Below are 115,343 nucleotides of genomic sequence, written 5' to 3' on the forward strand. Positions count from 1 at the left end.
TCCGTCCCCCCAGCGGGATCCGGCCGAACTTCTCCCGCACTCGTTCAGCGCGGTGACGAAGTTCCGCCAACTGGGTGCGTTCGACGGCGGCGATATCGGTGACGGTCAGACCGACCCGACTGACGACTTCGGTGTTGATCACCCGTACGCCGCCTTCGCCGATCGCGCCGAAGGCCAGTTCGGGCTGGTACGGGACACCGAGCTTGCGGACCACGATCACGTCGAGAGGGGCGTGCAATGCCTTCGCGACCTCGAATGCGACCGGCACTCCCCCTCGGGGTAACCCCAGCACCACGACGTCTCGTCCTCGAAACTCGCGCAGGCGTCTGGCCAGGCGTCGTCCCGCATCAGCGCGATCGGCGAATCCCATCAGAACCTCCTCGGGCCGGAACATTCTCAGGCCTGTCCCGAACCTACTTCCGTCCGACCCAGGCATTCCAGGGCCATTGGTCGCCAATCGCGGTCCTCAGCCGGCGCCGACCGGAGATGCCGCAACGTCACGTCGAGCGTGCCGGAGACGCTCCGATCAGTTCCAGCCACTCGGCGGCCCCCTGAGTGTCGGAGCCGCTCCGAAACCCGACGTATCCGTCTGGTCTAACGATCACGATGCCGGTACCCGACCAGCTGCGAATTCGGTGGACCTGTAGCCGTCCGTCAGGCGCCGGCGGCATTCCCCACTGCGTGTCCCGATGTAGGAGCACCTGTACTGCCGGCGTCGCGATCAGGTCGTGCAGACGTTGCCGGCCGCCGTCGACGGTCACTTCCTCGTCCGGGATCCGCTCACCGGCCGAGGCGGCGACGCCGGAATCGCCGGACCCCTCGACCGACAGTGGACCGCGCCGATAGTGCCGGCGAAGCTGGGCGAGCACTCGCACCGCGTGCGCGACCAGCCGACGCCGCCGCAGCAGCACCGGGACCAGCGGTGCCCCTGCGGAGGAGAAGGCGCCGCGTAGAAGCGACGGCACCCGACCGCGGCCGGCCTCGGCCCAGAACAGCATGTGGGTCAGCAGCAGCACCTGGTGGGCGGCGGGCCGACGGTCCTCCGCATACGACCGCAACAGGGTGGCGTCGCCACCGGGCCGGAGGTGTGCCGCGAACGCGAGTTTCCACCCCAGGTCGGCAGAGTCCTGGATACCTGTGTTCATGCCCTGGCCGCCCGCCGGGGAGAAGGCATGAGCGGCGTCGCCTGCGAGAAAGACCGGCCCGCATCGATACCGGGACGCGACGCGGTGCTGGACCGGTACCCGCTCCGACCAGGCGATCCGGGTGATGCGGGCATGCACGTCAGCCCTGTCGAGGATCTTCTGCAGGTGGTGTCGGTCGGTCGGGGCCTCCGCGCAGTTCGGGGGTTGGGCGGTGAGCACCCGCCAGCGAGCGGTTTCGCCCAGCGGCAGCAGGAACAGCAGCCCCTCACGGTGGACCGCGACGTGTGCGACGCCGGTCTGGACCTCACCGTCGAGTTCGACGTCGGCGAGGAGAATCTCGTGCGGGTACACCGACCCGTCCCAGGAGATGCCGGCCGTCGCGCGCACCGTGCTGGTGCTCCCGTCACAGCCGACGAGGAACCGGGCCGCGACTTGTCGGCGGATGCCGTGATGCGTCACATCGCAGACGACTCCGTCGACTGCCCGGAAGGACTCGTACTGCGTCTCCCACTCCACCTCGACGCCACGGCCGCGGAGTGCTCGTCGCAGAACGGCTTCCACGTCGGCTTGCCGCACGAGCAGGAAATTCGGGAATGCGGTGTCCGGCAGCCGCATTTCACCCATGTCGACGGGCACACAGCGCCGACGCAGGTGGAGGTGCACCTGCGGGTTGGAGTCTCCGAGCGCGAGGAGTTCCTCGGTCACACCGTGCGGCCGCAGCACTTCGAGGGTCCGGGACTGGACGAGGAAAGCCCGCGAGAATCGGGGTGCGTCGGGTCTGCGGTCGAGGATGCGCACGTGTGCGCCGTGATCATGAGCGATCAGCGCCGCGGCGAGTCCGGTCGGGCCTGCGCCGACGACGAGCACGTCGAGAGGCTGCCCGTCCGGCGCGGTCATCTCGGTTTCGTCTCCGTCCGGACGAGCCGCCACCACGCCGTGTCAGGCTGTGCGGTGTCCTCTCCTGACTCGGCGCGTTCGAGAACGTCGTCGCGAAGACGACCGGGCAAGATGCAGTATCGGATCGAGGACCGATGGCTCACCAGCGCGAGAGGCCACCACAACACCCGGACGTACTCCTCGGCGGAGCGTGCGCCGTCCCACTGGTAGAAACCGCGGTACCGGTCCTCTTCGTCCGCGGTGAGCCACAGCTTCGACACGAATCCGGGGAACCCCGCGAACAATGCTGTGTTGAGCAGGCTTTCGGCTCTGAACAGCGGGTGACCCCAGCCGTGGACACCGCGCAGTCGGAAGGAGACGACGAGGACCGCCGGATGGGGTGGAGACTCACCGCACATGACGGTCTCGCGGTAGACGACTCCGGTGGTGCCGTCAGCGAAGGTCATTCTCCGGCCCCTGTGCCGTTTCGGTTGGTGAAGACGGCGGCGGCCGAGGAGGTTCGCAGTACGCGCGGCACACCGGAACAATCTCGGCGCCGCAACCCGCAACGGCACCGGTCGTGGTTCGGAGTCACGGATGGAGTGCTCTGCACCAGGATTGGAGACTGTCGTCGTCTCGTCCTCACGCGCGCCGGCCTCGCCGCCTCGCCCCTGATCCTGGTTCACCGCGGGGTTCCGTTCGACTTCGTATGCCATACGTCTACCATCGACGCTGCCTGCGGGGCGGCGCGAGGGCCGAAGGTCCCCGGCGGCCACCTCTCCGTCAGAAGACTCCGAGATGTCGTTCGTCCGGGCTGCGCCCGGCGCGGGCGTCGCCAGGGTAGGACTCCTCACGGAGGGTATCCAGGACGACGGAGCCGTCCACAGTTTCCCTTTCCTCCAGCAGCGCGGTGAGGCGATCCAGGGCGGTGCGATGGCGGACGAGAAGATCGGTCGCCCGGGCTTCCGCCGCCCTGAGCAGCGCCGCCACCTCTTTGTCCACGACGCGCTGGGTCTGCTCGGAGTAGGGCCTGGTCAGCGCGGTGGCCGGGGGGTCGGCATGCAGGTACTCGGAGCTCTCCGACGCATATCCGACCGGGCCCAAGGCTTTCGACAGGCCGAACTCACGCACCATCCGTGTAGCCACGGCGGTCGCGCCGATCAGGTCGTTCGCGGCGCCGGTGGAGCCCTCACCGAACACGACGAGTTCCGCGGCCCGCCCCGCCACCCGCACGGCGAGCAGATCAGCGAGGTAGCTCTCGCTGTAGAGATGCCGTTCGACCTCGGGGAGCTGTTCGGTGGCGCCCAGCGCCATTCCGGCGGGCAGGATCGTCACCTTCGCCACCGGATCCGCATGCGGGCACAGCGCGGCGAGAAGTGCATGACCGGATTCGTGGACTGCCACCGAATGGCGTTCCTCCGGTAGCAGCGCGTTCGTGGTGTCGCGCCGCCCGAGCAGGACCCGGTCGCGTGCGGTGGCCAGATCCTGCGCGGAGATGACGGTCCGGTCTCCACGTACGGCGTTGATCGCGGCCTCGTTCACGACGTTCGCCAGGTCGGCGCCGGAGAATCCGGGGGTGCCCCGGGCGACGATGGTGAGATCGACGTCCGGACCGAGATGCTTGCCACGGACGTGAACTGCGAGGATTGCTGCCCGTTCCGTCTGATTGGGGAGTGGAATCGTCACCCGGCGGTCGAACCGGCCGGGCCGCAGGAGCGCCGGATCCAGCGATTCCGGCCGGTTGGTGGCGGCGAGAACCACGATTCCCACGCTCTGGTCGAAACCGTCCATTTCTGCAAGTAATTGGTTGAGGGTCTGTTCGCGTTCCTCGTTCCCGCCGAAACCGGCCCTGCCGCGCCGGCTGCCGATGGCGTCGATTTCATCGATGAAGACGATTGAGGGCGGACTCTTGCGGGCCTGCGCGAATAAGTCGCGGACGCGGGAGGCGCCGACACCGACGAACATCTCGACGAATTCGGACCCGGTGACCGAGAGGAACCGGACGCTCGCCTCCCCGGCGACCGCGCGCGCCATCAACGTCTTACCCGTTCCGGGCGGTCCGATCATGAGGACTCCCCTGGGCCCCTGAGCTCCGGCCGCGGCATACTTCGCGGGATCGCGGAGGAAGTCGACGACCTCGCTGACTTCCTGCTTGACCCCTTCGTAGCCGGCGACATCGGCGAAACGGGTGGTTGGGCGTTTCGCCTCGATCACTCGCGCCTTGGAGCGGCCGAATGCGCCGGCACCACCGACTCCTCCGCTGAACGCGTGCTGCGCCCGCCGGGTGACCCAGAAGAACAGTGCGCCGAGAAGCACGAGCGGAAGCAGGCTACCCAGCAGGGCCCCCCACCCGTTGCCGGTCGCCTTCTTTGCGGTGATCTGGATGTTCTTGGCCTGCAGGCGCTGGTCGAGACCGGTCACATTCAGGGCCGTCGGGAGTTGGGTCACGAAGGATGTGTCGTCGGTGAGCGTTCCGTCGACACCGCCGTCGCCGTCGATGGTCACCGTCTTGACCGATCCGGAGTCGACCCTGCCCAGGAAATCGCTGTATGACAGTGTCTGGCCGCCCGAGCCTGCCAGCGAGGCCACCAGGACCACCGCAAGCAGCATCCCGAAGAAGGCGAGCATCGGCCACCACGAACCCGCCGACGGGGCCGGCGGCGGGCCGGGGTCGGGTGGTGGGCCCGATCGTGCCGAACGGGACAGATTCCGGGGCGAGAATCGCAGTCGAGTGATCACGTCCGCTCCCGTTGCTCGTCCGAGCGTGGTCGCCCACGACCCAGAGCTGATCGGGTGCACGCCGCGACCCCTTGTTCGTTTTCTCGGTGCCCTCTCAGCGTCGCCGGACCGCGGCCCGGAAGACAGGGCCGAATGTCATTTCGCGGCCGAGGAAGTCTCCGGTCGGATCGCGTGGCGGGTGCCACAAGTCGATGCCTAGTGGCCCCTCGGTAAAGGACCAAGTCCTCTCGGCCGGCCCGCGTACACCGGGTTCGATGGAACATAGACACGGGAAGACACCCCACGACCCACCCCGACCAGGAGATACGTGAGGCGCCCGGCTCGGCTGAGGGAGATGGGATCGATGCTGCTGTTGCACCTTCTCGGCGGCTTGACCGACGAGGAAGTCGACCTCGTTGTCGCAGAGGAACTCGAACGCCTCGGATTCCCTGCCTGACAGACCATGGACGACTGGGACCGGTTGCTAGAACGCCGAGGGATAGGTCTCCGGTGTTTCGCCTTCAACCCAGAGACTTGTGCGTTCGAGGGGCTCGACCGCCCTGGTCGTGTCGATATGGATTACCGCATCGAACTGATCCGAGATCCGGGTGTGGAAGTAGTGACTCTGCCGCTCGGTCTCGGGTCGGTAGATCACCCCTATCGCCCGCTGCAGTCTCGCCGCCCGCAGTGTCCTCGCGGCAGCGTTCCCCTCGTCTGTGCGCACGAGGAAGGACGGCTCTCCGAGTTCGTGGAAGAGTTCCTCGACGCTACCGGGCAACGCCGGGCGCACTTCCTTGCGTTCGGCCGGTCCACCCCACTGACTCGCCGCGGTGACCGAACCCTCGAACGTGGTGAACCCGATCAGCCGACAGGCGGCGGGATACGCTTCCCGCACCAGTTGCCCCACGGTCACTTCGCCGTGGGTTCCGGCCTCGGTTGCGCGCGCATCGCCGGCGTGCGAGTTGTGTGCCCACACCACTATCCGAGATGCTTTACCCGAGTGTCGGTCGAGGTGCGAGACGAGGGCTGCCAGTGTCTGAACCATATGACGATCCCGTAGGTTCCACGAGGACACGCGGCCACTGAACATCGTTCGGTAGTAGCCCTCGGCATCGCACACACTCACCGCGTTGCGTTCGGCGTAGAACTGCTCGTCCTCTGCGGCCATTCCGTCGCGCCGAACATACTCCAGGGAATGGCGTTGCAGCTCGACGAGTTGTTCGACAACCTGCTGCTCGCACGACTCCCCTGCGCCGAACGCCGCTGCGTAGCCATATGATTGGCCATCGTCGCCACTGAGGTGATCGAAGCAGGAGTAGCGGTCACGCGCACGCCGAGCGGCCGCGGGGTCCACCCGATCGAGGTATTCCACGACCTCACGCATCGATCTGTGCAGACTGTACAGATCGAGACCGTAGAACCCCGTGAGGGTTCGTCCTTGCGCCCTCGAGCGGTCGTTGTGTTCCTTCAACCATCCGACGAAGTCCAGTACCGGGGCATTCCGCCACATCCAGGACGGGAACCGCTCGAACCCACGGAGAGCTTCTTCGGCGGTCGTGTCGTGACCACCTCCGCGCACGTAGCGGTTGACGCGGTAGGCGTCCGGCCAGTCGGCCTCCGCAGCAATCGCCGAGAATCCCTTGTCCTCGACGAGCCGTTTGGTGATTTCCGCGCGCGCCGCATAGAACTCGTGAGTGCCGTGCGAGCTTTCGCCGATCACCACGATCCGGGCGTCACCCACCATATCGAGAAGCACGTTGAGCGAGGGGACACCGTCCGGGGCATCGAGCGCCGCGATACGTACAGCTGTTGCTGCCGAACCGAATTCGAGCGCCTTCGCATCACGAGCTGTCCCAGCGGAAGTGGGCGTGCGCAGGAGCGTCAGGACCTCGCTGTCGGTGACCTGTGCGAAGTTCCAGAACGACTCGCCGACTGCGTGGAAGGGAAACGGCATCGTTGCGCACACCACGTCGTCGACCATGGCGCCGAGGTCACGGCAGGTGGACTCCGGTGCGGCGGGCACCGCCACCACGATCTGGGCAGGTTCCTGTCGGCGCAGTGAGTCGACGGCAGCGAACATACTCGCGCCGGTGGCGAGGCCGTCGTCGACGAGGATGACGATCTTGTCGGCGACGTCGGGAGGAGGTCGGTTCTCTCGGTAGACGGCTTCCCGTCGCAGCAGTTCCCGGCCCTCGCGATCGAGCTCCCGGCGGATCTGTTCCGGCGAGATTCGCAGGTCTCGTATCAAGTCGTCGTTGACCACCACGGTTCCGCCGCTGGCCAGTGCGCCCATCGCGAACTCCGCGTGGCCCGGCACACCGAGTTTACGCACGACGAAGGCGTCGAGAGGGGCACCCAACGAGGCTGCCACCTCCCACGCCACGGGGATGCCTCCCCGCGCCAGACCGAGCACGGTGACCTTGGGGTTGCCGCGAAAGCCCTCGAGGAGTCCTGCCAGGACCCGTCCGGCCTCCCGTCGGTCTTGAAAGACTTGCTCCGGCCGCTCCGCCGGCGTCGCTGTGGTCGCGCTCATGTCACCCTGCTTCCCAGTGTCCGGACGCGTGTGTATCCCGTGCCCCAGTTCGATCCTTGCGGTGTCGATCCGGGAGGGAACAGGGCCGAAGTGCCTCTCTCCGCGAACGACCACCACCCTTGACGAAATGCCCCAACTAGTGACCGTCGGCCCTACTGCCATGCCGCCCAGCCGCCTTCGATGTAGACGTACCCGTTCGTCGACGTGGGAGCCGTCATGTCTATCGTGATCATTCTCGCCGTAGTCGTTTCACCCGGGCTTCTCCTTGCCCTCTTCATGCGTGTCGTGACTCAGTACGAGCGAGGTGTTCATTTCCGACTCGGCTGCGGATCGTGAGGATGCCGATCCAGTCTCAGATTGCCCAGACCACGCTTTCGCCCCGACCCGGAGAAACGGAAAATGGAAAATGGAATGAGTGACGCCGCCCATCATCCTCGTCACATCGTTGTCGGGATCGACGGTTCGCGCGGTGCGCTGAACGCCGCCGCGTGGGCGACGGAAGTTGCTGCCCTTCATCGTGTTCCGTTGCGGCTGCTCTTCGTGCACGATCCCTCCGAAGGTGGGCGACGGGGCGAGGCACACCACGGGGAGCACGAGCGGCAGCGAGCCCAGGACGCGCACATGCACCTCACCGAGGCCGCGGAAGTCGCCCGCCACGTCGCCGCCTCCGGACCCACGCGGCCCGGGACCACCGAAATCAGAATGGAGATGCGGGCGGGAACGTCCTTCACAGCACTCCTCGAGGCCGCGGACGCGGCCGAACTGCTGGTGCTCGGCGCCAGGAGCGACTCGTCCTCCGCACCCGCGTCGCTCGTGACGACCGCGGCGCTGATCTCACGCTCCACCTGTCCAGTTGCGGTGGTCAAGCCTGGGTTTCGCCGCACCGGTGGATCGATTGTGACAGGAGTACGGTCGGACGGCGAACCGGACGTCCTGCACTATGCATTTCGGCACGCACAACTGAGCGGGACCGTGCTGCGCGCTGTGCACTCCGTCGCGACCGGACCGAATTCGTCGATACCGGACCCCACCGCAGGTTCGGACGAGGCGCGAGATCGTCTCGACGCATGGTTGGCGCCGGAGAGGGGCCGCTTCCCCGAGGTCGTCGTGGACCCGATCACCACGGAGGCGCCGGCGGATGAAGTGTTGGTCCGCTACTCGTCGTCGGCCGAGTTGCTGATCGTCGGACGTGGTGTCCCCGCTGCACCGCGCGGAATACTCGGCCGCACGGCCACGGGCGTCCTCATGCACGCGGCGTGCCCGGTCATCTTTGCCGGTCCGCACCGCCGCCCTCGGTACGCAGGGAAGTGACCGTGGCACCCCACGAAAGGCAGGCCGGGAGGACCGTGATGAGTCCCCTCCTGAGGATCGGCCGCGCACTGGGGGCCTTCGGTGTCGTCGTCGTTGCAGGCACGCTCGGGTATGTCGTCCTGGGCTTCGGCATTCTGGATGCGCTGTACCAAACCGTGACGACGATCAGCACGGTCGGGTTTCGTGAGGTCCACCCACTCGGTGCGGTGGGCCAGATCTTCACGATCCTGCTCATACTTGCGGGTGCCGGTACGGCTCTGTACACCTTCGGGGTAATCCTCGAAGCACTCATCGAGGGACATCTACGTCAGCACATGGAGCGTCGGCGAATGGACAGACACATCAGCCGGATGACCGGGCACGCGATCATCTGTGGTTTCGGCCGGGTCGGACGGGCCGGAGCGCAGTATCTGGCCACGCTCGGGATGCCGGTCGTCGTCGTCGATCGAGATCCGGAGCGCCTCGCCGACCTCGACGTCCCGACAGTAGTCGGGGATGTCACTGACGACGAGGTTCTCGAAGCGGCGGGAATCGGCCGTGCCCACGCTCTGATCACGGCGCTCGACACCGACGCGGACAATGTCTACGTCACCCTCTCGAGCCGCGCGTTGCGGCCGGACCTGATCATCATCGCCCGAGCCCGCAACGACGGTTCGACATCCAAGCTGATTCGGGCGGGAGCAAACCGAGTCGTCAACCCTCAGCTCATCGGGGGGCGCCGGATGGGTGCCTTCGCGCTCCAGCCACACGTCGCCGAGTTCCTGGACGTCGTGATGCACGACGAGACACTGGACTACCGGATCGAGGAGGTCGAGGTCTCGGCTGGTTCGCCGCTGGCCGGGCGGACGCTGGCGGAAGCGGACCTCGCGGCGGCCACCGGCTCGCTGTTGATGGCGTTGCGGTCACCGACGGGGCAGTTCGTTGCCAATCCCCCGCTGGAGCGACGTCTGGACCCGGGCACCATTGTCATTGCACTCGGAACGGCGCCGCAGCTCGATGCGCTCCGCCGCGAGGTCAGGCAGAGCGAGGGAGTCGGCTCACCCTGAACGGTTTCCGGCCCTTCATCGTGCCTCCTCCGGGGTGCGGCGAGCCCACCGGAAATACGCAATGGGTCCGATGAAGTTCACCGCGATCACGGCAGCCCAAATAGTTCGGCTCCCCCTGATCTCGCGGGGATCACGCTTCGCCAGATCCGCCCACGCCGCCACGGCCAGCCCTAATTGCACCGCCGCCGCCACGACCAGCGCGGCGCGCTGCGGCGTTGTCAGACTCTCCCACGTCACACGCCTCTTCACTGGACTCATCGATGCTCCTCCGATCTCACCTCCACCGGCCCGGCACCGCGAGAGCAATGCCTCCGCGGCGCCGACCACTGGGTCTAGGTCCGTCTTTCGGTGTCCCGGGTCGATTCGGCGGCGATGGTGCCTGCCCACGCGCACACGTCCGACCAGTCCCGGGCGTCGCCGTAGTGCCCACCCATGAGCGTGAAGACGACTCGCCCGAATCCTGGCCAATCACCCGGGGCGATCGCCCCGGCGAAGAATCGGTGGTCGCGCACGTCGGCCGCATCCCGCAGCAACTGCACCGCTCGAGGCTCCGGTGTCATGCGACGAAGAAGACGCGCCAGCCGCTTGGACAGAGTCGTGCTGGTGACGCCCACCGACGACACCGAGAACGCCCATACTCGCTTCCCCTCGAATTGCGACCGCAGGCGCTCGACCGCGTCGGAAGCGTCGGCGAGCCACTGCCCGTCATGGATCGCGCTTCCGAGAACGATCACGTCGTAGGAGTGCACATGTGACACATCCGCGGCCGCCCGCACATCGACTTCCTGCCCGAAACCTTCGATACACGACCCGAGTCTCTCGGCTATCCCGCGGGTCGAGCCCTTCGCTGTCGCGTACGCTACCAGTACTTTCATGGGCGCGGCCTTTCCGGAGAGGTGTCGGCACCGGAATCGGCTCCGCCCGAGTGAGGCGTGGGCTCATCTGGCTCGAACGGTCCCTGATCGAGGCGGAACGGTGGGTACTCGTCCCGCATCAGGGTCGCGTAGGCCGCGACGCGAAACGCCCAGCGGTTGATGCCCATCACGAAGTCGAACAGACCGTGTGGGTACCGTCCGGTGAAGAGAAGCGCAATTGCCGAGAAGGTCACCACGAGACCGAGCAGAGAACCGAAGAGCCACGTCTGCCCGTAGTGCGCACCGTCGGTGGCGAACGCTCCGGCACGCCAGCTCCCGAACCACCCTCCCGCGAGTAGCGACAGGATCAGGTAGTGCGGGATCGCCAACAGCCACCACTTCACGAGCACCAGTCCGCGGGACAGCCGCACGGGATAGTCGACGTCGAAGTCCGCCGGATAGTCGGTACGTTTCAGGGTGAAGGGTGGGTAGCGGTCCGTCGCCAGGGCCGAGTAGGTATAGAACTGCACGCGCCACCACCACCGGAGAACGCCGACGCCGAAGTCGAAGAGGGCCCGCGGATACCGCGCCGTGAACAGGATCACGAATCCGGACACCAGGGTGGTGACGACGAACGCGACCCCGAGGAAGAAGAGCACGAAGTAGTGCGGGATCGCCAGTAACCACTTCACCAGCCACAGCCATCGCGACAGTGGCTCGTCGAGTTCACCCACGAGACGAGTGGGATAGACGGTCCATGGAACCTGGGGGTGGGTGACGTCGCCGGCGAACGTGTCGCCGGCTGCGTCCCGTCCGACGGGATGCGGTTGCGGCGGACCGTGCCGACCCAGACCGATCGCTCCTGCCACGATCAACGGGATTCCGATGATCAGAAAGACGACTGCGCCGATCAGGACACTCAGAGCGAGCGGTCCGAGGAAGGCGAGGCGTGCCCCGGCCTGAATGTCGGCGGACACCCCGGGGGTGGCGTCGGCATTCATCACGACAGCCGTCCAGGCACCCTGCTGCAGCTCCCAGCGCACTTCTTGTGTGCCGGGACCCGCTGAAGAGGTCGACCAGAACGACTGCGCCCCTGGTGCTTCCGCGGGCCGGGTTCCAGGAATCTGCCGATAGGTCGGTCGGAACGGATCGAAGTGCACGTCTGTCACCTCGGTGCGAGCAACGTCGGTGAAGTACTTGTCGACCTCGTCACGAGGGCCGATCCCGATGAAGATCTCCTGGCTGGGATCGGTCGCGGTGGCTCGCAGCAATACCCGGCCGAGGTCCTCGGTGCTGAACCCTTCCGGCAAGTCGGCGCCCTCGAAGAGATCGACCTTCTCCGATACCAGGGCACTTTCACTCGTCTCGAAGTGCTCACGCGGCGAGGTGAAGTGCCCACCGTCGCGTTGCATGAAGTAGGCCCACCCCAGAAACACCGCGGCAGTGAGCAGCGCGAACCCGGTCAGGGCGCTCAGACAGCCCAAGACGAGAACAGCCACTCTGCCGGTTCGCACAGGAAATTCCTCCCGGTCCGTGTCCCCGAAGTCTCAGTGTGGGTCCTGGCTCCATCGGCGCGTCAGGGTCATTGGTCACCACCTCGCCCGATGGTCGCGCGTGTTTGCGGCAACGAAAGAACGCGGACGAAAGGCCCTAGTACACCGGCCGGTGGATCAGCGACAGTTGAGCAGGACAGGAGCTGACATGCACCACGTCATAGAAGTGCACAGTCTTCACAAACACTTCGGTCACGTTCACGCACTGGACGGGTTGGATCTCACCGTCGACAAAGGCGAGATCCACGGTTTCCTCGGGCCGAACGGTTCCGGAAAATCCACCACCATCCGTGTACTGCTCGGGATCCTGCGTGCCACGTCGGGTCAGGCCCGGATGCTCGGTCGCGATCCGTGGTCCGATGCAGTCACGCTTCACCGTGAAGTGGCCTACGTGCCCGGCGACGTCACACTGTGGCCGTCCTTGTCCGGTGGCGAAACGATCGACCTGCTGGCACGATTGCGCGGCGGACTCGACGAACAACGCCGCGGAGAACTCATCGATCGGTTCGATCTGGATCCGCGCAAGAAGGCGCGGAGCTACTCCAAAGGTAACCGGCAGAAGGTAGCCCTGGTGTCGGCCCTCTCGTCACACGCCAGAGTTCTGCTCCTCGACGAACCCACCTCCGGTCTGGACCCATTGATGGAGCAAGTCTTCCGCGAGTGCGCCCGCGAAGCGGTCGACCGCGGCGCCACCATCCTGTTGTCGAGCCACATCCTCTCCGAGGTCGAGGCGCTCTGCCATCGGGTGACGATCATCCGTGAAGGCAAGACAGTCGACAGCGGCGCCGTCGACTCGATGCGTCACCTCAGCCGCACTTCGATCACCGCCGAACTGCTCGGCGACCCGGGCGACCTGCACCACATCCCCGGCGTCGCGGATATCGTGATCAGCGGCAGCTCGCTGCAGTGTCAGGTCGACAGCGCAGGCCTCGGCCGGCTGATCCGGGTGCTCGGGGACACCGGTGTCCGAAGCCTGGTCAGCACGCCGCCCACGTTGGAGGAGTTGTTCCTGCGGCACTATCGGGTGGGTGGCGCCCCGGACGAGCCGACAGCCGGCAGGGTGAAGGAGCGGACATGACCACCGCGTCCGTGACCGGCCCCCGCGACGCTGCCGGGGTGCGCGCGGAGCTCACTGCGGACTTCGCCGGCACACTGCACCTTCTTCGACTCTGCCTGCGCCGCGACAGGGTCGTGCTTCCGTTGTGGACCGTGATCATCGGCGTACTGATGCCGATCACCTATGCCGGCAGCATCAAATCGGTCTACCCGACGGCGGCCGATCTGGCGAAGTTTGCGGCGGCGACCGCCGCCAGTCCCGCCCAGATCGCCATACGGACCCATATTCAACCCCAGTCCCGGGGCGGTGGCGATCTGGAAGGCCGGGGCGCTGTACACCGTGATCGCCGTCGCGGTGATCCTGACCGTGATCCGGCACACCCGGGCCGAGGAGGAATCCGGTCGCGCCGAGCTGATCGATTCGACCGCGGTCGGCCGATACTCCGGACTGACCGCCGCGATCGTCGTGGCCGCGGGTGCGTCGATCGTGACGGGCACCGCATTCGCCGTCGTGTTGCGCATGTTCGACCTGCCGCCGGCCGGCTCGATCGGCTACGGAGCCGCCCTGGCCGCAAGCGGTCTCGTGTTCACCGGCGTAGCCGCCGTCGCCGCGCAGTTGACCACCTCCGCCCGCACGGCCCGCGGCGTCGCGCTGGGCGCACTCGGAGTGTTCTTTGCGCTCCGCGCCGTCGGTGATGCCGGTTCCGGGACATTGTCGTGGTGGTCGCCGCAGGGCTGGTCGTTGCAGCTGCGCCCGTTCGCCGAGGAGCGGTGGTGGGTTCTCCTGCTGCATGTGGCAGCGACCGCGGCGTCGACCGCCGGCGCCTACGTGCTGCTTCGCCGCCGCGACGTCGGTGGCGGACTCATCGCGGAACGCCCCGGCGGCGAGACCGCCGGGCCGGCTCTCGCGGGGCCCATCGGTCTGGCGTGGCGGATGCACCGCGGGACACTGCTCGCGTGGACCGTCGCCCTGCTCCTGTACGGACTGTTGTTCGGCAGTGCCGCCCACGGACTCGGCAACCAACTCGGCGACAGCCGGACGATCAACGACTTCCTTGCCCGCCTCGGCGGAAATGCAACCGTGGAGGACGTCTTCGTCGCCTTCGCGCTCACCATGCTGGGCATCGCCGCGTCGGCATACGCGATTTCCGCCGCCCTCCGGCTCCATTACGAGGAAACCGCGCAACGCAGCGAGCCGGTGATCGCGGGCGCGGTCGGCCGCGTCCGGTGGGCACTGAGCCACCTGCTGTTCGCGGTGCTCGGCCCAGCCGTCGCCATCGTCGTCGCCGGGGTCGCCGTCGGAGTGACGTACGGCGCGTCCGTCGGGGACACCGCGGACAAGCTCCCCGCGACGGTCGCCGGCGCACTGGTTCAACTTCCCGCGATCTGGATAGCGGCCGGAGTAGCCGTGGCACTGTTCGGACTGCTGCCCCGCCTCGCGCCCGCCGCATGGGCCGTCTATGTAGCGTTCATCCTGATCTTCACGGTCGGCTCCCTCGCCGGCCTCCCGGCCTGGGTCCTCGACCTGGAACCATTCGGTCACCTTCCGACACTTCCTGGTGGGGCGTTCGACCCGGCACCGATCGTGTGGGAATCGGTCATCGCGGCCGCACTCGTCACAGTCGGATTGATCGGCTTCCGCCGACGCGACCTGAGGTGACCGCTCTGGCTAGCGACTCTCGGCGGCGAACGCGGGACGTCAGTTCAGCGCAGCCCGCACCACCAGTGTGAACGTCGGCCGCGGATCCGTGGTGTCCCACCGGGCGATGCGATGCAGGATCACCCCCTCTGCGCAGGCCATGACCGCGGTGGCGGCGGTCTGCGGATCCCGTGCTCCCAGCCGGTGGAATGCCGAGACCGCCGAAGCCTCCATGGCTGTGCGTCCGCGCGCCAGCACTTCCCGGAGAGCAGGGTCGTGGCTGGCCTCCAGGAACAGGACCAGCCGGGCGGCGGTGACGGTTCGGTTGGCGACGGTCGTGTAGTCGATCAGACGGCAGAGCGCGTCGACGAGGTCGTCTGCGGATGACGGTGCCAGCACGCCGACTTCGGACATCTCGCGTTCCACGATCGCGTCGACGGTGCCGGTGAGCAGCGCCGCCCGGGTACGGAAGTAGTTGGACGTGGTTCCCTTCGGGAGGTCGGCGCGTTCGTCGACCCGGGCGTGGGTGAGCGATCGCAGACCCTCGGTTCCGACCAGGTCGATCGCTGCGTCGAGCGCTCTCGTTCTCGTTGGCGTCACACCGTTACTATAAACATAGTGACTTGGCACTATGATCGTAGTAATGTGAGGTCATGAGACACGCGGCCCGCGAAAACGACAGACTTTCCGGCCCGAACGGCGAGCCGGACAACACCTTTCCTGCATTGGACGGTGTCCGGCACCGCTACCTCCGACTCCCCGGCCTGCGCATGCACGTGGCCGAGGCCGGTCACGGCGAACCGGTGGTGCTGCTCCACGGCTTCCCCCAGCACTGGTGGGAGTGGCGCGGAATACTCCCGGGGCTGACCGCGCACTACCGGGTGATCTGCCCGGATCTTCGCGGCGCCGGCTGGACCGACGCCCCGCCCACCGGATACGACTGCGAGAAGTTGCTCGCCGACGTCGTGGCGCTGCTGGACGCACTCGAACTCGACCGGGTCTGCCTGATCGCGCACGACTGGGGCGCACTGCTCGGATACGAGCTGTGCCTGAGCGCGCCCCACCGTGTCCGGAAGTACGTGAGCCTCGGCGCCCCTCACCCGTTCGTGCGGTTCGACCCACGGCTGCTGCTGACGATCGCCCGGCACGGCTGGTTCCAACCCGTGATCGCCGCACCGTTCCTCGGTCCACGCCTGCTCGGCCGGGGACATCAACGGCTGACCTACCACGTGCTGCGGGGTTTCACCACGAACCGGAACGCCTGGTCGGAGCGGGACATCGAACTGTTCGCCGAACGGCTGCGCGAACCGGCCCGCGCCGACGCGGCGTCCGCTCTCTACCGCTGCTTCATCATGCGCGAGGCCGCGCGGATCATGACCGGCACGTACAGGCACTGCCGGCTCAGCACCCCCACCCGGGCGCTCATCGGCGCCGAAGACCCCATCGTACGCCCGGAGTTCCTCGGCGGATTCGAGGAGCGCACCGACGACTTCGGTGTCGAATTCGTCGACGGCGCCGCACATTTCCTCGTCGACGAGACGCCGGATGTCGTGCTCGAACGGGCGCTCGAATTCTTCGCGCAGCCGGGTCCGTGTCACGAGGCGGCGACAGGCACCTGACGGACGGAATCGATGCTCCCCGGACGTTCGACCTCGCCGAGCGCGAATCCCACGCCGCGCACGGTGTGGACGACGTACGGCGATCCGACGGCCACCAGCTTCCGCCGCAGCGAGCAGACATAGGCATTGAGGACGTTCGTCTTCGATTCGACCGTCACACCCCACACCATGAGCATGAGGTCGCGGCGGGTGACGACTCGGCCGACATTCTGGGCGAGCACGGTGAAGAGGACGAATTCCGTCCTGGTCAGGGTGGTGCGCAGCCCGTCGTGGTCGGGTTCGTGCGGCTCCTCGCACAGGCAGACGTCCTGCGCGCCGGCAGGTGCCTGTGCGGACACGTCGGGCTTCACCCGGCGGAGGATCGCGCGGAGCCGTGCGACGAGTTCGTCCGCCCCGACCGGCATCTCCATCACGTCATCGGCGCCGGCCTCGAGGAGGTCACTGCGGCGGTCGCCGGAACGGAAGGTGCCGATCACCACGATGGCGAGCGCGAATCGCATCGCTTTCAACGCCCGCACCGTGGTGTCGGCGTCGAGATGCGGCGATCGCGCGTCGACGATGACCACGTCGGGAGGTTCGATCCGCGATCGCACCGGTTCCGCGTACGTCCTCGTGACGAAGAATCCCCCATCCCGAAGGCGGTCGACGAGAGATGTCTCGACGTCGGCGTCGATCAGCAGAACACGCGGACGCGCGATGGCCGGGCTCGACACAGAGTTCATGCGGGTTCCTCCTGCTTTTCGAGCCTTGCGTTGGGGTGCCAGCTAGATCAACCGGGGGCTGAGATCAAGTTCCCACGCCGCAGTTGATGACGATATCGAGCGAAACTCCCCTATCGTTACCGAAGAGGCCGCAGCATCACCCGATCGGGAGGTCGTTGTATGTCCCAACTCCAGCACCTCGCACTGCACGGGGAGGCAGTCGCATACCGGATGAGCGGTGAGGGCGAGGCACTGCTGCTCGTCCACGGGATGGCGGGAAGTTCTGCGACGTGGCGTGCGATTCTTCCGCAGTTGGCGCAGCGGTACCGGGTCCTGGTGCCGGACCTGCCCGGCCACGGTGATTCCGCGAAGCCTCGCGGCGACTACTCGCTGGGCGCGTTCGCCGCCTGGCTGCGCGACCTCCTGCACGAATTGGACATCGAACGGGTGACCGTGATCGGTCAATCCCTCGGCGGCGGGGTGGCGATGCAGTTCAGCTACCAGCATCCCGAGCTGTGTGACCGACTGGTCCTCATCGGCAGCGGCGGACTGGGACCGGACGTGAACTGGACCCTGCGGTTGCTGGCGGCGCCGGGGTCCGAGTTTCTCCTGCCGTTGGTGGCGCCCCCGGTGGTTCGTGACGCCGGCAACAAGGTCCGTGGCTGGCTTTCGGCGGTCGGGATCCACTCGGTACGCGGCGACGAGATGTGGAACGCCTACTCGTCACTGTCCGATTCGGCCACCCGGCAGGCGTTTCTGCGGACGCTCCGAGCAGTCGTCGACCATCGGGGGCAGGCGGTGAGCGCGCTGAGCCGCCTGTACCTGAACGAGGGTCTCCCGACGCAACTGATCTGGGGCGATTCGGACGGCATCATCCCGGTCGCGCACGGATATGCGGCGCACGAGGCGATTCCCGGGAGCCGGCTCGCCGTCCTCGACGGGGTCGGGCACTATCCCCACCTCGAGGATCCCGCCGCGGTGGTCGAGATCATCGACGACTTCGTCTCCACGACGCCGGCGCGGACCTGAGCGATCGGTCGGCGACCGCGCTCGCGCGGCGTCCGGTGACCAGAATGTAGACGCTGACCAGCAGCACCCACGCCGGGAATGCCAATGTCGTCCACAGGCTGAAGTCGACGATCACCAGCAGAGCCAGAGCCAGCAAATACGTGGTCACGACGAGCCATCGCGGCATCAGGCCGGTCCGCAGCCAGATCGTCCCCAGCGAGATCATGAACACCGCGGCCATACGCAGCGCGTAGACGTGGTTGATCTGCAGCATGATCTCGCGGCCGAAGTAGACGATCTCGTTCGCGGAGCTGCCCGAGTGGCGGGCAATGGCGAGTACGCCGCCCGCCACCCCCATCGAGACGAAACCCATCGCGAGAAACAGCAATCCGCTGCCGAGGAACACCGTCGCGAAGAATCGGTCCTCGAGGTCACCGAGCCGGTCGCGGATGACGCCGATGAACCAGAGGAACGCGATCCCCGCGAACGGAGCAAGCAGCAGGGCCGCCTTGATCCGCGTCTCGCCGCTCCCCACCCAGGGTGTTTCGTCGAACGGGTCCGCCGGCAGCGCGGTCCGCAGCAGAACGAGGCTGGTTGCGAACAGCACGGCGAAGACGATCCCCGCGACGGCCGCCGAGCGTGGCGTTCTCAGCCGGTGGAACTCCTTCTCGCGCTGTGTTTCGGCCATGAGTCGATCATGGCTCGAGTGGGGACCGGGAACCACCGATTCGCGTCAACCGGCGAACACGCACTCCGGTCGGTTTCCCGCTGGGCGGAACGCCGCATGGCGTGCCGCATCCCCGAGAACTGTGATGTCAATTACACATTCACGAGACTTCGACCACCGAATGTGACCACCCACCCCTACCGCCCGGCTCGGGCCGCCGCTGTGCCGCGGCACCGCCCCGAGTCCCGGGCAGGTATTCGAAAGGACCCGATGATGGTCACCCATGCGACCACCGAGCGATGGACGCCCCGCCTGATCTTCTCGCTCGCCTCGATCGTGTTGCTTCTGGAGATGCTCGCGGTCAGCTACATGATGATCTCGATCGCATTGCCGCAGATCGTCACCCACTACCGGACGACCCAGGGCGCGTGGTTGCTCACGTCGTTCCTGCTGGTGGGAGCGATCACCTGCCCGCTGATCGGCAAGCTCGCCGACACGCACGGCAAGCGCAAGCTCCTGCTGACGGCCGTGGGCCTGTCGGCGCTCGGGTCGCTGATCTCGGCGATAGCACCGACGTACGCAGTGCTGATCGCCGGCCGCGCACTCACCGGTCTGCTCGTGCCCTGCCTGTTCCTGAGCTACTCGCTCATCCGTGACGTCTTCCCCGCCCGGACTGTGGCGTTGGCGGTCAGCATCGCCACGAGCGGCATGGGACTCATCGCGATCCCCGCGCCGTTCTTCACCGGCTGGTTGATCGACAATTTCGGCTTCCGGAGTATCTTCTGGTTCTTCGTCGCCGGCCTGGTGAGCCTCAGCGTCCTGATCCGGGCGACGACCGGGGAGTCGCCCGTGCGCCTGCGCTCCCGCATCGACCTGATCGGTGCGGCGCTCCTCGGCGCCGGACTCGCCGGCATCCTCGTCGGGGTGAGCTTCGGGCCCTCGTGGGGCTGGACGTCGGGGTCGACGATCGGATTCATCGCCGGCGGTGTGGCCCTGCTGGTGGCGTGGATCGTGTCCGCACGCCTGCTCGCGGACCCACTGATCGACATCCGGTTCTTCGGTAAGCGGCCGGTGTTCCTGACGGCACTCGGCGCGGGCTTCTGCTACGGCACGTCCTCGGTGTTCACGATCATGCTCCCGATGATGTGCATGACCCCGGCGATCCTGGGTCTCGGTTACGGATTCGGCATCAGCGCAGAGGGATTCGCGATCTTCCAGGCACCGTTGGGTGGCGCCGTGGTAATCGGCGGACTCGTCGTCGGAACCCTGGTTCCCCGGAACGTCCGCCCCCGGGTCCTGATGGTCGTGGGCATGCTCGTGATGGCCGCCGCCTGCCTGCTCACGGCGATGATCCACGACGACAAGGCACTCCTGATCGGATTCGCCGCACTCCTCGGCGTGGGAATGGGCATGGGGTACGCCTCCATCCCGAACCTGCTCATCGCCGCGGTGCCGCCGCAATTGCAGGCGACGACGGCGAGCATGGTGGCGGTGTTCCAGAGCATCCTGCCCGCCATCCTTCCGGTGATCGCCTTCTCGGTGTTGAACTCGCACATCGCGACCGTCATGCAGGGGGCGGTCTTCTACACGGACACCGGCATCACGATCGCGTTCGTGATCGGCGCGATCTCCGCACTACTGGGCGCGATCGTGGCCTTCGCGTTGCCCCGCCGGATTTCGCAGCTGAGCGCACCCGGTTCGGGGTCAGAGGCCGCCGACACGGACGGGGCCGTCGTCCTCGCCCACTGAGCCGCCGGTCACGCACCGTCGTCGCCGCGGCTCCGCGAGGGGCGCGGCGACGATCAGCAGGCGCCCCTGCTTCGTCGAAACCGCTCCCGGCCGTCGACCGAGTGGGAGGCTGGGAGAGGCACAGTTCTCTGGTTCGACCCGGACGGTAGGAGACCACCATGCGACTGACGAGACTCGGCGACCTTCCCGCACGCATCGCGACCGGGGGCTTCATCCTCCACACGGGGATTCAGAAACGGTCGGCGGACACACAGACCGCCGAGACCATCCACGCGATGGCGGCGGGAGCGTTCCCGTTCCTGAATGCGATTCCGCCGGAACGATTCGTCAGGTTCCTGTCGATCGCCGAGATAGGCACGGGCGCAGCGCTACTCACCCCGTTCGTGCCCACCGCGGTGGCCGGGGCGGCGCTCACCGGGTTCTCCGGCGGCCTCGTGGCGATGTACGCGAGAACACCCGCGCTGCGCAACCCCGGCAGCATCTGGCCCAACGACAACGGCATCGCCGTCGCCAAGGACGTGTGGATGCTCGGCATCGGGCTGGGTTTCGTGCTCGACGGGTTGTCGCGTTCCCGCTGCCGCTGACTATCTGGCGTCGATCGGACCGAGTTCGGAGACTCCGTCGGCTACCGCTCGGGCACGACGCAGAAGTCGCTCTCGGAGAAACCCGAGGGACGCACACCGAGCGCCTGATTGAGACGTCCGCGGTGGTTCTCCCAGGCGATGGCCGCGGCGAGTTCGGTCAGTTGCGCCTCGGAGAACTCTGCGAGCAGTGCGCGTCGCAGGTCCTCGCCGATGTGGGCGGGCGTGCGGGTGATGGCCTCGGCGAACTCCAGCACCAGCTTCTCGGTGTCGTCGAATTCGCTGCTCTCACGAAATGTCGGGAGGGCGCGCAACTGGGCGTCACTCACTCCGAGAGCGCGGCTGAATGCCGATCCGATGTCGAGGCAGTACTCGCAGTTGGTCAGCGCGGCCGCTTTGATCTCGCCGAGCGCCTTGAGGCGGGGGTCGACCCTGGCGCTGGTCGCGAGCGCGAACTCGTGGAACCCGACAGCGGCGAGTTGCTGCGGACGGCGCCGCAACCAGCGCAACAGGTCTGACCGGTTGCGGCGGGCGGTGGGAAAGACGCGACGAAACGAGTCCATCTGACCGAGGACGCTCATGCTGTCGGTCTACACCCATCGCCGGGACGGGACAACCCCTGTGGCGACCATTCGGCAATCGTGGTGTGTGGGCGTCGGGAGTGTTCTACGTTCGGAGCGGAGGCCCAACGCGCCGCACCCGAGGAGCCCAGCATGAAGGCTGTCATCTGCACCGAGACTCGCCTGGAGGTGGGTGACATCCCGGCTCCGATCCCGGCCCGGGGTCAGGTGCTGATCGATGTGTCCCGGTGCGGGATCTGCGGCTCGGACCTGCACGCCCGCGTGCACGCCGACGAGATGGCGGAACTGGCGGCCGAGACCGGCTACCGCGACTTCATGCGCTCCCACCAGCGAGTCGTACTCGGGCACGAGTTCAGCGGCACCATTGCGCACTACGGGCCCGGCTGCCGGAAACGGTGGCCGGTGGGTACCGCGGTGGTTGCGTTGCCCGTCGTCCGCACCGGTTCGGACATCCACCTGACCGGGCTGTCGGCCTCGGCTCCGGGCGGCTACGCGGAGCAGGTGGTGGTGCAGGAGTCGATGACCCTGCCGGTGCCCAACGGGCTGTCGGCGGAGAAGGCCGCGCTGACCGAGCCGATGGCGGTGGCGTGGCACGCGGTGCGGAAGGGTGACGTCGGCAGGCGCCGGACCGCGATCGTCATCGGATGCGGCCCGATTGGTCTCGCCGTGATCAGCATGCTGAAGGCGTCCGGCGTCCGCGCCGTGGTGGCCGCCGACTTCTCCACCCGTCGGCGGGAACTCGCCCGGCAATGCGGTGCCGACGTCGTGGTCGATCCTGCCGCGGCGTCGCCCTGGACGTCGTATCCGCGGCGCAGGGAGACGACCTCCATCACGGAGGTGCTCGCCCTCGGGCTGGACACCATGGAGAAGCTGCGTCGCATCCCGAAGCTGCCGTGGTGGCATGCCTTCACCCTCGCCGACGCGGTGGGCGCGACACCGTCCGGGCCGGTCGTCTTCGAGTGCGTCGGCATGCCCGGAGTCATCGACGGCATACTGGCCGGGGCGCCGCTGCGGTCACGTGTCGTCGTGGTCGGGGTCTGCATGGAGACCGACACCTTCCGGCCCGCACTGGCGATCAACAAGGAGATCGACCTTCGCTTCGCCATCGCCTACGATCCCCGCGAATTCCGCGACACACTCCAGATGCTCGCCGACGGAAAGGTCGATCCGACGCCGCTGATCACCGGCACGGTCGGGTTGGCCGGTGTCGAATCCGCGTTCACCGCGCTCGGCAGCCCCGAGATGCACGCGAAGATCCTGATCGACCCCGAGAACGTCTCCGCCACGCTGTGATTCGCCGACTTCCATGAACTCGAAACATCACCGCCTTCAGTGGGCCGTCCCGGCGCTTCTCCTCGCGCTGATCTACGCCGCGTCGCTCACCGTGTACGGGTTGAGCAGCCGCACCGGCGACGACGACGGACCGTTCGAGATCGGTAGCGACGAGGTCGTGGTCCTCGTGACGGCGAAGTCGCTGCAGCCGACGACCGACCGGGTGCAGGCCGAGGTGACGATCACCGTCGGTGAGAATTTCCTCCACGCCAACGGCGACACACTGAACCGGGACATCACGCTGCTTCTCATCCCGAGCACCAGCCACGAGGAGATCGTCTTCCGGGCGGGCGCCTCGGCCACGACCTTCGATACCGAGTTCATCGCCACCGGCAACGCGGCGTACTGGCCGTTCGACCGGTTCGAGGTGAATCCGATGGTGGTGGAGGCGTATCAGGGGCTCGGCGCCGACCGTGAACTGGTGCCCACGGCCCTGCTGCTGGAGGGCCGGGTCGACGGGTGGAAGGCACGCGCCGAGGCGGTGGCGGTCGACACGGACCTCTCCCGGAACGGCACCGGCGCCGCGCTGATGTTCGCGCGCACGGGCGGGAACCTGATCTACGCCGGAATCCTGCTGCTGATGATGACGATCCTGGCGAGCCTCGCCGCCTTCGTCGCGCTGCAGACGTTCCGCCGCAAGCGCGCCGTCAACACCGACATGCTGGGCTGGATGGCCGCGATGCTGTTCGCCGTCGTGCCGTTGCGCGGAATCCTGCCGGGAAGCCCGCCGATCGGATCATGGGTCGACATCGCCCTCACGGTGTGGGTGGTCTCCACACTCGTCGCATCGCTGGCCCTGTTCGTGTTCTGCTGGTGGCGGGACAGCGAAGCACCCGCCAGCCCTGATCGCCGCTAGTCGATGCTCTGCAATTTCTTGCGGCGGCGGTAGTCTGCGGCCTTGATCCGGTTGCCGCACTCCGCCATTCCGCACCAGCGGCGCGAGAAGCCGCGGGAGAGATCGACGAACAGCCGGGTGCAGTCCGGGTTCGAGCACTCCTTCACCTTCGCCATCGCCGGGGAGCCGATCAGATCGATGGCATCCCGGGCGAGGAGGCTCAATGCGTTGCCTGGTGTGCCGGTGCTGGTCGTATCGCCCTCGCGGGTGAGGGTGAGGGTGGGCAACGGACCCGCGGCGGCGGTGTTGAGGAGGCCGACCTCGGCTTCCGTCGCTCGGTGGGTGCTGCCGGTCAGCGCCGCACCGACGGCGCTGTAGATCGCCTCCCGGAGGTGCCGTGCGTCGCGGACGCTGTCGGCGGACGGCGGTTCCATCTCGTCGCACAGGTTCGCCCCGGCCACCCACCGGCGCAGATCGTCCGGATTCTCGAGCAGCTCGGTGCGCAGGGTCCGGCGCCACAGGATGGTGCCGGCGAAATCCAGGCAATGCCGTCCACTCACATACACGAACTCGTTCACGTCACCATCTTGACAGGTGACGCGAACGAGTTCAAACTTCTTCCATGATTCCCGTCACCCCCTGGGGTGGTGACGCTATCGAGGGTGATTCGTCTCGGTGCCAGCGACGGGACTCATTCACACAGCGTTCTCACCAAAGGAGCCCGGATTCCATGTACGACGATGCGCGCGTCCCAGCACCGACACGAGGGCCCACCGCGCCTCCCCTGACCACCGCCACGATCGCCGGCCGGATGGAACGACTGCCGTGGTGTCGTGTGCAACGAAACCTCTTCCTGGTGATTGCCACCGCCTGGTTCTTCGACTCGATCGACCTGGGCGCCATGACTTTCCTGCTGTCACCGATCAGCCACCACTTCTCGCTCACCGCAGCACAGACAGGGGTACTCGGCAGCGCAAGCTTCGCCGGAATGTTCTTCGGAGCCGTCGGGGCCGGTGCCATCGCCGACCGATTCGGACGCCAGCGGGTCTTCAAGTACAGCATCATCGCCTGGGGCCTGGCGAGCATCGGACTCGCCCTGTCGTGGAACTTCGAATCCCTGCTCAGCTTTCGATTCCTGCTCGGTGTCGGCATGGGAGCGGAGTTCCCGGTGGCCGCGGCAATCCTCGCCGAATTCATGCCCTCGTCGAAGCGCGGGCGCTACGCCGCCCTGCTCGAGGGTGCCTGGCCGATCGGCTTCATCACGGCCGGCGCGGTGTCCTACCTCCTGGTCGCCTCCACGTTCGGTTGGCGCGGATTCTTTCTCATGCAGGCCGCCCTGGCCGTGGTCGCGCTGATCATTCGGCGCAACCTGCCGGAGTCACCCCGGTGGCAGGTCTCCCGGGGGCACACGGCCGCAGCGGAACGCACCCTGGCCTCCATCGAAAGCGCGGTACGCGACGCGACCGGCCGGCCACTACCCGAGCCCGAACCCGTGCGCGGCGCGCACGGCGAGGACACCGGACGGGGAGGCTTCCGGGCACTCTTCCTTCCCGCACACAAAGCGCGCACCCTGACGGTATGGGCAGTGTGGTTTTGCCTGATGACCGGCTACTACGGGCTGACGACCTGGATCGGCAAGCTCCTGACCGACAACGGCCTCGACGTCGCCAAGAGCATCGGGTTCGTCCTCGCCATGGCCCTGTGGGGAATCCCCGGGTTCCTGTCGGCCGCGTACCTGATCGAGCGGCTCGGACGGCGCTACTGCCTGGCCGGGTACACCATCGGATCCGGCATCGCCGCCTTCTTCTACGGCCAGAGTTCGGGCACGTTCGAGCTGATCCTCGCCGGATCGTTCCTGCAGTTCTTCTTCTTCGGCATGTTCTCCTCGATCTTCGCCTACACCCCGGAACTGTTCCCCACCCGCAGCCGCGGCGCGGGAGTCGGCTCCGCCACCGCCCTGGGACGGCTGGGTTCGGTCTTCGGCCCCATCGCGGTCCCCTTCCTGCTCGGCTTCGGCGGCACCGGACTGGTCTTCTCCACGAGCGCGGTCCTGTTCGCGATCGGCGCGCTGATCGTGCTCACCCGCCTGCCCGAGACGAAAGACGCTGTCCTCGAACAGATCTACTGACTTTCAGCACACTCCCACCACGACGAAAGCGAATCCCGTGAACACCGACGAATACCTGTACTTCCTCGACCGCGCATTCGACGGCATGCTCACCGTCCTCGGCGAACTCGGCGACGACCGCGCCAATCAGGCACCACCCTTCGACGGCGCGAACTCCCCCTGGGCCATCACCTACCACTGCACCCAGGTGGCCGACTACTGGATCGGGCACCTGATCGGCGGCCGCGAGAGCAACCGTGACCGAGAGGCCGAATTCACCGCCCGGGGAACCATCGCCGACCTCACCCGCACGATCGCCGCCCTTCGGGCGAACCTGCAGAAGGACCTCGACGGCTTCGACCCCGCTGCGCCGCTGGCGAATACCCCACCCGCCGACTACGAGGGGCCGAGCCGCCAACTGACCCCGAACGGGGTCCTCCTCCACGTGCTCGAGGAACTCGCCCAACATCACGGACAGGTCGAGGTTTCCCGCGACGCCTTGTCGACCGCCCCAGTGGAAGCAGCGTTGTGACCACCTCGACGACACCCCACCCCCTGTTCCCGGGATTCGACGACCTCGACCTCGGTGCGCTGTCCCGGCGCACCGGGGTGAAATGGGCGCGCGCCGTCGAAGCCGGGGCCCTCCCGTCGTGGGTCGCCGACATGGACTTTCCTGTTGCCCCGGAGATCCGCGATGCGCTGAAGGACGTCATCGACCGCGGCGACCTCGGCTACCCGAACTGGTTGGGCGGCACTCCCTTGCGTGCCGAGTTCGCCCGTCGGATGTCCGACCGCTACGGCTGGCAGGTCGACCCCGCCGACGTGCGGGAGCAGACCGATCTGATCCAGGCGCTGCAGCTGATCCTCCACCTCGGCACCCGCCCTGGGGATGCGGTGGTGATCCAGACCCCGAACTACCCGCCGTTCCTGGCGACGATCGAAACGATGGGCCGGCGCACCGTCGAGTTCCCCTTCGTCGACACCGAGAACGGGTGGGCGCTCGACTTCGACGAATTCGAACAGACCCTGGCGCAGAATCGACCCAAGGTCCTCGTCCTCGTCAATCCGCACAATCCGACCGGTCGCGTGCACACGCGCGGCGAACTCGAACGCATCGCCGAACTCGCCGAACGATACGGCCTGCTGGTGATCAGCGACGAGATCCACGCCGAACTGATCTACCAACCGCACCGGCACATCCCGTTCGCGTCGATCAGCAAGGACGCCGCATCCCGCACCGTGACGGTCACCTCGGCCGGGAAGGCTTTCAACCTCGCCGGTCTGCGCTGCGCGGTGCTGCACTACGGCCCCACGGACCTGCTGGCGGTCCGGGACAACGAACCCCCCGACCTCTACGGCGCGGTCTCGGTTCTCGGGGTAGTCGGATCCCTCGCCGCATGGCAGCACGGGCAGGCGTGGCAGGACACCCTCATCCGCGTCCTCGACCGCAATCGCGCACGGGTCCACGACGTCCTGACCCGGGTGCTGCCCGAGGCCCGGCACCACCTGCCCGAGGCCACGTATCTGAGCTGGGTGAACGTCTCGGCCCTGCCGGTGGACGATCCGATCGACCGCATCCGCCGCGCCGGGCACGTGCTCGTCGACGGCGGTGCGGCCTTCGGGAAGGCCGGTGACCGGTTCATCCGGATCAACTTCGCCACCTCGGAGGCCCTGCTCGACCGGGTCCTGTCCGGCATCACCGTCGCGCTCACCGGCGAGCACCCGGACCCCGCCGCGCCGTCCACCGAACTCGACCCCTGCACCCTGACGTAAAGGACCGATGCACGTGACCACCGCCATCGCCACCACCCACGCGCCGTCCGCGGCGCATCTCTACAACCAGGGAATCCAGGTCGGCGACCTGGTGTTCTGCAGTGGGCAACTGCCCCTGATCGCCGAATCGGGCGTGCTCGTCGGAAAGGACGATCCCCGGGCCCAGACGCGTCAGGTCTTCGCCAATGTGGCCGCAGTGCTCGCGGCGGCAGGCAGCTCCCTCGAGCACGTCGTCAAAGCGACGATCTTCCTCACGTCGATGGAGGATGTCGCCGCCGTCAATGCCGTCTACGCCGAAACCTTCGCCGGCATCAAACCCGCCCGATCCTGCATCGCCGTGCGCGCACTCCCGCATCGGGATGCGCGCGTGGAGATCGAGGTGGTTGCCACGAGAGCGCCGGGTTCGGCATAGTCGAGGACATGGTGCGCCGGACCGGAAGAGTGCTGCCGCCCTGGTATCTCGCCCACGTCAACAGGGTGATCGTGGGTCTGCATCGCTTGGGCGTTCCGATGCCGATGCCCGCGCTCACCGTCCCCGGCCGGAAGACGGGCGTGCTGCGGTCGACGCCCGTCTCACCGTACGAGGTGGACGGCCGGCGCTACGTCGTCGCGGGATACGCCGAATCGGACTGGGCGAAGAACGCCCGGGCCGCCGGGCGTGGTGAGCTGACCCGGGGGCGGCGACGCGAGCGTGTCCGACTGGTCGCGCTGCCGGTGTCGGAGCGGGGCCGGATCCTCCGCGAGTTCCCGACCCGGGTGCCGCACGGGGTCACCATGTTCCTCGAGGCCGGGACGGTCGCGAACTCCTCCCCGGAGGCGTTCGCGGCCGCCGCGGACCGGTGCGAGGTCTTCCGTATCGAGCCGCTCGACTGACGCGGTCACCGAACCTCGAGCGTGCCCACCATGTTCGGGTGATAGGTGCAGTGGAACGCGAACGTGCCCGGCTGAACGGGGACGGTGAACGTCGCGGTCGCACCCGGTTCGACCTCCACGTCGAACAGGTCGCCGGTGTCCGCCGTCACGGTGTGTTCGGCGGTGTCGTCGTTGCGGATGGTGACCTCTTCTCCCGGCGCGAACGTGCCGGGCAGGGTGTACGTGAAATCGGAGATCACGATCTCCCGCTGAGCCCCCGCAGGCATCGACATCGGCATCGACATGGACATCGACGGCATGCCGGACATGGGATGGTCCCCGCCGTACGCCGTTTCCGCCGAACCGGACGAGTCGTCACCGTCGCTTCCGCACGCGGCCAGCGCGAAGACGGCCAGCAGGATCGGCAGGACAAGTGTCAGAACGCGTTTCATGGTGGTCGCCTCCGGATGACGGTGAGAACGGATGCCCGACGCCCCGCTCCTCGCGGAAGTAGTACCCGTTTTCACGGCAGACACCCCTCGGTGTGCCCGTGACTCGTCAGTCGCCGTTCAGCGCCTCCTGCGACTCGAGGTTCGCCACCGGGGTGCGGAGCGAGGCGACGGCGTCCGCGTAGAGGGAGGACTTGATCTCACCGAGTGTGCGTCCGCGGGTCGCGACGAGCCCCTGCGCATGTTCGACGGCCCTGGTGAGCACGTGCTGCTCGGGGGCGACCTCGTCGACGAACCCGAGTTCGCTCGCGGCGACGCCACCGTACCGACGGCCGGTCACCAGGGCGGTGTGCACGGCCCGCGCGGGCAGCCGGGCCGCGAGCAGCGCGATGCTGCCCGGTGCGTAACTCGCCCCGATGGTGATGCCCGGCAAGCAGAAGTAGCCGCGGTCCTCACGCATCACCCGGTGATCGTGGGCCGCCGCGAGGATGGCGCCGCCGCCGAAGGTGTGCCCGGTCAGCGCGGCCACGGTCGGCAGGGGGAAGGTGAGGATCCGCGCGAACAGGGCCTGCACACGGTCGATGTAGGAGTTCAGCTTGTCGGTGTTGGCGACGACCCAGGCGGTGTCGAGACCGGTGGAGTAGAACTTTCCGAGCCCTGTCGTCACCAGTGCGGCGGGACCGTCGTGTTGCTCTACCTGATCGAGGAGGCCCTCGACCTCGTCGATCCAATCCGGGTGGAAGGCGTTCTCGCTGTCCGGTTCCCCCTCCTCACCGAAGTACAGGACGAACACATCTCCCGAGCGCTCCACGTAAGGCATGCGGCGAGGCTACCCGGAGACGGGCGCGTCGCGCCCCTCGAGCACGCACACCTCGGTGGGTGAAGTTTCAACTGTCGCGGGGCCGGGTATGTCGATCGTCAAACAGCTGAGGCGGTGGACGATGAAGAGCGGAACAGGCATTGCCGACACCCGCACCGTTCGGGACTACATCCACACGGTGGCCAGGAGCGTTCACGCCGACTCCATCGACTGGTGGGACAGCGACAGCATCGAAGTCGTCCTCGTTCTGCCGCTCCGGTTGCACTATCTGCCGGGACGCAACGCGGTGCTGGCGTGGAACCGGACCTTCGGCTGGTCGCTCGGCGTCGAAGGATTGGGCCGCCGCAGCGTCATCGTGATCGCCGGCCTCGGTATCGGGCGGATGCCGTCACCCGCCGTGTGCGCGGAACACGCGGTGGAGTTGATCGACGACTACTGCCGCTCGACACCCGCATCGCCGGTTGCGCCGACAACCGGTCCCGGCACGTCGACCGCCGCGGATCGGTGTCCTCGCATCGGGCGGGACGCTACCGGCAGCGGACGGCGGGACAGAGTCGTCCGCCGGCCGTGACCACGGCCGGCGGGGGCCACGACGACAGCGTGGCCCAACCGCATTCCCCCGCGCAGGAGCAGCCGATCATCGCCGCGGAGGAGGGCGCGGCGCGCATCAGCACCGCGGCGCATCCGCTCGGGAAGCCCGGACCGCGGTTCGATCGCCGGTCCCCGTTCTTCATCGGGATGGCCGGAGCCGCCGGTGTCGCCGTCACGTACGCCCTGATCGAGGTCGTTCTCGCGGCCCGCGGGGTGCTGGTCCTGATCGCCGTCGCCGCATTCCTCGCGATCGGCCTCGAACCCGCCGTGTCCTGGTTGGTGCGGCACGGATTTCCCCGATGGGCCGCGGTTGCAACGGTTTTCGTCCTCTCTTTCGCCGTGCTGGCCGGGTTTTTGGCCGCGGCGATCCCGCCGATGGTGACGCAGGGCGGCGCCCTCGTGCACAACGCCCCGGACTACCTGGGGCACCTCGAGCAGAACTACCCGGTGCTGGGGGAACTCAGCACCCGCTTCCACCTGCAGGACGAACTGCGCCGGGCACTCGATGCGGGCAACGTACCGATCGTCGTCGGCGGGATCGTGGGTGCGGGCAAGTTCGTGTTCAGCGCCATCAGCGGCACCGTGATCGTGGTCGTGCTCACCGCCTATTTCCTGGCCGACTTCGCGCACATCCGGTCGTCGATCTACCGCCTGGCCCCGAACTCGCGGCGTCCACGCACGATTCTGATCGGCGACGAAATCTTCGCGAAGGTCGGCGGATACGTGCTCGGGAACCTCCTGATCTCGTTGATCACCGCCGTTCTCACGTTCGTGTGGCTGGTCGCCTTCGACGTCCCCTACCCGTTGCTGCTGGCCGTCCTTGTCGCCGTGCTGGATCTGATTCCGGTGGTCGGATCCACCCTCGCCGGTGTCGTGGTGGCGCTGGTCGCCCTCACCGTGTCCCTGCCGGTGTCACTGGCCACCATCGTCTTCTTCATCGCCCTCCGCCTGTTCGAGGACTACCTTCTCGTACCCCGCATCATCGGCCGAACCGTCAAGGTGCCCCCGATGGTCACCGTCGTCGCCGTCCTCATCGGCGGCGCACTGCTGGGGATCGTCGGGGCGCTGCTCGCGATACCCGTCGCCGCCGCTGTGCTGCTTCTCGCCCGCGAGACGGTGTTTCCGCAGCTCGACCGCGGCTGAGCAGGCGGGGCACGAAAACGGCCTTGCGGAAGAAGTTTCCATGTTCTGCTTACCCTGGAGACGTGGGATGCGCCGGGGCATGCTCGGGCCGTGTCCCGAGCATGGAGAAAGAGGCGCTGAATGTCGGTGATGAGTCCCACCGAGGCGATGTTCGTGCTGTTCGAGACGCCGTCGCATCCCATGCACGTGGGTGCGCTCGAACTGTTCGAACCGCCGCGCGAGTCGGGGCCCGATCATGCCCGGGCCATGTTCGAGGCGTTGATCTCGCACGAGGGCGCGTCGGACACGTTCCGCCGGCGCGCCGTACGCCCGCTCCGGGGCGCCAGTTATCCCTGGTGGTCGTTCGACGACCGCATCGATCTCGGCTACCACGTCCGGCACACGGCGGTCCCGGGCCGGGGCCGCATGGAGGATCTGCTGTCGCTGGTGTCCCAGATGCACGGCATGCCGCTCGACCCGCAGCACCCGATGTGGGAGATGCACGTCATCGAGGGGCTCGCCGACGGACGGACGGCCGTGTTCTCGAAGATTCACCTGTCGCTGATGGACGGACCGGCCGGGCTGCGACTTCTCCATCACGCCCTGTCGACCGACCCCGACGCCCGCGACTGCCCCGCACCGTGGACGCCCGGGGTCGCCGGCACGCCGCGGCGGGAATCCGTGCTGCCGGTGGCCATGGTCCGGGCCGGCGTGCGGGCCGCCACCAGCATCGTCGGGGTGTTGCCTGCGCTCGCGAAGGTCGCGTACGACGGCGTCCGCGAGCAACATCTGACCCTTCCTCTGCAGTCACCGCCCACGATGCTCAACGTTCCGGTCGGCCGGGCCCGGAAACTGGCGGCACGGTCGTGGCCGATCCGGCGCCTGGTGTCGGTGGCCACCGCGGCCCGCACCACGATCAACGCGGTGGTGCTCGCGATGTGTTCGGGGGCGCTGCGCCAGTATCTCCTCGAGCAGTACGCGCTGCCGGACGCGCCGCTGACGGCGATGCTGCCCGTGCCCCTCGACCTCGGCGGCACGATGATCGGTCCGCGCGGCCGCGATCACGGCGTCGGCGCGATGGTCGTCGGCCTCGCCACCGACGAAGCGGATCCGGCGGCGCGCCTGGCTCGGATCAGCGAATCGGTCGAGCACACCAACCGTGTGTTCGGCGCGCTGAGCCACACCCAGTTCCAGCTGATGAGCGCGCTGGCGATCAGCCCGATCCTGCTCGAGCCGGTCCGCCGGTTCGTCGACGACACTCCCCCGCCGTTCAACGTGATGATCTCGTACATGCCGGGCCCGTCGAGGCCGCGGTACTGGAACGGCGCCCGCCTCGACGCGGTCTATCCGGCGCCGACGGTCCTCGGGGGTCAGGCGCTCAGCATCACCCTCACCAGCCGGTCCGGTCAGCTCGACGTCGGCGTCGTAGGCGATCGGCACGCCGTCCCCCATCTTCAGCGGATCATCACACACCTGGAGACGTCGCTCAGCGACCTCGAGCACGCGGTCGCCGCGTCCGGCACCTGACCCTAACCGGGCGGCTGCCGCAGGGACGTGCGGTTCTCCTCCCAGCACCGGGTGACGTGATCGCCGACGAGGTCGTCGAAGGCCAGACAGGCCGCGGCCCCCAGCAGGATGTCGTCGGCTACTGCGGGCCGTGCCGCGACCAGCCCGCCGGCGAGGTCGCGGCAGACGATCTGTTCGTGCACGGAGTCGGCCTCCACGTGCTCGTCGAAGAACAGGGTGGCCGCCTTCCCGAATCCGAGGCGGCGCAGTCCGGCGGCGTACTTCTTGCTCGGCAGTGCGGACGTGGTCTCCACCGCGCACAGGTGCCCCACCAGGGCCCCGAGACGGCCGCGGTGCAGGCCGAACAGGGACAGCGCGTTGAGGGACGCCAGCGTCACTGCGGGCACCGCGTCGATGTAGTGCGCGTAGTCGCCGGACAGCCCGAGCTCGCGCATCGTGGTGGCGAACAGCGCCGAGTGCATCCTCTCGGGCCTGCCGCCGCCGTATTCGTCGGACTGCACCTCCACCAGCGCCGCCTTCGGTGCACCCGCGAGCCGCGGAATGCCGAGCGTGTGCACGTCGGCCTCACGCAACTGGTTCAGCGAACGGTGGATCAGCAGCTCCCGGAACTGGGTGAGATCCGCGTCGTGGGCCATGTGACCGGACAGCCCCGGCGCCGTGCTGGGGGCGGTCATCGCCCACAGCGCTGTCACCACGTCGTCGGCGCCGGTCGGCGCGTCGGCGACGTCACGGATCGCGGCGTCGAACGGGACCTCGAGCGCCGATCGGGCGGCGATCAGGTCGCTGTTCCACTCCCACTCGTCACCGACACCGGTGATCCCCTGCAGGTGCAGTTCGTAGAGCGCGGTCAGGCAGATCTGCGCGTCCTCGTCGACGAGGAACGCCCGGGGACTGTCGCGCGCCGACGAGGCGAGGGAGCGTGCCGCCGCCACGAACGGTTCGGCATCGGCGCCGTCGGCGCGCAGAATGGAGAACAGGAGATCGCTGACGGGACCGCGCGGCTTCGGGAAGGGCATCGACGTTCCCGATTGCGCCACCGTCTCCGACATCGACCGAGAGTGCAAAGTAGTCATATGAACTCCATTCCCATTCCCGGGGCCGACGAATCTGCCGGGGCCGACGAGTCCGACGTCACGATCACCGTCTGCCCTGATGGTCCACTCCTGGTGCGGGGTGCTGCGCGGATCCTCGACACCGACGGTAACCCGCTCGGCGGCGATCGGGCCACCGTGGCGCTGTGCCGGTGTGGGCGGACGAGCATCGCTCCCTTCTGCGACAGTTCGCACAAGAAGCGGCGTCGCCCGTAGGACTGTTCCGCATCAGTTCTGCTTCCGACTCTGCGCACGGCGGCGCGCGATCACGAACGTCACGACGCCGACAAGGATCACGATGGCGATGATTTCCATCCGTACCGGTTACCCACTCCGCGGAGAAGCTACGCCGGGCTCCCACTGTGCCGCCGGACGCGCCGTCGAGAAGTGCAGTGGGACAACCGAAAATACGAACGGCGCGACATCGGCGGTGATGGTGGGGTGAGAACCGCGTCCCCGTTATTGACACCATGGGGTAACGTCAGAGTCCTGCACGGTTGAGCCCCCAGCCGCAATGGACGGGCACGGTTCACGCGCCTTATTTCGTGCCTGTCTCCTACGTCGCTCGATCGTGAGGAAACGACATGAAATCTGTTCTCAGTGCGCTGCCGACACGCTACGACCCTGCCGACAATTCGACGCTGTTCAGCTGGGCCGTCGAGCCCGAGCACGGGCGGCTCTCCGTCGTCAGTGCGCCCGGTGCCGACGGAATCCTCGTCGTCCGGATATCCGGTGACATCGACGTCACCACCCTCCACACCTTCGGGAACCACCTCGACGAGGCGATCAACGAACGACTTCCGTTCGTGCTCGACCTGACGGATGTGCAGTTTTTCTGCGCGTCTGCCCTACCGATACTCGACATCATGGCCGGTCGCGCCCGCAGGCTCGCCGTGCCGTGGGCGGTGACCGGCAACACCGCTCTCCGCAGGCCGTTGACGGCAATGCACATGGCAGCACAGATCCCCTTCTGCGCCGACCTCGAGGACGCCTTCCGGCTGGTCACCGAGGCAATTCACCAGGGTGGGCGCTCGGCGTGAAAGACACTGCTCCGCACGGCACGTCCGACTTCGTGGTGGTCGCCAACCGACTGCCCGTGGACATGGAGACACTCGACGACGGGACGACACGCTGGAAGCGGAGCCCGGGAGGCCTCGTCACAGCCCTGGAACCGATCCTTCACGACCGGGAACGCGGTTCCTGGGTGGGCTGGCCCGGTGTGCCCGACACGAAGGTCGAACCGATCGTCTCCGGCGGGATCGACCTGTACCCGGTGGAGCTGAGCTCGGCCGAGGTCTCGCTGTACTACGAAGGATTCTCGAACGCGACGCTGTGGCCGCTGTACCACGACGTGCTGGTGGCGCCGGTCTTCGACCGGGACTGGTGGCACTCGTACCTGGACGTGAATCGCCACTTCGCCGAGGAGACCGCGCGCACCGCCGCCGAGGGCGCAACGGTGTGGGTGCAGGACTACCAGCTGCAGCTGGTGCCCCGTCTGCTGCGGGAGCTGCGCCCCGACCTGACCATCGGGTTCTTCCTCCACATCCCCTTCCCGCCCGTCGAACTGTTCATGCAGTTGCCGTGGCGCAAGGAGATCGTGGAGGGGCTGCTCGGCGCCGATCTCATCGGCTTCCACCTGCCCGGCGGCGCCAACAATTTCCTGTTCCTGGCGCGCAGGCTGCTGGGACTCGACACCACCACCGCAGGCGTCGGCGTGCGCAGCGCACTCGGCCGGGTGACACTCGACGACCGGGTCGTGCAGGTCGGAGCGTTCCCCATTTCCGTCGACTCGCGGCAACTGGTCGAACAGGCCACCGATCCCGCCATCGTCGAACGGGCCGCCGAGATTCGCCGCGAGCTCGGGAACCCCCGCAAGATCCTCCTCGGAGTCGACCGACTCGACTACACGAAGGGCATCGACCTGCGGCTCTCGGCGCTCGGTGAACTGCTCGACGAGGGCCGACTCGATCCGTCCGACACCGTGATGGTGCAACTCGCCACCCCGAGCCGTGAACGCGTCGAGCACTACATGAAGATGCGCAGTTCCATCGAGGAGCAGGTCAGCCACATCAACGGTGATCACGGTCAGATCGGCCGGCCGGTCGTGCACTACCTCTATCAGCCGGTCGATCGCAGCGAGCTGATCGCGCTGTTCCTGGCCGCCGACGTCATGCTGGTCACCCCGATGCGTGACGGGATGAACCTCGTCGCGAAGGAGTACGTCGCCTGCCGAGCGGATCTGGGTGGGGCGCTGGTGCTCAGCGAGTTCGCCGGTGCCGCCGCCGAACTCCGGGGCGCCTACCTGGTGAACCCGCACGACCTCGACGGAGTGAAGAACACGATCATGGCCGCCCTCGACCCGGAGCGGGAGCAGGGACGGCGCCGCATGTCGCGGCTGCACCGCCAGGTGCTCGACCATGACGTGCACCGCTGGGCGCAGTCGTTCCTCGGCGCGCTGTCTCCGGTCGCCGGCGCCTGATCAGTCGCACTACCCCCGTCGTATCTCGGCAGAGGCCGAAGGAGTACCCATGATTCGCGTTGCCTCCGTCCCGGAGTCACACGTCTACGTTCGTCATCTGGCCGACCCGGACGGAGGCGGCGACGTCGTGCGTCTTCCCGATCCGGTCCCGGCGGACGGTCGCAAGGTCCCCGGCGGATGGTGGCCACCGCTCATGCTGGATCCGGGATGGATCAGCCGCCACCATCGCGACTTCGACGTGTTCCATATTCATTTCGGGTTCGACGCCATCGATCCGGCCGAGATGAAAGACATCGTCCACGAACTGTCCGTCCGCGGAAAGCCGCTGGTGTACACGGTGCACGACCTCCGCAATCCGCACCACCCGGACCCCGAGCCGCACCTCGAGATCCTGGACGTACTGGTGCCTGCCGCCACCGAACTGGTCACCCTCACCGACGGCGCGGCCGCGGTTGTCGACGCGAACTGGGCCCGCATCGCGACCGTTCTCGGCCACCCGCACGTCGTGGAGCGGCCTCTGATCGAGCGTCCCCGCCCGGACTCGGACGCCTTCGTGGTCGGCGTCCACGTCAAGAGCCTTCGCGCGAACATGGATCCGTTCCCGGTACTGGACACCCTGGCCCGGACTGTCTCCGGGCTACCTGGAGCGCGTCTGCAGATCGACGTCCATGACGAGATCTTCGAACCGGGGAATTACTGGTACGCGCCGGACGCGGCGACGCGACTACTGCAGTACCGAGACGCCGACTGCGTCGAGGTGCGTGTCCACCCGTATTTCTCCGACGACCAGTTGTGGGACTATCTGTCGTCGCTGTCGATCTCGGTGCTGCCGTACCGCTTCGGCACCCACTCCGGATGGCTCGAGGCGTGCCACGACCTCGGCACCGCGGTGGCTGCGCCGACGTGCGGCTTCTACTCGGAGCAACAGGACTGCGCCACTTACGGATTCGACGAGGAATCCTTCGACGCGACCTCGCTCGATCGAGCCATCCGCAGCCTGTACGGGTCCGAGACGGCCCGGGCGACGTGGGACGCGCGCGCAACACAGCGGCGCCTCCTCGCGCGTGCACACCACGACCTGTACGAAAGAGCGCTGTCGTGGCGTGCACTGCCGTGAACGGCGATGCGCTCCGCATCGCCCTGATCGCCTCGAGTCGGCACCCCATCCGGCAACCGTTCCCCGGCGGCCTCGAATCGCACGTCTGGCATCTGGCGCGAAGCCTGTGCGCCGACGGGCATCGGGTCAGTCTCTTCGCCGGACCAGGATCCGATCCGGGCCTCGGTTGCGCGCACCTGACGGTGGAGACCTTGGCGACGAGTGTCGCCGCCCAGCAGGACGTGTCCATGCCACCGATGGACTTCCTGCGGGAGCACCATGCGTACCTGCGGTTGATGCTCGATCTCGCCGGGCCGCTGGCGGGGTCGTTCGACGTGGTGCACAACCACAGCCTGCATTACCTTCCCGTAGCCATGGCCCCCGCGGTTCCGATACCGGTGCTGTCGACCTTGCACACACCGCCCACTCCGTGGCTCGAATCGGCCCTCGCCGTCCGGGCCGGCACCGACGCACACTTCGTGGCCGTGAGCAGGCACACCGCGGCAGCGTGGAGTCACACCGTCGACCGCATCGACGTCGTGCCGAACGGTGTCGACGTCGACGGCTGGCCCGAAGGGGCCGGCGGCACGGACCTCATCTGGTTCGGCCGACTGGTACCCGAGAAGGGTGCGCACGTCGCGGTCGCGGCGGCGCGCCGCGCGGGCTTCGCGATCCATCTCGCCGGACCCATCAGCGATCCTGCCTATTTCGAGAGCACGATCGCACCCCTGCTGGGTGCCGACGTGACCTATCTGGGGCACCTCACCCAGCACGAGTTGGCGACAGCGATCGGTCGTGCGGCGGCGGCCGTGATCACTCCACTGTGGGACGAACCCTACGGGCTGGTGGTGGCCGAGGCGCTCGCCTGCGGCACACCCGTCGCCGCGTTCGCGCGCGGCGGTATCCCCGAGGTGGTGTCCGCCGACTGTGGTCGCCTCGTCCCGCCCGACGACGTCGACGCTCTCGCCGACGCGATACCGCAGGTCGTCGCGCTGCCACGTGGGGCGGTGCGAGCGCACGCCCGGGCGCACTGCTCCGAACGCCGCATGGTGGATGCCTACGTGAGTATCTACCGTCGGCTCGCGGCGAACCGTGTCCGCGCCGACGGCGAGCGGCGGGAGGCGTCGTGATCGGCTACTACATCCATCACCACGGGTCGGGGCATCGGATGCGCGCGTCGAGCATCTGTGCGGCTCTGGACACGCCCGTCACCGCGCTGTCCTCGGCGCCGATCGCTCCCGGCGCCCCGTTCGCCGACAGCGTCTCACTGGCGCGCGACGACCGTGGTTCCTCCCCCGAGAACCCCACCGCCGACGATGCTCTGCACTGGGCACCCGTGCACGACGTCGGGCTGCGGACTCGCATGTCCCGCATAGCGTCGTGGGTCGACGAGACCCACCCCAGCCTGCTCGTCGTCGACGTATCGGTGGAGGTGGCGGCGTTCGTTCGGTTGCTGGGCGTGCCCGTGGTGGTGATCGCGATGCCCGGCGAACGCACAGATCCCGCCCATCACCTCGGCTACCGGCTGGCCGACCACATCGTCGCCGCATGGCCGCAGGCAATGTACGACCCGGAGTGGTTGCGGGAATTCGCGCACAAAACCACCTTCGTCGGAGGAATCAGCCGGTTCGACGGCCGCGCACCCGCCGGCGGCCCCGACTCGGCCCGCCCGCGGATACTCGTTCTCAGCGGTGCCGGGGGCACAGCGGCGACGCTCGTCGACGTCCGTCGATGTGCACACCGTCACCGCGGATACCGATGGCAGGCGCTCGGGGTTCCCGGGGCACCGTGGGTGAACGACCCGTGGCCGGAGCTGTGCGGTGCCGATGTCGTCGTCTCCGATGCCGGCCAGAACTCCGTCGCCGAGATCGCCGCCGCGCGCCGCCCTGCGATCGTCATCGCCCAGCCGCGGCCGTTCGGGGAACAGGAGGCCACAGCGGACGCACTCGCCCGCGGAGGACTCGCCGTGACGGTACCGCAGTGGCCGGAGCTGAACCGGTGGCCGGCCCTCCTCGACCGGGCACTCGCCCTCGGCGGCGAACGCTGGGTGCGCTGGCAGACCGCGGGCGCCGCCACCCGTGCAGCGGCAGTCATCGACAGTCTTGCGAAACGGGCGGAATCGGTGACATGAGGGTCGCGGTCGTGACGATCGCCGCGCACCGCGACCGTCACCTGCGGATGCAGCTGCGTTCCCTCGGACGGAGCCGGCGCGCCTGCGACGACCACGTCGTCGTCGCGATGGGTGACCCGCGGACGATGGACGCCGTCTCCGAACATGGACATGCGCGGGGAATCTGGTTGGACCATCGCGAGGGACCACTGCCACTGGCGGCCGCACGCAACGTCGGCGCGGCGGCCGCGCTCGCCGGCGGCGCCGATCTGCTGGTCTTCCTGGACGTCGACTGCATGGCCTCCGAGGAGCTTCTGGACCGCTACGTGTCCGCGGCCGAGCAGCCGGGCAATCGGTCGGCCCTGCTGTGTGGCCCCGTGACGTACCTTCCGCCGCCCGGTCCCGGAGGATACGACCTCGACGGGCTCGACCAGCTGCGATCCCCGCACCCCGCGCGCCCCGCGCCGCCGGACGGGTCCGTGACGGCGGGAACCGATTTCGATCTGTTCTGGTCGCTGTCCTTCGCGGTCGGCCGCGCGACCTGGCAGCATGTCGGCGGGTTCTGCACCGACTACTCCGGCTACGGCGGGGAGGACACCGACTTCGCGCAGACCGCCCGCGCCGCGGGCGTCGGTCTGAGATGGGTGGGCGGAGCCGACGCGTTCCACCAGCATCATCCGGTGTCCGATCCGCCCGTCGAGCATCTGCGTGACATCCTCGCCAACGCCCGCACCTTCCACCGCCGCTGGGGGCGGTGGCCGATGCGGGGCTGGCTGAACGCGTTCGAAGCCGGCGGTCTGATCGAGTACGACCGCGACCTCCATACGTGGGTGAGGACATGACCTCACTCGGGATTCGTCGTCACCGATTCGACGATGCGGCGCGCCACCTCCGCCAACTTGATGTGTTCCTGCTGCGACTGCGCGACGAGGATCTCGAACGCCTGGTCCGCGGAAACGCCCCGCAGCGCCATCACGATGCCCTTGGCCTGCTCGATGACCGCGCGGGACTTCATGGCCCTCGTGAGGCCCGAGACTTCGTTCCGGGCCAGCTCCACGCTGCGGGCGCTTCTCAGCAAACCCTCGATCGCCGTCGTGTAGACGAGCAGCACCACGGCGTCGAGTTCACTGAACCCGTGATCCCCCTGCCCGTAGATGTTGAGGGTGCCGGCGAGGGCCTCGTCGACGGCGAGCGGCGCCGACAGGAAGCTGCGCATACCGGCCTGGTCGAGATTGTCCGCGACCGACGGCCACCGCGCCGCGGCCTCCCCGAGCCGGGCCTTGACGACCTTCCGTGTTCCTGCGACACCGAAGTAGTCGCCGTCGATGGCCTGGAAGTTCTCGATGTCGATCTCACGGATCGCCTCGTCCGTGTACGCGACGGTCACTACCCGCCCGTCGCGTAGCAGCGATATCCCGGCCATGTCGGCGTCGGCGATCGCGTCCACCACCTGTTCGCAAACCCGCTGAAGCAGCAGGCTCATCTCCACCTGCGAACCGGAATTGCGATTGAACTCGTCCAACGCGGTTGCCAAGGAGCCCAATTGGGCAGCGATCGTCGCGCTGTCGAGATCGGGGGACATCGACTCAGGGTGCTCACCCACAGTCTCGGCCATTCTCGGATACACCTCAAATTCCGGGTGTAACCGACAGGACACCCACTGAACGAACGCAGCAGTTGTCTCTACCGTCGAGAAGACTTTACTCGACCCCGGGACCGTCCTCGTCCACCGATCCCGTCCCGGACGGCGAGCCGGGAGATTCCCCGGTCAGTAAGCTCAGCGCTGCAGCGGACGGCCGGAGGATGCTTCCGGCGCTCCTCGACGAACCCCGGGGTCAGACCGCTGTGGGAGGACACCGCATCCTCGAAGTTGCCGAGCCGTTCCTCGGCCGTCCAGGCCACGGCGTCCAGGGCGTCGTCCAGTTGCACCCCCACCTGCGCCGACCGTTCGGCCCAACGATCGGGCCCGTCCACCGGTTCCCGATTCACGTAGCTCCCGGGCGACGTCGCACAACAGTGCGGTCGCCATCGAACCCAACCCGGTCAGCGCGCTCCGACCGCCGCAGATGCAGCGGAGGCAGGAGCAGCGCGTTCACGGCCACGCCGGTTCCGGCGCCCACCGCGACCGCCAGGATGCGGTCGCCGAGCATCGCCGGCTGATCGGAATCGCTGTACGCCCACGAGCGCAGGCGCCGGAGCGCGGTGATGTGCAGCAGCCTTCTCTCCCTTGGTGCGACGACGACTGCCGGGTGCCCGACTCGCGGCACATCAACCGGCGGGGTTCGAACGCGGTATGTCCGGGTATGCCGGGCACTATGAACACCCACGTGACCGCGACCCACCTGCAGACACTTCTCGATTCGCCACTGCCGGATCCCGCCCTGATCCTGCAGAGCGGCGCCCCCACCATCGTCGATTCGGGTGAGCTGGGCGACGAGCATCAGTCCCTGGTCATCGTGACCCGGGACGAGTTGCGCGAGCAGCTCCCGAAAGACCGCGACTGCTCGCAGAGCGATCTGGAGTTCCACGCCGCGTCGCTCGAATCGACTGTCGCGGGTTTGGGTGGGTGACGCGTGGTCAGCCGCCGCCCAACTGTTCCCGCAGCCCGGACAGGGTGCGCGCCAGGATCCTCGAGACCTGCATCTGCGAGACGCCCACGCGCTGGGCGATTTCCGTCTGGGTCATCGATCCGAAGAACCGCAACATCAGCACGCGGCGTTCGAGCGGCGGAAGTTTCTCCAACGCCGGCCGCACGGCGGCGTGACTTTCCACGTTCGCGAGCTCCGGGTCCTCCTCACCGAGAGTCTCGGCGAGGGGAAGGTCGTCGGGATCATCACCCATGGCCGCATCCATCGACAAGGTTTGGTAGGCATTCTTCGCGAGCAGGCCCTCGGACACTTCCCGGACGTCGAGTTCGAGTTCGGCGGCGATCTCACTGGCCGAGGGCGACCGTCCCAGTTCCTGCGACAGCTCGTCGACGGCCTTGGTGATCAACGCGTGGAGTTCCTGCATGCGCCGGGGCACTCGCATCGACCAGCCGGTGTCACGGAAGTACCGGCGAACCTCCCCCATGATCGTGGGCACCGCGTAGGACACGAAGTCGAAGCCGCGGTCCGGATCGAAGCGGTCGACGGCCTTGACCAGCCCGAGCCGGGCGACCTGCAGCAGATCCTCGTGCGCCTCGCCGCGCCCACCGAATCGGCGGGCGATGTGATCGGCGAGGGGAAGGCAACGTGTGATGACTTCGTCGCGCAGGACGGACGCGTCCCCGGACGACGCGTCCAAGGCTCGCAGGCGCGCAACCGCGGGCGCCACGTCCTTGTAGTCGTCTCTGCCGGGACGGTGCCCTTCGCCGCGTTCCGAAACCGGAGACACTAGATGGTGCCCCGGTATTTGACCAGTTCCACCGCCACGGTCCGTTCGACGGACCCGTTGCCGACGGGTCCCGCCGATACCGAAACCGCATTCATCAACGTCTCGAGCACGTGCCAGCCGAAGCTCTCCCGGTTGGGCACTCCGCCTCGGGTGAGGGGTGCACTGATCGTCACGTGCAACGCCGTCTCCGTGACGGCGAACGTACATGTCAGTTCGGCGCTTCCCGGCGCAGCCGCGATCAGTTCCGAACACACTTCGTCCACGGCAAGTTTGATATCGGCCACGTCGTCGAGCGTGAAGTCTCCCAGCACGGCGAGAGTTTCCGCGACGGCGCGCACCACAGGCAACTGTTCGAACTCCGCCGCCACACGAAGTTCCACGGGCACACCGGATCTCGTTTTCATTCGTCTAACCTCGTCGACCTCGGCCATCTGCACTCCACGTCTGTGTCGTCGGTTTCTGCGACTCTCGGCAGCGTACCCAGCTGCCGCGACCCTCAACCCGTCGGCGAACGAAAGTGCGAGCTGGGCCGAAAACCGTCCCGACTTGCCGGTTCGACGGACTCGATTCGGAGGGCTCAGGAGACCCGGACGTCGCGCGCCTGGTTGCCGGTCTCGGTGCGGCAGACGGTGAAGCTGACGCGCTGCCCTTCCTCGAGAATGCGGTGACCGTCTCCGGCGATTTCGGAGACGTGCACGAAGATGTCGTCGGATCCGTCGGCCGGAGCGAGGAAACCGAAGCCCTGTTCGGCGTTGAACCAGCGCACCGTGCCCGTGCGCAGTGCCTCCGACTGCCCGGCAGGCAGTGTGTGCCCGGCGCTCATCGTTCCGCCCTTCGATCGGCCAGGCCGTGGAGCGCAGCTCCGCCCCACAGACTCGCAACGAGCAGAACCACAAGCAGAGCCACGTTGAGCATTGCTCCTCCTCGGCGTATGCACGGTCGACCCCTGGTCGAATCAGACCGAAAATAATGCCTCTCTTGCGGGTTCGGGGCGATTCGGGCGGAGCCTATGCACAATCGAGATCTGCCGGGCCCAGCGCATCCTCTCCGAACACCGCATAAGATCTGATTTGCCCGACATAGATTTTGTAGTACGGTCGAGTGGTCGGAACTTCAGCAGTCGAATCAGAAACGCTAGTCGACGCGAACGCGGGTTGCGGCGAGGCAGGTGCTGGTGATTCGAGACTGCTCACCACGGGTACGCGGTGAGTTCAACCGGCGCCCCGCCTCCCGAGCAACCGACGGGGGCACCGAAGCCTCGAAGTTCCGCAGGCAGGTATGTAGCGAAAGAGAGGACCGAGAATGTCGAAGTTCACCGTGCCAGGTCTTTCCGACGATCAAGGCGCGCGAGTCGCCGACATACTTCAGAAGCGGCTCAGCGCTTACAACGATCTGCATCTGACGCTCAAGCACATTCACTGGAATGTGGTGGGTCCGAATTTCATCGGCGTGCACGAGATGATCGACCCGCAGGTCGAACTGGTGCGCGGCTACGCGGACGCCGTCGCCGAACGCATCGCCGCGCTGGGGAAGTCGCCCGACGGAACCCCGGCCGCCATCGCCCGCGACCGCACCTGGGACGACTACTCGGTGAAGCGCGATACGGCACAGGCGCACCTCGGAGCCCTCGACCTGGTCTACAGCGGTGTCGTCGAAGACAACCGCAAGGCGATCTCCGAGACGGGCGATCTCGACCCGATCACCGAAGATCTTCTCATCGGGCAGACCGGCGAACTCGAGAAGTTCCAGTGGTTCGTCCGCGCCCACCTCGAGAACTCCGGGGGCAGCCTGTCCAACAACGGCGCGCACTCCGAGAAGCAGGCAGCCGCGCAAGCGCGGTGAGCACTGCGGAATCTCCCGTCCACAACCGAAAGGTGACGAACATGGCTGAGAACAACAGCGGTCCGGCCGAGGCCGTCAAGGGCGTCGTCGAAGACGTCAAGGGCAAAGCGAAGGAAGCCGCGGGTGCGGTGTCCGGTCAGGACGATCTCACCCGCGAGGGCAAGGCGCAGCAGGACAAGGCGGCCGCCCAACGCGAGGCCGCCGCAAAGGAAGCCGAAGCGGAGAAGGCCCGAGGCAAGGCCGAAGCGCAGGAAGCACGCCAGCGCGCCGAACAGTGAGACGGTGCGGGCCGGATCACGACCGGCCCGCACCGAGCGTCTCTTCACCGAGTGGAATCGGCAGTCGCCGGTCACCGCTCTCCCCCGAAAGGACTGATACGTGCTAGGACTGGGAATTCTGGGCTGGATCATCATCGGCGGCCTCGCCGGATGGATCGGCAGCAAGATCATGAAGACCGACGCTCAGATGGGAATCATCCTCAACATCGTCGTCGGAATCATCGGCGGCCTCCTCGGCGGCTTCATCCTCAGCCTCTTCGGCACCGACGTCGAAGGCGGCGGTCTCTGGTTCAGTTTCTTCACCTGCCTGCTCGGCGCGGTGATACTCCTGTTCCTGGTCAAGCTCGTGACCGGACGAAGCACGGCCGGGCGACGCTAGTCGGCCCGTACTCCGGAACCGGGTCTGCCCATCGTGCGATGGGCAGACCCGGTTCTGTGGCTCTCTCCCCGTATTCCCCGCGAAATAGTGCCCTCACCGCCGGTGATGGGGTACTCCAGAGGGATGGACAGTCGAGGACTGGATCGCGACGATGCGAACTGGAACTTCCGCGCCCGGCACGAGACCGAGACCCAACGGCTCGACCGGAACTGGAGTGGCCTTCTGCAGGAACTGCGTGTCGTGCAGACCGGCGTGCAACTGCTCACCGGCTTCCTGTTGACGTTGCCGTTCCAGCAGCGTTTCGAGGACCTCTCGGACAGCGAGGTCGCCATCTATCTGGCGACCGTCGCACTGTCGGTGACGTCCACCATGCTCCTGGTGGCCCCTGCCGGCCTGCACCGCATGCTCTTCCGCCGGCACGCGCTCCCGGATCTTGTCTTTGCCTCGCATCGCCTCGCGATCTGCGGCATCGCCACCCTCGCGCTGGCGCTGATCGGTGTGGTGGCGTTGATCTTCAGCTTCGTGATCTCGCCCCTCGTCGGAGCCCTCGCCGCCGCGGTGGCCTTCGCCATGTTCTGCGGACTGTGGGGATTCGCTGCGATCCTGCAGTCGCGGCATCGCTCGACCGACGGCGACTCCGCAGACCGGTGAGCACGGCGGAAGACCATCCTGTTTCGCCCGGAACGCTCCAGGGTAGGCGGAGCGGAGACGAGGAAGGAGCACGGACATGACCGATATCCATCGCGCCGATTCCGCGCGGGTCAAACCGCCCGGCGCTGCACACGATTTCGACGAGCTGTCGACGGTCCAACTCGTCGAACGACTTACCGATCAGGTAACGGGACTCGTACGTACCGAGATGACCCACGCCCTCACCGAAGTGAAAGACAAGGGAACGCGCTTCGGGATCGGAGCAGGTGTCTCCGGAGTTGGCGTGCTGCTGCTGCTGTACGGATTCGGGGCCCTCGTCGCCACCGCCATTCTGGGACTGGCGACGACACTCGATCCGTGGCTGGCCGCGTTAATCGTGGCCGCCGTGCTGATCATCGTGGGCAGTGTGGTGGCGGCGGTCGGAGCCCGCCGCGCCAAGAACGCGCTGCCGCCCGTGCCCGAGCAGATGGCCGACAGCGTTCGCGCCGACGTCGACACCGTGAAGGGAGGTCTTCGATGACCGACCCACAGCCGCAACCGGAACCTTCCGTCGCCGAACAGCGAGCCGCACTCGCATCCACTGTGGATGCGCTACACCGCAAGGTGGACGTGCCCGCACGCGCGAAAGCCGGCGCGCGTCACGAACTCGACAGGATCCGGCAGCAACCCCGGGGTGCCGTGGCGGCCGGACTCGTCAGCGCATTCGTCGTTGCCTACCTCGCCGTACGACAACGCCGTCGGCACAGCTACTGAAGGAGAGCGTGATCATGACCAAAGACACTCACGGCGAGACGGACGAGCCCAAGGGTGGCCGTCCCGGTCCCGCCGATCACGGCAAGGACGGCGGCATGGCGACGAGAGAGAACGCACCCGAGTTGGCGGACGACTCCGCCGACGCCGAGACCGACTGATGAAACTCAGATCACCGCTCGAGCACAGGAGGACTGCAGTGACATATCAGCCGGACAACGGACCCAGCCGTGAGTTGAACTCCGAGCACCACCCGCAGGACGATGCCCACACCATGCGCAATCACGCCGGTGAGGCGATCACCGACAGCCGGAACTGGCCGGGATACGTCCTCATCGCCGCAGGAATCGCCGTGCTCGGATTGACGCTGGTCGCGGCCGGGTACGGATTCGAGGGCTGGGCGCTGATCGGTGGGATCGCCTGCGTCCTCTGCCTCGTGCTCGGCACGGGGCTCGTGCTCCTCGAACGGCGTCGCGTCAAGGCCCTCGAAGGCAAGGACCTGACCGATCAGGAAGGGCATTGACAGATCCGAAGGTGGACCTTCACCGCTACCTCCAAGCTGGACGGGCTGTCCGAATACGTTCGGCCGATCCGTCCAATTCCCACCGTGGGTGACCGATGACGCCGAAGACATGGACATGTGGGCGACCCCCGACGAGTCACGCGAATACATCGTCGGGCAGTACCGCACAGCATGGGCGCACGCGGACGGCACTATCCGGACTCTCCCGCTCGACGAGACGGTCGGACTTCGGCCCGACAACACCAACGTGCCCGCAGGAGACCGGACGTGGTGGCAAAGCTACCGGACCCGCCTCCAACGTGCTGCACGCGAAGCCGAGTAGCACTGACGAGCGGTCACCCGGCCGCCGGCGGAACCGTTGTCGTGGTGACGACCGGCGTGGTGGTCGTCGGTGACTCCGATGCCGTGGTCGCAGTGGGTTCCGCCGCGGTAGTGGATGTGTCCGCTGTTTCCGCGACGGCCTGAGGCGCCGAGGTCGCAGGTTCTGCGGCTACCTCGACGACGGTCGGGGGTTCCGGTGACGTAGTCGTCGCGACCGTCGTCGTCGGTGTCGGCGAACTGCTGGTCGTCGTGGTCGTGCCGACCGGGTTGCTCGCCAACTGAGCCTTTTTCGCGCTGTCGGTGGTGGGGGCGACCTGTGACGCTTCCGTTTCCTTCGTGGACGCAGCGGCGAGCTTCGCGGTCGACGGTTCCGCAGCGGCCGCTCGCGCTTCGCCCTTTTCCGCTTCCTGCGCCAGGTGCGTCAACCAGGCCGCAGCGTACTGGGCGGACGTCAGCGGTTTCCCGCCGGCGGCGTTCGCATCACGCCAGTAGTCGAAGTGATGGCCCGTCCCCTCCCCCAGCGTCTGCTGATACGGGTCGCTCATCGCCACCTGGATCGTGTTCTGGTTGTCCGCGATGAACCCGATGATCTCGTTCCGCACTTTCGCGGGCAGGTAGACCAGGTCGACCGCTTGATTCGACGAGATCGGACCAGCTGACGTGTCCGTTTGCGCCGCAGCGGCATCGAGCTTGTACGCCGGATCCGACACCTTGACCAGGACGTCGAGGAACGTCTCATCGGATTGCATCCAATTGTCTTGCGACTGAATGTCCACGAACGCGGCGAGGGCGACCTGCCCGAGCACCACCGCAAGATCCTGTCCTGTCGCGGGGGTCAGCCCATCCTTCTGCAGAGAGTCGACGTTCAACTGCCGTCCCACGTTGATCGCGAGTTGCAGTAGCGCAATGTTCTCGGGTGCGGAGCAGGTCAGGTCGCCTTCCGAGCAGAACGATGCCACCTTCCCATCCAGGGCACCGAAGCTGCCCGACGTGCCCGGCAATGCTCCCCGCCCGGACGTGCCCGCCTGCCCCGACTGGTACGCAAGGTGGAAGCCGTCGGGATTGCGGAATTCGTTCTCCGAGCCGGGAAATGGCCCTCCCCCGAGGTTGCGGCCGGCATCCGCCAGGATGACGACACCGACAACGGCCGCGGGATCGAGTATGTCGTACGAGCCGTCCTGGCCGTCCTGGTTGCCGACCTCCATCGCAACCCGCCGTGCCACATCGGCGCCCTCGCTGTAGCCGACGATCGAGAACTTCGTGTCCGGACACGACGCGTGGATCGACCGCATCACGGTTTCGGTGTTGTCGACGCCGGCGTTCACGGCGTCCTCGTACGAATTCATGTTGGCCGGATACTCGATGTAGACCGCGGCGTAGGACCCTCCGCCGACGGATTGCTGCGGCGCATTCACCACCTCGTCGATCCAGGGGCTGCTGTAGTCGCTGGAGTACGAGGCGGGAAGGCGTGTGCCGTCGGGCGCCACGAGCATCCGGTTCCCCTCGCGTGGGGTGTCACCGCGGCCGGCAACGGCGATACTGACCATGTCGTAACACGCATCCGAGGCCGCCGCCGTCAAGGCTGTCGCCGTCGTGGCCGGTGAACCCGGGTTCGACCACGGTGTCGCGAGCAGCGCCGCCAGCCCCAACGCGCCGGGCGCGATCAGACTGCCTGCGATCCTTCGTCGATGCGCGACCTTGCGTGCTGAAACGCGACGTTCCATGGTCTACCCCATCCGTTCGTAGCCCGTGTCGAACACCCGAGTAGGTGTCAACGCGTTAACAGACAAGTCGCACATTGCATCAGCGGCGTTACACCTCCGCCTCGGAAGGTGTCGTTCAGGAGGCTCGGAGGTGTGCGATCAGCACGGCTTCGACCTCCGACTGTCGTGCCGCGGCCGGGAGCGGCGGCGCGGTTGATCGGTAGTGGTGCCCGGTCGGGGTGCCGAGGTCGATGAGGTGGGTGCCGCCGGGGTTGTGGACTGCGCGGGCGGACCATCCGTCGCCTTCCTTCGCGTAATTGCAGGCCTCGCACAGCCCGGACCCGTTGTCCGCCGACGTGGCACCGGATTCTCGGCGGGAGCGGATGTGATCGTGATGCCGGATCGGCGCATCACACCACGGCGTACGACATGTGCGATCCCGCAGGTCGATCAGCTGTCGCAGGCTCTTCGGGAACGTGCGCGACTGTGATTCCATCGCCGTCAACGCCCCCGACCGCGGGCAGGAGTACACCCGCCGAATCGACGTCTCGGTGTCACGATCGACGGCGTCGGCCACCAGCTGCGGGCGATCCCCGCCGGCACCGGCCCGAACCCGCGCAACCGCGCGGCCTCGTGCCCGCCGGCCAGCAACGTCTCGTCCGAGAGCACCAGATTCACCGCCACCGGGACACCCGATGCTACGGATGTTCCGGTGCCGCGCTCGAACAACAAGTCCACCATCAGCTGATTGCGAGTCCGGCCACCACTGTCGCCGGTGGCGATCAGACTATCCGCATCCCGACTCAGCGTGGCCTGCAAACACACCGCCTGCTCCACCGGCCTCAACACACTCAAATAGGCCATCGAATCCGGCGCCGGGCGCGTCGTCACCCGACGCTCGGACACCGCCTTGCGGTGCCGGGCCACGACCGCTGCGGCGTCGAGTTCCACCGCCAACGCTTTCGCCCGTGCGATCAGACCAGCGATCGCCGACCCCGTCGAGAATGGCCGGGTCCGAGCACAACCGGCGGTCCACAATTGCCCGATCGGCCGCCGACAGGCACGCCGTTTCCCGCACCAACAACGTCGCCCGCCATTCGTTCAACCGCCCGGTCCGCAGCAGGGCCAGGGTGTGCGGCATCTCGTGCACCAGAGCCCGCGCGAAACCCAGATGCCGACCGCCACGGTTCGGAGACTCCCGGCGCGCCAACGCAATCTGCGAGGCGATACCGCGGTCCCACTCCGCCCGCGGCAACCCCCGAGCCCTGCGGTCCACACGGATACTCGTCGCGACGCCGTCGGCGATCACCGCCTGCACCGCACACCCGACCGACTTCAACGCCTCGATCGCATCGAGCCACTCGATCCCCAACCCCGCATCCCCGTCAGCGGAAACCACCCGCAGCCGCGCCGCGAACGCCCGCAACTCGTCCAGATCCGGTGCCATCAATTCCCCCACAGCCAACCTCCCCCAAGGTCGTTCGAAACTTTGTTCGAGTCTAGCGAGGCGCCGCACGCGCGGCAATACTCGGACGGAAGACTCACCGCGCGCGACGCCGGCCACCCTCGGCCCATCAGGGTTCGATACCGTTCTGGCAGAATTGACCAGACGTCGCGAGAACTGCGGCGCCGGTTCACGCCGCGTTGGTGCACTTCGGGAGGCGAACGATGCCGAATGATCCTTCGGAGATGACGCATACCGGAGACGATGGACCCAGCGCCGTCTTCGCGAAGCTGGCCGAGATGGTGTACAACGGCGACGAGTTCGCTCAGGTATACCAGGCCATCTGCGATGCCGCCGCCACCCTGGTACCCGGGTGTGACCACGCCAGCCTGATGCTGAAGGAGAACGATCGCCACGTCACCGTGGCCGCGAGCGACGACATCGCAGCCCAGGTCGACGCCCTCGAGCGAGCCGAGCAGGAAGGGCCCTGCCTCGATGCGATCGAGAACGATGCACCGCAGGTCGAAGCAGAGCTGGCCCGTTCGACCCAGTGGCCACGCCTTGCCCGTCGGGCAACTGCCGAAACCCCGGTCCGGGGCGCTGCCGGGTTCCGGCTGATGATCCGCGGCCGCAAGGTCGGCGCACTCAATTTGTTCTCGGACAACCCAGGAGAATTCACCGACGAGTCGATTGATCAGGCGATTCTGATTACGGCGTTCGCGGCGGTGACGCTGACAGCGCTCCATGAACACCAGGAAGCGCAGACCCTGCGTGAGGGCCTGGCCAGCAACCGCGAGATCGGAAAAGCGATCGGATTGTTGATGGCCTTCCACGACATCTCCGAGGGTAGAGCCTTCGACTTGCTTCGCAAGACGTCGCAGGACATGAACATCAAGCTCACGGGTGTCGCACGGGAAGTCATCGCGCATCACAATTCGAAGTTCGACTGACACGTCCTCGGCTCACGAGCGGGACCCCACCCGCCTCCGTTAGAGCGCGTTGGCAATCGGTTGATGCCGATCTGGTGGAGACGTAGTGTTGATCGCGCGTGGTTGAGAACACAGCCGCAGATTGTCCGGAGGCCGCAGCAGTGCGCGGTGGACAAATATTGTGCGCACTCCCACTGCGGTCTTGAGGCCGCTGCGCTCCATTCGGCGCGCGGACACCAACTGAGTGCACGCGATCGGAGGGTCATGAAACCATCACGCACGTCGTTCCGGGTCACTCCCCTGACCGCAAAGCCGACCGGCCACGTCACACGGGATGCGCTCAACCGTGACCGTGGATTGCGGATGGCCGTCGAGTTCGCGCCGGACGCCGACGCCACGGTGGGACGCATCTCTGGCGACATCGATGTGCTCGCCGCTCCTGCCTTCGCGCTCGCTCTCGCGCACCTGACCGACGGGGGCTTCCGTTCACGCGTCATCGTCGACATGACTGCAGTCGACTTCGTCGGAACCTCGGGATTGTCGATCCTGTCCGAGTTTGCGGAATCTGCTAGGCGGCAGCACATTGCATGGGTGCTGGCGGGGAATCGAGCGGTGCTCCGACCTGTCGAGGCCATCGGCCTCGACGCGATGATCCCCACGTGCCGCACGGTTCGCGACGCCTTCGAGAGGGTGGAGAAAATCGCACACAGCTGATCGGAGTCGACATGTCCGGGAAGCAGCCCACTCGTGGGCGTCAGGAGGCAAGCGTCGCGGAGACTGCGCGTGCACTTCTCGACAACGCCGGCCCGACGTACGCGTTCGGGGTCACGGTAGTACTCGCCGAAAAATGGGCGGATATTCCTGGGTAGGCTCCTGAGCTGGGAACTTTGAGATTCTGGCTGGAGGTGCTGATTGGCCACGCGGGTGTTCGCGGACGAGGAGCTGGAGGCGCTGCGGAGGTTCCCCGAGATCGGCCGGGAGGAGTTGTTCCGGTTCTTCACGTTGACCCCGGCGGACGTGGCGTTCGTAGATCCTGGGCGGGGCCGAGGGCCAGCCGACCGGTTGGGGCTTGCGGTGGCGCTGTGTTCGTTGCCGTGGTTGGGGTTCGTGCCGGACAAGGTGGTGTCGGCGCCGCGAGCGGCGGTGGTGCGGCTGGCGGAACAACTTCGGGTCGATCCAGACGAAATCCGGACATACGGGCGTCGCGCGAAGACGCGGACGGAGCACCTTCGGCTGGTGGCACGGTATCTGGGGTGGCGGCCGCCGACGTCGCTCGAGCTCAAGGAGTTGGACGAGTTCTTGCTGGCGCGGGCGTTGGAACACGACTCGCCATTGCTGCTGTTCCGCCTGGCGTGCGAGTACCTGATTTCGGCGCGGGTGATCCGGCCGGGGCCGGTGACGGTGGTGGAGCGGGTCGCGCACGCGCGCGAGGAAGCGCGACGGGAGACGTTCGACCGGTTGGCGCATGAGTTCACCGAGCAGCGGTGCGCCACGTTGGACGGACTGCTGGTGACCGACCCCGAGGTCGCGGCGACCCGGTTGCAGTGGTTGACGACCGGCCCGGTGGAGGCGTCGCCCGCGGCAGTGAAGGCCGAGGTCGCGAAGCTGGAGTTCCTGCGCGGAATGGACGCGCACACACTGGATCTGTCAATGCTGCCGACGGAGCGGCGCCGGTTCCTGGCCACGGTCGGCCGCAGGTCGACCGCGCAGGCGTTGGCCCGGCGTGAGCCGCAGCGTCGGTACCCGATCCTGCTGACGTTGGTGGCACAGTCGGCGACCGACGTGCTGGACGAGGTCGTGCAGTTGTTCGACCAGGCGGTCTCGGCGCGGGAAAGCAAGGCCGCGCACAAGATGCGCGACGCGCTGGCCGAGCGAGGCCGCTCCGGCGAGGACCGCCAAGCCCTGTTGGACGCGGTCCTGGCCATACTCGCCGACCCCGCCATCGAGGACGAGCGGGTCGGTGGGCTGATCCGCGGGGAGAAGATCGGGTGGGAACGGCTGCGCGCCGCACACGCCACCGCCCCGCCCCGGCTGCCCCGCGATCACGGCCACCTCGCCGCCCTGGACGGCTCCTACGGGTATTTGCGGCAGTTCACCCCGCAGGTGTTGGACGCGGTGCGGTTCGCCGGCGGCACCGCGGCGACGGAACTGATTGCGGCGGTGGACATCCTGCGGGAACTGAACGGCACCGGCGCCCGCAAGGTCCCCGACACTGCGCCGTCGGGGTTCGTGCCGGCCCGGTGGCGCGGCTACCTCGACACCGCGGCCAAGTCCGGGGACGCCGTCGCCTACCGGCACTACTGGGAACTGTGCACGCTGCTGGCGCTGCGTGACGGGCTGCGCAGCGGCGACGTGTTCGTGCCCGGCTCACGCCGCTACTCCGACCCGGCCGCCTACCTGCTCACCCCGCAGAAGTGGACCGATCAGCGGGCTGAGTTCTGCCGGTTGGTCGGCAAACCCGCAGACGCCGCCGCGGCCCTGCGGGAAGCCGAGGACGAGCTGGACGCGGCACTGAGCGAGCTGGAACAGACACTGGGCGACGGCGACGGACCGGTTCGGCTGGACGACGAGGGTGACCTGGTGATCTCCCCGCTGACCGCGGAGGACGTGCCGGCGGAAGCGACGGCGCTCAAGGCCGAACTGACCGAGATGTTGCCGTTCGCGCCGATCGTGTCGCTGCTGATCGAGCTGGACAAGCGCACCGGCTACCTGGACTGCTTCACCCACGCCGGCGGCAAGCAGGCCCGCTCCGCGGAGTTGAAGCGGAACCTGATCGCGGTGCTGCTCGCCCACTCGACCAACCTGGGGCTGACCAGGATGGCCGACGCCTGCGGCATCTCCTACGACGTGCTGTCCTGGACCGCCGAGTGGTACGTGCGGGAGGAGACGTTGCGCGCGGCGAACCTGGCGATCATCGGCTACCACCAGACGTTGCCGCTCACCCCGATCTTCGGCACCGGAACCCTGTCCTCCTCCGATGGCCAGCGGTTCCCCACCCGGGGCAAGTCGGTCACCGCCAGAGCGCTGAGCCGGTATTTCGCGCACGAGGGCCTGAGCACCTACACGCATGTGACCGATCAGCACACCACCTACGGCACGAAGATCATCGTGGCAACCAAGCGCGAGGCCCACTACGTGCTCGACGAAATCCTGGGCAACGCCACCGACATCCCGATCACCGAGCACGCCACCGACACGCACGGGGTGACGCTGGTCAACTTCGGGCTGTTCGACCTGCTGGGGTTGCAGCTCTCGCCGCGTATCCGGGACCTGGGCAAGATCACCCTCTACCGGACGGGCCCGAAATCCCAGGTAGAGTCGGATTTCCCGCTCGTCGGGCCGCTGCTGACCCGCCGCGCGAACACCGACTTGGTCGCCGGGCACTGGGACGATTTGCTCCGGTTGGCCGGGTCACTGAAATTCGGGCACGCGAGCGCATCGCTGCTGGTCGGGAAGCTCTCCGCGTCGAGCCGGCAGAACACCCTGGCCGCGGCACTGAAAGAGTATGGGGCGCTGCGCCGCACGATCTACGCCGCCCGGTATCTGTCCGATCCGGCGTATCGCCGCAGGATCTCGCGTCAGCTCAACAAGGGTGAGTCGTTGCACGCCTTGAAGCGGGATCTGCTCTACGCGCACGAGGGCGCCGTCCGCGCCCGCCACCTCGAACAGCAGACCGAGCAGGCCTGGTGCCTGACGCTGGTCACCAACACCGTGGTGGCCTGGACGACCGAATACTACGGGCTTGCGGTGGCCTCGATGCGCACCGCGGGACGGCGTGTCGATGACGAGGTCCTGGTCCATATCTCGCCGGCGCACAGCGCGAACATCAACTTCTTCGGCTCCATCGACGTAGACATCGAGAGCGAACTCGCCCAACTCGGACCCACCGGCTACCGGCCGCTGCGGGTCCGCGACACACTCTTCTGACAACACCAGCCGCGATCCGTAGTCGGTGTTCGTCCACATCACCAACCTGCTGGGCGCCGTGAACCGGGTCCGGACGGGGCAGGTCCGCAAAACGTATGAGTGCCCAGCGGACGGACGAGGGTCAGACCCCTCCGGCTTGTCCTTGCCCCGTTAACTTACAAAGAGGGGGCGCTAATCTTCCGTTTGCTCGCACAGGGTGCCGATGACGCCCGCGACCGTGTCGTCATCGCTATTTACCCACACAGCCTGTTCGTCCCGAATAGTCGGCTTTAACAAACGTATAGCGCTTAGGCTGGGACTTGATCTAGGCCAGAATATATGGTTGTATCCCGACAACCAGTCTTGTGTTGTTTCTGCGATTTTTACTGTCGCAGTCAGGCGGTCAGTCTCAGGATCAATTCCGAATCCATGACTTCCGCGATGCTCTGTCGTCAGGTTGATCGTCCACTGGCCGTACACCTTGGTCTCATCGATCACAGTCCACGCCATTTGACCCAGCTTTTCTAACTCATCCTGGTAGCAGCGTGTATCGCGTCCTACCGCGTGGCAGGCTTGGACGAACTGGGCGGGAGCGGTCGTGGCACTCTCGTCGTTGTAGAGATGCAGAATCCATGTGGGGGTCTCCAGTGGATACGGTGGCGGCCGCCGTCCTTCTTTTGAAGCCATACCTGAGTCTCCCAGAGCCGAGTCGTACGGCATAGCCGTTTTCGCCTCGATGGCGGATCATTCATGCATGAGAACCAAGGGGATCGTACGTAGCTGGAATCACGACGAGGGCTGGGGTGTCATCGACTCCGTGGAGACGCCTGGTGGCTGCTGGATCCACTACGGCAAAGTCGCGGTCGAACGATTTCGAGGACTCGTGCCTGGTCAACAGCTTGAGCTTGAGTTCGAGAACCTCGGGCAGGATGGTTTTGACTACCGCGCTGTCCGAGCGTGGCCGGTCGGCGAGGAGCCGTATGACCGGTATGCAAGCAGTCGAGGGAACTCAAGGGCGTTTGAGACGTCCCTGACCATCGTCTTTGACGACGAAGATGAAAGTCCAGGTGATCGGACGTGAAATTTGGTCAGGAAAACGCCCTATTCCAGTTCAGAGATGCGCCATGTGAATAGGGACGTTTTCCTGGATGAGATCAGTCGAAGGCTCTAGTCAGTCCAAATTTCATATTGGAATCTGAACCCGACGTTTGCTTCACCGTTTTTTCCACCAGCGTTGACCGGGAAGTTGCAGTTGCCCGCAAGGAGATAGTTCGAACCCGGCGTATGTTCAGGGATCGTAGAGTGCCATCCGTAGTCCATCGGTACATCCACGTGGTTGTCATGGTAACCAGACGCACGCCCGTCTTGAAGCCCCCATGCTTTGCAGGTCATCTTGTTGGAGGTCGCGATTGCTCGTAGTTGCGGGGCAACGACGAAACTCCAGTACATCTTGTACGTCGTCGAGACGTCGTAATCGACTCCTGCGTCGAATGCTCCGTATCTATCAACACCCGCGAAGTCTTGAGAATGAGGCGTGAATATGTGCTCAGTTGGCTGTTGAGGACCCGCGATGGGAACAATGACGTTGAAACCAAAGATGGTTTCACGCTGGAAATCCTGAGCGACACCGCCATCCATCACATATTGGTCGTTTATTGGGTAACCGAAACGTCCTTGCTCGTATCCGGATCTCTCCCACTGGTCTTGAATAAGTCCGGTTATCGGATGAGCTCCGTTCGCTGGCGACCAATAGATGACGCCGCGTTCGAAGCGATTCATACGGCCTTGCCCGTCCGGAAGGCCCATCTCGTCTGTGGTGGGATACCCGAGCAAGCTGTCGTTCCGCTCAGCGCCGACGGTGTTCCACTTGTCCCTGATGGCACCACCGATCACGTGCGCACCCGGAGCGAAGTTCCAGTAGATATCCGCTCCTTGAAAGTGTTGACGGCGGCCGACTCCATCCGGATTCACGATTTCGTCGGAGGTTGGGTACTTGATGAACCCACCTTCGTAACCGTAGTTCCCCCACTTCGCTAGGAAATGGTTCACCACCGGGTGCGCACCGCTGGCGGCGGACCAGTAGATTGGCCCGTTCTGAAAGTGGCTGCGCCTGCCGTAGCCATCGGGGTTGGTGAGCTCGTTAGTGGTGGGCAGCAGAAGCTGAACTGTGCGCCGAGGGAGTTGTACTTGTCGCGGATCGCGCCGCAGACCTGGAATTCAGACGGCCAATACACCTGGCATCCCGGTGCGACCGCGGTGCGCGACCGAGATTGGGACTGCAGCTGAGCCTCCTTCATCTCGGCCTTGTCTGCCTGTTCTTTGGTCCAGCCCTCGGGCAGCTCTTCCCGGTCCGACCGCATCTTGCCCGGGACCAAGGTCGAGTTGGGGTTCTCGGTTGGTTTGCCGGTATACGGAATCTTCTTCCCGTCCGTCGGCGGTACAGAGGTGAGAGGGAGCCGCACTCGGTGCGGCACTGCGTTCGAGTTCCGACGAGGATGGCGGCGTGGTTGCGCTCATCGAGGACCCCGGCGCCGCTGGTTCCGGCGCCGGCGCGGTGGTGCTCGTGCTCGGTGTGGGCGTGGTGGTGGGCGAAGTCGTTGGTTGAGCCATCGCTGCCCCTCCGCCTGACGCGATCATCCCCACCGCCAACGACGCGACGATCAGGGATTTCAGCGGTGAACCACGTTTAGGGCGTGGCGAAACCACACTCTGTGTTGTGTTAGCCATCCGACACCTGTCTCTGTGAGGGGACTTCGGTCAGCGGCGGGCCCGACGCTCCTTCGCAACGTAAACCATGTCGCTCAGAAATCTCACAGGAAACATCAGCCCCAGAAGTCCCAGATTCGGCACGGCGATCGAGCGCCAGCGGTGACCTGCGGGTTCGCAGGATGGCTGTCGCATGGGAACCAATGCCGGCTCGGCGTGTCGCCGAAACGGGGAGATATCCTGTTTTCAGCGTATTACGTCATCGGGATGCGGTATGCGTGCGCGTTCTCGGCCGTGAGCCCGGCTCGATTCCGATGACGGACTGTGCCACGCTCGGCAACTGGGGTTGCAGTGTCGCGGACCCGCCGTGTGTCTCGCACAAATGACCAATTGTGCGAGTTCTGAGAACACCCCGCCGGACTCGTGTCCGCCCAGGTCGCCATTCTCAAAACTCCTCTCACAACCCGCAACTTTTGAGAGAGAGTTCTGCGACACTTCGGGGATGGACCTGACCCCGGAACAGGCCGCCGCCGCGGTCGAGCGCCACCGCTGTCCCAACTGCGAGGCGCCGGCGGGCAGCCCCTGCCGGACCCGGGCGGGCAGGGTCGCCGCGAAGTACCACACCGCCCGCTTCATCCTCGTGCCCGCGCTGCGCGAGTCCCTGGCCGTCGCCGTCCCCACCAACCGCAGCCCCGGCACGCCGTGGACGCCCAGTCCGCCAGTCGCGGCGGCCGAACCGGCACCGGCCGGAGCCCCGATCCGGCTCGGCTACGCCCGCTGCAGCACGGCCCAGCAAGATCTGCAGATCCAGATCGACGCGCTGAAAAGCGCCCGGTGCACGCGGATCTTCTCCGAGAAGATCAGCAGCCGGATCACGGTCCGGCCCGAGTTCGACAGGGCCCTCGCCCTGGCCCGGGACATCAAGGCGACCGCGCCCGACCAACCGGTGATCCTGTGCGCGCACGAAATGAAGCGCCTCGCCCGCAACGCCGCCGAGCTCATGGCGCTCTCGGCGACCCTGGACGCCGACGGGATCCAGCTCGAACTGCTCACCGGCCCGCTGACCGGGATCTACGACCCGAACGGCATGGGCGCGATGCTGTTCGCCGTGCTGGCCGTGGCCGCACAACTGGACCGCAACTACATCCGGGAAAAGACCCTCGAAGGACAGCAGGCCGCCGCCGCGAGGGGCCACCACGGCGGGCGGCCGAAGGTCATCGACGAGGACATGCTCACCTTCGCGCTCGCGCTCAGGGCCAAGGGCACCCCGGTGCCAGAGATCGCCGCGAAGCTGACCATCAAGACCGGCAAGAACGCGGGCACACACCCCTCGGTCGCCTCCCTCTACCGGGCGCTGGCCGAGGCCGAGTCGACGCGCGCACCGACCCACCCGGGCGGGCCCCTACCCCAACCTCCGCCCGCAGCATCGAGACCGACGACGGACGGTGCCACCGAGGCCGCCCCGACTCCGACCGACCGGGTTGATCCCGCACCCGCGGCGCCGGCGCCGCGCGCCTGCCCGACCTGCGGACACGAGCCGGCCACCCGCGCCGAGGCCCTCCACCAACGCGCCGACCTCGACATCACCTGGCTCGAACCCGACCGCGACCGGCCCGGCCGGATCGCCACCGGGCGGCACTGCCGCAGCTGTCAACCCACCGGACCGACCCTCGACATCTCGTGCGCCGTCTGCGGCGACGGCCCGATCCTCACCGCGTCTCTCGCCTCCGACCCCGCCCACCTGCCCGACATCGCCCAGCGCTGGCTCACCAACGCCGGATGGCTGATCAGCCCGACGCTCCGTTGCCCGGCCCACTCGTAGTCGGGGCCCTTGTCGACAACGACGCCTGACGAGGGCCTACAGCAACCCGCGGCCCCTTTCCGGCGTATTCGGTTCCCACCCCCAGTCCGTGCGGCGATGGCTCACCGGGGCGGAGTGGCGAACGGACCCGAAGCTGATCTGCCCCGACCACGCCTGAACGGTGCGCTACCGGACACTCCGGCGCACATTCTGGGGCTCGTATCCGCCCGATTTTCGGCGAGTACTACCGCGACCCCCGTTCGCGTCGCACGTGACCTTGAAGGACACCCCGACGCCGCTCTTCCAATTGCTGACACTGTCTTTGCTGATGAGCACGCGGATCTCCTCGGAGATCGCTGTCGCGGCGGCCCGGGAACTGTTCCGAGCGGGCTTGCGCAGCCCACGCGCGGTACGCACGGCGGACCGCCGCACCATCATCTCTGCACTCGGCAGAGCGGGTTACGTGCGCTATGACGAGAGCACGGCTACCCGTCTGCACGCCGCCGCAGTTCGAGTCGACGACGAGTATGGCGGCGACCTGCGCCGGCTGGCCCGAGCCTGCGATCAGGAGATCTCCGGAGCAGTTCGGTTATTGACGGAGTTCGATGGAATCGGCCCGGTGGGCGCCGACATCTTTCTCCGGGAAGTTGAGGACGTGTGGCCGTGGGTGCGGCCCTACTTCGACACGCGAGCGAGCAAGTCTGCGCGCGAGCTGGGACTGCCGGACGATCCCGACGCGCTGTCCGCCCTTGCCCCGGAGGGTCGAGTGGCGGAACTGGCGGCCGCCCTGGTGCGGGTCTCTCTCGACTCGCAACTTCGGGAGGATGTGCGCGGAGCCGGCGCCGGTACTACTCCGCTCTGATCGCCTTCGACTCGCGCTCGTCGTCCTCGCGGAACATTGCTTCGATGCGGTTCTTGATCTCCATCGTGCTCATCGAGCCTCGGGAGGGGGCGAAGCCGCGATTGCGAGCGGAGGTGGGCGTGGTGAAGGTGTTCATGTGAGTGCTTTCTGTCTTCTGCGCCGGCGAGTGCCGCGTGGTGGTCGAAGGGTGCGCCCGCGAGGCGGACGGTTAGATCAGGAGCGCGGCAAGTACTACGGCGGCGAGCACTGACACGGAGGTGGCGACGGCGACGAGCACGGATCCCGTCACGGCGACGGCGGGAGCGGTTGCGGTTGCCGCCGAGACAGAGGCGATGTACACGGTCGGACGCAGCGTGTGGCGGTGTCGCGGCTCCTCGACAGAGGGCGGCGGCATCGCGCGCTGATCGTCCTGATGCACCGTGGTGCGGGTCATGAGTTGGCGTACCCCGTTGTAGCAGCTGAGTGACGTGAGTCACAAACTTACGAGTATGTTGTACATCACAACACGCCCTCGCGCCAGTCGGTGCCGTCTACACCATGCGCAGGCCGGAGGGGATCATCGCCGAACGGTGGAGGAGCTGACCGTCCGTCACGGATCGCGACGATCGAAAAGAATTCGTGCAGGGATGTCGAGAACCAACGCGTCGCTTCGTCCCCGGAGTGAACACGGCCAGAATGGGCCGCACCGCACCAAGGAGAACATGATGGCCAAGTACCTGCTGCTCAAGCATTACCGTGGCGCGCCCGCCTCGATCAACGACGTGCCCATGGACCAATGGACGCCGGAGGAAATCTCGGCCCACGTGCAGAACATGAACGACTTCGCCGCCCGGCTCGAGGGCACCGGAGAGTTCGTCGACAGCCAGGCACTCTCCGCGGAGGGCACGTTCGTCCGCTACGACGGCGAGGGGCGACCGCCGGTCACCGACGGTCCGTTCGCGGAGACCAAGGACCTGATCGCCGGCTGGATGGTGATCGACGTCGAGAGCCACGAACGGGCGCTCCAACTGGCCGGCGAACGGTCCGCGGCCCCGGGGGCGGGTGGGAAACCGATCCACGAATGGCTCGAGGTGCGCCCTTTCCTGACTGAGCCCCCGACCATCACGGAGTGACGGTGGACGACGCACTTCTGCGGACCCTCACCCCCACCGTGATCGGCGTCCTCGTCCGTCGCGGAGCCGACTTCGCGACGGCCGAGGACGCCGTGCAGGACGCCCTGATCGAAGCCGTGCGCGCGTGGCCGGACAATCCGCCGCGAGACCCCAAGGGCTGGCTGGTCACCGTGGCCTGGCGCAAGTTCCTCGACGCCACCCGCGCCGACAGCTCCCGCCGAAACCGCGAGGTGCTCGTGGAGGCAGAGCCCGTACCCGGCCCGGGCGAGGCGGTGGACGACACGCTCCAGCTGTATTTCCTGTGCGCGCACCCGTCCCTGACACCGGCCTCGGCCGTCGCGCTCACGCTGCGCGCCGTCGGTGGCCTGACCACGCGTCAGATCGCGCAGGCGTACCTCGTGCCCGAGTCGACCTTGGCCCAGCGGATCACCAGGGCCAAGCGGACCGTCTCGAGCGTCCGGTTCGACCAGCACGGCGACGTCGCCACGGTTCTGCGCGTGCTCTACCTGGTCTTCAACGAAGGCTATTCCGGTGACGTCGATCTCGCCGTCGAGGCGATCCGGCTCACCCGCCAACTGGCGGCCATGACCACCCATGAGGAGGTCGCGGGCCTGCTCGCGCTCATGCTGCTCCACCACGCCCGGCGTCCGGCACGGACCCGTACCGACGGCAGCCTCGTGCCCCTCGCCGAGCAGGACCGCAGCCTGTGGAACACCCGCCTGATCGCCGAGGGCGTCGACGTGCTCCAGACAGCCCTCGCCCACGACCGACTGGGCGAGTTCCAGGCCCAAGCTGCCATCGCGGCGCTCCACGCCGACGCCCAGAAGGCCGAGGAGACCGACTGGGTGCAGATCGTCGAGTGGTACGACGAACTGGTCCGCCTCACCGACAGCCCGGTGGCCCGCCTCAACCGCGCCGTCGCGGTCGGCGAGGCGGACGGCCCGAGAGCAGGCCTGGCTGCCCTCGAGGGGCTCGACCCCACCCTTCCCCGGTACTCCGCGGCCGCAGCGTACCTACACGAGCGCGACGGTGACCCTGCGACCGCAGCGCGGCTCTATGCCGAAGCTGCCCGGTCGGCGCCCAACCTCCCCGAACGCGACCACCTCACACGACAGGCCGCGCGGCTCAATACCCAGCTGCGAAGCTGAGGCGCGTCGTATGTGCTGGTTGTCGAGGTGATGGATGGGGGGACGAACGCCGGTGGTTGTGGTGAGGACAGTTGGTTCTCGCCGATGCAACCCTACTAACTTCGGTAAATCAAGGCGTTCCGTCACGGTCCGAGTCACATACCGTGAGGGATGACGAACGAGCGGCAATGACCGGGGCTTGCGCGATTCGGGATCGCAGCGCTCCCCGACTCGCCTGAATGCCGGGCGATTTGTGCACTCCCCCGTGGTCGCTCGGCCGGCCCGGTAGTGCCCTCTCCCCTACTTCGGCATCTGGCTGAGGATCAAAGCAATTCGGCCAGGTTGTGAACGGGGTCGGGAGGTGCAAGTGGTAGTCCCACTACCCCGGCAGCGTGAAACAACCACACAAAAGTCGGGTAATTGTGGTGTTCCGTCCGAGTCAGAGTCTGACAACAGTCGTCTTACCGCCGGACGGGCATTGTCGGGGGGTATGCCGCGTCACGAATGCGGCTGTTGCTGCACCAGAACTGCCCACCGAGCCCTCCCCCGCGACAGGCGCGTCCTGCGGCCGAATCCACCACTCCCCCGACAAACCAGCCTCATCGCACCCACACGGCGGTGTGACGAGAGGAGACTGAGGAGGTGGCTGATGACAGGACTGCGCTGGTTGTGGTGGACGCTGCGAACGTCGTCGGCTCGCGACCCGACGGTTGGTGGCGTGATCGTGCCGGCGCGGCCCGACGATTACTCGCCGAGCTCGCCACCTTCGAACAGCGCCTGGATCAGCCCTCCGAGGTGGTGGTCGTCCTCGAGGGCGCGGCGAAGGCCGCCGTCACCGGAGCGACGAGCGCGGAATTCGAGGGCCTGCAGGTGGTATCGGCGGACAGTTCGGGCGACGACGCGATCGTCGACGTGGTGGCCGCAGCCGCCGAGGCGGACGGCGACCGGCCGATCATCGTCGTCACCGCAGACCAGGGACTCCGCAACCGAGTCGAGGCGCTCGGGGCCCGCACGTTCGGTCCGCGCTGGCTCCTGGACCGTATCGACTCCTAGCGGTCCCGCCGCTCAGCGTTGGTGCGCGGACCGCTTACCGTCGGTGACCACGAGGTCGACGATGCGGCCGCGGACCTTCCTCCGCATCAACCCCCACCGTCCGTGGTCGGCCAGCGCGGCACGGGCCGCGTTGTACCCACACATACCGTGGACACCGCCGCCCGGGTGGGTGGCCGAGCTGGCCAGGTACAGCCGGCCGATCGACGTGTCGGGCCCGGACGAACCGGGGGTCGGGCGGAAGACGAGCTGCTGGTACAGCTGGGCGGTGCCGCCGTTGACGGCGCCGCCGTGCAGGTTCGCGTTGCTTGCCTCGAGGTCGCCCGGACGCTGCACGTTGCGCCCGACCACCCGCTCGGCGAATCCCGGCGCGTGCGATTCGAGCATTGCGTCCACCCGGTGCGCGAGCAACTCCGCCGACTCGTCGTCCGTGATTCCCCGCGGCAGATGGGTGTAGGCCCAGGCACTTTCGGTTCCCTCGGGCGAACGGCTGGGGTCGGATGTCGTCATCTGACCGAACAGCAGGAACGGGTGTGTCGGGATCACGCCTGTGGTCAGGTCGGCCATCCACCGGACCAGTCCGTTGTCGTCGGCGCCCAGATGCACGGTTCCGGCGGATTCGAGGCTCCGCGAGCGCCACGGAATCTTGCGGTCGAGTGCGTAGTTCACCTTGACGACGGGGGTATCCCATTCGAAATTTTCCAGGTCGGCTCGGACGCCCGCCGGTACCACGGAGGAATCCAGCAACCGTCCGTACAGTGCGGGCGCGGAGACATCCGCGAGCACCGCGCGTCTGGTGAGATACCGGTCGCCGCCCGCAGTGCGGACCTCTGTCGCCACTCCCCCGGTGACCTCGATCGACGTCACCTCCTCGCCGCAACGAATTTCTGCGCCGTTCCGTCTCCCTCGTTCCGCCATCGCGGCGGAGAGTGCGCCGGCCCCACCGACCGGGACGACGTACCCGTCGTCCTGCGCGAGCATGGTCAGGAGATATCCCATGACTCCGCTTCCGGGTGCGTCGACCGGTGTGTCGGCGTGCATTGCGTTGCCCAGCAACAACACCCGGGCGGATTCCCCGTCGAACAGCTCGTGCGTCATCCGGCGCGCGGGCAGCATGAGGAAACGCACGAGCCGGAGTGCTTCCGCGGTGCCGAGTTGCGACAGCAGTCGTCGTGGTCCGCGGACGGGGGGAAACGGGCTGAACAGGGTGTCGAGGAACGGTTCCTTGACGTCCTTCCACTGCTCGAAGAGCCGGAGCCACGCCTGTCCGTCCCCCGGTTGCCTGCGCTCGAGGTCGGCCGCTGTGTCAGTTGGGTCCCGGTGGATCAGCGGGGCATCGTCGTCGTCCGGGTGCCTGGGGTGCCCGACCGCAGCGGGCGCCTGACTCCATTGCAGACCCACACCCTCGAGGTCGAGGTGCCGGATCGCCGGCGACACCGCCGCCAGCGGATAGAACGCACTGAACAGGTCGGTACGGAAACCCGGGAAGAGTTCGGCCGACCTGACGGCGCCACCCGGTTCCGGTTGCTGTTCGAGGAGGACGACATCCCAGCCGGCCTCCGCCAGGGTGGCCGTCGCGGCGAGACCGTTGGGCCCGGCTCCGATGACGACGGCGTCGACTGTCCGCCCTGTCACGGCGTCAGGGTTTCGTGTTTCGCTCGGCGAGGAACGAGAGCCGGCGCAGGCACTCCAGATTTCGGGGGAGGACCGCGAGGTCCTGCGCCGTCCGCGGAACCCACTTCAGCGGTACGGAGGCTGCGGCCTCGGACATCTGGAGGTGGCAGCCGGATCCACGCGGCTCCAGTCGCAGTCGCACAACGGCCTTCGTGGGCGTCACCTGGGCCAGCAGCCGCAGTTCACGATTCTCTTCGGCGAACAGGACCTCGGTGGAGTCGTCGATCAACGCGGGCCAGGCCCCGACCGAGTGATGCAAACGGCTTCCGACGGCGGGCCAGTCGGCGGAGACGGCACGCATGCGTGACGCCCCGACCACCCAGGACGGGTACAGCCATCCGTTGGCGAGAACGGACCACACGTCCGAAGCCGAAGCCGACGTGTCGCAGTGTGCTTCGATGACGACCACTCCCTCGAACGAGTACCTCATGGACTCCCAGCGCTTACCCACGTTCCCCGGATCGAAAACGTGAGCTACGCAATGGTCGCCACGCACCGGGCACTGTGGTTTGCTCGAGCCTATGTCTTCGGAATCCTCTACCGCCGTGAGAGCAGCGCTGTTCGACGTCGACGGCACGCTGGTCGACTCCAACTATCTGCACGTGCGAGCGTGGCAGCGAGCGTTCCGGGAGGTCGGGCACGACGTCGACGCGTGGCGGGTGCATCGCGCGATCGGACTGGATTCGTCGCTTCTCCTGGAATCGCTACTCGGCGACGACGCGAACGCGCTCGGGGACCGCGCGAAGGACCTCCACAAGACGTATTACCTCGGCGCGCGGGACAGCATGCGGCCGCTCGCCGGCGCCCGGGAACTGGTCCGCGAACTGCACGGGCGTGGTGTGCAGGTCGTCCTCGCCACCTCCGCTCCCGAGGAGGAGCTGGACGTGTTGCGGGAGGTCCTGTCGGTCGACTCGTACATCGCGCACACCACGTCGTCCGAGGACGTCGATTCCGCCAAACCGGATCCCGGAGTGATTCGCGCAGCGATGGACCGCTCGTCCACGTCCTCGGGCACTGCGGTGATGGTGGGTGACGCGGTGTGGGACGGCAAAGCGGCGTCCCGCGCCGGGGTCACCTTTGTCGGTCTCCTCAGCGGCGGAATTTCCCGCGCCGAATTGACAGAGGCTGGCGCGGAGGCGGTGTTCGAGGATGCACAGGACCTACTGGACCACCTCGAGTCCAGTCCGCTCGCGAGGCTGCTGGGGTCCTAGGCTCCGCGGGACGACCACGCCTGCGCGATCTCGGGATACGCGTCAGCGATCTCGTCCACACGGTCGTCGGTCGCGGTGTCTATCTCGGCGCGATGGCGCTGAGCTGTGACCAACGGCCCCTCCGATCCCCCGGATTCCGAACCTCCGGCAGGCGCGTTCGCCTCCCATTCGTGGATCACCTCGTCGAGGCGAAGTGCGACGAATTCCTTCTTGCTCTCAGTCATCACCTGTTCCTTTCGTTGCGTCGTGCCGAAAACGCCGTGGATTCACGACTGTGCCCCTACGCCCTCACCGGCTGCGAACCGCGATGCCGAATCGGTGACCAGCCCGATCGACACGAGTGGGCGAGGGAAGAGCAGATCGGTGAGGTAGGCGAGAGCGACCGCCCAGCGGTTGGCCGCGTTCGGCATCGCGTAGAGGTGGTAGGCGCGCGTGACCACCTTCGCGAGGAACCCCGACAGCTGGATGCCGAGGGGGTTCGCGACGGCGAACCCCGGGCCGAGATCCACGACGAGACCCATGTCGCGATGGCTGTACGGTTTCGGGTCGCCGACGCCCAGGCTTGCCGCGACATTGCGGGCCAGGGCCTGTCCTTGCCGCACGGCATGCTGGGCGGTGGGAGGGGTGACCGATCCGCTGTTCTTCGGGTCAGGAACAGCCGCGGCGTCGCCGCCCGCGAAGACGTCGGGATGCCCGTCCACCGAGAGGTCGGGGCGCACCGTCAATCTCCCCTTCTCGCTGGGTAACCCGAGCGTGTCGATGAGCGGGCTGGCGGTCACGCCCGTCACCCAGGCGACGGTGCGGGTGGGGATCACGGTGCCGTCGTCGAGCGTGACGTGGTCGGGTCCGAGTTCCGTGAGGGTGGTTTCCAGGCGCACGTCGATGCCTCGGGAGCGCAGCACGTCCAGAACTTTGCCGCCCAGCTTCTCCCCTACCTCCGGCATCACCGTGTCGGCGGCGTCGAGCAGCAGGAACCGGATCTTCGCGGGGTCGAGTTTTCGCCGTGCGGCCGCTTCGTCGGCGAGGGCGCGCAGTTGCGCGGTGAGTTCCGTGCCCGCGTAGGACGCACCCACGACGACGACCGTTCGGCGGGCATCGGCAACCGAAGGGTCGGTGTCCCGCTCGGCGAGTTCGATCTGGGTGAGGAGCTGGTCGCGGAAGTACAGCGCTTCGGCCGGCGTCTTGAGCCCCCTCGCGTGCTCGGCGAGCCCGGGAATGTCGAACAGGCGGGTCACCGATCCGGGGGTGAGCACCACCCGGTCCCAGGCCACGTCCTCGACGCCCTGCTCGCAGTCGGTCACGTGCACGGTGCGGGAGTCGAAGTCGACGGAATCGACGCTGCCCTTCACCAGTTCGACGTTCGGCAGCGCCTCGGAGAGAGGAACGGTGACGAACCGAGCGTCCAGGATTCCGCCCGCCACCTCCGGCAGGAGCGGGGTGTACAGCATGTAGTCGTGTGGCGAGATCATGGTGATGCGGGCATCGGTCCCCCGGAGACGCCGCGCGAGAGCACGTGCGCATTCGAATCCGGCGAAGCCGCTTCCCACCACTACGATGCGAGTTGGCTCTCCAGCTGATTCGTTGGTCATACAGAACACTGTCCCCGCCCTGGGCTCGAACGAAACAATCGCCGGCGTCGCTGCACCGCGGTGTGAGGACGGCGAATACGGGTACTCGCCGTACCGAGAGCGATCGATGGGATCGAATGCGAAGGGCGGGAAGATGAGTGCCGTATCGAAGGCAATGTACAAACCGTTGGCGCTGGCCGCGAGTGTCGCCGGCGGAATCGCGGCCAGTGCGGTTTTCGGTCAGGTGTGGAAGCGTGTCGCCGGCGAATCGGAGGCTCCCGACCCCAAGGATCTCTCACGCAGCACTCGCGAAGTGCTGATCGCGGCGGCCGTGCAGGGCACCGTATTCGGCCTGGTCAAGGCGGCGGTGGACCGCGCGGGCGCGCAGGGATACCGGAAGCTGGCCCACGCCGACCCCCGGTAGATCGAGGCAGTTGTCATAGAACCCCCTAGGCTGAGCCGATGCGTACTCGTTTCGCGGAAAACCTCGACAGCCTGTCCGGCGATCTCGCCTCCATGTGCCGGCTGTCCGTTACCGCGATGTCGGAGGCGAGCGACGCACTGCTGCAGGCAGACCTCGAGCTCGCCGAGCATGTCATCGACGTGAGCGGCGAGCTCGACGATGCCGCGGCGCACTGGGAGAAGCGTGCCTTCGCCCTGCTGGCGCTGCAGGCACCGGTCGCGCACGACCTCCGATTCATGGTCGGCGGCCTCCACATTTCCGCGGATCTGCACCGCATGGGCGGTCTCGCTGTGCACATCGCGAAGATCGCCCGCCGACGGCATCCCGATCACGTCGTTCCCGACGAGGTCCTGGACGTGTTCACCGAGATGGGCGCCGTCGCCGTCGCGCAGGCGAGGGAAACCGAGCAGGTGCTGCAGCACCGCGATCCCGAGCGCGCACGCGGCTTGCTGACGGCGGACGAGGCGATGGACGATCTCCATCGGAGCCTGTTCACGATCACCCAGGCCGAGGACTGGCCGCACGGTGTCCAGTCCGCCGTCGACATCACCCTGCTCGGCCGCTTCTACGAGCGGTTCTGCGACCACACGGTCGAGATCGGCAGGCGCGTCATCTTCCTCGAGACCGGGAGCCTGCCCGAACAATGAGGGCACGCCGGGTCAGCTCAACCCTTCCGCCGCGGCCACCGACGGCACCGGACCCCGGGTGTAGACGTCGAGGTGGAAGTCCGCGTCCCGGTACGCCCCGGCACGGTGGAGGCCGTCGGTCGCCGCGACCGTCTCGTGCACCGCGCGCCCGGTCTGCGGATACTCCGGTACCGGATGCTGCCAGTGGACCGCCACGAGGGTGCCACCCTCTTCGAGGGCGACGACGGCACGTCCCAGCGTGGTCGTGAGGTCGGCGGGCGTCAGGTAGTACAGCACCTCACTGAGCACCACGAGGTCGAAGGCGCCCGGTGGCCACGGGTCGAGCAGCGATGCCCGGCCGAGTTCCACCCGGTCTGCCAGTCCTTCGCGACGCAGACGGTCCCGTGCGCTCTCCAGCGCACGCGGTACCACGTCGGTTGCGACGACCCGGTCGCAGCGCCGCGCCAGGTGCGCCGTGAGCACGCCGATCGAGCACCCCGGTTCGAACGCCCGCCGATAGTGCGGGCGGGGCAGGGCCGCGAGAGTGAGCGCGTACTTGCGGCGTTCGTACCATCGTTCGTCGAAGCCCCACGGATCGGCTGATTCGGCGTACATCGTTTCGAAGTAGCCGGGATCCATCGCGCTCACCACAGCACCCATTCCGTTGTCCGCATCAGTCTCGCGAGCACCCACAGCGGGAGGATCGCGGCGTCCCGCGGGTCTTCGGAAAGCGGGAGGATCTGGGTGCGGAATTCGTCGACGGCACGGCGTTTGCGTTCCAGGATCTCCGCGGCCGGGGTCAGGACGCGTATCCGGTTCCAGGGCACCGCCGGATCGGCCGGCCGCGCCCAGTGCCACATCCAGACCGGATACTCGATCAGTCGGTGACCGGTGATCGAACAGGCTTCTGCCGCAGCTCTTCCGGTGGCTTCGTGATCGGGATGGCCGTCGCCTCGCCAGGTGGCGAGCACCCACACCCTCTCCGCTTCTCCGGAGGTCGCGGTGAGCACGCCGACGAGGCGGGTGGTGAGTTCGTGCTCGTGCGCGCTCACCCCGCCGTCCGGTATTCCGAGTCGCAGTGGTTCGCCGACACCCAGCAGTGCTGTCGCCTGGTTCGATTCCGCGATCCGTGCGGCGGCCAGTGCGTCGGGCGTCAGCGTCGGCGAGTCGGGGTGGGACGCCGCACCGTCCGTCACCGCCACCACCACGACGGGAATACCGGCGGCCGCGGCGGTGGCCATCAGCGCGCCCACACCGAGTACCTCGTCGTCGGGATGTGGTGCGACGACGACCAACCGGTCGCACTCCGCGGGTGGTACCGGCAGGAAGGGGGTGGACGCCAGCCACGGCTGCCATTCGTCCTCCGGTGTGCCGCGCGCGGCCACCGGGAGCTCCCGGAATCTGGTGCCGTTGTCCACTGTCAGTCCTCCCCCGCGACGAGTGCGCCGAGTGTCGCGAGATCGCGCTCGGCGTGGGATTGCCGGATGTACACGAGGAGGTCCGCGACATTGCGGGCATGACCGGCATCCGTCGCGAGGGGCGCGGCACCCAGCGCGCGGCCGACGCGGTCGATCACGTCGCTCGCGGTCCGCTCGATCAGCGCCCGCACCCGGAACGCGCGCGTCTGGGCGGACCTCCGATCGAGGGGGCTCGCATCCACCTCCCCGGCCGCTGACTCGAATGCCCATCGTGCCGCGCTGACGGCGACGTCGATCGCCCCGAGGTGCGCGAGCTGGTGGCTGTCCGCGCGGCCGCTCCGGGCCCGCACCCGCAGCGGTTCGGCGACGGCGAGCGCGCCCCCGAACCAGCACGCCGCCACCCCGATGCCGCCGTGCCAGAACCCGGGACGGTCGAGGTACTCGTCCGCAGCGCCGACCGGTCGCGCGGGAACGCCGTCGAACGTCACCGATTCGGTGTCGGTCGCCGCCATGCCCGAATTTCGCCAGCCTCCGCGGCCCGCCGTGACACCCGATTCCCGCAGGTCGACGGCGAACAGCCGGGGTTGCCCGTCGACTCGTGCCGTGACCAGGGCATGCGTGCACATCGATGCCCCGGAGCACCATGCCTTCGTCCCCCGCAGGCGCCACCCGGCCGCGTCGTGGGAGGCGTCCAGCACGGGGTGCGGTGGCTCGCTGGCCCACACCCCCCAGAACTCGTTCCGGCCGGCGCGGGTCCCGTCGAGTTCGGCGAGGATCGCGTCCGCGTCTGCGTGCGCCTCGAGGAGCCGGCCGACCGAGAGGTCGTGGCGGCACCACTGCGTCAGCCGCGCCCATCGGGCTGCGGTCGAGCCGCCGCCCGGCAGCGGCAGTTCCGCGTCCCCCGAAAGGATGATCGCCCGCACTGCTGCGGCGGCGGGGCTGCTGTCGTGGGTCACGTCGGCGCTCATCGGTCCTGCAATCCCTCGAGGTACGTGGCGAACCCCTGCGGGGCTCGGGCCTCGACTCGCGCCGACGTCTCCACTGGGGCGTCGATACTCCACACAACGTTCGCTCCCCGCCCGACCATCCGCTGCACCAGATCCACGTCCTCGTGCGCGGGCAGTGCGGCAAAACCTCCCACCGCCCGATACAGATCCGCGGAGAATCCGAGGGACGCGCCGTGCACGTGCCCATGGGCGGCGCCGGACCGGTAAGCGCTGCCGTACCGCGACCGGACGTGGTCGGGCCACCCCGACCAGTCGGTGACCGCCACCGTGCCCGCCACCAACTGCGCCCCACGACTCGCGTGCTGCAGGTGGGACGAGAGCCAGTGGGCGGGGACCTGCGAGTCCGCGTCCGTCGTGGCGAACCATTCGTGTGAGCGTGGGGCGACCGAGTCGAAACCCGCACGACGGGCCGCGCCGACGTTCCGCGCACCCAGGACCACGACGTCGACGTCCGCTTCACGGACGACGGCTTCGCTGCCGTCGGTACATCCGTCGAGCACCACCACCGTCGTGACCGGCACGGACACCTCCCGCGCGGCGGCACGCAACCCCTCCAGACAGTGCGGCAGCAGCGCTTCTTCGTCGTGGGCGGGCACGACCACCGTGATGTGCTCGACGCGCATGACGTCCCCCTCCTGATCACTCACTGTTTCCGGGTTCAGCAAGTACCCAGTCCGTCGTCAGGGGAACCACAACCGTTCGGCGTTGACGACGGCAACCTGGTGCGCGACCGGGACGGGTAGCGCACCCAGCAACGTACGGATTTGACGTCCCCGGGTCTTCACCGTCTCCGCCCTGCCCACGGTGTCCGTGCCGACGACGAATCGGTCGCGATGCCGGGTGATCACTTCCACCCAGTCGGCGGCGACGTCGGAGCCGTCGACGATTCGATCCAGCAGCACCCACGACAGTTCGACGGTCAAGTTCGGGTGCCGACCCAGTAGTTCGCGGACCAGGCCCAACTGACCGCTGGGGTCGACGCGGCGCGACACGCCCGCGTGGCACCAGACGACGGAGGTCGACCGATGCCGTTCGAGGGCTCGCTCGAGTGCGCCGATGTATTCGTGCCTGCCCGGCATTCCGGTCGAGGCGGAGTCGTGATGGAGCGAGATCGGCACCTCCTTCTCGGCGCAGAACGCGAGAACCTCGTCCATCGCCACGTGGTCGGGAGAGGGCACCTCGCCGAGCGTGAGATTCGTGAGGTCGTCGTGCCGGAACATGACCTCACCGACACCGGCCCAGCGATCGGTGCGACTCCACCCGGATTCGACATGCTCGACCGCGAGGCGGTCGGTGGGATCGAAACCACAGACGAGCGGCGCCACCGTCAACCGGCCGTCGGATTCGAGTTCGGGTTGCAGGTCGAGGACGATGGCGTCGGTCAGCGAGTGGTAATGACACGGCGCGTTGTCGTCGAGGTAGTAGTCCGGCCGCACCGGCTCGGCCGTCGACCACTTCTTCTTCAGCGGGAGACCGAACACCACGGCGCGCTGCGCACCGGCGTCGACCAGGGTGTCGCGTAATTCGTGCACGGCGGCGGGATGTTGCAGGAAGTCCACCAGATGCACGTGCGTGTCGATCCACTGAGCAGAGGCCATGTGGTCCGATATACCAGCAATTCCCGCGGGCGCCGACTCTGATTCGGGATCTGTGCCCGCGGGTACCCTCCGGCCATGAATGTCGCGGACAGCCCCCGCTACCGGAAGATCACCCTCACCGTGGACGGTGAGGAACGGACACTCGAAGTCGACACCCGCACGACGCTGCTCGACGCGCTTCGCGATCACCTCGGGGTGACCGCACCCAAGAAGGGCTGCGACCACGGCCAGTGCGGCTCGTGCACCGTCCTCCTCGACGGCAGACGGGCCACGTCTTGCCTCACGTTCGCCGTCGCCCACGACGGGGACCGCGTCGTCACCGCGCACGGACTGGCCGACGGAGAGGTGCTGCATTCCGTTCAGCAGGCGTTCGTCGAGCAGGACGGACTGCAGTGTGGTTACTGCACGCCCGGTCAGATCTGTTCGGCGATCGGGATGTTCGACGAGTTCCTGGCCCTGCACCCGAGCGCCGTCACCGAGAACCTGACCGCTCCGCCCGAACTCACCGACGACGAGATACGGGAGCGGATGAACGGAAACCTCTGCCGGTGCGGCGCGTACCCGAACATCCTCGCGGCGATCAGGCAGGCGGCGGAGGCGTGATTCCCTTCGATTACGAGCGGGCCACCGACGTCGACAGTGCCGTCGCCACGGTCACGGGTGACCCGCGGGCGTCGTTCCTCGCCGGCGGCACCAACCTCGTCGACCACATGAAGCTGGGGGTGGCGCACCCGCATCTCCTCGTCGACGTGAGCCGTCTCCCCCTCGACGACGTCGTCGAACTTCCGGACGGCGGGCTCCGGATCGGGGCGGCCGTCTGCAACAGCGATCTCGCCGCGCACGACGTCGTCCGCGCCCGGTACCCGATGCTGTCGCGGGCGCTCCTCTCCGGTGCGTCGGGGCAGCTGCGCAATGTCGCGACCACGGCGGGAAATCTGCTTCAGCGGACCCGTTGCGTGTACTTCCAGGACGTCTCGATGCCGTGTAACAAGCGGGAGCCCGGCACCGGATGTTCCGCGATCGGCGGTTACGTGCGCTACCACGCCATTCTCGGCGCGTCGGAGCACTGCGTCGCTGTGCACCCGTCCGACATGGCCGTCGCGATGACGGCGCTCGACGGTGTCGTGGTGGTGCGCAGTGCCGACGGTGAACGGCGAATCCCGTTGAGCGAGTTCTACCGGCTTCCCGGGGACCGGCCCGAGCACGACACCGTCCTCGCGCACGGCGACCTCGTGACCGCCGTGGAGCTGCCCCCGCCGTCCGCCGGAAACCGGTCCGCGTATCGGAAGGTGCGCGACCGTGCCTCCTTCGCGTTCGCGCTGGTGTCGGTGGCCGCTGAGCTGACGATCGAGGATACGTCGATCACGTCGGCACGGGTCGCGCTCGGCGGGGTCGCACACCGGCCCTGGCGCGCCACGCTCGCCGAGGAGGTCCTCGTCGAATCGCAGCCGACGGAGGACACCTTCACAGAGGCCGCTGCCGCGGAACTCGCGGCGGCACAACCACTTCCGGGAAATGAATTCAAGGTCGAACTGACCCGGCGGGTGCTCGTGTCGGTACTTCGATCACTCACCGAGGAGGCGCGCCGATGACCCTCGTCGATCCGAAGGTGATCGGAACCTCCGCCGAGCGGCTGGACGCCCACGACAAGGTGACCGGTTCGGCGTTGTATGCGTTCGAGTACCCCGTGGAGGAGCCGACGTATCTGCATCCGATCCTGTCGACGATCGGACGCGGCCGGGTCAGGGCGATGCACACGGCCGACGCGGAAGCCCTGGACGGGGTGCTCGCGGTCCTGACGGTGTTCGACGCGCCCCGCCTCGCGGACACCTCGGACGGGGAACTCGCGATCCTGCAGGACCCCGAGGTTCACTTCCGCGGCCAGTTCGTGGGTGCGGTGGTCGCGGAGACACCGGAGGTCGCCCGGCACGGCGCGAGCCTCGTGCGCGTCGACTACGACGTGGAATCCCACGACACCGACTTCCATTCCGGCCGGGACGACCTGTACGCCCCCGAAGACGTGAACGCGGGGTTCCCGACCGACACCGAGGACGGCGACGTCGACGCGGCACTCGCCGCCGCCGCGGTCAGGGTCGATCAGGTGTACTCCACCGCGATGGAACACAACAATCCGATGGAACCGCACGCCGCCATCGCCCGATGGACCCCGGGCGGCAGCGGACCGGTTCTGACGCTGCACGATTCGACGCAGGGCGTCCACTCCGTGCGGCAGAGGCTGGCACCGATGTTCGGACTCGAAGTCGAGCAGATGCGGGTGATCGCCCCGTACGTCGGCGGCGGCTTCGGCTCCAAGGGACTGCCGCACGCGCACGACGTGCTCGTGGTGCTGGCGGCGCAGCGGGTGGACGGCCGGCCGGTGAAGTTCGCGCTCACCCGGCAGCAGATGTTCGCCCTCTCCGCGTATCGCACCCCGACGGTGCAGCACATCCGGCTCGGGGCGGATGCGGACGGACGGCTGACCGCGCTCTCCCACGAGGCGATCGTGCAGTCCGCGAAGATCAAGGAATTCGCCGAACAGGCGGCAGTCCCGTCGCGGCTGATGTACTCCGCGGGCACCCGGTACACCACCCACCGTCTCGCGTCCCTCGACGTGCCCGCCCCCTCCTGGATGCGTGCGCCCGGCGAGACCCCGGGCATGTTCGCGGCCGAGGTGGCGATGGACGAACTGGCCGAGGCCTGCGGACTCGACCCGATCGCACTGCGGATCCGCAACGAACCCGACGTCGACCCGAGTACGGGCCGCCCCTGGTCGGGTCGGCGCCTCACCGACTGCCTGCGGGAGGGCGCCCGGCGATTCGGGTGGGCGGACCGCGACGCGGCGGCGCGGGCTCGGTCGGACTCCGAGTGGCAGGTGGGGATGGGCGTCGCGTCCGCAACGTATCCCGCCAACACGTCACCGGGATCGGTTGCCCGGATCGTGTACGAATCCGACGGCACGTACACCGTGGAGATCGGGTCGGTCGACATCGGCACCGGCGCATGGACCGCGCTCACGCAGATCGCCGCCGACGCGCTGGGCTGTCCCCTCGACGCAATCGTCCTGCAGATCGGCGACACGAATCTTCCGTCGGCGACCGTCGCAGGCGGCTCCACGGGTACCAGTTCTTGGGGCAGTGCGATCGTCGCGGCGGCCCGGGCGTTCCGGGACCAGCACGGCACGTCACCCGCCCCGGGCGCGGCGACGAGTGCGGGGACGCCCGACAACCCCGACGCCGACAAGTTCGCGCTCCACTCGTTCGGTGCCCACTTCGTGGAGGCGCACGTCCACCGGGACACCTGCGAGATCCGCGTCGAACGCATGCTCGGGGTATTCGCGATCGGCCGGGTGATCAACACCCGCACGGTTCGGTCGCAACTCCTCGGCGGGATGACCATGGGCATCTCGATGGCCCTGCACGAGAGCAGTGTGAACGACCCCCGGTTCGGTCACGTCGTGACCCAGGACCTTGCCTCCTATCACGTCAGCACGCACGCCGACATCAGGTACCTCGACGCGGTGTGCCTCGACGACGTCGACGAGCACGCCAACCCGATGGGATCGAAGGGCGCCGGCGAGATCGGCATCGTCGGTGCCGCGGCCGCGGTGGCGAACGCTGTTCGTCACGCCACCGGCGTCCGGGTCCGGAAGGTGCCGATCCACCTGGACGATCTGCTGCCCGGGTGATCGACCGGGTTTACCGCACGTCCCACGCCTGCGCGAGAGACGTGCGCAGGTGACTTTTCATCGCACGGATCTTCTGGACATCGGTGGATTTCGGTGCGAGTCCCTCGAGCACGAGTTCCATGAAGCGTCGGCGGCTGACACCGAATCGCTCCAGCAGTTCCGCCGCGCTGGCACCACCGAACGGTGCCCACTGGATCGCGAAGCTGATCATCCACCGGGCATCCGAGCTCACCGAGTGCATCTGCGCGAGCAGATCGCACCGGCGAAGCGCCAGACGCAGCCACTCGGTGCCGAACGCTTCCTCCGGTTCGTCCGCGGTCTGTGTCGTCACGCCGATCACCGCTGACCGGCGGAGCGGACCGCGAACACCGGCAACTGTTCCGACCTCGACGCGGGGCGGAACTCGACGCGAACCGGACAGTCGGACGGTGCCGGGACGTCGCCGTCGATCCAGGTGTAGACCCACGGACCCTCGTCGAGTTCGACGATCGCGATCGTGCACGGGACGAGACCACGGTCCGCCCCGTTCACCTCACGGTGAACCACCTTCGAGGACACGATCGATCCGACGCCACACGACGGGACACGCTCGAGATTCGACCCCTGACAAGCGGAGCAGGTGGCCATCAACGGCGCGAGCAGGGTCGTGCAGTTGAGGCAGCGTTGGATCATCAGCTCGCATTTCTGGGCGAGTCCCTGCCAGCGGGTCATGCCGTCCGTGGTCACGCCGTCACCCCCGTGAGTTCCTGCCCCACCACGTCGTCTGCCATTCGGTTTCCCCCGATCCACACAAGACACCGGTCGGTGTGCGCCCGACGGAGAATCGGGGGCCGTGGAAGTTGGGGGTCGGGCTTTCGGTGTGTTCGGGGATCAGTGGACATCGGGGGCCTCGGTCTGGAGCCGGATTGGGGGGACGCGTACGAGCATCCCGTCCGCGGCGGCGAAGTACAGCGGCTGAACGACCCGGGGACATACCTATTTCGTCCCGTGCAGGTGCCCGGTCAGGGGTGCGGGTCCTGTGCGTGTTCGACGATCCACGCCGCGATCTGGGTGCGCGAGTTGAAACCCAGTTTCGCGAGAATGTGCTCGACATGCCCCTGCGCCGTGCGCTGCGAGATCACCAACCGGGCCGCGATCGCCTTGTTGGTGAGCCCGTCGGCGACCAGTTCCGCGACCTGCCATTCGCGTCGGGTCAGGTGCGTCGCCCCGTTCGACGCCGACACCGCCTCCGGTCGCTGCTCGTCGAGCGCGTACGCGACCGCATCGTCGAACGACGTGTGCATACCGTGGTCGAAGGCGGCGTCGAACGCGCGGTCCCCGATCACGGCGCGGGCCTGCTGCTCGCATTCCGCGTGGTGGACGAGCAGGTTAGGGTAGACGGTGCTGGGGTTGCCGACGGTCTGCGCGACCGCCTCCGCGGCGCCCATCAGTTCGGCGGCCTGCTGGGCCCGGCCGGCGCCCACGGCGACCCAGGCGAGCACCTCGAGTGCCCCGCACGCGCTGATCCGGTCGTCGACCAGATGGGACAGCCGCAGCCCCTGCTTCACGTAGTCGTCGGCGAGGGCGAGGTGTCCGCGTTGCCACGCAGCCATTCCCGCCGCCCACAGCGACCAGCCCCGGTACACGGACTCGCCGTGGGCCTCGGTCAGGGCGAAGATCTCGGATCCGCACATCTTCGCCACTGCCCCGTCGCCCTGCATGCCGCTCACCAGCGCCAACCCGAGCAGTCCCCACGTCAACTGGAGCAGGTTGCCCTTGTCGCGGAATTCGGCGAGCGCATCTTCGAAGCATGCCCGTGCACGCGGGAGGTCCCCGGCGAACATGGCGCAGCACCCGGCGGCGTGGACCACCAGGGCACGCATCAGCGTGTCACCGTTCCTCTCGGCGAGGACGGCGCCCTCGTCGACCAGTGCTTTCGCGGCCTCGCGGTCGCCGTGCATGCCCGCGAGCACGCTGTCGACGTACAGCGCCTCGATCCGTTCCCGGCTCGCGCCGCCCGGATGCCGTCCCAGCAGCTGTCCGAGCCAACGGCGACCCTCGCGGAGCAGTCCGCGGGCGCGCCAATACGGGTACAGGGCGGCGGCGATCCGCAGCCCCGTCTCGGCCTCACCCGGCTCGGTCAGGCTGAAATGGAGGGCCGCCCGCACGTTCAGCGTCTCCGCGTCGAGCCGGCTGATCCACATCACCTGCCGGGGTCCGATCCACTCGGCCTCGCACTGCACCACCAGCTGCTCGTACCAGTCGCGGTGCCGCCGGCGCAGCGACACGTACTCCCCGGTCTCCTGCAATTTCTCGCGGCCGTAGTCACGCACCGTCTCGAGCAGGTGGTACCGCACCGCCGGCCCCGACTCCTCGCGGATCAGGATCGATTTGTCGATCAACGACGCCACCACGTCGAGGACGTTCTCCACCGGCAGGTCGCCGGCGCAGATTCCCTCCACCGCGTCCAGTTCGAAGCCGCCGGCGAACACCGACAGCCTCGCCCACAGCTCGCGTTCCTCCTCGGTGCACAGCTCGTGACTCCAGTCGACGCAAAGCCGCAGGGTCTGCTGCCGGCTCGGCGCGCCCCGCGATCCGACCGTCAGCAGCCGGTAGCGGTCGGTCAGCCGCTGCAGGATTTGTTCCGCCGACATCACCCGCAGCCGCACCGCCGCCAGTTCGATCGCCAACGGCAATCCGTCCAGCCGGCGGCAGATCCGGGCCACCGCCACATGATTGTCCTCGGTGAGTTCGAACTCCGGCACCGCGGTGGCCGCCCGCTCGACGAACAACGTCACCGCCTCGTACTGCGGCAAGCCCTGCAGGGACGAGCGTTCGGGTTCGGGCACCGTCAGCGGCGGCACCCGCAGTACCGCCTCGCCGCCGATGGCCAGCGGTTCGCGGCTCGTCGCGAGGATCCGTAACTCAGGGCAGCTCCGCAACAATGTCTCCGACAACGCGGCGGCCGCGGCGACCACGTGCTCGCAGTTGTCGAGCACCAGCAGCAGTTGCCGGGTGGCGAGGTACTCGGTCAGCAGCACCTCCGGGTTCCCGGAGCGCTGCTCGCGCAGTCGCAGTGCCGCCGACACGGCGTCGACGAGTGTCGTGTCGTCGTCCAGCTCCCCCAGCTCGACCAGCCACACGCCGTCCTCGAATGCGCGGCTCGCATCGGCGGCCACCCGCAACGCCAGCCGGGTCTTCCCGACACCGCCGATCCCGGCGAGTGTCACCAGACGTGACACGGACAGCAGACGTCGCGCCTCGGTCACCTCACGGCGACGGCCGACGAAACTCGTCAGTTCGTGGGGCAGGTTTCCCACTGTGCCCTTCACTGCCGCCGGCATCACACCGTCACTCTCGACTCGCAGCCCCCTGCGCACACGGTACTCCCGGTGCGCGGCGGCAACGACGCTTTCGGCTGCGGGTCCGCGAGTCTCGGGGCCCCGCGAACCGGATCACCTCGTCCAGCGGGTGGGCGCCCAGCGACCGGTGTAGGACCGGATGCGGTTGGCGCGGCGGGCCGGCCGGCGAGTGGCGGCCTCGGTCAGGCTGTGCGGGATCATGGCGATCCGGGCGCCGTCGACCACGTAGGCCGCCCCGGTGACGAACATTGCGGCCGGCGCGGTCAGATACGACGCGACGGCGGCGACTTCCCGGTCGTCGGGGCCGGGCGATGCGAAGTCCGGTTCGACTGCGGGCACCACGACCGAGTTGACGGTGATCGAGTATCGCGCCAGTTCGGCGGCGAGCAGGCCGGTGAGTCCGCCGAGCCCGAACGACGAGGGGGTGATGTTGACGATCCGACCGCCCTCACCGCTCGCGATCATGTAACGCACGGCGCGTTGAATGCACTCGACGGCGGTGCTGCCGGGGCAGCTGACGAGAACGCCGATTCCGCCTAGTTCCCGGGCGAACTCGTCGACGGCAGCCGCGGAGTCGGGCAGGTCGGCCAGATCCATGCGCTGCACGGCCGCGTTCACCGATCTGGATCGGATGTCGGCGGCGGTGGACTCGGCGCTGTCCCGGTCCGCGGCGTAGGCGAGGCCGATGTGGAACCCGTCGTCCGCGAGCGCCAGTGCTACCGCTCGGCCCATCGGCGAGTCCGATCCGGTCACGACTGCGGTGCGTGTGCTGGGGTGCATGAGTTCGGAATACCCCCTGGTAGATCTGCTCAAACGCTCAACTTTCGGACTGTGTACGGGCAGAACACAATCCGGCGACGAGCCGCACCCGCAACCCGTCGCTGATCGCCGCCGCACCAATCAGCAGTTGGACGGCGCCGGGTCGCCCCGGAACCGGGCGTCGAGGTAGTCCAGGGCGGTCGGCAGGCCCAGCACGGCGGTGGTCAGGTGGTCGGGACTCGGGAACAGATCGGATTGCACCTTGGCGCCGGCGGCGCAGTATCGCGCGACGGTCGCCTCGATCGAGTCGACCGGGATGAGTACGTCTGTCGGGCTGTGCCATTCGAAGATCGGCGCGGTCGGAACACCCGGGTACAGCTCGACGCTGTTCTCGTTCAGCACCTCCCAGGCCTGCGGGCTGCTCATGAGGTCGGTGGTCTTGGCGACCTCCGTCGCGCTGCGACCGGCGCCGGCCGCCAGAATGCCGTTGGTGCACGCGTTGACCATCTCGTCGCGCATCGCCAGGCCGCGATCGTTGAGTTGCTCGCTGATCGGCAGGCGGTCCGGGTACTCACGCTCGAGTCCGAGTGCCGCCGCCATCGCGAGGCCGAATGCCGGATGCGGTTGCATGCCGAGTCCGTTGGCCATCTTGCCGATGTTCATGGGCACACCGCCCTCGGCGACACCGACGATGTTCAGTTCCGGCGCGTACGTGGGTGCGAGCGCCGCGGCCCACGCCGACGCCATGCCGCCGCCGGAGTATCCGGCCAGTGCGACCGGGCTCTCCGCCACACCGAGTTCGGGCACCCGCTGAACCGCGCGGATGCCGTCCAGGGTGATGGTTCCGCCGAGTTTCGCGGCACCGTAGGCACTGTTCGGGCCGAGGTGGTCGGGGAGCGCGACCGTCCAGCCGCGCTGCAGTGCGAGGTTCAGTGCGGGCGCCTCCTTGATCTGGAGGTCGGGGTCGTTCGAGTACAGGGTCCGCGACGGCGCGCACCGCGGTCCGAGCGCGTTGATGATGTGCTGATACGACAGCAGCGGCCCGTTCACCGGCCGGGTGCGGGGTACCAGCACGGTGGTGACCGACGAGATCGGGTGGTCCTCCGAGTTGGCGGTGCGGTACTTCACCTGCCAGACGTCGGTGTCGGGGAAGGCGAGCAGCGGCGGCATCGGACGGACCGCGAGGGGCTCCCCGACCGCTGCAGCGGCCAGCCCCTGCGACTGCAGGTAGAAGGGGTCGGGGTCGGATGCGGGATAGATCGGCACGGCGGCCGCGACTCCGACGTTCGCGACGGTGGTGCAGGCGACGAACGCGGCACATAACGCACCCGCGGTGAGGCTCGTGATACGTGCGCGCTTCATGCCGCCTCCTAGTTTGCCTAGAGATCGATTGTTACCGAGTTCGCAGGAGATATCGGTATTCGGGCCCGCCCGTTACGGCAATGCAATGGACGGCGGGCCCGCCGCAACGAAATCGGGTCAATGCGTGCTCAGGTAATCCTCGAGGACCGGCCCCACCACGGCCAGGACCTCGGGTTCGATCATCTGGTTGTGCTCGCACTCGATCTTCACTTCCCGGATGCCTCCGGTGACGGAACTCCGCCACTCCTCGGGTGAATGCTGGTCCGTCGACGCCGATCCGGCGGCGGCGGCGGTGAAGAACAGCAGATCCCCGTCGAACACCTGCGGGCGGAAGTTGTTCATGATCCGCGAGGAGTTCGTGAATCCGGCGCTGATCCGCTCGAGGTGCTGCGGCGTCAGTCCCGTCTTCTGCCCGAATGCGTCGTCCAGCAACTCGACCGCGCGCTCGTAGGTGAGTTCCTCTCCGGAGACGGACTCGAGGTCCAGTCCGAGCCCGTGGAGCAACTCGGACACGGTGAGACTCTCCGGGCCCTGGTCGGTCCCGTTCGTCACGTAGCTGTCCATGACGGCCAGCGTGTCGACCGCCTCGCCTTCCCGCCGCAGTTCGACGGCCATCGCGTGGGCGATGACGCCGCCGAGCGACCAGCCCAGCAGGTGGTAGGGCCCGTGCGCCTGGACCTTGCGCATCTCCAGCACGTACTGGTGCGCCAGCTGCTCGATCGAGTCGAAGCTCGGGCCGCCGCTGATGATCGGCAACTGCAGGCCGAACGCCGGCCGGTCCTGCGAGAGGTGCTGCAGGAGTCCCGCATAACCCCACGACAGGCCGATGCCGGGATGGATGCAGAACAGGGGCGGCTTCTCCCCTGTCGGCCGCAGCGGGATGACCACACCGAGCGCCTCGTCCACCGGCGACCCGGCCGCGTTCTCGGTGTCGACCCGCAGTGCCAGGCCCGCGGGTGTCGGGTCCAGGAACATGGACTGCAACGGGATCTGCCGTCCGAGGCGTTCCTGCAGCACCGTGATCACCCGGGTGGCGACGATCGAGTTGCCGCCGAGGTCGAAGAAACTGTCGGCGGTGCCGACCCGGTCGACGCCCAGCACTTCGGCGAAGGCCTCGACGATGATCCTCTCGGTCGCCGTCGTCGGGGCCCGGAAGGCTGCGCCGGTGGTGCCGAACTCGGGCGCGGGCAGCGCCTTGCGGTCGAGTTTGCCGACCGGGGTCATCGGGATCTGATCGAGGACGACCACGGCCGACGGGACCATGTGCGCGGGCAGGCGGTCGGCCGCGTGGGTACGCAACTCCGCCGGCTCGAGATCGTGTCCCTCGGCCGCCCGCACGTACGACGCGAGGAGCGTGTCCCCGGACGGTCCGGTGTGACCGATGGTGGCCGCGAACGCGACCGCGGGGTGGCGGGCGAGGACGGCGTCGATCTCACCGAGTTCGATGCGGAATCCGCGGACCTTCACCTGGAAGTCGGTGCGGCCGATGTACTCGATGGTGTGGTCGCCGCGCCAGCGCACCACGTCGCCGGTGCGGTACATCCGGCGACCGGGCTCTCCGAAGGGGCAGGCGACGAACCGCTCCGACGTCAGCGCCGACCGGTTGTGGTACCCGCGTGCCAGTCCGGGTCCCGTGATGTACAGCTCGCCGGGCACACCCACCGGGACGGGCTGCAGGCGTTCGTCGAGGACCAGCGAACCGAATCCCAGCGCGGGGGCACCGATGTTCACGACGCCACCCGGACGCATCGGGGCGCTGACGCTCGCCTGGATGGTGGTCTCCGTGGGCCCGTACCCGTTGTGCATGTTGCGGTGCTTGCCCCAGATCTCCACCAGTTCGGGCGGGCAGGCCTCACCGGCCACCGCGAGGACGCGGAGCGATTCGAGTCCCACGTCCTCGATGGACGACAGCGCGGTGGGTGTGATGAACGCGTGCGTCACCGCGTTGCGGCGGAACAGGTCCGCCAGTTCCGTGCCACCGAAGACGGTGGGCGGCACGATCACGACCCGGGCCGACGCCCCGAACGCCATCATCAGCTCGAAGATCGACGCGTCGAAGCTCGGGGACGCCAGATGCGAGACCCGCGAGTCGTGCGTGACCTGGAACCGTTCGTGTTCCTCCGCGGTGAGGTTGGCCATGCCGCGGTGAGTGACGATGACGCCCTTCGGTTTACCGGTCGATCCCGACGTGTAGATCAGGTACGCCGGATTGGCCAGATGGAGGGGGCGCGGGCGGTCGGCGTCCGTGACCGGCGCCGAGGAGACGGCCGCGACCTGCTCGGCGAACGACTCGTCGTCGAGCACCAGCCACTGCACGGTGTCCGGCAGATTGTCGCGACGATCGGCGACGGTCAGGCCGACGGACGCGCGGCAGTCGGTCAGCATGTAGTCGATGCGGTCCCGCGGGTAGGTCGGGTCGACGGGCACGAACGCCGCACCCGACTTCGCGACCGACCAGATCGACACCACTTCCTCGATCGATCGCGGCATACCGATCGCCACGAACGTCTCCGGCCCGACGCCTTGGGCGCACAGCACCCGCGCCAGCCGGTTGGACCATTCGTCGAGTTCGCGGTAGGTGACCTGCCGGTCCTCGAAGGACAACGCGATCGAATCGGGGTCGAGTGCCGCGGCGGCCGTCAGCAGGTCGGGCCACACCTCAGGGCGCACGTCGGGCTTGCCGCGCGCCGGGACCATCTCCTCGATCTCCGCGTCGTCGAGCAGCGGGAGGGTGCCGATCGGCCGGTCCGGGTCGGCGGTGACGGCCGCGAGGATCCGGACGAAGCGGTCCGCGATCGAGCGTGCCGTGGCGGGGTCGAAGAGGGAGACTGCGAAGTCGAGTCCGCCGGCGACACCCGCGGGCGCGCCGTCCTGATCGAACCGCTCGGCCAGGATCACCTCGAGATCCTCTTTCACCACCTTGGTTTCGAGGTCGACGTTCTCGACCCGCAGGCCCGGCAGTTCCAGTGTCGGGTTCTCGTTGTTCTGGAATTCGAGGGCCACCTGGAACAGCGGTGAGTACGACGTGGACCGGGTCGGGTTGAGTTCCTCGACGAGCCGCTCGAACGGCAGGTCCGAGTGCTGGAACGCGGCCAGGTCGGTTTCCCGGATCCGTTGCACCAGTTCGGTGAACGTCGACGCCGGGTCGATCCGGTTCCGCAGGACCAGCGTGTTGACGAACATGCCGACCATGTCGTCCAGGGCGGCTTCACCGCGCCCGGCGACGGGGGTGCCGATGACGACGTCGTCGGTGCTGCCGAGCCGCGCGAGCAGCACGGCCAGCGCGGCGTGGACCGCCATGAACATGGTGGCGTTGTTGGCCCGGGCCAGTGCCGTCAGCCGTTGATGGATGTCGGCGTCGATCGCGAACTCGACCCGATCGCCCTCGAACGTCTGCTGGATCGGGCGCGGTCGGTCGGTCGGCAACTGGATGACGTCCGGCACGCCGGCCAGCGTCTCCGACCAGAACCGCAACTGCTGGTTGATCATCGACTCGGGATCGTTCTCCGAGCCGAGTCCGGCGTGCTGCCACAGCGTGTAGTCGGCGTACTGGACGTGCAGCGGATCCCACTGCGGGCCGTCGCCGCCGAGCCGTGACGAGTACGCCACCATGACGTCGCGGGCGAGCGGCGCCAGGGAGAAGCCGTCCGCGCTGATGTGGTGCACCACGATCGTCAGCACGTGATGGTCGGGCGCAATCCGGAACAGCGCCGCCCGGACCGGCACGTCGGTGCTGACGTCGAACCCCCGGGACACCAGATCCATGATGTGCCGCGGCAGGTCCTCCGCCGCCACCGCGACCGTGTCGACCTCCGGTTGCGTATCGGCGGCGGGCAGGATCCGCTGGGTCGGTTCGCTGTCGACCGTCGGGAAGACGGTGCGCAGCGTTTCGTGACGTTCGAGGACGTCGGCCATCGCCAGCCGCAGGGCGTCCTCGTCCAGGGCCCCGGTCAGCCGGACGGCCAACGGAATGTTGTAGGCCGGTGAGGACGTGTCGAACTGGTTGAGGAACCACATCCGCTTCTGCGCCAGCGACAGCGGAATCCGGTCGGGCCGTTCGACCGGCGCGAGCGCGGGACGGGCGCCGCCGCTCACGCTGTCGGCGACACGTGCGGCCAGCGACCGGACGTCGGGCGCCTCGAACAAGGCGCGCACACCGATGTCGGTGTCGAGGGCGTCCCGCAACCGTGCCGTGACCCGGGTGGCGACCAGCGAGTTTCCACCGAGATCGAAGAAGTTGTCGTCGATGCCGATCCGTTCGATACCGAGGACGTCGGCGAAGATGTCCACGATCGTGCGTTCGAGATCGTTGGTCGGCGGCTGGAACTCGGTGGTGGTGACGTGGAACTCGGGCGCGGGCAGCGCCGATCGGTCCAGTTTGCCCACCGGGGTCAACGGGATCTCGTCCAGGAACATGACGCTCGTCGGCACCATGTGCGCGGGGAGCCGGGTCGACAGGTGCGCGGTCAGCTCGGCCGGGTCGATGCCGCCGGCCGTGTTGGGCAGCAGGTAGGTCACCAGCACCGTGTCACCGGACGGGCCGGGAACACCGAGGGTCGCGGCGAAGCTGACCCCGGGGAACGCGGCGATCTCGTTGTCGATCTCGCCGAGTTCGATGCGGAATCCGCGGATCTTCACCTGGAAGTCGCTGCGGCCCACGTACTCGACGGTGTGGTCGGCACGCCACCGGACGATGTCGCCGGTGCGGTACATCCGCTCCCCCGCCTCCCCGAACGGGTTGGCGACGAACCGCTGGCTGCTCAGTTCCGGGCGGCGGTGGTAGCCGCGGGCGAGACCCGCACCGGTGATGTACAGCTCGCCGGGCACCCCGACGGGCACCGGCTGGAGACGTGAATCCAGCACGAGCTCACCGACTCCGCGGATCGGGCCGCCGAGGGTGATGGGTTCGCCCACCGTCATCGGGTCGCTGATGTTGGCCATCACCGTGGTCTCGGTGGGGCCATATGCGTTGGACAGCTGCCGGCCGGGCGCCCAGCGGGTCACCAGTTCCGGCGGGCACGCCTCGCCGCCGAACACGACGTGCTGGAACTCGTCGAGCCCCTCCGGGTCGACCGTGGACAGCGCCGCGGTGGTGACGAAGGCGTGGGTGACGTGTTCGGACCTGATCAGTTCGGCCAGTTCCGCTCCGCCGTACACCGTCGGCGGTGCGATCACCATCGTGGCGCCGACCCCGAACGCCTGCAGGTACTCGAACACCGACCCGTCGAAGCTGGGCGTCGAGAAGTGCAGTGTGCGGGACGTCTGCGCGGCGGCGAAACGCTGCCGCTGGTCCTCGGCGAAGTTGTCGAGGCCCTCGTGGGTGACCACGACGCCCTTCGGCTTGCCCGTCGAACCGGAGGTGTAGACGATGTAGGCGGCGTTGTCGAGGCTTATCGGCGATCGTCGATCCGAATCGGCCACCGGCAGAGCAGGTTTCGACTGGCATGCCTTCTCGAACTTGGGCGAGTCGAGCTGCAGCCACGGCACCGAGTCGGGCAGCGCCTTCTCGTACGCGGCCATGGTCAGTCCGATGGTGGCACCCGAATCGGTGAGCATGTGCTCGATACGGTCCATCGGGTAGTTCGGGTCGACGGGGACGAATGCGGCGCCCGTCTTGGCCACCGCCCACACGGCGAGGACCGACTCGATCGACCGGGGAATGCCGAGCGCCACGAACGTCTCCGGGCCGGCGCCGCGGGAGATGAGGACCCGGGCGAGCTGGTTGGAGCGTTCGTTGAGTTCCCGGTAGGAGACGTTGCGGCCCTCGAACGTCAGCGCCGTGCGGTTCGGATCCAGCGCGGCGGCGTCCTCGAAGATCTGCGGCAGCGTCCGGACCGAGAACCCCGGGCGGCCGCGTACCGGCGCGAACTCGGCGAGTTCGGCCTCGGTGAGCAGTTGCATGTGGGCCAGCGGAATCTCGGGCCGGTCGACGAGGGCGTCGAGCACCCGCTGCAGCCGGTCCGCGATCTCGTCGACGGCGCTCTCCTCGAACACCTCGGGGAGGTACTCGAACTTGAAGTTCAGCCGCGCGTCCCCGGAGGCGACGACGGCGAGCGGGTAGTGCGCGGAGTCCTTGCCGTCGATGCCGGTGACGAACATCCCGGCGATGTCGGTCTGTTCCGTCAGCCCCGCCTCATCCACCGGGTACGACTCGAACACGGTCAGCGTGTCGAAGGCACCGCCGCCGCCGACCGCCGACTGGATGTCGGTCAGGCCCAGGTAATGGTGATCGAGCAGCGCGGCCTGCTCGCTCTGCACACGTTCGAGCAGCTCGCCCAGCGACTCCCACGGGTCGAGGGTCACCCGCACCGGCAGGGTGTTGATGAACAGACCCACCATCGATTCGATGCCCGCGATCTGCGGCGGCCGGCCCGAGACCGTTCCGCCGAACACTACGTCGGAGCGGCCGATCAAGCCGCCCAGCACGATTCCCCACGCCGTCTGGACGACCGTGTTGAGGGTGAGCCCGCGTTCCCGGCTCAGGTCCCGCAACCGGGTGGTCTGCTCCTCCGACAGGGTGAAGGCCGTTTCCTCCGCGACAACGGAGTGCGCCTCACCCCGCTCCAGCGGGGCCAGGAGGGTCGGCTCCTCGACCCCGTCGAGCGCGGTGCGCCAGGCGTCGAGGGAGTCCGTGGTGTCGTGGCGCTTCATCCACGACAGGTAGTCACGGTAGGAATGGACCCGCGGCAGCAGGCTGCCGTCGGCGTCCAACGCGTACAGGGTCAGCAGGTCGCGGATGACCAGCGGAGTCGACCAGCCGTCGAGCAGGATGTGGTGGTTGGTCAGGATCAGCCGGTAGTCGTCCTCGGTGAGCCGGACGAGGGCGAGGCGCAGCAACGGCGCGTTCGCCATGTCGAACTTCACCGACCGGTCCCGTGCCACGATCCGGTCGTATTCGCGGGTGGTCTCGTCGGGGTCGAGTGCCGAGAGGTCGAACTCCGACCACGGCAGTTCCACGTGCTGCTGGATGATCTGGGCAGAGGCGCCCGCACTGTCGTGGACGAACGCGGCCCGCAGGTTGGGGTGCCGGTCCAGCAGGGCCTGCCCGGCCCGGCGGATCCGGTCCGGGTCGACGTCGCCGCGCAGTTTCAGCGCCAGCTGCACCAGGTACGGGTCGACCGTGGCGTCCGAGAACTGGGCGTGGAACAGCAGCCCGGACTGCAGCGGTGACAGCGACCAGATGTCCGACAGCGCCGGGAACCTGGTCTCGAGCCGGTCGATCGCGTCCTGGTCGAGGGTGACCAGATCGAGGTCGGACGGGGTCACGCCGCCGGCGTCGGGTCGCGCGACGTGAGCGGTCAGCGCGGTCAGGGCCTGCACCCACAGGTCGGCGAGCGTGCGGACCTCGGACGGGGTGAGGACCCCGGTCGGGAACGCCCACGTGGCCCGCAACCGGTTGCCGTCGGCCCCGGTGCCGGTGACGGCGTTGATGTCGAGCGCCGACGCCACCGGGATGTCGGAGGCCGGAATGTCGTCGAGCTTCGTGTCCGTCACCGGAACCCAGGCGTGACCGTGGATGTCGGTGGACGTCGCGCCGCCCAGCCGGCCCAGGTAGTTGAACGTGACCTGCGGCTTCGCCAGCGCACGCAGCTGATCGGCGCTCTCCGGGTCCAGGTAGCGGAGCATGCCGTAGCCGATGCCGTGGTCCGGGATCGCGAGCAGCTGTTCCTTGATCGCCTTGATCGCGGACCCGGCGGCCCTGCCACCGGCGAACGCGTCGTCGAGGTCGATGCCCGACAGGTCGAGACGCACCGGGAACATCGCCGTGAACCAGCCGACGGTGCGGCCCAGATCGGCGCCCGGCAACACCTGGTCCTCGCGGCCGTGACCTTCGAGACTGACCAGCGACTCCCGGGTGAAGTCGCCGTGAGTGCGCCGCCACTGGGCCAGTGCCAGCGCCAGCGCGGTGAGCAGTCCGTCGTTGACGCCGCCGTGGTACGCCTCGGGGACACGGGTCAGCAGTGCGTCCGTGACGTCGGCGGGCACCTCCACCGTGACCTTCTCGACTGTCCCTGCCACGTCGATCGCGGCGTCGAGTGGACGCGATCCGATCAGCGGGTCGTCGGCTTCGAGCACCCGGCGCCACAGTTCGATCTCGTCGGCGCGGTCGCGTGTCGCCTCGACGAGTCCGTGCGACCAGCGTCGCATCGACGTGCCGACCGGCTCGAGGACCGGTTCCTGACCCGAGGAGACCTGCGCCCACGCGGTCGCCAGGTCGGGGACGAGGATCCGCCACGACACGCCGTCGACCACCAGGTGGTGGGCGACGACCAGCAGCCGCCCGCCCTCGTCGCCGGCGTCGAACCACACCATCTGCAGCATCACGCCGGCCTCGGGGTCCAGTCGTCCTGCCGCGGCATCGAGTTCCCGGGTCGCGGTCTCCGCGAACCCGGAACCGACGACCGACGCGACCTCGACCCGGTGCAGCACGTCGTCGACGTCGACCGCGCCCACGGCCTGCACCTCGATCCGCCACTGCGGCTCGGCACCGAGGAGACGCGCCCGCAGCATGTCGTGGTGATCCACGACGGCCGCGATCGTGCGCTTCAGCAGTGTCTCGTCGGCCGCGGCGGGCAGGGAGAGCAGCGCGGTCTGGGTGTAGCGGCGGAAGTCGCCGCCCCGTTCGAGCAGCCACGCGGTGATCGGGGTGATCGGCATCTCGCCGATCCCGCCGCCGGGCAGTTCGTCGAGCACCACCACGTCGGCGGCGCCCGCCCAGGAGGCGGCCACGGCGAGCGCGGCAACGGTCTTGGCTTCGAACACGTCCCGCGGGGTGAGCACCACGCCCGCCGCCTTCGCGCGGGCCACCAACTGGATCGACATGATGCTGTCGCCGCCGAGTGCGAAGAACGAATCGTCCACACCCACCGATTCCAGACCGAGCACCTCGGCGAACAGACCGGCGAGGACGGTTTCCATCTCCGTGGCCGGGGCGCGGCCCGCCGACACCCGGGCCCCGAAGTCGGGTTCCGGCAGCGCGCGGCGGTCGAGTTTGCCGTTGCTCGTCAACGGCAGTGCGTCGAGCACCACGAGGGTGGCGGGCACCATGTACGAGGTGAGCTGGGTGCCGACGAATTCGAGCGCCGAGGACACCTCGACGGTGGCGCCGGATTCCGGAACCACGTAGCCGATCAGTCGGTGACCGCCGTGCCCGTCGTCGCGGGTGAGGACGACGGCCTGAGCGATGCCGCGGTACCGGAGCAGCGCGGATTCGATCTCGCCGAGTTCGATGCGGAAACCGCGGATCTTCACCTGGAAGTCGCTGCGGCCCAGGTACTCGAGCTGGCCGTCGGTGTTCCAGCGCGCCAGGTCACCCGTGCGGTACATCCGGGCCCCGGGACGGAGCGGGTCGGCCACGAACCGGGTCGAGCTGAGCCCGGCCCGGCCGAGGTAACCGCGGGTCACCTGGTCACCCGAGACGTACATCTCCCCGATGGTGCCCGGGGGAACCGGGTGCAGGCGCCGGTCGAGGACGTGTACGTGCAGTCCGGCGATTCCGCGGCCGATCACGCTGGCCGACGCCGACTCGGCAAACTCGCGGTCGAGCGCCAGATAGCTGACGTGGACCGTCGTCTCGGTGATGCCGTACATGTTCACCAGGGTCGGGGCGGAGTCGTCGTGCCGGGAGTACCAGCGGCCGAGCTGTCCGAGGTCGAGAGCCTCACCACCGAAGATCACGTACCGCAGCGCCAGTGCCGCGGCGTTCACGTCGATCTCCGAGACGATGCGGTCGGTCTCGGCGAGCTGATAGAACGCGGTCGGGGTCTGGTTGAGGACGGTGACCTGCTCGTTCCGCAGGAGTTCGTGGAACATTTCCGGCGACCGCGCCGTGTAGTAGTCGACGACGACGAGTCGGCCGCCGTAGAGCAGCGGACCCCACAGCTCCCACACGGAGAAGTCGAATGCGTACGAGTGGAACATCGTCCACACGTCGTTTTCGTCGAACCCGTAGAGCGGCTGTGTGTTCGCGAACAACGTCAGCACGTTGCGGTGCGAGACGACCACGCCCTTGGGGCGGCCGGTCGACCCGGAGGTGTAGATGACGTACGCCACCGACGAGGAGTCGAGCGGTGTCACCCGGTCGGCGTCGGTGATCGTCGCCGGCGACTGATGCACGAGGTCCGCGGTGGTCTCGGGGTCGTCGAGCAGGATCGCCGGGGTCTCCGAGTCGGGCAGGGCGGAGACGTCTCCCGTGGTGGTGATGACACAGTTCGGTGCGGCGTCCTCGAACACGAACGCCAGCCGGTCCGCCGGGTAGGTGATGTCGACGGGCAGGTAGCCGCCGCCGGTCTTGATCACCGCAAGCAGAGCGATGATCAGATCGCAGGTGCGTGGAAGTGCCACGGCCACCAGCGTTTCCGGCCCCACTCCCTGGGCGATGAGCAGGCGGGCCAGCCGGTTCGACCGGGCGTCGAGCTCGGCGTAGGTCAGTGCCACGTCCTCCGACGTCACGGCCGTGGCGTCGGGGAACCGGGCCACGCTCTGCGCGAAGCGGTCCGCGAGGGTGTCGGTGCCCGCGTCGAGTCCGGCGGTGTTCCATTCGGTCGCCATCGCCGACCGCTCGGCGGCGTCGGTGATCACGATGTCACCGACCGGGGCGTGCGGGTCGGAGGTGACGGCGCCGAGGATGCGCAGGAACCGGTCGGCGAACGTGCGGACGGTGCCGGCGTCGAACAGGTCGGTGGCGAAGATGAACGACGCGGCGATACCCGACGCCACCCCGTCCGCGTCGAATCCTTCCTCGACGCTGAGCTGCAGGTCGAACTTGGCGACCTCCAGATCGAAATCGACGGCGGCCGCGGTCAGTTCCGGGAGCTCGAGCCGCGGTGTCTCGTTGTTGCGGAACTCGAGCAGCGCCTGGAACAGCGGCGAGTGCGCGGTGGAGCGCTCCGGCGCGAGGACGTCGACGAGCCGCTCGAACGGCAGGTCCGAATGGTGGAACGCGGCGAGGTCGGTGGCCCGCACCTGATCCATCAGGGCACCGAAACCCTCCGCCGGGTCGACGGCGCTCCGCAGCACCAGGGTGTTGACGAACATGCCGACCATGTCGTCGAGTGCCGCGTCACCACGGCCCGCGATAGGGGTGCCGACCGCGATGTCCTCGGTGGACGACAGCGCGGACAGCAGCACCGACAGGGCCGCGTGGACGGCCATGAACATGGTGGAGTTGTGCTTGCGCGCCAACGCCGCCAGCGCCCGGTGTACGTCCGCCGGAATCGTGAAGTCGACCTGCGCACCGCGGAACGACTGCTGGACCGGTCGCGCCCGGTCGGTCGGCAGCTGCAGGAGTTCGGGCAGGTCGGCCAGCTGATCCGTCCAGTACCGGAGTTGCTGGGAGATCAGCGATTCGGCGTCGCTCTCGTCGCCCAGCAATTGGAGCTGCCACAGCGTGTAGTCGGCGTACTGCACCGACAGCGGGTTCCACTGCGGCGCGCTCCCCGCGATGCGGGCCGCGTACGCGGTCATGACGTCCCGGGCGAGCGGGGTGAGCGAGAACCCGTCGGCGCAGATGTGGTGCACCACGATCACGAGCACGTGATCGTCGGGGGCGAGTGCGAACAGCGCCGACCGCATCGGCACGTCGGCCGTCACGTCGAAGCCGGCGGTCGCGAGACCGGCGATGTGCCCCCGGAGTTCGTGCTCGGACACCTCGACGATCTCGAGGTTCGGCGTCCACTGACCGGGTGAGAGCACCACCTGGGTCGGTTCGCCGTCGTGGGACGGGAACACGGTCCGCAACGATTCGTGGCGGACGAAGACGTCCGTCACCGCTGCACGCAGCGACTCCACGTCCAGGTGACCGGTCAGCCGCACGGCCAGGGGGATGTTGTAGGCCGCCGAGGACGTGTCGAACTGGTTGAGGAACCACATCCTCTTCTGCGCCAGCGACACCGGCACGTGCGCGGGCCGCGGGACCGGACCGAGCGGGATCCGGACGTGGGCGCCGTCCTGCGCGGGTGCGAATGCCGTCGACTCGATGAGGCGGGCCAGCTGATGGATCGTCGGTGCCTCGAACAGGGTGCGGACGCCGATGTCGGTGTCCAGTTCCGCGGTCAGGCGTGCGGCGACACGGGTTGCGATCAGCGAGTTTCCGCCGATGTCGAAGAAGTTGTCGTCGATGCCGACTCGTTCGATTCCCAGGACCGTCGTGATGACGTCGGCGATCGTGTGTTCGAGGACCGTCGACGGCGGCCGGAAATCGTCCGACGTGGGCAGGAACTGCGGTTCGGGCAACCCGGCCCGATCGAGCTTGCCGACCGGGGTCAGCGGGATCTCGTCGAGGATCATGATGCTCGACGGCACCATGTGCGCGGGCAGCAGGTTCGCCGTCCACTCCTTCAGTTCCGGCGGTTCGAGCACCGACCCGGCCTCAGGCAGCACGTAGGACACGAGCACGGTGTCGCCGGCGGGGCCGGGGCGCCCGAGTGTGACGGCGAACGACACGGACGGGTGCGCGGCGAGTGCGCTGTCGATGTCGCCGAGCTCGATGCGGAAGCCGCGGATCTTCACCTGGAAGTCGGTGCGGCCCAGGTATTCGACCGTGTGATCGGACCGCCACCGCGCGAGGTCGCCGGTGCGGTACATCCGGTCGCCGGGGTCACCGTAGGGGTTGGCGACGAACCGCTCGCTGGTCAGCCCGGCGCGTGCATGGTAGCCGCGGGCCAGGCCCTCACCGGAGATGTAGAGCTCGCCGGCGACGCCGACGGAGACCGGTTGCAGCCGCGAGTCGAGAATCACCTCGGAGACGCCGCGGACGGGGGCACCGATGGTGACCGTCTCCCCCACCTGCAGGTGGTCGCTGAGGTTGCTCATGATCGTGGTCTCGGTGGGACCGTAGCCGTTGTACATGGTGCGGCCCGGTGCCCAGCGGGTCACCAGCTCCGGAGGAACCGCCTCACCGCCGGCGACCACGTTCTGGAACACCTCGAGCCCCTCGGGGTCCACGGAGGCCAGCGCCGCGGGGGTGACGAACCCGTGGGTGACGCCCTCGGTGCGGATCAGCTCCGCGAGTTCCTCGCCGCCGTACACGGACGGCGGCACGATCACCATCGTCGCGCCGACGGCGAACGACAGGAGGTATTCGAGGACGGAAGCGTCGAAGCTCGGTGAGGAGAAGTGCAACGCCCGCGACGTCGAATCCGTCGCGTAGCGGGTCCGCTGCTCCTCGGCGAAGTTGTCGAGACCGCGGTGGCTCACCACCACGCCCTTCGGCTTGCCGGTGGAACCGGACGTGTAGATGACGTACGCGGGGTGTGCGAAGCGCAGGGGCGCGACGCGGTCGTCGTCGGTCACGGTGTCGGTGGACATCGCCCGAATGGCGGCGTCGGTGTCTGCGTCGTCGAGGGTCAGCCAGCTGACCGTGTCCGGGAGCCGGCCGTGATCGGCGTCCAGGCGGAGACCGAACGTGCACCCGGAATCCGTGACCATGTGCTCGACCCGCTCGCGCGGGTAGGTCGGATCGACCGGAACGAACGCCGCGCCGGTCTTGGTGATCGACCACACCGCGAGGACCGATTCGATGGACCGTGAGATACCCAGGGCCACGATGTCTTCCGGTCCGACGCCGCGATCGATGAGCAGGCGCGCGAGCTGGTTGGACCGTTCGTCGAGTTCCCGGTAGGACATCCGGCGGTCGCCGAACACGAGGGCGGTGGCGTCGCCCGACGTCGCGGCCGTGTCGGTGAACATCTGCGGCAGTGTGCGCACGGAGCGGCCGGGCACGCCGCGGGCCGGAACCAGTTCGGCTTCCTCTGCCTCGGTGAGCAGGCGCAGCTGCGCGAGCTTCATCCCGGGGTGCTCGGCGAGCGCGATCAGTGCCCGGATGATCCGGTCGCCGATCCGCTCGACGTCGGCCCGGTCGAACAGTTCCTCGACGTACTCGAGCTTCAGCTGCAGATTCTCGTGTGCCGAGGCGATCAGCGCGAGCGGGTAGTGGGCGGCGTTCGCGCTGTCGTGCACGTCGAGGACGTGCATGCCGGCGATGTCGGTCTGATCGGTCAGCCCCTCTCGGTCGACGGGATACGACTCGAACACCGTCAGCGTGTCGAAACCGGCACCGGGACCGGCCACCGACTGGATGTCCGTCAATCCGACGTAATGGTGGTCCAGCAGCGCGGCTTGCTCGCCCTGAATGCGTTCGAGCAACTCCCCCAGCGTTTCCCGCGGATCGAGAACCACCCGCACCGGCAGTGTGTTGATGAACAGACCCACCATCGACTCGATTCCGGCGATCTGCGGAGGTCGACCCGACACCGTCCCACCGAAGACCACATCGGAGCGGCCGACCAAGCCGCCCAGCACGATTCCCCACGCGGTGCGGATCAGGGTGCTGAGGGTCAGACCGTGCTCGCGTGCGAGCACACTCAGCTGATCGGTGCGGTCGACGTCGAGTTCGACGAGCAGTTGACCGGACTGCGTGTCGCTCTGCACCGACGCGTCGGCAGGGGCGAGCAGCGTCGGCTCCTCCACCCCGGCGAGGGCGCGCTGCCACACACCGAGCGAGTCCTCGGTGCTGCGGTGCGACATCCAGGCGAGGTAGTCGCGGTACGGGTGCACCCGCGGTAGCGCCGTGGCGTCACCTTCCGTGGCGTACAGGGTCAGGAGGTCGCGGATCAGGAGCGGCATCGACCAGCCGTCGAGCAGGATGTGGTGATTGGTGACGATCAGGCGCTGCTCGTCCCCACCGATCTGGATCAGCATGAACCGCAACAGCGGCGGGGTGGCCATGTCGAACCCGCGGCGCCGGTCGGCGTCGAGGAGTCGCACGATCTCGGCTTCGCGGCTCTCCGCGTCTAGACCGGACAGGTCGATCTCGGTCCAGGGCAGTTCCGCATACCCGTGGATCGCCTGGACGGGGGTGCCGCCCTCGTCGTAGACGAACGACGCCCGCAGGTTCGCGTGCCGGTCGAGCAGGGCCTGCCCGGCCACCCGCATGCGGGACGGCACGGCACCGCGCAGTTCGAGTGTCACCTGCACGGTGTACGAGTCGATCGTCTGATCGGCCAGCAGTGCGTGGAAGAGCAGTCCGGACTGCAGCGGCGACAGCGACCAGATGTCGGACAGCGCCGGGAAGCGCGATTCGATGCGGTCGATGGCGTCCTGGTCGAGGCTCACGAGTTCGAGGTCGGACGGGGTCACGCCGCCGGCGTCGGGGCGGGCCGCGTACGTCGTGAGCGCGGTGAGCGCCCGGACCCACAGTTCGGCGAGTTCCCGGACCTCGGCGACGGTCAGGACACCGGCCGCGTACGCCCAGGTGGCGCGCAGCTGCGGCCGGTCGTCCACCTCGGTGGTGACCGCGTTGACGTCGATGGCCGAGGTGACCGGGGTGTCGAGGTCCTGCGCGCGGTCCATGTCGACTTCACCGGTCGGCGTCCAGCCGGCGCGGGTGGCCGCCTCGGACAGGTCGGCGGCGAAGCGTCCCAGGTAGTTGAAACTGATCTGTGGCAGCGAGCGGGCCGCGAGCAGCGGTCCGGTGTCGGCGTTGAGGTACCGCAGCATGCCGTAACCCATGCCGTGGTCCGGGATCGCGAGCAGCTGTTCCTTGATCGCCTTGATCGCGGACCCGGCGGCCTTGCCACCGGCGAACGCGTCGTCGAGGTCGATGCCCGACAGGTCGAGACGCACCGGGAACATCGCCGTGAACCAGCCGACGGTGCGGCCCAGATCGGCGCCCGGCACGACCTGGTCTTCACGGCCGTGTCCCTCGAGGCTCACCAGGGTGCCCTCGACGGACCTGCCGTGCATGGTGTGGCCGCGGGAGCGCCGCCACTGGGTGACCGCCATCGCCAACGCGGTGAGCAGTCCGTCGTTCACGCTGCCGTGGATCGCCTCCGGTAGAGCCGTGAGGACGGCCTCGCTGACCTCGGCGGGCAGCTGGACCGTGACGCGGCCGACGGTCGCGTTGACGTCGATGTCGGGGTCGAGCGGACGGCTGCCGACGAGCGGGTCCTCGCAGTCGAGGATGCGCTGCCACAGGTCCAGTTCGCCTGCCCGGTTCGCCGCCTCGTCGACCAGTCCGTGCGCCCACCGGCGCATGGACGTGCCGACCTGTTCGAGGACCGGTTCCTGGCCTGCCGAGATCTGCGCCCACGCGGTCGCGAGGTCGGGGACGAGGATGCGCCACGACACACCGTCGACGACGAGGTGATGCGCGACGACGAGCAGTCGGCCACCGGATTCCCCTGCGTCGAACCACACCACCTGCACCATGACGCCGGCCGCGGGATCGAGGCGGTCCAGCGCGGCGTCGAGTTCCGCGATCACGGTCGCCGCGAACGCCCGGGTTCCCGGGGCCGTGGAGACGGCGACCCGGCGGATCAGGTCCTGCGCGTCGACCGCACCGACCGGGCGGACGGCGAGGTGCGAGTCCTCGGCGGAGACGATCAGCTGCGCGCGCAGCATGTCGTGCCGGTCGAGGACGGCCTGGAACGTGGCGATCAGGGGTTCGAGTTCGCGGAGGTTCGGCGGTGCGGTCAGCAGCGCGGACTGCGACATCCGGTTGAACTCGCCGCCCCGTTCGAGCAGCCACTTCGTGATCGGGGTGGTCGGCATGTCGCCGACTCCGCCACCGGGCAGCTCGTCGAGCACGACGATGTCGGCGGCGCCCACCCACGACGCCACCGCGGCGAGACCGGCAACGGTCTTGGCCTCGAACACGTCCCGCGGGGTCAGCACCACACCCGCAGCCTTCGCGCGGGCCACCAACTGGATAGACATGATGCTGTCGCCGCCGAGGGCGAAGAACGAATCCTCGACACCGGCGGTTTCCAGACCGAGGACCTCGGCGAACAGTCCGGCGAGCACCTCCTCCATCTCCGACACCGGCGCGCGGCCGGTCGATACCCGGGCCCCGAAGTCCGGCTCGGGCAGCGCGCGGCGGTCCAGCTTGCCCGCGGGAGTGAGCGGCAACTCGTCGAGGACGATCAGTGCGGACGGCACCATGTACGGGGCGAGGAATCCGCCGACGAAATCGAGGACCGCCTCCGGGTCGAGTTCCGCGCCCGCCGTAGGGACGAGGTACCCGACCAGCCGGTTGGCGCCGGTGCTGCCCTTGTGCGCGGACACCACCGAACGGGCGACTCCCGGGTAGCGCGTGAGTGCGGTCTCGATCTCGCCGAGCTCGATGCGGAACCCGCGGATCTTCACCTGGAAGTCGCTGCGGCCCAGGTACTCGAGCTGACCGTCACCGTTCCAGCGCGCCAGGTCTCCAGTCCGGTACATGCGGGCGCCGAGGCCCCCGTACGGGTTGGCGACGAAACGCTCCGCCGTCGTGCCCGCCCGGTCCTTGTAGCCGCGGGCCAGACCGGAACCGGTGACATACAGCTCGCCGGTCACCCCGTTGGGCACCGGGTGCAGGCGTGAATCGAGCACCATCTCCCCGGTTCCCATCGGCGGACGGCCGATGGTGACACCCTCACCGGGAAGCATCGGTCCCGTCACGCTCGACACGACCGTCGCCTCGGTTGGGCCGTAGGCGTTGAACATCCGCCTGCCCCCGGTCACCCACTGCGCCACCAGCTCCGGCGGGCAGACGTCGCCGCCGGTGGCGACGCACTCGAGCTGGTCGAGGCCCGCGGGGTCCACCGACGCCATGGCGGCGGGGGTGATGAACGCGTGCGTGACCCGGCCCTCCCGGAGCACGTCGGCGAGTTCGGTGCCGCCGATGACGGACGCGGGCGCGATGACCATGGTCGCGCCGGAGCCGACCGCCAGCAGCAGTTCCAGGATCGACGCGTCGAAGCTCGGCGACGAGAAGTGCAGCGTGCGCGACCGCGGGGTGACCCCGAAGCGGACGCGTTCATCGGTCGCGAAGTTCGCCAGGCCGCGGTGGGTGACGACGACACCCTTCGGGGTGCCGGTGGACCCGGACGTGTAGATCAGGTACGCCGGGTTCTCCAGCGCGAGCGGGTGTGTCCGGTCGGCGTCCGTGACGACTGCGGCGGAGTGCGCACTCACCTCGTCGTCGAATCCGGGTGCGTCGACCACGACGTAGGACGTGCAGTCCGGCAGCGTGGGACGGAACTCGGCGACGGTGAGCGCGAGTGCCGCACCGGAGTCGCTGAGCATGTGGACGATCCGGTCGGTCGGGTAGTTCGGGTCGACCGGGACGAACGCGGCACCGGTCTTGGCGACCGCCCACAGTGACAGGACCGACTCCGGCGACCGCGCCAGCGCCAGCGCGACCACCGATTCGGGGCCGATGCCGCGCCCGATCAGCAAGCGGGCGAGACGGTTCGACTGCTCGTCGAGTTCGCGGTACGTCACCTCGCTGCCCTCGTAGGACAGCGCGGCCGCCTTGGGGTCCACGGAGGCCGCGGCCGCGAGCAGTTCGGGCAGGGTCCGCGGTTCGGCGTCGGGTCCGTCCATCACCGGGGTGAGCGCCGCACGTTCGGACGCCACCATCAGGTCGATGTCGCCGACGACCATGCCCGGCTCGGACGTCACCGCGTCGAAGATCCGCTGCAGGTAGTCGGCGAAACCGGCGATCGTGGACGCGTCGAACAGGCTCGACGCGTACGTGAAGGCCGCGGAGATCCCGGCGGGCTCTCCCGACACCCCGAATTCCTCGGTGAGGGTGAGTTGCAGGTCGAAGTTGGAGATGTCGGTGGCCAGGTCGAGGCCGGTGACGGTCAACCCGGGCAGCTCCAGCCGCGGCCGCTCGTTGTTGCGGAACTCGAGCACCACCTGGAACAGCGGCGAATGCGACGTCGCGCGTTCGGGCGAGATCGCATCGACCAGTCGCTCGAACGGCAGATCGGCGTGGTGGAAGGCGCTCAGGTCGGCGTCGCGGACCGTGGACAGCAGGTCGGTGAACGTGTCGGCCGGTTCGACCGGGGTGCGCAGCACCAGGGTGTTGACGAACATGCCGACCATGTCGTCCAGGGCGGCGTCACCACGACCGGCGATGGGGGTACCCACCGACACGTCGTCCGTGTCGCCCAGCCGTGCCAGCAGCACGGCCAGCGCCGCGTGGACGGCCATGAACACACTCGAATTGTGTTCGCGGGCAGTCGTGATCAATCGGCCGTGCACCTGTGGGTCGATGCTGAACGAGTAGATGCCGCCGCGCATCGACTGCTGCGTGGGGCGGGGGTGGTCCGTCGGCAGCGCGAGCAGTTCCGGAAGCCCGGCGAGCGTGTGCGTCCAGTAGTCGAGCTGGGCGGCCAGCAGGCTGTCGGGGTCGTCGGCATTGCCGAGTACCCGGTGCTGCCAGAGCGCGAAATCGGCGTACTGCACCGGCAGCGGCGTCCAGTCCGGTGCCTGTCCCCCGGTGCGGGCCGCATAGGCGGTCATCACATCCCGGGCGAGCGGGGCCATGGAGAAGCCGTCGGCGCTGATGTGGTGGACGACGATGACGAGAACGTGCTCGCCGGGATCGGTCCGGAACAGGGCGGCGCGCACCGGCACCGACACCGTGACGTCGAAACCGGCGCCCGCCAGTCGCGAGATGTGCTCGGGCAGCTCGGCTTCCGTTGTCGCTATCGGCGACAGATCGGGCACCACGTCCTCGGTCGGCAGGATCACCTGGACGGGTTCGCCCTCCACCATCGGGAACCGGGTGCGCAGCGACTCGTGCCGGTCCATCACGTCGGCGACGGCGTCCTGCATCGCGTCCTCGTCGAGGTCACCCGTCAACCGCACCGCGAGCGCGATGTTGTAGGCCGGGGAGTCGAGGTCGAACTGGTTGATGAACCACATGCGCTTCTGCGCCAGCGAGACCGGCAGTCGGTCGGGGCGCACCCCGGCCACCAGCGGCGGGCGTTCGGCGCCCTGCACGGCCTCGGATTCGATCCGGGTGGCGAGGGTCGCGACGGTCGGGGCGTCGAATATCTCCCGGACCCCGATCCGACTGCCCAACGCGGCATTGACCCGCGCCACCAGCCGGGTGGCCACCAATGAGTTGCCGCCGAGGTCGAAGAAGCTGTCGTACACGCCGATACGGGGTGCGTCGAGCAGATCCGCGAAGATCGACGCGAGGATCTCCTCGATCGGGTTGCGCGGGGTGACGAATTCGGCGGACGGGCTGAGGAATTCAGGTTCGGGCAGTGCGCCCCGGTCCAACTTGCCGGTGGCCCCGAGCGGGAACCGGTCGAGGACGATGATCCGAGTCGGCACCATGTAGGCGGGCAGCGCCTCCGCCGCCGCGTCGCGCACGACGGCGGTGTCGATGTCGGCGCCTGCGACGGGGATCACGTAACCGACGAGGCTTTCGCCGGTGGCCTCGCTGCGATGCACGGTCACGACGGCCTGCGCCACCGACGGGTGCGCCAGCACCGCCGCCTCGACCTCGCCGAGTTCGATGCGCTGACCGCGGAGCTTGACCTGGAAGTCGCGGCGGCCGATGTATTCGATGTTGCCGTCGGCACGCCAGCGGACGACGTCGCCGGTGCGATACATCCGCTGTCCCGGCGCGCCGAACGGGTTCGCCACGAACCGGTCCGACGTCAGATCGCTGCGCCCGACGTACCCGCGGGCCAGCTGGATGCCGGCCAGGTACAGCTCGCCGTGCACCCCGACCGGCACCGGGTGCAACCGGGAGTCGAGGACGTACACCTGCGTGTTCCACACGGGCGCGCCGATCGGGACCGAGGCCCGGTCGCCTTCCGTGCACTCCCAGTAGGTGACGTCGACGGCGGCCTCCGTCGGGCCGTACAGGTTGTGCAGCGCCGCGGAACCGAATTCCCGGAATGCGTCGGCGGTGGCGGGCGGGAGCGCCTCACCGCTGCAGAACACCTGACGCAGCGAACCGCAGAGTTCCGGTTCGGCGCCCGCCGTGAACACCGCCAGCATCGACGGCACGAAGTGCATGGTGGTGACCTGGTGGTCGGCGATGATGTGGGACAGGTACGTCGGGTCGCGGTGTCCGTCCGGCGCGGCGAGGACGAGTCGCGCACCGACCTCGAGCGGCCAGAACAGTTCCCACACGGACACGTCGAACGTGACGGGGGTCTTCTGCAGCACCACGTCCGTGTGGTCCATCCGGTACGTGTCCTGCATCCACAGCAACCGGTTCACGATCGCGCGGTGGCTGACGGCGACACCCTTGGGCCGGCCCGTCGATCCGGACGTGTAGATCACGTAGGCGGTCGAATCGGGGTGGATCGGACCGCCCCGCTCGGTGTCGGTGATCGGGGTGCTCGGCCGCCGGGACAGGTTCAGGGTGTCGATCTCGATCACGGACGCACCGGCCGCGCCGTCGATGCCCTCGCACCGGTCGCGGGAGGCGGTGAGAACGCATACGGGTTCGGCACTCTCGATCACGTAGGCGATCCGCGACGCCGGGTGGTCGGGGTCGAGCGGAACGTACGCCGCCCCGGTCTTCTCCACCGCGTAGATCGCGATCATCAGCTCGAGCGAACGGCGCAGGGCGACGGCGACCCGGGATTCGGGTCCGACGCCGCGCGCCAGGAGTTCGCGGGCCAGCCGGTTGGCGCGGGCATCGAACTCCGCGTACAGCAGTTCCTCTTCGGCGAACACCACGGCGACGGCGTCCGGGGTCCGTGCCACCTGCGCCTCGAACAGGCTGACCAGGGTCGCCGAGTCCGGTACGGCGACGTCGGTGTCGATCCACTGCTCGAGCATCCGGTGGGTCTCGTCCGCGCCGATCAGGTCGATGTCGCCGACCTTCGCATCCGAACCGGCGGTGATGGTCTCGAGCAGGGTGACGAAGCGTTCGGCCAGCGCCGTCATCGTCGGCGGGTCGAACAGTTCCGACGCGTACGAGAATTGGACGTCGATCGCACCCGGGGCGCCGGATTCCTCGGTGTGCTCGGTGAGGATGACCTGCAGGTCGAACTTGGCGGCACCGGTCTCGAGGGCCTCGACCTCCACGTCGAGGCCGGGCAGCTCGAGCCGCGTGTTCGCGAATCCCTGCAGCACCAGCATCACCTGGAACAGCGGTGAATGCGCCTCGGAGCGGGTCGGCTTCAGTTCGTCGACGAGCCGCTCGTACGGCAGATCGGTATTGCTGAACGCCTCCAGATCCACGGAGCGGGTGTGCGAGAGGATCTCGGGGAAGCTGCGATCGGGGTCGACGGTGGTGCGCAGGACGACAGTGTTGACGAACATGCCGACGACGTCGTCGAGTTGCCGTTCGCCACGTCCGGAGACCGGGGATCCGATCGACACGTCGGACGACCCGCTCGACCGGGACAGCAGGACCGCGAGGGCGGCGTGCACCACCATGAACAGGCTGGCGTCGTTGGCGCCTGCGATCTCGAGCAGCGCGGCGTGGATGCGCGCCGGGATGGAGAAGTCGGCGGTGGCGCCGATCATCGACTGCCGGGCCGGGCGCGGCCGATCGGTCGGCAGATCCATGACCTCGGGGGCGCCGTCGAGGGTGCGGGCCCAGAACGCCAGCTGCCGGGCGAGGAGGCTCGTCGGATCGTCGGGGGAACCGAGCAGCTCGCGCTGCCACACCGCGAAGTCGGCGTACTGCACCTCGAGCGGCGCCCACTGCGGCGTGTCGCCTGCGGCACGGGCGTGGTAGGCGACCATCACGTCCCGGGTCAGCGGTGTCATCGACAGGCCGTCGGCGGCGATGTGATGCACCACGAAGACCAGCACGTGATCGTCGGTCGCGGTGCGGTAGAGCTCCGCCCGGATCGGCGGTTCGACGGTGACGTCGAACCCCGCTGCGGCGTCGGCGATCAGGCGGGATTCGAGCTCGTACTCGGCCACCTCGACCGCGTCGAGGGGCGGGCTCACCTCCGCGACCGGCAGAACCACCTGGATGGGACCGTTGGGGGTGTTCGGGAACACCGTCCGCAGCGACTCGTGCCGGGTCAGGACGTCACTCACCGCGGTCCGCAGCGCCTCCACGTCGAGTGTGCCGCGCAGCCGGATTCCGACGGGAATGTTGTATGCGGGCGAGGCGGTGTCGAGCTGGTTGATGAACCACATCCGCTGTTGCGCCAGCGACACCTGCACCGGACCGGACCCCGCCCGCGGAGCGAGCACGGGCCGGGCGGAGGTGCGGGGCCCGAGAGCGTCCACGCGGGCACTGAGCAATGCGACGCTGGGCGCCTCGAACAGATCGAGCACCCCGATCTCCGTGCTCAGGGCCGCGTTGACCCGGGACACCACGCGGGTCGCGACGAGGGAGTCGCCGCCCAGGTCGAAGAAGCTGTCGTCGACGCCGATCCGCTCGACGCCCAGAAGCGCCGCGAACACCTCCGCGATCTGCATCTCGGTGGGTGTCACCGGCGCCCGGTAGACGGTGGAGGTGGCCTCGAACTGCGGCTCCGGCAACGCCTTCCGGTCGAGTTTGCCCGCCGGGGTCAGCGGGACCTCGCGGAGCACCATCACCCGGGCGGGCACCATGTGCGCGGGCAGCGCTGCTGCGGCGTGTTCGAGGATGTCGCCGACGACGACGTCCGTCCCGTCCTCGGGGAGCACGTAGGTCACCAGCACCGTGTCGCCGGACGGTGCGGTCCGTCCGACCGTGGTCGCGAACGCGACACTCGGGTGCGAGCGGACGACGGCGTCGATCTCACCGAGTTCGATGCGGAAACCGCGGATCTTCACCTGGAAGTCGGTGCGGCCCAGGTATTCCAGCTGACCGGTGGCGTTCCACCGCGCCAGGTCGCCGGTGCGGTACATCCGCTCGCCCGGCGCACCGTGGGGGTCGGCGACGAACCGTTCGGCCGTCGGGATCGACCGATTGTGGTACCCACGTACCACACCGTCGCCGGTGATGTACAGCTCGCCGGGGACCCCTCTCGGGACGGGGTGCAACCGCGAATCGAGCACCAGCAGACCGCAACCGCGGGACGGGCGGCCGATCGTCACCGGTTCACCGACCGTCAACGGTCCTGCCACGCTCGCGACGACGGTGGCCTCGGTCGGTCCGTATGCGTTGAACATGACCCGCCCCGGCGCCCACTGTGCCACCAGCGCAGGCGGACAGCTCTCGCCACCGGTGACGACGCACCGGATGTGGTCGAGCCCGGTGGGATCGACGGATGCCAGCGCGGCCGGGGTCACGAACGCGTGCGTCACCCGTTCGCGGCGCAACAGGTCCGCGAGTTCGGTGCCGCCGTACACCGTCGACGGTGCCACCACCATCGTGGCACCGGCACCCACGGCGAGAAGCAGTTCCAGGATGGACGCGTCGAAACTCGGCGAGGAGAAGTGCAGGGTGCGAGCCCCCACGGTCACGTCGAACCGCTGGCGCTCGTCCTCGGCGAAATTCGCCAGGCCGGCGTGGGTCACGACGACACCCTTGGGTGTGCCGGTGGAGCCGGAGGTGTAGATCAGGTAGGCCGGATCCGCGGTCCGCAACGGGCGGAGACGGTCGGCGTCGGTGACCGCGACGGCCGCGTGCTTCGCCAGGTCCCGGCCGAACGACGCGTCGTCCATCACGAGCCACGGCGTGGTCTCGGGCAGCGACGACCGGTGCGCCGCCACGGTGAGACCGACGACCGCACCGGAATCGGTGAGCATGTGCTCGATGCGGTCGGCCGGATAGTTCGGGTCGACCGGGACGAACGCGGCCCCGGACTTCGCGACCGCCCAGGTGGCCAGCACCGACTCGATCGACCGCGCGATCGCCAGCGCCACAACAGAACCCGGCCCCACTCCGTGGCCGATCAGCATGCGGGCGAGACGATCCGACTGATCGTCGAGTTCGGGGTAGGTCAGCGTGCGTCCCTGGTAGACGAGGGCGTCCCCGGCGCCGCCCGCCTCCACGGCGCGCGCGAGCAGCGCGGGAAGCGTGCGGGGCTCCACCGAGGGCTCGTCGCGGACCGGTGCGAGTTCCGCGTACTCGACCTGCTCGAGGAGGTCGATGTCCCCGACCGGTGCGGCGGGGTCCGACGTCACCGCCTGCAGGATGCGGACGAAGCGCGCGGCGAGCGCCTCCGCGCTGTCACGGTCCCACACGTCCGTGGCGAACCGCAGCCGGCCGTTGATCCCGCCCGTCTCCGATTCGGTGAGGGAGAACACCAGATCCAGTCCCAGGGCCCGATGTTCGCGCTGGATCGGGCTGACCGTCACGTTCCCGGACGTGTCGTGCGGGTGCCCGCCGTCGGTGAATTCGAGCATCACCTGGAACAGCGGCGAGTGCGACGGATCGGATTCGGCCCCGAGGGTGGCAACGAGATCGTCGAAGGGCAGCGCCGCATGCGCGAACGCGGCCCGGTCGGCGTCCCGGACCCGGCTCAGGTGGTCGACGAACGACGATGCGACATCCACCTGCGACCGCAGGACGGTCTTGTTGAAGAATGCTCCGGCTTCCGGGTCGTCGGAATCGGACGCCGCGCGCCCGACGATCGGCGTTCCGATCACGACGTCGTCGGTGTCGCCCAGCCGGCCCAACAGGACCGCGAGTGCGGCGTGCAGCGTGGTGAAGATCCCGGTGCCCGCCTCCTCTGCCAGCTGCGCCGCGCGGCGCTGCACGTCGCCGTCGACGGCGAACCCGACGACCTCGCCCGCCCCGAGCCGCTCGGTCGGGCGGGGCCGGTCCAGCGGCAGTGCCGACACCTCCGGCAGGCCCACCAACTCCCGCTTCCAGAACGCGAGCTGGGCCTCCCGCTCGAGGAACCGCGCGCCGAGGCGTGCGCTCTCGGCGTGGATGTCGGCGGTCCGCGTCTGCGGCTCGGCCGTGACGAACTCCTCGACCAGCTCCACGAACCTGCGGTGGTGTGCGCGCAACTCCTCCGAGCCGTACCGGTTGGGGTTGCCGCGGAAATCGAGGAGCGTCTGGCCGTCACCGCTCTGATAGATGTTGACCAGCAGGTCGTCCACCGGGCCCGACGTCACGATGTGGTATTCGCCCGTGACCGTGCCCAACGTGAACGCCTGATGGAACAGCATGACGTTCACCATCGGACCGGCGAGGCCCTCCGCGGTGCCGGCGAGTCCGGCATCGCGGCGGATGTCCTCGAGACTGCACCGCTGATGGCGCAGCGCACCCATCAGCTCGAGCTGCGTCCGCTGCACGAGCTCGGCCACCGTGTCCTCCGGGCGGACGGTGATCCGCAGCGGGGCGACGTTGACGAGCATGCCACCGGACCGCTGCAAGGGCGCCGTGGTGCGCGCCGACACCGGCAGGTTGATGAGCACGTCCCGCTTGCCCGTCATACGGGACAGGTAACAGGCGAACCCGGCGAGCAGCACGGCCGCCGACGTGGCGCCGACCCGCTGATCCGACTCTCCGAGGAAACCCAGTGCGGTTTCGGAGATTTTCGCGCTCTCGAGCCGGCTCTTCGCCGCCGCGGGCGCGTCGTGGGTGGCGAGTGTCGAACCGTGCTCGATGCCGACAATGCGTTCGGCCCAGTACAACCGGTCGTTCTCGAATCGGTTCGACGCCCGGTACTTCTGGTCCAACTCGTAGAGGTCGCGCAGATCCAGCGCACGGTTCGGTTCCGGTTCGGTGCCCTCGATCGCCGCGGTGTACAGCGCCGCGATCCGGTTCACCATGGTCATACCGCTGTACCCGTCGAGCGCGACATGGTGAATCCTGGTGTACCACAAGTAGTGCTGCTCGCCGACCTGCAGGACGGTCATCTCGACGAGTCGGTCCCGGGTGAGCCGCAGCGGCGTCGCGTAATCCTCGTCGATCCACACCTGCGCGGCGGCCATCGGGTCCGACTCGCCCCGGAAATCGAGGAAGCCGATCGACGGGTCGATGCTGAAATCGACCGCCTGGTAAGGCTCGCCGTCGACGTCCAGCAGTCGCAGGAACGGCGACTGGAACTCCTGACCGGCCCGCACCGCAGCATCGCTCAACAGGTCCAGGTCGATCTCGCCCCGCAACTCGATGTACTGGGCGATGAACTTGGGAACCGTCGGGCTCAGTTGCTGGGCAAACCACATGCTCCGTTGCACCGAGGAGAGCGGGAAGGCCCCTTCGGGAACGTTCACATCTTCGGCGCCGTTATTAGGCTGCGGCGAATTCACACTCGTCATCTCGTTCCCCCAGCGGGTAGAAGACCTTGGATGCGCAAGTCCTGCGCGTGAGACGGACCAACCGACGCCGGTCTCCCACGCTGTACTGATCGTGCTGTACGCGTGGGCCCGGTGTGCGTCGATTCGTGATGTTCGTTTCGGAATCGCCATCGACAGGCGACGGTCGGACCGGTCGAGCAGAGTGCGTCCTGCGCTCCCCTGCCTCTGTCCGAGGCTCAGCGGAAGCGTTCGGCCTCACGCGCGAGTTGCACGAGGTCGGCACACAGGGACTCCACCTCATGGGCCGCCGCACCTTCGGCAACGGCTGTCGCCACGTCCTCGGCGGCACATCGAACCTGGAAAACCCGGTCGACCATGGCGGAGGCTTCCTCCGACGTGAGCACCACCGCATCGGCGGGGATGCTCGTGCCCTTGACCTGGTTGCGCTGCTCGTACGCGCGCTGCCGGCAGGATTGGCGGCAGTACCGGCGGCGCCGCCCCATCCCCGTCTCGGCCACTTCCCTCCCGCACCACACGCAGGAATCGGGTCTGCGGGAGGCGCCGGTCATGGTCAACCACCTTACTGCGCGGCGCCTCGAGGCCCGCCCGGTAAGATGTCGAGGTTGCATCTGCGCGGCGTGCGGGAACCAATCGGGAGGCCGTGGCGTTGTAGATGAGTGTGAACGCTTGGTTCTGGTCCAGGCGTAGTCGCGCGGAGACGATCGAGGAGAGGACACAACCATGGCAGATCGCGTACTTCGAGGAAGTCGACTCGGAGCGGTGAGCTACGAGACCGACCGTGACCACGACCTCGCGCCCCGTCGGATGGCCAAGTACCGGTGCGACAACGGTGAGGTGTTCGACATTCCCTTCGCCGACGATGCCGAGATTCCCGGCACGTGGCTGTGCCGCAACGGCCTCGAGGGAACCCTGGTCGAGGGGACTGCGCCCGAGGCCAAGAAGGTCAAGCCGCCGCGTACCCACTGGGACATGCTGCTCGAACGCCGTTCCAAGGAGGAACTGGAGGAGCTGCTGAAGGAGCGCCTCGACCTGCTGAAGGCGAAGCGCCGGGGAGCCTGACACAGGCAACCGAACCGTACGAACGCCGTCTCGGCTCTGCCGGGGCGGCGTTCGCCGCGTCCGGGGAAGCTGCGACCCCGGCTTCGGCGCGGGCGGGGTGTTCGACACGGACAAGCTTCTGTTGGTCACTGGGCTGGTCACCGTCTCGACAGGACTCATCCAAGTACTCCGATCTGCTGAACGCGGGCGCGTTACATTCCGAGCACACAAAGCACCGAGCGTCACGCCCCGAACACGCAGTCGAAGAAACCACGTATGACCGACCTCTCGGGCTTCCATACCATTTGAGAGGTAGGTCACATGACCGCTCTCAATCTACTATTCGGTACCGCGGAGTCAAGGGTTTGGTCTTCTCTTCGGGTAAATCTCACACCTGGGGTATGAAATCGGCACCCCGAAACCACGACCGGTCGGGCGTCCACGATATTCGGGGTGGTCAACCGCTCGTTTTCTGTACAACCACTGACATTTCGCGGTATTCCCCCATCACCGCCCAAACCAAACCTTCCGGTCTGCCGGACGGTGCTGCGGTCAGCGCACCCAGTGCGGCCGGTTCGCGCTGTCGTCGGGATCGCTGTCCCTGCCGGTGTCGGGCGCGGCGTGCCGCGGCCGATGATGCGAACGCTCGAGGTGCGGTGCGATCGCGGCGAGAGCAGCCGGCGTCGTCATCGTCCAGTGCGTCGCGTCCACCGGATGCTCGACGATGCTCCCGCGCACGAACTGGCCCCAGCAGGTCACCGGGTCCACGTGGAAACCGTCGTCCAGGGCGGCGGTGAAGAACACCAGATCGCCCGCGAACACCCTCGGCCGGTGTGCGTCGATCAGTGCGGGGGCTCGCAGCGCGTTGCCGTAGATCCGTCCGAGTTCCGAAGCGGTCAGCGCCGCCAGCGGCCCTCCGACAACCCGCAGCAGTGCCGCCGCACGCTCGGCGTCGAACTGCCCGTCCGGCGCGAGTTCGTCGAGCACGCTGCCGTCCGGGAGGTCCAGGCCGACTCCGCCGAGAAGATCCGCGGTGGTCGCGGAGTTCTCCACGCTGCGGTCAATCCCGACATAGCTGTCGAGGAGCCCCAGCAGACGCACCTCTTCACCGGCGTCCTGCAACTGCACCGCCATCTCGTGAGCGATGACTCCACCCAGCGACCACCCCACCAGGTGGTACGGGCCGTGCGGCTGGATCGAACGGATCTCCCGGACGTAGCGGGCCGCGAAGTCGGTGATCGTCTCCAGGTGCGGCTCGTCCTCGGTCAGCGCCGGCGACTGCAGCCCGTAGATCGGCCGGTTCTGGGTCAGCTCGCGGCCGAGCCCCGCGTAGCTCCAGGCGAGCCCGATGAACGGATGCACGCAGAACAGCGGCTCCGCCGTCCCTCTCGTGCGGATCGGGAGAAGCACGTCGAGTGACGCACCCGCACCGTCCACCCCGTCGTTCGTCCACTTCTGGATGCGTTGTCCCAGCGACTCCGGCGTGGGGTCGCTGAACATCCATTGCAGCGGGAAGTCGATTCCCAGCTCGGACCCGAGCGCGGACGCGACCCGGGTGGCGATCAGAGAGTTGCCCCCGAGGTCGAAGAAGCTGTCCGTGACTCCGACGCTGTCGATGCCGAGCACGTCGGCGAACACCGTGGCGACGGCGCGCTCGGCCGCCGTCCGCGGCGCCTGGTACTCGTCGGCCGCCGACCGGACGGCCGGTGTGGGCAGGGCCTTGCGGTCGAGTTTGCCGTTCACCGACAGCGGCAGTGTGTCGAGGTGCACGACGTGCACCGGGATCATGTACGACGGGACGCGGGCCGACAGGTGTGCCCGCACGTCGGACCAGTCGGCCGCGGGCCGTCCCACCAGGTACGCCACCAGCGCTTCCTCGGCGCGGTCGTCGCGGTGCACCACCACAACCGCCTGCGACACATCTGGATGGGTCTCGAGCGCGGTCTCGATCTCCCCCAACTCGATCCGCTGACCGCGCAACTTCACCTGGAAATCCGTCCGCCCCAGATACTCCAGCGCACCGTCGGTGCGGCGACGCACCAGATCACCCGTGCGGTACATCCGCCCACCCGCCACATACGGATTCGCCACGAACCGGTCCGCCGACAGATCCGGACGATTCAGATACCCCCGCGCCAGCTGATCCCCCGCCAGATACAACTCCCCCGCCACCCCGTTCGGCACCGGATGCAACCGCGAATCGAGCACATGCAACTGGGTGTTCCACACCGCACGCCCGATCGGCACCGTGTGCGTGTCCGCCGGACCAGTCTCCCAATACGTGACGTCGACCGCGGCCTCCGTCGGACCGTACAAATTGTGCAGATCCGCACGACTGACTGCCCGGAACCGCGACACCTGCTCCGGCGTCAACGCCTCCCCCGAACAGAACACCAACCGCAACGAATCACACTGCGCCGCAGCGGGTTCGACAGTGAACACCGACAGCATAGACGGCACGAAATGGGTGGTCGTCACGTGACGTTCCTGTATCAGCCCTGTCAGGTACCGCGGATCGCGGTGTCCGTCCGGCGCGGCGATCACCAGGGAGGCTCCCACCTGCAGCGGCCAGAACAGCTCCCACACCGACACGTCGAACGTCACCGGAGTCTTTTGCAGAACAACGTCCGCACTGGTCAGGGTGTATTCGTGCTGCATCCACAACAGGCGGTTCACGATCGCACCGTGGGTGACCGCGACGCCCTTCGGCCGGCCCGTCGACCCAGACGTGAAGATCACGTACGCCGTGTTCGCCGGGGACAGCGGCCATAGCCGGTCTGCATCGGTGACGGGCGAGTTGTCGAAGCCGGAGAAATCCTCGGACGCGACGTCGAGGACGGGGACCGATCCGCCGCCGGGGAGTCCGGCACCGCTGACCAGCACACATGCCGGCCGTGCGGTGTCGAGTACATACGCGGTGCGCTCGGCCGGATGGTCCGGATCCACCGGGAGGTAGGCGCCACCGGCCTTCACGACGGCGTAGATCGCGACGAGCATATCGATCGATCGGCGCATCCCGACCGCGACGACGGACTCGGGGCCGACGCCCTGCTCGATCAGTCGGCGCGCCAGCCTGTTCACGCGGGAGTCGAAGTCGGCGTACGTCAACTCGTCCCGGTCGAAGACCACCGCGATCCGGTCGGGGTCGGCCGCGACCCTCGTGTCGAACAGCGACGCCAGGGTCCCGGCGAGCACGTCGTGGGATGTCGCGTTGGTGCCGGCGATCTGCTTCCGTTCGCCGTCGCCGAGGACGTCGATATCTCCGACCGCGGTGTCCGGACTGTCGGTAGCCGCGCGCAGAATCTGCAGGAACCGCTGTCCGAACACGTGCATGGACGGCTCGTCGAACAGGTCGGAGGCGTACGTGAGGCGGGCAGCGATCCCGTCCGGACGGCCCTCGGAGTCGAACTGCTCCATCAGGGTGAGCTGCAGGTCGAACTTGGCGATGTCGACATCGAAGTCGAAACCGCTCACCGACAGGTCACCCAGTCGGAGGGTCGCCTGGTCGAGGTTCTGGAACGTCAGCATCACCTGGAACAGGGGATGCCGCCCGGTGGACCGCGACGGATTGACGACCTCCACGAGGCGCTCGAACGGAACGTCCGCGTGAGAGAAGGCGGCGAGATCGGTCTCGCGCACGTCGGCGACCAGTTCGTCGAAGGTCTTGCCTCCGTCGACCTGCTGGCGCAGGACCAGTGTGTTGACGAACATGCCGATCAGGTCGTCGAGTTCGCGTTCGCCACGTCCCGCGACGGGGGTGCCGATGGCGATGTCCCCGGTGCCGGAGAGCCGGCTCAGCAGCACCGCGAGCGCCGAGTGCACGAGCATGAACAGGGACGCGTTCGCGTCCCGCGCCGCACCCAGGAGCATGCCGTGCAGGTCGGCCGGCACGGCGAAGTCGACGGTGCCGCCCCGGTACGACGCCACCGCGGGACGCGGGCGGTCGGTGGGCAGGTCCAGCTGATCCGGTGCGCCCGCGAGGGTCTGCGTCCAGAACGCGAGTTGCCGTGCCGAGACCGAATCGGGATCAGCCTCGTCGCCGAGGAGTGCCCGCTGCCACAGTGCGTAGTCGGCGTACTGCACCGGCAACGGCGCCCAGTCGG

Annotated in this window: 92 protein-coding genes and 4 pseudogenes (2 of these 96 only partly in view); 51 read left to right on the plus strand and 45 right to left on the minus strand. The window is 67.9% G+C overall.

Going from position 1 to position 115,343, the window contains the following annotated elements; all coding sequences use genetic code 11:
• The 5 genes from FND50_RS18970 to FND50_RS18990 all read right to left on the minus strand — a co-directional run.
• Positions 1-370 carry the beginning of an alpha/beta family hydrolase gene (locus FND50_RS18970; RefSeq protein ID WP_186301083.1) on the minus strand. It extends 1,022 nt beyond the left edge of the window, so only the first 370 of its 1,392 coding nucleotides appear in the window; it begins with the start codon at positions 368-370; the stop codon falls past the left edge of the window.
• Positions 371-497: 127 nt separating this feature from the next.
• Positions 498-2,042, minus strand: a complete 1,545-nt coding sequence (locus FND50_RS18975; protein ID WP_144286707.1) for an FAD-dependent monooxygenase — start codon at positions 2,040-2,042, stop codon at positions 498-500.
• Positions 2,039-2,488, minus strand: a complete 450-nt coding sequence (locus FND50_RS18980; RefSeq protein WP_144286708.1) for a hypothetical protein — start codon at positions 2,486-2,488, stop codon at positions 2,039-2,041. The genes FND50_RS18975 and FND50_RS18980 overlap by 4 nt, the downstream gene beginning before the upstream one ends.
• 316 nt (positions 2,489-2,804) lie before the next feature.
• A complete protein-coding gene (gene ftsH / locus FND50_RS18985; RefSeq protein ID WP_260850496.1) occupies positions 2,805-4,760 on the minus strand; it encodes an ATP-dependent zinc metalloprotease FtsH in 1,956 nt (651 codons plus the stop codon).
• Between the two features lie 463 nt (positions 4,761-5,223).
• Positions 5,224-7,272 (minus strand): erythromycin esterase family protein, encoded by a 2,049-nt coding sequence (locus tag FND50_RS18990; protein ID WP_144286709.1) that lies wholly within the window; start codon positions 7,270-7,272, stop codon positions 5,224-5,226.
• Positions 7,273-7,683: 411 nt separating this feature from the next.
• Here FND50_RS18990 and FND50_RS19000 point away from each other — a divergent pair, with 411 nt between their 5' ends.
• Positions 7,684-8,583 carry a universal stress protein gene (locus FND50_RS19000; protein WP_144286710.1) on the plus strand — a complete coding sequence of 300 codons (900 nt, stop codon included), beginning with the start codon at positions 7,684-7,686 and terminating at the stop codon, positions 8,581-8,583.
• A gap of 38 nt (positions 8,584-8,621) precedes the next feature.
• The gene (locus FND50_RS19005) at positions 8,622-9,629 is read left to right on the plus strand and encodes a TrkA family potassium uptake protein (protein WP_144286711.1); all 1,008 of its coding nucleotides are present in this window, start codon (positions 8,622-8,624) and stop codon (positions 9,627-9,629) included.
• A gap of 15 nt (positions 9,630-9,644) precedes the next feature.
• Here the strand turns inward: FND50_RS19005 and FND50_RS19010 are convergent, their stop codons facing one another.
• From FND50_RS19010 to FND50_RS19020, 3 genes are all read right to left on the minus strand, one after another.
• A complete protein-coding gene (locus FND50_RS19010) occupies positions 9,645-9,887 on the minus strand; it encodes a PLDc N-terminal domain-containing protein (protein ID WP_144286712.1) in 243 nt (80 codons plus the stop codon).
• Positions 9,888-9,961: 74 nt separating this feature from the next.
• Entirely contained in the window at positions 9,962-10,504 is a 543-nt protein-coding gene (locus tag FND50_RS19015; protein ID WP_144286713.1) for a flavodoxin domain-containing protein, read from the minus strand.
• Positions 10,501-11,997 (minus strand): DUF4389 domain-containing protein, encoded by a 1,497-nt coding sequence (locus FND50_RS19020; protein WP_144286714.1) that lies wholly within the window; start codon positions 11,995-11,997, stop codon positions 10,501-10,503. The genes FND50_RS19015 and FND50_RS19020 overlap by 4 nt, the downstream gene beginning before the upstream one ends.
• A gap of 187 nt (positions 11,998-12,184) precedes the next feature.
• On the opposite strand from FND50_RS19020, the gene FND50_RS19025 reads away from it, so the two are divergent.
• Positions 12,185-13,114 carry an ABC transporter ATP-binding protein gene (locus FND50_RS19025; RefSeq protein ID WP_144286715.1) on the plus strand — a complete coding sequence of 310 codons (930 nt, stop codon included), beginning with the start codon at positions 12,185-12,187 and terminating at the stop codon, positions 13,112-13,114.
• Positions 13,111-14,752 (plus strand): annotated as a pseudogene (locus FND50_RS19030) (ABC transporter permease). Before FND50_RS19025 ends, FND50_RS19030 begins: the two are co-directional and overlap by 4 nt.
• A 39-nt stretch (positions 14,753-14,791) precedes the next feature.
• Here FND50_RS19030 and FND50_RS19035 read toward each other — a convergent pair.
• Positions 14,792-15,331, minus strand: a complete 540-nt coding sequence (locus FND50_RS19035) for a TetR/AcrR family transcriptional regulator (protein WP_144286716.1) — start codon at positions 15,329-15,331, stop codon at positions 14,792-14,794.
• A 53-nt stretch (positions 15,332-15,384) separates the two neighbouring features.
• Between FND50_RS19035 and FND50_RS19040 the strand changes: the two genes are divergently transcribed.
• Complete coding sequence (locus FND50_RS19040) at positions 15,385-16,350, plus strand: alpha/beta fold hydrolase (RefSeq protein WP_144286717.1); 966 nt, start codon at positions 15,385-15,387, stop codon at positions 16,348-16,350.
• Here the strand turns inward: FND50_RS19040 and FND50_RS19045 are convergent.
• Positions 16,326-17,072: a response regulator transcription factor gene (locus tag FND50_RS19045; RefSeq protein ID WP_144286718.1), complete on the minus strand. Its 747-nt coding sequence runs from the start codon at positions 17,070-17,072 to the stop codon at positions 16,326-16,328. The two genes, FND50_RS19040 and FND50_RS19045, sit on opposite strands and share 25 nt — an antisense overlap.
• A gap of 159 nt (positions 17,073-17,231) precedes the next feature.
• Here FND50_RS19045 and FND50_RS19050 point away from each other — a divergent pair, with 159 nt between their 5' ends.
• Positions 17,232-18,080, plus strand: a complete 849-nt coding sequence (locus tag FND50_RS19050) for an alpha/beta fold hydrolase (RefSeq protein ID WP_144286719.1) — start codon at positions 17,232-17,234, stop codon at positions 18,078-18,080.
• Here the strand turns inward: FND50_RS19050 and FND50_RS19055 are convergent.
• A complete protein-coding gene (locus FND50_RS19055) occupies positions 18,040-18,747 on the minus strand; it encodes a hypothetical protein (protein ID WP_144286720.1) in 708 nt (235 codons plus the stop codon). The two genes, FND50_RS19050 and FND50_RS19055, sit on opposite strands and share 41 nt — an antisense overlap.
• Positions 18,748-18,996: 249 nt before the next feature.
• On the opposite strand from FND50_RS19055, the gene FND50_RS19060 reads away from it, so the two are divergent.
• Together FND50_RS19060 and FND50_RS19065 are read left to right on the plus strand one after the other, a co-directional pair.
• Entirely contained in the window at positions 18,997-20,475 is a 1,479-nt protein-coding gene (locus FND50_RS19060) for an MFS transporter (protein ID WP_144286721.1), read from the plus strand.
• A 158-nt stretch (positions 20,476-20,633) separates the two neighbouring features.
• A complete protein-coding gene (locus FND50_RS19065; protein WP_144286722.1) occupies positions 20,634-21,059 on the plus strand; it encodes a hypothetical protein in 426 nt (141 codons plus the stop codon).
• Positions 21,060-21,100: 41 nt separating this feature from the next.
• Here the strand turns inward: FND50_RS19065 and FND50_RS19070 are convergent, their stop codons facing one another.
• On the minus strand, positions 21,101-21,637 hold the full coding sequence (locus tag FND50_RS19070; RefSeq protein WP_144286723.1) for a carboxymuconolactone decarboxylase family protein: 537 nt from the start codon (positions 21,635-21,637) through the stop codon (positions 21,101-21,103).
• A 132-nt stretch (positions 21,638-21,769) separates the two neighbouring features.
• On the opposite strand from FND50_RS19070, the gene FND50_RS19075 reads away from it, so the two are divergent.
• Together FND50_RS19075 and FND50_RS19080 are read left to right on the plus strand one after the other, a co-directional pair.
• Entirely contained in the window at positions 21,770-22,930 is a 1,161-nt protein-coding gene (locus tag FND50_RS19075; RefSeq protein WP_144286724.1) for a zinc-binding dehydrogenase, read from the plus strand.
• Between the two features lie 13 nt (positions 22,931-22,943).
• Positions 22,944-23,825 carry a DUF4436 family protein gene (locus FND50_RS19080; protein ID WP_144286725.1) on the plus strand — a complete coding sequence of 294 codons (882 nt, stop codon included), beginning with the start codon at positions 22,944-22,946 and terminating at the stop codon, positions 23,823-23,825.
• On the opposite strand, the gene FND50_RS19085 is transcribed toward FND50_RS19080, so the two are convergent.
• Complete coding sequence (locus FND50_RS19085) at positions 23,822-24,382, minus strand: ABATE domain-containing protein (RefSeq protein WP_005561455.1); 561 nt, start codon at positions 24,380-24,382, stop codon at positions 23,822-23,824. The genes FND50_RS19080 and FND50_RS19085 overlap by 4 nt on opposite strands.
• A gap of 152 nt (positions 24,383-24,534) precedes the next feature.
• Here FND50_RS19085 and FND50_RS19090 point away from each other — a divergent pair, with 152 nt between their 5' ends.
• Genes FND50_RS19090 through FND50_RS19110 form a run of 5 tightly spaced genes read left to right on the plus strand, consistent with a single transcriptional unit; the run spans position 24,535 to position 28,557 of the window.
• Entirely contained in the window at positions 24,535-25,932 is a 1,398-nt protein-coding gene (locus FND50_RS19090) for an MFS transporter (protein WP_144286726.1), read from the plus strand.
• Between the two features lie 37 nt (positions 25,933-25,969).
• On the plus strand, positions 25,970-26,443 hold the full coding sequence (locus FND50_RS19095) for a DinB family protein (RefSeq protein WP_144286727.1): 474 nt from the start codon (positions 25,970-25,972) through the stop codon (positions 26,441-26,443).
• Positions 26,440-27,684: a MalY/PatB family protein gene (locus FND50_RS19100; RefSeq protein WP_144286728.1), complete on the plus strand. Its 1,245-nt coding sequence runs from the start codon at positions 26,440-26,442 to the stop codon at positions 27,682-27,684. Before FND50_RS19095 ends, FND50_RS19100 begins: the two co-directional genes overlap by 4 nt.
• Positions 27,685-27,691: 7 nt before the next feature.
• Positions 27,692-28,096, plus strand: coding sequence for a Rid family detoxifying hydrolase (locus FND50_RS19105; protein ID WP_144286729.1), 405 nt, complete (start codon positions 27,692-27,694; stop codon positions 28,094-28,096).
• An 8-nt stretch (positions 28,097-28,104) separates the two neighbouring features.
• Complete coding sequence (locus FND50_RS19110; protein WP_005246218.1) at positions 28,105-28,557, plus strand: nitroreductase/quinone reductase family protein; 453 nt, start codon at positions 28,105-28,107, stop codon at positions 28,555-28,557.
• 5 nt (positions 28,558-28,562) lie between these two features.
• On the opposite strand, the gene FND50_RS19115 is transcribed toward FND50_RS19110, so the two are convergent.
• Positions 28,563-28,988: a cupredoxin domain-containing protein gene (locus FND50_RS19115; RefSeq protein ID WP_144286730.1), complete on the minus strand. Its 426-nt coding sequence runs from the start codon at positions 28,986-28,988 to the stop codon at positions 28,563-28,565.
• Positions 28,989-29,094: 106 nt separating this feature from the next.
• Positions 29,095-29,805 carry an enoyl-CoA hydratase/isomerase family protein gene (locus tag FND50_RS19120; RefSeq protein WP_144286731.1) on the minus strand — a complete coding sequence of 237 codons (711 nt, stop codon included), beginning with the start codon at positions 29,803-29,805 and terminating at the stop codon, positions 29,095-29,097.
• 121 nt (positions 29,806-29,926) lie between these two features.
• Here FND50_RS19120 and FND50_RS19125 point away from each other — a divergent pair, with 121 nt between their 5' ends.
• The 3 genes from FND50_RS19125 (at position 29,927) to FND50_RS19135 (ending at position 33,045) form a co-directional block, all read left to right on the plus strand.
• Positions 29,927-30,376 carry a DUF6292 family protein gene (locus FND50_RS19125; RefSeq protein ID WP_007298924.1) on the plus strand — a complete coding sequence of 150 codons (450 nt, stop codon included), beginning with the start codon at positions 29,927-29,929 and terminating at the stop codon, positions 30,374-30,376.
• On the plus strand, positions 30,373-31,539 hold the full coding sequence (locus FND50_RS19130; protein ID WP_144286732.1) for an AI-2E family transporter: 1,167 nt from the start codon (positions 30,373-30,375) through the stop codon (positions 31,537-31,539). The genes FND50_RS19125 and FND50_RS19130 overlap by 4 nt, the downstream gene beginning before the upstream one ends.
• Positions 31,540-31,659: 120 nt before the next feature.
• Entirely contained in the window at positions 31,660-33,045 is a 1,386-nt protein-coding gene (locus tag FND50_RS19135; protein ID WP_120661151.1) for a wax ester/triacylglycerol synthase family O-acyltransferase, read from the plus strand.
• Positions 33,046-33,047: 2 nt separating this feature from the next.
• On the opposite strand, the gene FND50_RS19140 is transcribed toward FND50_RS19135, so the two are convergent.
• Positions 33,048-34,094 (minus strand): iron-containing redox enzyme family protein, encoded by a 1,047-nt coding sequence (locus FND50_RS19140; protein WP_144289107.1) that lies wholly within the window; start codon positions 34,092-34,094, stop codon positions 33,048-33,050.
• A 24-nt stretch (positions 34,095-34,118) separates the two neighbouring features.
• Here FND50_RS19140 and FND50_RS19145 point away from each other — a divergent pair, with 24 nt between their 5' ends.
• The 7 genes from FND50_RS19145 to FND50_RS19175 all read left to right on the plus strand — a co-directional run bounded on the left by FND50_RS19145 (position 34,119) and on the right by FND50_RS19175 (position 40,663).
• Complete coding sequence (locus FND50_RS19145) at positions 34,119-34,352, plus strand: CDGSH iron-sulfur domain-containing protein (protein WP_007298928.1); 234 nt, start codon at positions 34,119-34,121, stop codon at positions 34,350-34,352.
• 368 nt (positions 34,353-34,720) lie between these two features.
• Positions 34,721-35,176: an STAS domain-containing protein gene (locus tag FND50_RS19150; protein ID WP_144286733.1), complete on the plus strand. Its 456-nt coding sequence runs from the start codon at positions 34,721-34,723 to the stop codon at positions 35,174-35,176.
• Positions 35,173-36,615: a trehalose-6-phosphate synthase gene (locus FND50_RS19155; protein ID WP_144286734.1), complete on the plus strand. Its 1,443-nt coding sequence runs from the start codon at positions 35,173-35,175 to the stop codon at positions 36,613-36,615. Before FND50_RS19150 ends, FND50_RS19155 begins: the two co-directional genes overlap by 4 nt.
• 49 nt (positions 36,616-36,664) lie before the next feature.
• Complete coding sequence (locus FND50_RS19160; protein ID WP_144286735.1) at positions 36,665-37,732, plus strand: glycosyltransferase family 4 protein; 1,068 nt, start codon at positions 36,665-36,667, stop codon at positions 37,730-37,732.
• Complete coding sequence (locus FND50_RS19165; protein WP_144286736.1) at positions 37,714-38,841, plus strand: glycosyltransferase; 1,128 nt, start codon at positions 37,714-37,716, stop codon at positions 38,839-38,841. Before FND50_RS19160 ends, FND50_RS19165 begins: the two co-directional genes overlap by 19 nt.
• Positions 38,838-39,842 (plus strand): glycosyltransferase, encoded by a 1,005-nt coding sequence (locus FND50_RS19170; RefSeq protein WP_144286737.1) that lies wholly within the window; start codon positions 38,838-38,840, stop codon positions 39,840-39,842. Before FND50_RS19165 ends, FND50_RS19170 begins: the two co-directional genes overlap by 4 nt.
• On the plus strand, positions 39,839-40,663 hold the full coding sequence (locus tag FND50_RS19175) for a glycosyltransferase family 2 protein (RefSeq protein ID WP_144286738.1): 825 nt from the start codon (positions 39,839-39,841) through the stop codon (positions 40,661-40,663). Before FND50_RS19170 ends, FND50_RS19175 begins: the two co-directional genes overlap by 4 nt.
• A 2-nt stretch (positions 40,664-40,665) precedes the next feature.
• On the opposite strand, the gene FND50_RS19180 is transcribed toward FND50_RS19175, so the two are convergent.
• A complete protein-coding gene (locus FND50_RS19180) occupies positions 40,666-41,436 on the minus strand; it encodes a GAF and ANTAR domain-containing protein (protein WP_005257216.1) in 771 nt (256 codons plus the stop codon).
• Positions 41,437-41,504: 68 nt separating this feature from the next.
• The gene (locus FND50_RS36845) at positions 41,505-41,810 is read right to left on the minus strand and encodes a hypothetical protein (protein WP_260850501.1); all 306 of its coding nucleotides are present in this window, start codon (positions 41,808-41,810) and stop codon (positions 41,505-41,507) included.
• Between the two features lie 326 nt (positions 41,811-42,136).
• Here FND50_RS36845 and FND50_RS19190 point away from each other — a divergent pair, with 326 nt between their 5' ends.
• Positions 42,137-42,391: a hypothetical protein gene (locus tag FND50_RS19190; RefSeq protein WP_007298937.1), complete on the plus strand. Its 255-nt coding sequence runs from the start codon at positions 42,137-42,139 to the stop codon at positions 42,389-42,391.
• 7 nt (positions 42,392-42,398) lie between these two features.
• Here FND50_RS19190 and FND50_RS19195 read toward each other — a convergent pair whose 3' ends face one another.
• The 3 genes from FND50_RS19195 to FND50_RS19205 all read right to left on the minus strand — a co-directional run bounded on the left by FND50_RS19195 (position 42,399) and on the right by FND50_RS19205 (position 44,019).
• Entirely contained in the window at positions 42,399-43,196 is a 798-nt protein-coding gene (locus FND50_RS19195; protein ID WP_005570755.1) for a SigB/SigF/SigG family RNA polymerase sigma factor, read from the minus strand.
• The gene (locus tag FND50_RS19200; protein ID WP_144286739.1) at positions 43,196-43,627 is read right to left on the minus strand and encodes an ATP-binding protein; all 432 of its coding nucleotides are present in this window, start codon (positions 43,625-43,627) and stop codon (positions 43,196-43,198) included. Before FND50_RS19200 ends, FND50_RS19195 begins: the two co-directional genes overlap by 1 nt.
• Positions 43,628-43,773: 146 nt before the next feature.
• Entirely contained in the window at positions 43,774-44,019 is a 246-nt protein-coding gene (locus FND50_RS19205; RefSeq protein WP_144286740.1) for a cold-shock protein, read from the minus strand.
• Between the two features lie 479 nt (positions 44,020-44,498).
• On the opposite strand from FND50_RS19205, the gene FND50_RS19210 reads away from it, so the two are divergent.
• The 9 genes from FND50_RS19210 to FND50_RS19245 all read left to right on the plus strand — a co-directional run bounded on the left by FND50_RS19210 (position 44,499) and on the right by FND50_RS19245 (position 47,941).
• Complete coding sequence (locus FND50_RS19210; RefSeq protein ID WP_005257247.1) at positions 44,499-45,038, plus strand: Dps family protein; 540 nt, start codon at positions 44,499-44,501, stop codon at positions 45,036-45,038.
• A 41-nt stretch (positions 45,039-45,079) separates the two neighbouring features.
• Positions 45,080-45,316, plus strand: coding sequence for a hypothetical protein (locus FND50_RS19215; protein WP_005570747.1), 237 nt, complete (start codon positions 45,080-45,082; stop codon positions 45,314-45,316).
• A 100-nt stretch (positions 45,317-45,416) separates the two neighbouring features.
• Positions 45,417-45,695 (plus strand): GlsB/YeaQ/YmgE family stress response membrane protein, encoded by a 279-nt coding sequence (locus tag FND50_RS19220; RefSeq protein ID WP_007298941.1) that lies wholly within the window; start codon positions 45,417-45,419, stop codon positions 45,693-45,695.
• A gap of 123 nt (positions 45,696-45,818) precedes the next feature.
• Positions 45,819-46,346 (plus strand): DUF6328 family protein, encoded by a 528-nt coding sequence (locus FND50_RS19225; RefSeq protein ID WP_144286741.1) that lies wholly within the window; start codon positions 45,819-45,821, stop codon positions 46,344-46,346.
• Positions 46,347-46,422: 76 nt separating this feature from the next.
• Positions 46,423-46,866: a phage holin family protein gene (locus FND50_RS19230; protein ID WP_144286742.1), complete on the plus strand. Its 444-nt coding sequence runs from the start codon at positions 46,423-46,425 to the stop codon at positions 46,864-46,866.
• Positions 46,863-47,099: a DUF3618 domain-containing protein gene (locus tag FND50_RS19235; RefSeq protein ID WP_144286743.1), complete on the plus strand. Its 237-nt coding sequence runs from the start codon at positions 46,863-46,865 to the stop codon at positions 47,097-47,099. Before FND50_RS19230 ends, FND50_RS19235 begins: the two co-directional genes overlap by 4 nt.
• A 14-nt stretch (positions 47,100-47,113) precedes the next feature.
• Complete coding sequence (locus tag FND50_RS36180; protein WP_186301084.1) at positions 47,114-47,257, plus strand: hypothetical protein; 144 nt, start codon at positions 47,114-47,116, stop codon at positions 47,255-47,257.
• A gap of 38 nt (positions 47,258-47,295) precedes the next feature.
• A complete protein-coding gene (locus FND50_RS19240; RefSeq protein WP_144286744.1) occupies positions 47,296-47,619 on the plus strand; it encodes a hypothetical protein in 324 nt (107 codons plus the stop codon).
• A gap of 88 nt (positions 47,620-47,707) precedes the next feature.
• The gene (locus FND50_RS19245) at positions 47,708-47,941 is read left to right on the plus strand and encodes a DUF664 domain-containing protein (protein WP_260850505.1); all 234 of its coding nucleotides are present in this window, start codon (positions 47,708-47,710) and stop codon (positions 47,939-47,941) included.
• Positions 47,942-47,954: 13 nt separating this feature from the next.
• On the opposite strand, the gene FND50_RS19250 is transcribed toward FND50_RS19245, so the two are convergent.
• On the minus strand, positions 47,955-49,664 hold the full coding sequence (locus FND50_RS19250; protein WP_144286745.1) for a cutinase family protein: 1,710 nt from the start codon (positions 49,662-49,664) through the stop codon (positions 47,955-47,957).
• A 115-nt stretch (positions 49,665-49,779) separates the two neighbouring features.
• A pseudogene (locus tag FND50_RS19255) lies at positions 49,780-51,102 on the minus strand (HNH endonuclease).
• A 209-nt stretch (positions 51,103-51,311) separates the two neighbouring features.
• Here FND50_RS19255 and FND50_RS19260 point away from each other — a divergent pair.
• From FND50_RS19260 to FND50_RS19275, 3 genes are all read left to right on the plus strand, one after another.
• Positions 51,312-52,037: a GAF and ANTAR domain-containing protein gene (locus FND50_RS19260; protein ID WP_051055229.1), complete on the plus strand. Its 726-nt coding sequence runs from the start codon at positions 51,312-51,314 to the stop codon at positions 52,035-52,037.
• A 243-nt stretch (positions 52,038-52,280) separates the two neighbouring features.
• Positions 52,281-52,730: an STAS domain-containing protein gene (locus FND50_RS19265; RefSeq protein ID WP_144286746.1), complete on the plus strand. Its 450-nt coding sequence runs from the start codon at positions 52,281-52,283 to the stop codon at positions 52,728-52,730.
• Between the two features lie 198 nt (positions 52,731-52,928).
• A complete protein-coding gene (locus tag FND50_RS19275; RefSeq protein WP_144286747.1) occupies positions 52,929-55,943 on the plus strand; it encodes a Tn3 family transposase in 3,015 nt (1,004 codons plus the stop codon).
• Positions 55,944-56,114: 171 nt separating this feature from the next.
• Here the strand turns inward: FND50_RS19275 and FND50_RS36850 are convergent, their stop codons facing one another.
• The gene (locus FND50_RS36850; protein ID WP_260850508.1) at positions 56,115-56,609 is read right to left on the minus strand and encodes a hypothetical protein; all 495 of its coding nucleotides are present in this window, start codon (positions 56,607-56,609) and stop codon (positions 56,115-56,117) included.
• Positions 56,610-56,676: 67 nt separating this feature from the next.
• Between FND50_RS36850 and FND50_RS19285 the strand changes: the two genes are divergently transcribed.
• Positions 56,677-57,003 (plus strand): cold shock domain-containing protein, encoded by a 327-nt coding sequence (locus tag FND50_RS19285; protein WP_144286748.1) that lies wholly within the window; start codon positions 56,677-56,679, stop codon positions 57,001-57,003.
• 86 nt (positions 57,004-57,089) lie between these two features.
• Here the strand turns inward: FND50_RS19285 and FND50_RS19290 are convergent, their stop codons facing one another.
• Both FND50_RS19290 and FND50_RS37595 read right to left on the minus strand, forming a co-directional pair.
• Entirely contained in the window at positions 57,090-57,974 is an 885-nt protein-coding gene (locus tag FND50_RS19290) for an LGFP repeat-containing protein (RefSeq protein ID WP_260850509.1), read from the minus strand.
• Positions 57,975-57,983: 9 nt separating this feature from the next.
• Positions 57,984-58,139: pseudogene (locus FND50_RS37595) on the minus strand (hypothetical protein); the annotation flags it as partial.
• Between the two features lie 991 nt (positions 58,140-59,130).
• Here FND50_RS37595 and FND50_RS19295 point away from each other — a divergent pair.
• Both FND50_RS19295 and FND50_RS19300 read left to right on the plus strand, forming a co-directional pair.
• Positions 59,131-60,450: a recombinase family protein gene (locus FND50_RS19295; RefSeq protein WP_144286749.1), complete on the plus strand. Its 1,320-nt coding sequence runs from the start codon at positions 59,131-59,133 to the stop codon at positions 60,448-60,450.
• 241 nt (positions 60,451-60,691) lie between these two features.
• Positions 60,692-61,291 (plus strand): annotated as a pseudogene (locus tag FND50_RS19300) (endonuclease); the annotation flags it as partial.
• On the opposite strand, the gene FND50_RS36185 reads toward FND50_RS19300, so the two are convergent.
• Complete coding sequence (locus FND50_RS36185; RefSeq protein ID WP_155756038.1) at positions 61,278-61,427, minus strand: hypothetical protein; 150 nt, start codon at positions 61,425-61,427, stop codon at positions 61,278-61,280. The pseudogene FND50_RS19300 and the gene FND50_RS36185 overlap by 14 nt on opposite strands.
• 72 nt (positions 61,428-61,499) lie before the next feature.
• Positions 61,500-61,724 (minus strand): hypothetical protein, encoded by a 225-nt coding sequence (locus FND50_RS19305; RefSeq protein ID WP_144286750.1) that lies wholly within the window; start codon positions 61,722-61,724, stop codon positions 61,500-61,502.
• A 271-nt stretch (positions 61,725-61,995) separates the two neighbouring features.
• Here FND50_RS19305 and FND50_RS19310 point away from each other — a divergent pair, with 271 nt between their 5' ends.
• From FND50_RS19310 to FND50_RS19320, 3 genes are all read left to right on the plus strand, one after another.
• The gene (locus FND50_RS19310; protein ID WP_222105577.1) at positions 61,996-62,403 is read left to right on the plus strand and encodes a YciI family protein; all 408 of its coding nucleotides are present in this window, start codon (positions 61,996-61,998) and stop codon (positions 62,401-62,403) included.
• A 2-nt stretch (positions 62,404-62,405) separates the two neighbouring features.
• Positions 62,406-63,551 (plus strand): RNA polymerase sigma factor, encoded by a 1,146-nt coding sequence (locus FND50_RS19315; RefSeq protein WP_144286751.1) that lies wholly within the window; start codon positions 62,406-62,408, stop codon positions 63,549-63,551.
• A gap of 621 nt (positions 63,552-64,172) precedes the next feature.
• The gene (locus tag FND50_RS19320) at positions 64,173-64,583 is read left to right on the plus strand and encodes a PIN domain-containing protein (RefSeq protein WP_144286752.1); all 411 of its coding nucleotides are present in this window, start codon (positions 64,173-64,175) and stop codon (positions 64,581-64,583) included.
• Between the two features lie 12 nt (positions 64,584-64,595).
• Here FND50_RS19320 and FND50_RS19325 read toward each other — a convergent pair whose 3' ends face one another.
• Positions 64,596-66,215, minus strand: coding sequence for an NAD(P)/FAD-dependent oxidoreductase (locus tag FND50_RS19325; protein WP_144286753.1), 1,620 nt, complete (start codon positions 66,213-66,215; stop codon positions 64,596-64,598).
• A 4-nt stretch (positions 66,216-66,219) separates the two neighbouring features.
• Entirely contained in the window at positions 66,220-66,684 is a 465-nt protein-coding gene (locus FND50_RS19330) for an SRPBCC family protein (protein WP_005255793.1), read from the minus strand.
• Positions 66,685-66,775: 91 nt separating this feature from the next.
• Here FND50_RS19330 and FND50_RS19335 point away from each other — a divergent pair, with 91 nt between their 5' ends.
• A complete protein-coding gene (locus tag FND50_RS19335) occupies positions 66,776-67,465 on the plus strand; it encodes an HAD family hydrolase (protein WP_144286754.1) in 690 nt (229 codons plus the stop codon).
• On the opposite strand, the gene FND50_RS19340 is transcribed toward FND50_RS19335, so the two are convergent.
• A complete protein-coding gene (locus FND50_RS19340) occupies positions 67,462-67,689 on the minus strand; it encodes a hypothetical protein (RefSeq protein ID WP_144286755.1) in 228 nt (75 codons plus the stop codon). The genes FND50_RS19335 and FND50_RS19340 overlap by 4 nt on opposite strands.
• A gap of 42 nt (positions 67,690-67,731) precedes the next feature.
• Positions 67,732-69,054, minus strand: a complete 1,323-nt coding sequence (locus FND50_RS19345) for an NAD(P)/FAD-dependent oxidoreductase (protein WP_144286756.1) — start codon at positions 69,052-69,054, stop codon at positions 67,732-67,734.
• A 133-nt stretch (positions 69,055-69,187) separates the two neighbouring features.
• Between FND50_RS19345 and FND50_RS19350 the strand changes: the two genes are divergently transcribed.
• Together FND50_RS19350 and phoU are read left to right on the plus strand one after the other, a co-directional pair.
• On the plus strand, positions 69,188-69,457 hold the full coding sequence (locus tag FND50_RS19350; RefSeq protein WP_037203470.1) for a DUF4235 domain-containing protein: 270 nt from the start codon (positions 69,188-69,190) through the stop codon (positions 69,455-69,457).
• Between the two features lie 38 nt (positions 69,458-69,495).
• Positions 69,496-70,143, plus strand: coding sequence for a phosphate signaling complex protein PhoU (gene phoU, locus FND50_RS19355; protein WP_005255784.1), 648 nt, complete (start codon positions 69,496-69,498; stop codon positions 70,141-70,143).
• Between the two features lie 12 nt (positions 70,144-70,155).
• Here phoU and FND50_RS19360 read toward each other — a convergent pair whose 3' ends face one another.
• From FND50_RS19360 to FND50_RS19380, 5 genes are read right to left on the minus strand one after another with little or no spacing between them, the layout of a single operon-like run.
• Positions 70,156-70,773: a class I SAM-dependent methyltransferase gene (locus FND50_RS19360; protein WP_144289110.1), complete on the minus strand. Its 618-nt coding sequence runs from the start codon at positions 70,771-70,773 to the stop codon at positions 70,156-70,158.
• On the minus strand, positions 70,767-71,540 hold the full coding sequence (locus FND50_RS19365; protein WP_144286757.1) for a PIG-L deacetylase family protein: 774 nt from the start codon (positions 71,538-71,540) through the stop codon (positions 70,767-70,769). The genes FND50_RS19360 and FND50_RS19365 overlap by 7 nt, the downstream gene beginning before the upstream one ends.
• 2 nt (positions 71,541-71,542) lie before the next feature.
• A complete protein-coding gene (locus FND50_RS19370; RefSeq protein ID WP_144286758.1) occupies positions 71,543-72,508 on the minus strand; it encodes an acyl-CoA dehydrogenase family protein in 966 nt (321 codons plus the stop codon).
• Positions 72,505-73,170, minus strand: a complete 666-nt coding sequence (locus FND50_RS19375) for a glycosyltransferase family 2 protein (protein WP_054246535.1) — start codon at positions 73,168-73,170, stop codon at positions 72,505-72,507. Before FND50_RS19375 ends, FND50_RS19370 begins: the two co-directional genes overlap by 4 nt.
• Before the next feature lie 57 nt (positions 73,171-73,227).
• Positions 73,228-74,145: an amidohydrolase family protein gene (locus FND50_RS19380; RefSeq protein ID WP_144286759.1), complete on the minus strand. Its 918-nt coding sequence runs from the start codon at positions 74,143-74,145 to the stop codon at positions 73,228-73,230.
• A gap of 75 nt (positions 74,146-74,220) precedes the next feature.
• Here FND50_RS19380 and FND50_RS19385 point away from each other — a divergent pair, with 75 nt between their 5' ends.
• The 3 genes from FND50_RS19385 to FND50_RS19395 are packed head-to-tail and all read left to right on the plus strand — an operon-like array spanning position 74,221 to position 77,830.
• Positions 74,221-74,748, plus strand: coding sequence for a 2Fe-2S iron-sulfur cluster-binding protein (locus FND50_RS19385; RefSeq protein WP_005255769.1), 528 nt, complete (start codon positions 74,221-74,223; stop codon positions 74,746-74,748).
• Positions 74,745-75,737: a xanthine dehydrogenase family protein subunit M gene (locus tag FND50_RS19390; RefSeq protein WP_144286760.1), complete on the plus strand. Its 993-nt coding sequence runs from the start codon at positions 74,745-74,747 to the stop codon at positions 75,735-75,737. The genes FND50_RS19385 and FND50_RS19390 overlap by 4 nt, the downstream gene beginning before the upstream one ends.
• Positions 75,734-77,830 (plus strand): xanthine dehydrogenase family protein molybdopterin-binding subunit, encoded by a 2,097-nt coding sequence (locus tag FND50_RS19395; protein WP_144286761.1) that lies wholly within the window; start codon positions 75,734-75,736, stop codon positions 77,828-77,830. The genes FND50_RS19390 and FND50_RS19395 overlap by 4 nt, the downstream gene beginning before the upstream one ends.
• Before the next feature lie 10 nt (positions 77,831-77,840).
• Here the strand turns inward: FND50_RS19395 and FND50_RS19400 are convergent, their stop codons facing one another.
• The 7 genes from FND50_RS19400 to FND50_RS19430 all read right to left on the minus strand — a co-directional run bounded on the left by FND50_RS19400 (position 77,841) and on the right by FND50_RS19430 (position 110,750).
• On the minus strand, positions 77,841-78,161 hold the full coding sequence (locus FND50_RS19400) for a hypothetical protein (protein WP_005246323.1): 321 nt from the start codon (positions 78,159-78,161) through the stop codon (positions 77,841-77,843).
• 5 nt (positions 78,162-78,166) lie between these two features.
• A complete protein-coding gene (locus FND50_RS19405) occupies positions 78,167-78,556 on the minus strand; it encodes a Zn-ribbon domain-containing OB-fold protein (protein WP_144286762.1) in 390 nt (129 codons plus the stop codon).
• 275 nt (positions 78,557-78,831) lie between these two features.
• Positions 78,832-81,189 carry a LuxR C-terminal-related transcriptional regulator gene (locus FND50_RS19410; RefSeq protein ID WP_144286763.1) on the minus strand — a complete coding sequence of 786 codons (2,358 nt, stop codon included), beginning with the start codon at positions 81,187-81,189 and terminating at the stop codon, positions 78,832-78,834.
• A 75-nt stretch (positions 81,190-81,264) separates the two neighbouring features.
• The gene (locus FND50_RS19415) at positions 81,265-81,951 is read right to left on the minus strand and encodes an SDR family NAD(P)-dependent oxidoreductase (protein WP_144286764.1); all 687 of its coding nucleotides are present in this window, start codon (positions 81,949-81,951) and stop codon (positions 81,265-81,267) included.
• Between the two features lie 120 nt (positions 81,952-82,071).
• Entirely contained in the window at positions 82,072-83,292 is a 1,221-nt protein-coding gene (locus FND50_RS19420) for a lipase family protein (protein WP_144286765.1), read from the minus strand.
• A 117-nt stretch (positions 83,293-83,409) separates the two neighbouring features.
• A complete protein-coding gene (locus FND50_RS19425) occupies positions 83,410-110,202 on the minus strand; it encodes a non-ribosomal peptide synthase/polyketide synthase (protein WP_144286766.1) in 26,793 nt (8,930 codons plus the stop codon).
• Between the two features lie 215 nt (positions 110,203-110,417).
• Positions 110,418-110,750, minus strand: coding sequence for a hypothetical protein (locus tag FND50_RS19430; protein WP_005246337.1), 333 nt, complete (start codon positions 110,748-110,750; stop codon positions 110,418-110,420).
• Positions 110,751-110,922: 172 nt separating this feature from the next.
• Between FND50_RS19430 and FND50_RS19435 the strand changes: the two genes are divergently transcribed.
• Positions 110,923-111,261 (plus strand): RNA polymerase-binding protein RbpA, encoded by a 339-nt coding sequence (locus tag FND50_RS19435; protein WP_005255751.1) that lies wholly within the window; start codon positions 110,923-110,925, stop codon positions 111,259-111,261.
• A gap of 531 nt (positions 111,262-111,792) precedes the next feature.
• Here the strand turns inward: FND50_RS19435 and FND50_RS19440 are convergent.
• Positions 111,793-115,343, minus strand: the 3' portion of a protein-coding gene (locus FND50_RS19440; RefSeq protein WP_260850515.1) for a non-ribosomal peptide synthase/polyketide synthase. Its footprint extends 25,993 nt past the window's final position; only the last 3,551 of its 29,544 coding nucleotides appear in the window; the start codon falls outside the window, past its right edge; it ends in the stop codon at positions 111,793-111,795.

The organism is Rhodococcus sp. WB9 (genome assembly GCF_007558985.1).
GTDB lineage: Bacteria > Actinomycetota > Actinomycetes > Mycobacteriales > Mycobacteriaceae > Rhodococcus_F > Rhodococcus_F opacus.

Coding starts and splice junctions, on each gene's coding strand:
- FND50_RS18975 (WP_144286707.1), bottom strand. CDS start 2,042: ATGACCGCGCCGGACGGGCAGCCTCTCGACGTGCTCGTCGTCGGCGCA.
- FND50_RS18980 (WP_144286708.1), bottom strand. CDS start 2,488: ATGACCTTCGCTGACGGCACCACCGGAGTCGTCTACCGCGAGACCGTC.
- FND50_RS18990 (WP_144286709.1), bottom strand. CDS start 7,272: ATGAGCGCGACCACAGCGACGCCGGCGGAGCGGCCGGAGCAAGTCTTT.
- FND50_RS19000 (WP_144286710.1), top strand. CDS start 7,684: ATGAGTGACGCCGCCCATCATCCTCGTCACATCGTTGTCGGGATCGAC.
- FND50_RS19005 (WP_144286711.1), top strand. CDS start 8,622: ATGAGTCCCCTCCTGAGGATCGGCCGCGCACTGGGGGCCTTCGGTGTC.
- FND50_RS19010 (WP_144286712.1), bottom strand. CDS start 9,887: ATGAGTCCAGTGAAGAGGCGTGTGACGTGGGAGAGTCTGACAACGCCG.
- FND50_RS19015 (WP_144286713.1), bottom strand. CDS start 10,504: ATGAAAGTACTGGTAGCGTACGCGACAGCGAAGGGCTCGACCCGCGGG.
- FND50_RS19025 (WP_144286715.1), top strand. CDS start 12,185: ATGCACCACGTCATAGAAGTGCACAGTCTTCACAAACACTTCGGTCAC.
- FND50_RS19040 (WP_144286717.1), top strand. CDS start 15,385: ATGAGACACGCGGCCCGCGAAAACGACAGACTTTCCGGCCCGAACGGC.
- FND50_RS19045 (WP_144286718.1), bottom strand. CDS start 17,072: ATGAACTCTGTGTCGAGCCCGGCCATCGCGCGTCCGCGTGTTCTGCTG.
- FND50_RS19050 (WP_144286719.1), top strand. CDS start 17,232: ATGTCCCAACTCCAGCACCTCGCACTGCACGGGGAGGCAGTCGCATAC.
- FND50_RS19055 (WP_144286720.1), bottom strand. CDS start 18,747: ATGGCCGAAACACAGCGCGAGAAGGAGTTCCACCGGCTGAGAACGCCA.
- FND50_RS19060 (WP_144286721.1), top strand. CDS start 18,997: ATGATGGTCACCCATGCGACCACCGAGCGATGGACGCCCCGCCTGATC.
- FND50_RS19065 (WP_144286722.1), top strand. CDS start 20,634: ATGCGACTGACGAGACTCGGCGACCTTCCCGCACGCATCGCGACCGGG.
- FND50_RS19070 (WP_144286723.1), bottom strand. CDS start 21,637: ATGAGCGTCCTCGGTCAGATGGACTCGTTTCGTCGCGTCTTTCCCACC.
- FND50_RS19075 (WP_144286724.1), top strand. CDS start 21,770: ATGAAGGCTGTCATCTGCACCGAGACTCGCCTGGAGGTGGGTGACATC.
- FND50_RS19080 (WP_144286725.1), top strand. CDS start 22,944: ATGAACTCGAAACATCACCGCCTTCAGTGGGCCGTCCCGGCGCTTCTC.
- FND50_RS19090 (WP_144286726.1), top strand. CDS start 24,535: ATGTACGACGATGCGCGCGTCCCAGCACCGACACGAGGGCCCACCGCG.
- FND50_RS19105 (WP_144286729.1), top strand. CDS start 27,692: ATGCACGTGACCACCGCCATCGCCACCACCCACGCGCCGTCCGCGGCG.
- FND50_RS19110 (WP_005246218.1), top strand. CDS start 28,105: ATGGTGCGCCGGACCGGAAGAGTGCTGCCGCCCTGGTATCTCGCCCAC.
- FND50_RS19115 (WP_144286730.1), bottom strand. CDS start 28,988: ATGAAACGCGTTCTGACACTTGTCCTGCCGATCCTGCTGGCCGTCTTC.
- FND50_RS19120 (WP_144286731.1), bottom strand. CDS start 29,805: ATGCCTTACGTGGAGCGCTCGGGAGATGTGTTCGTCCTGTACTTCGGT.
- FND50_RS19125 (WP_007298924.1), top strand. CDS start 29,927: ATGAAGAGCGGAACAGGCATTGCCGACACCCGCACCGTTCGGGACTAC.
- FND50_RS19135 (WP_120661151.1), top strand. CDS start 31,660: ATGTCGGTGATGAGTCCCACCGAGGCGATGTTCGTGCTGTTCGAGACG.
- FND50_RS19140 (WP_144289107.1), bottom strand. CDS start 34,094: ATGTCGGAGACGGTGGCGCAATCGGGAACGTCGATGCCCTTCCCGAAG.
- FND50_RS19145 (WP_007298928.1), top strand. CDS start 34,119: ATGAACTCCATTCCCATTCCCGGGGCCGACGAATCTGCCGGGGCCGAC.
- FND50_RS19150 (WP_144286733.1), top strand. CDS start 34,721: ATGAAATCTGTTCTCAGTGCGCTGCCGACACGCTACGACCCTGCCGAC.
- FND50_RS19160 (WP_144286735.1), top strand. CDS start 36,665: ATGATTCGCGTTGCCTCCGTCCCGGAGTCACACGTCTACGTTCGTCAT.
- FND50_RS19175 (WP_144286738.1), top strand. CDS start 39,839: ATGAGGGTCGCGGTCGTGACGATCGCCGCGCACCGCGACCGTCACCTG.
- FND50_RS19180 (WP_005257216.1), bottom strand. CDS start 41,436: ATGGCCGAGACTGTGGGTGAGCACCCTGAGTCGATGTCCCCCGATCTC.
- FND50_RS19190 (WP_007298937.1), top strand. CDS start 42,137: ATGAACACCCACGTGACCGCGACCCACCTGCAGACACTTCTCGATTCG.
- FND50_RS19200 (WP_144286739.1), bottom strand. CDS start 43,627: ATGGCCGAGGTCGACGAGGTTAGACGAATGAAAACGAGATCCGGTGTG.
- FND50_RS19205 (WP_144286740.1), bottom strand. CDS start 44,019: ATGAGCGCCGGGCACACACTGCCTGCCGGGCAGTCGGAGGCACTGCGC.
- FND50_RS19210 (WP_005257247.1), top strand. CDS start 44,499: ATGTCGAAGTTCACCGTGCCAGGTCTTTCCGACGATCAAGGCGCGCGA.
- FND50_RS19215 (WP_005570747.1), top strand. CDS start 45,080: ATGGCTGAGAACAACAGCGGTCCGGCCGAGGCCGTCAAGGGCGTCGTC.
- FND50_RS19225 (WP_144286741.1), top strand. CDS start 45,819: ATGGACAGTCGAGGACTGGATCGCGACGATGCGAACTGGAACTTCCGC.
- FND50_RS19230 (WP_144286742.1), top strand. CDS start 46,423: ATGACCGATATCCATCGCGCCGATTCCGCGCGGGTCAAACCGCCCGGC.
- FND50_RS19235 (WP_144286743.1), top strand. CDS start 46,863: ATGACCGACCCACAGCCGCAACCGGAACCTTCCGTCGCCGAACAGCGA.
- FND50_RS36180 (WP_186301084.1), top strand. CDS start 47,114: ATGACCAAAGACACTCACGGCGAGACGGACGAGCCCAAGGGTGGCCGT.
- FND50_RS19250 (WP_144286745.1), bottom strand. CDS start 49,664: ATGGAACGTCGCGTTTCAGCACGCAAGGTCGCGCATCGACGAAGGATC.
- FND50_RS19260 (WP_051055229.1), top strand. CDS start 51,312: ATGCCGAATGATCCTTCGGAGATGACGCATACCGGAGACGATGGACCC.
- FND50_RS19265 (WP_144286746.1), top strand. CDS start 52,281: ATGAAACCATCACGCACGTCGTTCCGGGTCACTCCCCTGACCGCAAAG.
- FND50_RS36850 (WP_260850508.1), bottom strand. CDS start 56,609: ATGGCTTCAAAAGAAGGACGGCGGCCGCCACCGTATCCACTGGAGACC.
- FND50_RS19285 (WP_144286748.1), top strand. CDS start 56,677: ATGAGAACCAAGGGGATCGTACGTAGCTGGAATCACGACGAGGGCTGG.
- FND50_RS19295 (WP_144286749.1), top strand. CDS start 59,131: ATGGACCTGACCCCGGAACAGGCCGCCGCCGCGGTCGAGCGCCACCGC.
- FND50_RS36185 (WP_155756038.1), bottom strand. CDS start 61,427: ATGAACACCTTCACCACGCCCACCTCCGCTCGCAATCGCGGCTTCGCC.
- FND50_RS19305 (WP_144286750.1), bottom strand. CDS start 61,724: ATGACCCGCACCACGGTGCATCAGGACGATCAGCGCGCGATGCCGCCG.
- FND50_RS19310 (WP_222105577.1), top strand. CDS start 61,996: ATGGCCAAGTACCTGCTGCTCAAGCATTACCGTGGCGCGCCCGCCTCG.
- FND50_RS19330 (WP_005255793.1), bottom strand. CDS start 66,684: ATGAGGTACTCGTTCGAGGGAGTGGTCGTCATCGAAGCACACTGCGAC.
- FND50_RS19335 (WP_144286754.1), top strand. CDS start 66,776: ATGTCTTCGGAATCCTCTACCGCCGTGAGAGCAGCGCTGTTCGACGTC.
- FND50_RS19340 (WP_144286755.1), bottom strand. CDS start 67,689: ATGACTGAGAGCAAGAAGGAATTCGTCGCACTTCGCCTCGACGAGGTG.
- FND50_RS19345 (WP_144286756.1), bottom strand. CDS start 69,054: ATGACCAACGAATCAGCTGGAGAGCCAACTCGCATCGTAGTGGTGGGA.
- FND50_RS19350 (WP_037203470.1), top strand. CDS start 69,188: ATGAGTGCCGTATCGAAGGCAATGTACAAACCGTTGGCGCTGGCCGCG.
- phoU (WP_005255784.1), top strand. CDS start 69,496: ATGCGTACTCGTTTCGCGGAAAACCTCGACAGCCTGTCCGGCGATCTC.
- FND50_RS19370 (WP_144286758.1), bottom strand. CDS start 72,508: ATGAGCGCCGACGTGACCCACGACAGCAGCCCCGCCGCCGCAGCAGTG.
- FND50_RS19375 (WP_054246535.1), bottom strand. CDS start 73,170: ATGCGCGTCGAGCACATCACGGTGGTCGTGCCCGCCCACGACGAAGAA.
- FND50_RS19380 (WP_144286759.1), bottom strand. CDS start 74,145: ATGGCCTCTGCTCAGTGGATCGACACGCACGTGCATCTGGTGGACTTC.
- FND50_RS19385 (WP_005255769.1), top strand. CDS start 74,221: ATGAATGTCGCGGACAGCCCCCGCTACCGGAAGATCACCCTCACCGTG.
- FND50_RS19395 (WP_144286761.1), top strand. CDS start 75,734: ATGACCCTCGTCGATCCGAAGGTGATCGGAACCTCCGCCGAGCGGCTG.
- FND50_RS19415 (WP_144286764.1), bottom strand. CDS start 81,951: ATGCACCCCAGCACACGCACCGCAGTCGTGACCGGATCGGACTCGCCG.
- FND50_RS19420 (WP_144286765.1), bottom strand. CDS start 83,292: ATGAAGCGCGCACGTATCACGAGCCTCACCGCGGGTGCGTTATGTGCC.
- FND50_RS19425 (WP_144286766.1), bottom strand. CDS start 110,202: ATGACGAGTGTGAATTCGCCGCAGCCTAATAACGGCGCCGAAGATGTG.
- FND50_RS19430 (WP_005246337.1), bottom strand. CDS start 110,750: ATGACCGGCGCCTCCCGCAGACCCGATTCCTGCGTGTGGTGCGGGAGG.
- FND50_RS19435 (WP_005255751.1), top strand. CDS start 110,923: ATGGCAGATCGCGTACTTCGAGGAAGTCGACTCGGAGCGGTGAGCTAC.